Consider the following 106866-nt stretch of genomic DNA (forward strand, 5'->3'; position numbering starts at 1 on the left):
GTCGCCAGAAGCGCGACGGTGCCGCCGATCAGCGTGGCGAGGATGGTGCCGGCGATGGCGGTGGTGAGGCTGTTCCAGGTCGCCGTCCAGGTCGCCGGGCTCGCCATCACCTTGCCCAGCGCCGTCGCCGAGAGCTGGCCGCCGGGGGCGAGGCCCTCGACGATCAGGCGCCCGATCGGCAGCAGCGAGAGCAGCGCGACGAGGCCGACGAGCCCCCAGAGGAGGCCCGTCTCCTCGACGCGCGTGCGCAGCGTCGCGGGGTCGGCGATAGACATGCGCAACGCTTCCGGGCTCAGTTGCCGAACATCGTGGCGAAGCGAGCCTTGTCGGCCTCCGTCGCCTTGACCACGGCGGCGATATCGGAGGCCATGACGTTGATCTTGGTGCCTTCCGGCAGCCAGGCGGGCGAGCCGATGCTGGGCTTGGCCGGGATGTAGCCCATGGCCAGCGCGAGCTTCTGCCCGTCATCGGAGAGGATGAAGTCGACGAAGGCCTTGGCGGCGGCCTCGTTCTTGGTCGTCTTCACGATGGCGACGGGCTCGGTCACGGCCGGGGCGCCTTCCTTCGGGAAGACGAAGTCGATCGGCGAGCCCTGCTTCTTGGCGTTGTAGGCCATGAAATCGACCAGCACGCCATAGGACTTCTCCCCGGTGGCGACGGCCTTGAGCACGGCGCCGTTGCCGCGCACGGCGACGGCCTCGTTGGCCTTCAGGCCCTCGAACAGCTTCCAGCCGAGATCGGGACGGGCCGTCATGGTCGAGAGCATGATGGCGGCGGCGCCGGAATAGAGCGGGCTCGGCATCGCGATCTGGCCCTTGTAGGCGGGCTTGTCGAGATCGGTCCAGGAGGTCGGCTTCTCCTTGGCGGCGGTGTTGTAGGCGATGCCGGTGGTGATCAGCTTCGAGCCGAAATAGGTCTTGTCGGCGTCGAAGGAACCGGGCTGGAGGCCTTCCGTCTTGGCGCCGGGATAGGCGAGGAGCTGCTTTTGCCCCTTCAGGATCTCCATGCTCGCGGCGTCGGCGATCAGCAGCACGTCGGCGCCGGGCTGGCCGGCCGAGATCTCGGCGGCGAGCTTGCCCATCACCTCGGTCGTGCCGGAGCGGAAGATATCGACCTCGACATTGGGATAGGCTTTCTTGAAGGCGGCGACGGTCTGGGCCGCGTCCTTCTCGGGCTGCGAGGTGTAGAGCACGAGCTTGCCCGAGGGCGCCTGTGCGAAGGCGGGCGCGGCGGCGAGCAGGGCAGCGGCAGCCGTCATCATCAGGCCGTGCCGGGTAAAGTGGCGTCGTGTCAGGGTCATGGTTTCATCTCCTCCGTTGTCGCGATGCCGACCTTTACGCCAAATGCGCCGGCCGATCTTCGTGTCTGGTCGTCATGTCAGGTCGTCTCTGGCCGGTCATCCGCAATGCGGCGCGACCGGCGGCATTATCCTTCACAGGAGCAGCTCGGGGTTTTCAAGGGCCTCGCGCAGATCGGCCATGAAACGGGCTGCCGCGACGCCGTCGACGATGCGATGATCCGAGGACAGCGTGAAGTTCGCCATCGGCCGGAGCACGATCTGGCCCTCGCGCCCGACCGGTTTGTCGACGGTGCGGCCGACGGCGAGGATCGCGCCCTGCGGCGGGTTGATGATCGCGGTGAACGAGTCGACGCCGTACATGCCGAGATTGGAGATGGTGAAGGTGCCGCCGCCGAGCTCGGCCGGGGTCAGCGCGCGCTTGGCCATGCCCTCGCGCAGCCTCGCGAACTCGCGGGTCATGGCGGGCATGTCCATGCTGCCGGCATCGCGCAGCACGGGCACCACGAGGTCGCCGTCGCGCTCCATGGCGATGCCGATATCGATGCGCTCGTGGAAGCGGGTCGCCTCGCCTTCGGCCGAGGCATTGATGACCGGGTGGTCGCGCAGGATGCGGGCGGCGACGCGGGCGATCAGCACGGTGAGGCTGGGCTTGGGCGCGCCGATGCGCTCGTGACGTTTGGCGAGGCGGCCAAGCAGGTCGCGCGCGGCGCTCATCTCGATCTCGGACGTCAGATAGAAATGCGGCGCGGTACGCATGCTCTCGGAGAGCCGGTTCGCGACGATGCGGCGGATCGCCGAGAAGGGCTGCAGGCGGCCCTCGGAAGCAATCGCCGAGGCGGCCGGCGCGGGGCGGGCCTCCTGTGCCGAAGCGCAGCGCGGCCGCTGCTCCAGATGGCGCTTCACGTCGGATTCCCCGATGCGTCCGCGCGGGCCGGTGCCGGTCACGGTCTTGAGGTCGAGTGCGTTCTGGCGGGCGATGCGGCGGGCGAGCGGGGTCGCGCGCAGGCCTGACGAGGCGGGTGCAGCCGCAATCACCGGAGCGGCCGGCGCCTCTGATTTCGAAACGGATGTGGCAGCCGCCACGGTAGCCGCAGCGGCTGCCGGCTCGGACGGTGTGGTGGCGGCCTCACCGTCGAGGTAGATCCACGCAACGGGGGTTCCCACCGAGATCGGTACGCCGGTCTCGGTCTTGATGTTCCGGATCGCGCCGCTGGCGGGGGCCTCGACCTCCATCACGGCCTTGTTGGTGCCGATCTCGAAGATCGTATCGCCCTGGCTGACCCGGTCGCCTTCCTTGACATGCCAGGCCTCGATCGTGCCCGTCTCCATGTCCATGTCGACCTTGGGAAGGATGACCTCGACCGGCATCAGGCTTCCCCGCGGCGGACGAGATTGGTGGCGGCGGTGACGATGTCGTCCTCCTGCGGGACGGCCGCCTTCTCCAGAACCGGATTGTAGGGGATCGGCGAATCCGCGCCGCCCAACCGGATGATCGGCGCATCCAAGAAGTCGAAGACCTCGCTCTCGGCGATCATCGCCGAAATCTCGGCGCCGATGCCCATGGTCTTCACGCCCTCGTAGACGACCAGCAGGCGATGCGTCTTGCGGACGCTTTCGGCGATGGTGGTGAAGTCGATCGGGCGGATCGAGCGCAGGTCGATAACCTCGGCGGAGATGCCGTCTGCGGCCAGACGCTCGGCGGCGGCTTCCGCCTTGCGGGCCATGATCGAGGAGCCCACGATGGTGAGGTCCGTGCCCTCGCGGCGAATCGCGGCCTTGCCGATCGGCACGCGATAGGCCTCGGCCGGGACGTGGCCCTTGGTCTTGTAAAGCAGCTTGTGCTCGAAGATTAGCACTGGGTTGGGGTCGTCGATCGCAGCGAGCAGCATGCCCTTGGCGTCATGCGGCGTGCTCGGCTGGAGAACCTTCAGGCCGGGAACATGGGCGAACCAGGCTTCGAGGCTCTGGCTGTGCTGGGCGGCGGCGCCTGTGCCCGAGCCGCCGGGCAGGCGTACGACCATCGGCACGCTCGCCTTGCCGCCGAACATGAAGCGGATTTTTGCCGCCTGATTGACGAGCTGCTCCATGGCGAGCGTGACAAAATCCGAGAACTGGATCTCCAGCACCGGCCGCATGCCGGTGATCGCGGCGCCGACCGCCGCGCCGGCGATGCCGAGCTCGCTGATCGGGGTGTCGATCACGCGCTCCTTGCCGAAGCGGTGGACGAGATCGCCGGAGACGCCGAAGGCGCCGCCATAGACGCCGACATCCTCGCCGAAGAGGAAGACGCGCTCGTCGGCCTCCATCGCCTGACCGAGCGCCTCGCGCACGGCCTCGGCATAGGAGAGCTCGCGGATCTCGCTCACAGCTTCGAGCGTGTCAGAGGGCATAGACGTCACGGGTCAGGTCTTTCGGATCGGGGTCCGGGCAGGCGCGTGCGAATTCGACGGCGGCGTCGATGTCGCGCTGGGCATCCTCTTCGAGCTTCATCAGCGTGGCCGCTTCGAAGCGGTCATGCGCCTTGAGTTCATCCTCCAGCCGCCGGATCGGGTCCTGGTTGCGCCACTCCTCGATCTCTTCCTTGGAGCGATAGAGATTGCGGTCGCTCTTGGAATGGCCGCGCCAGCGATAGGTCTTGCACTCGATCAGCGAGGGGCCTTCGCCGGAGCGGGCGCGTGCGATCGCGACCTTCGCGACGGCTGCGACGCCGGCGAGGTCGTTACCATCCAGGCAGTGGCCGGGCATGCCGTAGGCGCTCGCGCGGTCAGCGACGTTCGCCACCGCCATGGCGCGGCCGATATCCATCGACATGCCGTATTTGTTGTTCTCGCAGACGAAGACGACCGGCAGCTTCCAGATCGAGGCCATGTTGAGCGCCTCGTGGAAGGCGCCCTCGTTCGAGGCGCCGTCGCCGAAGAAGACCATGCAGACCCGGCCGTTCTTCTGCGCCTTGATGCTCATGCCGACCCCGACGGCGATCGGCAGGCCGCCGCCGACGATGCCGTTGGCGCCGAGATTGCCGCCCTCGACATCGGCGATATGCATCGAGCCGCCGCGACCCTTGCAGTAGCCGGTTTCCTTGCCGAAGAATTCGGCGAACATCAGCTTCGGCTCGGCCCCGCGGGCGATGCAGTGGCCATGGCCGCGATGAGTCGAGAGGATGTAGTCATGGGCCTCGAGCGGCAGTGTCGTGCCGACGGCGCTCGCCTCCTGGCCGATCGAGAGATGCATCGTGCCGTGGATCAGGCCGCGCATATAGCTCGCCTCGGCGGCCTCCTCGAACTTGCGGATCAGGTGCATGCGGGTCAGCGCCTGCGCCACCGTCGCGTCGTCGAGCGCGGCGAGTTCCGGCCGCTGGTTCGGCTTCTGGTCAGCGCTCATGAATGGGCTCCGGAGGTCAGCGCGGCGATCATCGCGTCCTGGGCGCGGCGCACCTCGACGATCTTCAGCCGTTCGTCGGGCGTGGCGTCGGCCAGCGTGATGAGTTCGCCCTTGCGGACGGGGCGCGTCATGGTCGCGCCCTGGGCAAGCCCGATCGGCAGGGCCTTGCGGGCCTGTGCATCGGCGCGGGAGAGGGCGAAGCCGCGATAGCCGTACTCGCCGATGGCATCGAGCGTCTCGCCGGCCGCGAGATCGCGCTTGGCGACGCAGCCGACCTCGGAGGTCGGCACCGGCAGCGGGCGCATATGGCTCTGGTTGAAGATGACGGCGGCAGCGGCCGAGAGCGGGACTTCCAGACTCGTCAGGTGATAGGGCCGGAAGAAGGAGTAGTAGGGGCCGGGGCCGAGATGCAGGTCGCTCATCCGCTCGCGCACGCGGGGATGGCGCATCTCCGCGACGGCAAAGACGCCGGGCGCGACGCCCTTGGCCACCGAGAAATCGACGACGCCCTTCTGCGAGAGCAGGCCGCCTTCCTCCTTTGGGCAGAAGTAGTTCTGCAATTCGTCCTTCGGCGCGGCCGGACCGTGCATGCCGGGGATATCCGGCACGAAGCCGCAGGCATTGGCGATGGCGACCATCTCGACCATCGTCTTCGAGCCGTCGACGAACTCGACGAGCATGCGCGGGTTCATGTTCCGGCGGGTGGCTTCCTCGACATAATCGGCCGGCACGGCGTCGATGCGGAACGGGTTGTTCTTGCCCTTGCCCGCGGCGACAACCGGATAGCCCATGGCGCGGACGAAATTGATCAGTTCCATCGCGGCGGCAGGCTCGTCGCCGGCGCCGAGCGTGTAGACGACGCCGGCCTTGGCGGCCTCGACCGCGAGATAGGAACCGATGGTGATGTCGGCCTCGACATTCATCATCACGATATGCTTGCGCGCGGCGATGGCGGTCAGCGCGACGCGCGATCCGGCTTCCGGGTTGCCGGTGGCGTCGATGATGACGTCGACATGCGGCGAGCGGCAGATCAGGTCGAGCGAGGTCGTGGCGGCGATGCGGCCCTTGCGGCGAGCGCTATCGAGACCGGCCTCGTCAGCGACGGTGTCGACATCGCCCTTGCGCCCGGCGAGCGCTGCGGCCTCGGACACGCGATCCGGCGCGATATCGGCGACGGCGGCGATCTCGATGCCGGTCATCTGGGAGATCTGGACGACGATATCGGTGCCCATCTGGCCGGCGCCGATCAGGCCGACGCGGACCGGCTTGCCAGCCCTGGCACGCAGTTCGAGGGCTTCGGCCAGGGACAGGCCGGCGACGGGCGCGCCCAAAGGCGGCTGCGGCTGGATCGCGGCCATCGTCATGTCTCTCCCTAGGACATATGTTCTTATGAAGGAACAAAAGGACATGTCATTCGTCCTGTCAAGCGCACAGATGTTCAAACGGGTTGCCTTGGACCACGCGATGCGGTGATGCTGGCGCAAGCGCCCGCAATGGCGCGGCAGGGAGCGCTCGTGGAAGACGCATTCGGAGCAGGACAGATCCAGGGCGAGGTGCCGGTCGCGGAGGCAAAAGTCCGGGCGGCATGGCTCTACTATGTCGAGGGCCTGACCCAGGAGCAGATCGCCGAAGCGCTCGGCTTGAGCCGGATCAAGGTGATCCGCATGCTGGCGGCGGCGCGCTCCGAAGGGCTGGTCAAGATCAGGATCGATGCGCGCTCGGCCCGGCAGGCGGGCCTGGAGCGTGGTCTCGTCACCGCTTTCGGCCTGAAGGAGGCGGTGGTGGTGCCGGCGGCGCGCGATGCGGCCAGCGTCTCGGCGCTGGTCGGCTATGCCGCGGGTCTCTGGCTCTCCGACAAGCTGACCGACAACATGTCACTGGCGGTGGGCTGGGGACAGACCCTGCATCTGGCGCTCCGTGGCATGCAGCCGCGTCAGGTCGAGGCGATGTCGGTGGTCTCGCTGCTGGGCGGGCTCACCCATTCGCGCAGCATCAATCCTTCGGCCGTGGCGCGCCGCGTCGCCGACATGTTCGGGGCCGATTGCTTCCAGTTGACCGCGCCGGTCTTCGTCTCGAATGCCGAGATTCGCGATGCGCTCTGGCGCGAACCGACCTTGCGGGACCTGCTCGACCGGGCCCGGGCGGCCGATATCGCGCTGGTCAGCGTCGGCGATCTCGTCCCCGATTCGACACTGTTCCGCGAGGGGCTTCTGCCGCAATCGGATCTGGCCGGTTTGAAGAAAGCCGGCGCGGTCGGCGACCTCGTCTGCCATTTCATCGATGCCGAGGGCGAATTGGTGGACCATCCCGTGAACCGGCGTATCATGGCGGTGAGCCCGGCCGATCTCAGGGGCATCGGCCTCGTCGCGATCGCGGCCGGCGGCGCCCATAAGGAACATGCGATCCGCGCGGCCCTGCGGGCGAGCGCGGCGAAGGTGCTGATCACGGATGAAGGCGCTGCCGAGGCCCTGCTGGCCGGCGGCGCGAAACAAGCGGCAGAGGGAGCCGAACGGGAGACACGCCATGGCCAATAATTTCGAGCAGTTCGCGCGCAACTCCCTGCAGTTCCGGCCGTCCGACATCCGCCTGATGCTGGAGCGGGTGCATTCCCATGTCGTGAAGCCGCGCATGTCGGCTGAGGAATTGCTGGAGGTCGTGCAGGGCCTCGGTTTCACAACCGTCGAGGCCTTCGGCGACCAGATCGGGCTGGAGCGGCGGACCTCGGAGAGCTGGGCGCGCTACGGGCTGTCGCGCGATGCGGCGCAGTTGCTGCTGGCGCTGTTGAACTATCGCCAGCGCCTGCTCGACGCGATGGACGATTTCGAGAAGACGACTCAGATCCCGCTGGACGGGTTCTTCGAGAACCAGCAGCTGCCTTGAGCCGATCCTCGCGTCATGGTCGGGCCTGTCCCGACCATCCACGTCTTCATCAATGCAATGCCGTGTTCAAGGCGTGGATACTCGCCACAAGGGCGAGCATGACGGGGAGCTCGATCTAGCGGCAGAAATCGGCGCAGCCGGCTTCCCAGAATGCTTTGCCGGATTCAAGCGCCGGCACGGAAGGCCTCGGCTTGCGGCCGGGCAGGTCGGCCGGGACCGGCTTCACCTGTTCCCACCAGCCATGGGCGCATTGCGAGCGGAAGGCCATCTGGTCGGAGATCGAGGTGCCCTCCTGCTCCAGAACCTTGTCGAGCGCTGCGCAGGTTTCGCGCAGGCGCGTGTCATGGGCGTCGCTCGGATCGTTGGCGTAGTCGTGGAAGGCCTCGGTGAAGCTCTCCATCTCGCGGGCGATATGGGGCCAATCGGAGCGCCCGAGATTCCAGGCATCCATCCATTCGTGCACGACGGTTTCGACCGCCTCGGCTTTCGGCTTGTCCCTGACCTTGCGGGCCGTGGTCAGCATGTGGCGCATCAGTTCGGCGCGGGCATGGGCATGGCGGGCGCGCAGGGCCGCCTCCTGCATCTGCGCGATGGCTTCCGCCGCTTCCTGCTGCAGCGCTTCGACGAAATGCGGCATGGTTTGGTCTTTCAAGGCAGTGTGGCGAGGCGTTCGATCATCCGCTCGAACAGGTCATGGGCTTTCACGGCCGAGACGACATGGGCGTTGGGCTCGCGCCTGAGGCGGCCGTTCCAGTCGATCGTGGTGCGCCCGCGCAAGGGGCCGTCGCCGGTCTCGACCGCGACGAAGCAGTCGCGGCCGTCGAACAATTCCGGCCAGAGCAGGAAGGCGATGACGCAGGGGTCGTGCATCGGGTGGCCGTTCGAGCCGAGCCCGCCCGGACGCGGGCGCGTCAGCATGCCGTGAACGGCCTCGCCCGTGGCGTTGCCGAGCGCGCCGATGCGGGCGATCTGATCATGGCTGGCGATAGCCTGGAGCGTGACGCCGAGGCCGAACATCACGATCGGCCGGCCGCAGCCGAAAACGACCGCAGCCGCATGCGGGTCGACATGGGTGTTGAATTCGGCGGCGGGCGTGATGTTGCCGAGGCCGATGGCTCCGCCCATCAGCACGATGCGCCTGATTTTCGGGAGGATATCGGGCGCCAGCCGGAAGGCGAGGGCCAGATTGGTCAGCGGCCCGAGTGGGCAAAGCGTGATGCCATTCGCAGGCACAGCGCGGCAGATGTCGATGATCGCCTGCACGGCATGACCCGGAGCAGCCTCGCTCTTTGGCTGGGGCAGGTCAGCGCCATCCAGCCCGTCCGGGCCGCAGACGAACTCAGCGGTTTCGAGCGGAAAGACCAGTGGGCCTTCGGCGCCGCGATAGACCGGAATATCTCCGCGTTGACCAAGATCGCGGATGCGCAGGGCATTCGCGGTGGTCTGCGCGACCGGGACATTGCCGGCGACCGTGGTAATCGCCCTGAGATCGATCTGCTCGGCGCTGGCGAAGGCGAGGAGCAGGGCGACGGCGTCGTCCTGGCCAGGATCGGTGTCGATGATGATGGTCTCGCGCATCTCAGGCCGCCTTGGCGTTTCCGGCCATGATCATATGGGCGATGTCGTCGGCGGTGAGATCGTCGAGCGGCCGGTCGACATATTTGCGGCCAGCACCCATGATCACGACGCGGTCGGCCAGCGCCACGACGTCGCGCATGTTGTGGCTGATCAGGATGACGGTGCGTCCGTCCGCCTTGAGCTTGCGGATGAGATCGAGGACGAGCGCGCTTTCCTTGACGCCGAGCGCGGCGGTCGGCTCGTCCATGATGATGATCTCGGCGTTCCAGCGCAGTGCGCGCGAGATCGCGACGGCCTGGCGCTGGCCGCCCGAGAGGCGCTCGACCGGCCGGGTCATATCGGTGACGGCGGCGGAGAGCTGCGAGAGATAGCGCTGCGATTCCGCGATCATCCTCTTCTTGTCGAGGATGCGCAGGAAGGGCAGCAGGACGGGCTTGGTCAATTCCGAACCCATGAAGACGTTCTGGGCGATGGAGAGGCGCGGGGCGAGCGCGAGATCCTGGTAGATTGTCGCGACGCCATTCTCCAGCGCGTCATGCGGCGAGGCGAAGCTGACCGGCCTGCCGCGCAGGCTGATCGTGCCGGTGGTGGCTTCCTCGGCGCCGGAGATCACCTTGATCAGGCTCGACTTGCCAGCGCCATTGTCACCGCACAGCGCCACGACCTCGCCCTTGAAGATGTCGAGATCGACATCGCGGACGGCGACGACCGGGCCATAGGCCTTGCCGATGCCGCGCAGCGAGAGGAGGGGGGTGGGGTGGGTCATGGGTTATCCAGGCGATTGCAAAGCGATTTGCCGTCATTCTCGGGCGAAGCGTAGCGAAGACCCGGGAATCTCATAACCAGAAGACACTGGTTTCCGAGATACTCGGGTCGAGCCCGAGCATGACGGCCTGCACGCTCACTTCTTCAGGAACTGCTGGACGTTGTTCTTGTCGACCAGCACGGCTTCCGTGAAGAGATAGGGACCCGAGGTGATGCTCTCCTTCGGCTTCTTCTCGACGACGATCGCCTGGATCGCATCGACCGCCTGCTTGCCCATCTCGTCGAACGGAACGGCCACGGTCGCCATGAAGGTCGAGTTCGGATCGGCGATGCGCTCGTAGCTTTCCTGGCCGCCATCGACCGAGACGAGCGGGATCTGGCCCTTCTTCACCCCTTGAGCCTGCAGCAGGTCGTCGATGATGTAGGCCTGGCCGTCGAAGGAGGCCCAGATGCCGTTGATCTTGCCCTGGTTCTGCAGCAGCAGCGCCTGCATGCCGGCGCGGACGTCGTCGCGCCAGCTCTGGGTACGGGCCATCGAGAACTTGCCGAGCTCCTTCACCGCCTGGTTCTCGGCGAGGACGGCGTCGAGCAGACGCCCGCGGATGCGCGAGGCGACGTTGAGGTCGAAACGGGCCGAGACGATGTTGCCCTGGTAGCCGAGCTGGCCGAGCAGGTAGAGCGCGGCATCGGCACCGACCTTGTACTCGTTGGTCTGGATGTCGAAGAGCGCATGCGGGCTTGAGCCCGATTGCACGGTGATGACCGGGATCTTGGCGTCCTTGGCCGCCTTGAACTGCGCATCGGCCTCGACCGGCTTGCCCATGGCGATGATGATGGCGTCGACCTTCTTGGCGATCAGCGCGTCGAACTGCTCGGCATGCTTCGGCAGCGCGCCTTCCGAGTTCAGCAGCGTGACGTTCCAGCCCTTGGCCTTGGCGGCGGCGGCAGCCGCATTGGCGACGCGGGCATGCGTTTCCGATGTAAACTGGAAGCCGATGATGCCGAGCTCGAAGGCCTGAGCCGATTGGCCGAGCGCGACGAGCGCGGCGGCAGCGACCAGCAATTTCCTGAAACCGAACATGAAACCCACTCCCCTCATTCTGCTTGTCGTTGTCGCGATCAGACCTTGAACGCTGCCTTCTTCATCGCGCTGGCCGAGAAGGCGACCGAGCCGATGATGATCGCGCCGAGCACGATGTCCTGGATGTAATAGGGCGCGCCCATCAGCACCAAGCCGTTGCCGAGCACCTTGAGCACCAGCGCCGCAAAGACCGTGCCGGGGATGTTCGGCTTGCCGGGCTCGAACATGGTCATGCCGAGCAGCACGGCGGCGATGGCATAAAGCAGGTAGTCGCCCGCCATGTTCGGCGCTGCCGAGGACAGGTTGGCGGCGAGCAGCATGGCCATGAGGCCGGCGAAGACGCCGGAGAGCAGGAGGCCGATGCGCTTCATCCGTGCGGTGGCGATGCCGGCGAGCCGCGCGGCCTCGTCCGCCTCGCCGGTCGCGACCATATGCGCGCCGGTCCGGGTCCATTTGACGAGGCCGTAGGCGAAGAGCGTGGCGCCCGCCATCCAGAGCACGAGGTTGGGGATGCCGAAGGAGTAGCCGCGGGCGAGCCCGGTGAAGCCGACCGGCCAGCGCCCGACGAAGGCGACGCCCTGCGTGATCATGAAGGCGAAGCCCTTGGCGATCGCCGCGGTGCCCAGCGTCATGATCAGCGAGGGGATGCGCAGGACGGTGACGCCGTAGCCGTTGAGCGAGCCCAGCACGATGCCGACGCCAATCGCGGCGCTCACCGCGACGGCCGGAGGATATTGGGCATGGACCAGCCAGCCGCAGACGACAGCCGCGAGGCTCGCCATTTCCGCGACGGAGAGATCGAGTTCGGCCACGGTGAAGGCCAGCGCGAAGCCGAGCGCGAGGATGGCGAGGAAGCTCGTATCCTTCAGCACGTTGATGATGTTCATCGTGCTGGCGAAGTTCGGCGCGAAGATCAGGAAGAACAGGATCAGCGTGAGGCCGGCGAGCGCCGTGCCGTAGCGTCCGATCAGTTCGCGCGGGTCGATGCGGCCCAAGCTCAGCTTCCCTTCTTCGCGATCATCAGCGCCGACGCCCTGCTTCGAATCGCCGGCATGAAGCGTCCTTTACGTGGCGCTTGTCGCGTTGGCGAGGCCGGGCAGCGCGGCCGTGTTCTGCGCCAATGCGACGAGATCGGCCGAGATCGGGGCCAGCGCCGCTTCGCTCTGCCGATAGAGCGCATAGAGCGCGTTATAGGCCGGGCGGCGGGCCGGGTCGGGCGCATAGCAGCGGGCGATGGTCACGAGGGCATCCTGCGCGGCCTCCAGCGAGGTGAAGCGGCCGAGGCCGGTCCAGGCGATGATCGCCGCACCGAGCAGGCCAGGCTCTCTCGCCGTGCCGACCGCAATCGGGCGGCCGCAGATATCGGCCTTGACCTGCGCCCAGACCGGATTGGCGGCCGCGCCGCCGCCGAAGCGGATCTCGTCGACGCGGGTGTCGAGTGCCCGTTCCGCCCGTTCCAGCACGAGCCGGTTCAGGCAGGCGACGCCTTCGAGCACGGCATAGGCGAGATCGGTCGGGCCGTGCCGGCGGCCAAGCCCGATGAAAGCGCCGCGCAGGTTCGGGTCCCAATAAGGCACGCGCTCGCCCTGCAGATAGGGCAGGAAGATCAGCGGCTGCGAGTGGCGCGGACCTGCGAGAAGGCGCTCGATCGTCTCGCCGACAGGGCCTTGCCCACCGAGCAGGCCGGCGAGCCAGGCGGCGGTGTCGGCGCCGTTCTGGCTCGGGCCGCCGAGATGCCAGAGGCCGCGCCAGTCGACGGAGATGAGCCCCTCGGCCTCCGCCTGATCGGGACCGAGCACGCCGAGCACTTCGGTGGTACCGGAGATGTTGTAGGCATAGCCCGGCCGCAGCGCACCGAGCCCCGCGACGGCCGCCCAGGTATCGTTGCAGCCGCAGAAGACGGGGATGCCGGCGAGCCTGTCGAAGGGGGCGGGCAGGCCGGTGATGACGGAGCCGACGATATCGATGGGTTCGAGGATCGCCGGAATGACGCTTGGCGAGAGACCCACTGCTTCAAATGCCGAGTGGCCATCGACGCTTTCAGTGCAAGCGATCAACCGCGCCAGCGAAACCGGGTCGCTCGCCTTCTGGCCGGTCAGTCGGAAATTCAGGTAGTCCTTGGGTTCCAGCACGCCGGCGAGCGCGCGGGCGTGCTCAGGCTCGTTCTCGACCAGCCAGGCGAGGCGCGCGAGCGGGTGAAAGGCGTTGATCCGTCCGGCTTCAGGATGATCGGGCAGCCTCTCGCGCAGGCGAGCGGCGATGTGGTCGGTGCGCGCGTCCTTCCAGGTCATGGCCGGGCGCAATTCCTGCCCTTGATGGCCGAGGAAGACCTGCGTCCGGGTCACGCCGCAAATCGCGATGCCCTGGACGCTTGCGAACAGGTCTGGTGCTTGTTCGGCGAGCTTGGCGGCAGCCTCGAGCAGCTGTGTCCACCATGCCGTAGCCCAGACTTCCGAGTGGTCGAGATGGTCGTTCAAAGCGGGGCCGGGAACGGCATGCTCCGCTCTCGTCACACCATGCTCATCGATCAGCGCGGCGCGAAAGCTGCTGCCGCCGAGATCGCAGGCGAGGACGACATTCATCGGGGGCATCTGGACAGCAACATAGGCGTCGTTCCGGACAAGCCGCGAAGCGGCGCCGATCCGGAATCCATCATGGGGCTCCGCGCTCTACGATGGATTCCGGGTCAAGCCCGGAATGACGGCGTTTCATCATTGGAAACACACCGCAAATCGTCACGAAGTCAAGAAACCGACGGCGTCATGCCAGCCGTGCCGCCTTCAGGATGTCGTCGACCAGGCGCTGTGAAGCGAGCGCTTCCTCGCCGGTGACGATGGGGTCGCGGCCCTGTTCGATCGCATCGAGGAAATCGGCGATGACGGCGCGGTGGGCGTCATGGGGGAAATCCATGATGTTGGCGCCGCTGCCGGTCGAGCCCTCGGCCTCGACGATCTCCTCGCGCCCGTCGAGATAGGCGAGGCGCAGGCGCCCGCCGATGAGGGCGGCAAAACCCTTGGTGCCGGTGATCTCGATGCGCTCGGGATAGCCCGGATAGGCGGCCGTGGTCGTCACCAGCGTGGCGGGGGCGCCGTTGCCGGTCTCCAGCAGTGCGGAGACGTAATCCTCGGTCTCCATGCGGTGGAGGGCGGTCGTGCGGGCCTGCGCCGCGACCACTTTCGATACGCCGACAAGCGAGCGGAACAGGTCGAGCGAGTGGATCGCCTGGGTCAGCAGCACGCCGCCGCCGTCACGGCCGAGCGTGCCGCGGCCGGGCTCGTCATAGTAGCTCTGTGGGCGCCACCAGGGCACGGAGAGGAAGGCGGCTTCGATCGTGCCGAGCTCGCCCGATTGCAGGGCGGCCTTCAGGCGCAGGCTGGCCGGGCGGAAGCGGTGCTGGAGGGTCACGCCGAAGGTCTTAGCCGTCCGGCGGGCGGTGTCGACGAGGCGCTGGCCGCGTTCGCTGGTCAGTTCCAGCGGCTTCTCGACGAGAACATGTTTGCCGGCTTCGAGGCAGAGCGCGGAGACGTCGAGATGGCTCGACGGGGGTGTCAGCACGATGCAGGCATCGACCGCCGGGTCGGCCAGCACGGCGTCGAGATCGGTCGTGGTCGGGAACGGGAATTGCCCGGCATAGGCCTTGGCTCGATCGGGCGTACGGCTCACGGCCCAGCGCGTCTCGGCGCGATCAGCGAGGTCGAGCAGGCTTTTCGAATGCGGCAGGGAGGCGGGGCCAAGCCCGATCACGGCGATGCCGAGCTTGCGTGTCATGTCAGGTGCTTCCTCAAGCGCGGGGCTTCGCCGGCAGCCACACCGCCTTGGCCTGCGCCTCCAGCGCGAGCCGGCAGACGGTGAAGACGTGGCGCTGGCTCATCGCGGTTTCGCTGCGCGCGCCGATATCGGCAATCAGGTTGCGGAAGTAGGTCAGCGGCTCGCTGGAGGCGTCGATATGGCGGGTGCCGGCCTTGTCGACGAGGAAGACATGGTCGGTGCCCGGGCGGCCGGCGATGTCGACATATTTGCGCAGCTCGATCGTGCCTTCGGTGCCGAGGATGGTCAGGCGGCCGTCGCCCCAGGTCGGCAGGCCGTCGGCCGTGAACCAGTCGACGCGGATATAGCCGCCGGCCCGGTCGCTGCGCAGCAGGACTTCGCCGAAATCCTCGAAATCGGGCAGGTCGGGCACGCCGAAATGGCCGGTGCCGGAAGCAATGATCTCCGCATCGTCCGAGCCGGTGAAATGCAGGAACTGATCGATCTGGTGCGAGGCGATGTCGGTGAGGATGCCGCCATAATGGCGCTTGTCGAAGAACCAGCCCGGCCGGATCGCGCGGTTGAGCCGGTGCGGGCCCATGCCGAGCGTCTGCACGACGCGGCCGATCGCGCCGTCCGCGATCAATTTGCCGGCGATGAGCGTGGCTGGAACGGTGAAGCGCTCGGAGAAGCAGATCGAGAAGATGCGGCCGGTCTCGGCGACCGCCTGCTCGACGGCGGCGAGCTGGTCGAAATCGGTGACGCCGGGCTTGTCGACCATCACGTCCTTGCCGGCCCGCATGGCGCGGACGGCCAGCGCGGCGCGCTCCGCCGGGATGCTGGCGCAGAGGATCAGGTCGATCGACGGGTCGTCGATCAGCCGGGCGGCCGTGCTCTCGGGCAGGTCGGGGAAGCGCTCTCGGAAGCCTGTGAGGACGCGCTCGTCGCTGGTCGCGGGATCGAAGCCGACGCAGGTCGCGCCGGCTTCGAGGAGACCACCGACCATATGGTAGATATGGCGGTGGTCGAGGCCGATGGCGGCGAACTTCATCGCTATTGCGGCGCGCCGTGGCCGACGCCGACCTCCTGGTCCCAGCGCCGGAAGGCGGCGACGAGACGCTCGGGCGTCAAGGGCGGGCGGGTCGGCAGGCTGGTGATCAGCCCGTCATATTCCGGCCGGCCGTACTCGGCGAGGATATCGCGGCTCTCCTGCGGCGCCATGGCGAGCGTCACGCCCTTGACCGCCGGACCGGGGTAGAAATAGCCCTTGTCGTAGGTCACGGCCTGCGCTTCCGGCTTGAGCATGTAGGCCATCAACGCGACCAGCGCCGGCATCTTGTCGGCCGGGACGCCCTTGGGGATGCACATGAACTGGGTGTCGGGAATCCAGTGCGTGTTGGCGAGGACGAAGACCTTCGCCTCCTTCGGCACGATGCCGAGCACGCGCGGGTTGATGTCCCAGCCCAGTGTCGAGACGATGACGTCGCGGGTGCCTTCGCCGAGCTCCTTCATCGTCGCGGCGGTGCCGCCCGGATAGTAGTCGATGCCGGTGCCGAGTTCCTTGAGATAGGCCCAGCTCTTGTCCCAGCCCTTGATCGGGTCGGTCGGGTCAGCATCGCCGAGGATGTAGGGCAGGCCCATGAGCCAGGTCCAGCCGGGGCCGGAATTGATGGGGCGGGCATAGGTGAATCGCTTCGGGTTCTGCTTGACATAGGCAAGCAGCTCCTCGGCCGTCTTCGGCACGGTCTTGAGGCGCTCGGGCGCGTATTCGAAGAGCGGGCCGGAGGGCGAATAGACGACGGCGACGCCCTCGTTCTGGCCGAAATTGCGCTGCATCATCAGCGCCTGCTCGTGATAGACCTCCTCGGGCTTCGGCAGGTCCTTGGCATGGGACTTCCAGACATCGACCCAGAGCCCCTGCTGGATGCCGTCGGACATGGCGCCGGGGCCGGTGAGCACGAGGTCGATATCGACCCGGTTGGCAGCCTGCTGCGCCTTGAGCTTCGCCGGCAGTTCCGGAGAGGGCGCGCGCGAGAAATTCAGGCGCGAGATCAGCTTCGGATTGTCCTTGCCGAATTTCTCGATGGCCGCCTGCGTGAGCTGAAGATTGCCGGCGACATCGATGATGTTGAGCGAGACGGGCGCGCTCTGCGCCAGTGCTCCGCCGGCTTTCAGCGCAGCGAGGCCGGCAGCTCCGGCCATGACGGTGCGACGTGTCGGATGGTTCATGATCTCTCCCTAGGTTGCGGCTCTCTTTTGCGATGCCATCAGCGGCATCCGGAGCATTTGACTGGGATACTAGTGCACCACCGTTAGAGGCGCCAGCGGATTCGGTGGCATGGCTGGCACCGCGCCGGGACATGGCGAAGCGGGTCGATCAGGCCTGTTCGAGCAGCAGCGCCTCGGTCGCGCGGCTGAGCAGGGGGGCGGCGGCGCCGTGGATCTCGTAGAGATGGCTGGCGGGCACGCCGGCGAGATCGGGCACGGCGAAGCCGTCCATCGTGCCCTCTGCCCGGAACAGCGTGTTGAACCGGGCCCAGAGCTGCGGATTGGCGGAGAAGGGGCCGCTGACCGCGATCCGGGCCGGGAAGAGCAGGCGGCAGGCATTGGCGAGCGCGCGGGCCAGCAGCGCTGCCGCCATCTCCAGTTCGGGCAGGGCCAGCAGGTCGAGCCCGGCGAGCTGCCGGGCGAGACGCACCTCGTCCTGGTCGAGATCGGGCCAATGCCGGCGCAGCGCGGGGAGCAGCGACCAGAGCGCGGCGCCGGTTTCGAGGCAGGCGGTGTTGCCGCAGCCGCAGCGGCGCTCCCCCAGCGCGGCGAGGCGCCAATGGCCGATCTCGCCGAAGGAGCCGGTCGGTGCGAAGGGCTCGCCGTCGACCGCGTAGGCGAGACCGACGCCCCAACCCCAGTGCAGCAGGATCGTCCCGCCCGCGAAATTCTCGGGCTCGCGGGCGGCGCGGGCGCGCAGTTCGGCATCGAGATTGCGGCAGATCGTGACCGGGCCAGCCACGGGTTCGAGCACCGCGGCGATGTCGAGCCCGCGCATGCGCGGCCAGCGCGAAGCCAAGAGCCATTGCCCCTGCTTCAGGTCGATCAGGCCGGAGAGCGAGACGGCGGTGCCGGCATGGCTCATGCCCGGCGGCATCGCGTCGAGGAGGTCCCTTGCCAGCCTGGCCATGGCCTCGGCGATGGCGGCGTTGTCGGCATCGGCGGCGATGGGGCGGCGGCGCTCGGCGACGAGATGGCCGTTGAGATCGACCAGCGCGCCCGACAGCGACTGGCTGGAGACATAGATCACGGAGGCGCCGATGCGGCGGGTATGGGCGACGAGGATCGCCGGTGGCCGCCCGCGCCCGCTCGTCTCGCCGGTGGCCTCGATGACGAGGCGGCGCGCGATGAGATCTCCGACAACGCGCGAGACGCTGGTCGAGCGCAATTGCAGAATACGTCCGATATCGGCGCGGGAATGGGCCTCGCCATTGAGGATCAGCCGGTAGATCCGGGCGCAATCCCGGTCATGGGCGAGCGCGAGGCGGGTTTCGTCGAGCGTCAGCAGGGACAAGGCGGGCTCTATTCGGAACGGTTGCGTTCAAAATTAATCATTGCGTTTCGGCCGAAGCTTCATAAGCTCGCTTTCAGAATATCGGAAATTTTCTGACGCAAAAGGTTCAAAATTCGATGATCGAGATGCATGTCGCTTCCGACAAGGAAGAGCTCGGCCGGCAGGCGGCGGCGGCTGGTGCGCAGGCGATCCGCGACGAGCTTGCCCGCCATGGTGAGGCGACGATCATCGTGGCGACCGGCGCCAGCCAGTTCGAAATGCTGAACCACCTCGTCGCGGCCGAGGGCATCGACTGGTCGAAGGTCACGGCCTTCCATCTTGACGAATATGTCGGCCTGCCCGAAAGCCACCCGGCGAGCTTCCGGCGCTATCTGCGTGAGCGCTTCATGGCGCCGCTGAAGAACGCGCCGACCTTCATCCCGGTCGAAGGCGAGGGTGATCCCGCTGCGGCGGTGAAGCAGCTCAACCAGCAGATCGCCGGCAAGCACATTGCGGTCTGCTTTGCCGGGTTCGGCGAGAACTGCCATCTCGCCTTCAACGATCCGCCGGCCGATTTCGACACGGAAGAGCCGTATCTGGTCGTCAATCTCGACGATGCCTGCCGGCAGCAGCAATTCGGCGAAGGCTGGTTCCCGAGCTTCGACGCCGTGCCGCAACAGGCGATCTCGATGAGCATCCGCCAGATCCTGAAGAGCGAACTGATCGTCCTTTCGGTCTCGGACACGCGCAAGGCCGCCGCCACGAAGGCGGCGCTGGAAGGCCCGGTCAGCAATCTCAGCCCCGCCTCGATCCTGCAGACGCACAAGCGGACCGTGCTGTTCATCGATCCGCCGGCGGCCTCGCTGCTGAGCCGGAAAGGCTGAGGATGCGCACGCCCGGCCTCGTCGACCTGCAGGTGAACGGCTTTGCCGGGGTGGATTTCAACTCCGGCACGATCACTGCGGCCGAGCTCGACCGGGCGCTGGAGGCGATGCTGGCGACGGGCGTCACGATCTGCCTGCCGACGATCATCACGGCGCATCCGCATGAGCTGGAACAGCGCTTCGGGGCGCTCGACGCGGCCGTGACAGGAAGCAGGCTCGGGCCGCTGATGTGCCCGGGCTATCATCTTGAAGGCCCGTTCTTGAACCCGTCGGCCGGCTATGCCGGCTGCCATCCGCCCGACGCGATGACGGCGGCGACCGCCGACCTCGTCGCACATCTCGAAACATTGCTGTCGCGGCCGATCCTGATGGTGACGCTGGCGCCGGAGGTCGAGGGCGGGGTCGCGCTCGCCGGCCAGCTGGCAGGGATGGGCAAGATCGTCGCGATCGGCCATTCGGCCGCCGATTTCGAGGCTGTCGAGGCCGCCGCTGCCGCGGGAGCAACGCTCTCGACCCATCTCGGAAACGGCCTGCCGCAGCAGATGCACAAGCTGGTCAATCCGCTCTTCGCGCAGCTCGCCGAGGATCGTTTGATGGCCGGCTTCATCGCGGACGGCATCCATATCCATCCGAAGGCGCTGAAGAGCCTGATCCGGGCCAAGGGCTTCGAACGTTCGATCCTCGTCACCGATGCCGTGGTTGCGGCGGGCGCGGTGCCCGGCCGCTACAGCTTCGCCGGCATGCCGGTCGATCTCGCCGCCGACGGCTCGGTGCGCCAGCCCGGGGGCACCTCGCTGGCGGGTTCGGCACTGAAGCTCGACGATGCCGTCCGCAACGTCGTCGCCTGGGGCATCGCGACGCCCGACGAAGCGGTCGCGATGGCCTCGACCCATGCGCTCGCCTGCATCGCCGGCGCATTGGCCGGGGCCGGCATCAGCTTGCCGGAGAGCGCGATCGACTGGTCGCCGGAACTCCATGTCCGCGGCGCTCGCATCGGCAGCGAGCGCCGCGATTTTGCCGCCTGAAGACGTCACCAACCAAAGCAAGAAGGGGAGAATCATGAGCGAATTTCCGAAAGGCGTGGATCGCCGTACCGTCCTGGGCGGGCTGAGCGCGCTGACCCTGGGCGGAGGCAGTGCGCTGGCCGCCGTGCCGGCACTGCCTTCCGCGCCGGTCGGCATCAACATCATCGATGTCGGCGGCGCGCTGGCGCTGATGCAGCAGGCCTTCGACGACTATCGCACGAACAATCCGAAGCTGGTCTCGCGCATCACCTATGTGAAGGCGCCGGCGCCGGAACTGGCGAGCAAGATCAAGGCGCAGCAGGATGCGGGCCGCTCCGATCTCGACCTCATCCTGACCGGCTCGGACGGGCTCGCGGCTGGCCTGGAGCAGAATCTCTGGCTCAAGATCTTCCCGGATTTCGCCGAGAAGTTTCCCAATATCGAACAGAACTACGAGCCGGCGGCGCTCAACCTGCACAAGGCGCAGGGCGCAGGCTTCGGCACGGTGGTGAACTACTATCCGTCCGGGCCGCTGCTCGAATACATGCCGGCGCGCGTCAAGCAGGTGCCGACCACCGCCGAGGAACTGCTCGCCTGGGCCAAGGCCAACCCCAACAAGTTCATGTATGCGCGCCCGACCAATTCGGGGCCGGGCCGCACCTTCATGATGGGCCTGCCCTATCTCCTCGGCGACAAGGACCCGCAGGACCCGGTCAATGGCTGGGACAAGACCTGGGCCTATCTGCAGGCGATCGGCGAATATATCGAGTATTATCCGGCTGGCACCGGCGCCACGATGAAGGAGTTCGGCGACGGTTCGCGCGACATCATCATCTCGACCACGGGCTGGGACATCAATCCGCGCGCGCTCGGCATCGTGCCGAAGGAAGCGAAGATCCAGACGCTGAAGGGCTTCCACTGGGTCTCGGACGCCTTCTTCATGTGCGTGCCGAAGGGCATCCCGAACGATCGCCTCGCCGTCGTGCTCGACATCATGGCGCATGTGCTGACGCCCAAGATGCAGGCCTATTCCTATGACGAGGGCTATCTCTATCCCGGCCCCGCGGTGAAGAATGTGCCGCTGTCGCTCGCGCCGCAGCGCAGCCAGGAGGTGATCGCGGAGTTCGGCCGGCCCGAATATGCCGATCTCATCGCCAATAACCCGATCGAACTGCCGCTGAAGCCCGACAAGATGGTCGTCGCCTTCCGCAAGTGGGACGAACTGGTCGGCGCCAAGCGCAAGCGCTGATCCATACCGCCATCTTTTCGCCCGGCCCTTGCGGTGGGGCGAAAGGAAAGGCCCGGAAGCCATCGCCGATGGATTCCGGGCCTTTTCCGTTTCGAAATCAGTAGGCGATTTCCTTGTCGTTTTCGGCTCTCCTCCAGAACAATCTGACGCCGCCTTCCGATGCGGCTTCGAGACCCGGGGCGGCCGTCCTGCATGACGAGGCTGCGAGCCTTACTGCTTGATCGATACGCCCCAAGGGCGGGGTGTGCCGAGTGCCCAGCTCCTGTAACCTTCGATATTGCTCCTGGAAGCGCTGAGGCGCGTGCCGGAGAACAGCGTGATCATCGGAATGTCCGCGCGGTACATGTCCTCGAGCTTGTCGAAGATCGCCTGGCGCTGCGCCGGATCGGCAATCGCCATGCTGCGCGTGACGAGATCCGCCGCCGCCTTGCTGTCCCAAGCCTTGCGGGGCTGGGTGGCCTTTTCGCCGGTGAACATCTCGAAGGACAGCGACGGGTCGAGGCGCGCGGAGAAGGAGTGCGACATCATCTGGTAGTTGCCGGCCAGGTAGCGATCCTGCTGGACGCCCCAGTCGACGACCTCGACGTCGATATTGATGCCCGCTTCCCTGGCCATCGCCTGGACGAGGATCGCCTGGTCGAACATCTCCGGATAGCGCTTGTTCGCCAGCAGCTTGATGACCTGCCCGCGATATCCCGCCTCCGCCAGCAGCTTTTTCGCCGCCGGGATATCCCGGTGGATCGGAGCGGCCTGCTTTGCCTTGTGATAGGCGCTCGAGCGCGGGATCGGCGAATGGCTCGCCTTGGATTGCGAACCGGTCACCTCGTCAGCGATGGTTTTCAGGTCCAGCGAGAGAAGGATCGCCTTGCGCATCCGGATGTCCGACAGCAACGGGTCCTTCGTCTGGATCAGAAGGTCGCTGATGCTCATCGTCGGGACGCTTTCGATGACGATGTCCTTGCGCGAGCGGTATTCCTGGAGATCGCTCGTGGCGATGTCCCAGTTGATGTCGATCCCGTTCGACAGCAGCGCAGCCTTCGCCGTGGCCTCGTCGGGGATGACGAGATAGTCGACCTGCGCGACGAGAGGGGTCTTGTCGCCGGTGAGGCCGTCCCGCGGGCCGGGGCCGGCGGTATAATGCTCGTTGGCGAGGAGGCGGATGAACTGGCCGCGCTTCCACTCGCCGAGCTTGTAGGGCCCGGTCGTCACCGGCTCGCGCCAGCTCCCGTCCGGGTTGAGCGAACTCGAATGGAAGATGCCCGTCCCGCCGCAATCGGGCCGGGACAGGGTGGCGAGGAACAGCGCCGAGGGTTTTTCCAGTGTGAAGACGACCGTTCTGTCGTCCGGCGCCGTGACGCCCGTGACTTTGACCGCGCCGCGCCCGTCGACCTCGCTCAGGCAACGCCAGCCGGTCTTCGGGTCGGTATAGCGCTGCCAGGCGAAGAGGACGTCCTTGGTCGTCGGGGGTGCGCCGTTGCTGAACTTGACGCCGTCGCGCAGCACGAAGGTGTAGGTCTTGCCATCCTCCGAGACGGCGACGGATTTCGCGAGCACCGGCCCGACCGAGCTGTCGTCCTTGAAGGCGACCAGCCCTTCGAACAGGTTGGTCTGAATGGCATCGGTGATCGCGTCGCGATTGGTGCCGGGATCGAGCGTGCGCGCATCGGCGCCCAGCCGGATTCGCAGCGCCGGCTGTTGAGCTGCCGCGGGAAGCGCAGCGCCCAGCAGGCCCAGGACGATGACAAGCTTCTTCATGACGCCCCTCATTGTTTTTGATTCAGATTCGCTGGACCTGCCGATTGCCGCGGCAGGCGCGGTCGATCAGGCCGCCGACCGGGTGCTGCCCGCCACGTGCTTCGGCGCGAGGGTGTAGCGCGTGAAATTGCGATGGAGCGCGGGGAGCAGGGCCACGTCCATGATCGCCTTCGCCGGCTGCATGACGATCATCGCCACGGTCACGGACTGATTGTTGCCGGAGAAGCTGGGACGCGGCGGCCGGCAGACCGACCAGGGCGACTGATAGTCGTCGAACAGCGCCGTCTTGACATGATCGACCGTGATCTGCCCGACATGCGGTTCCAGGCTTCCGCGTACGCGGGTGTCGCGATAGAGCGAATCCGGCATGTTGGCGATACCGGTATCCGTCAGCTTCGACAGGGCGACGGGGCTCTGGAAGTGATTGGCGTGCACGATCAGGCCATCCTGCGGCTGGATCATGAAGGTCTCGTCCGGCACGCATTCGAAATCGATCGCGATTCCCTCGCTCTGCGTCACGATGATGTTGTTGGAAGCCGATTTCGGCGTCGTATAGACAGCGTGCATCGCCCGGCCGAGCAGGTCCTGCTCGAGCACCTTCCTGCGGATCAGCGCCAGCGGAACGCCGAGACGACGGTAGTCGCGTTCGCATTCGAGATAGTTGCCGGTAATGCTGATGCCGGCGGTGTTGAAGCCGAAGCGCGCGAGCACGCCGGCTTCCGTGAAGGTGATGATGTCCGGCCCATCCTCATTCCTGATTTTCAGGACAACGGCCGTGTCGACGCACTCCGTCTTCCAGTCCCAGTTCTGGGCATGAATCAAGGCGCCCTCCTTGGAGGCCTTGGGCAGCACAACCAGACCGGTGCATTCATCATGAAGCTCGCGGCTTGCCTCGGTCCTGCCGGCGAGCTTGAGCAGTTCCGTCCTGGCGTTCAGCAACATGACGGAGGCGAAATTCACACCGGCGCCTTCAGCGATCCCGTGCATCTCCTCGACATAATTCGCGTCGAAAGCCGCCACCTGGCTTTCGAAGCCGAGCGCTGTCTCTTCGATGACCGCCTGGCTGACGTTCTCCTTGCGGATCTGATCGGTATAATGCTGCACGCCCAGCCTGATACGGGCGGCGGCCTGCTCACCGTACTGGCGACCCTGCTCGCGCGGCGTACCGGAAACCTCGATCGTCGGACATTCAACGGGAGCGGCCATGTTCGATTCCTTCGCCGGTGCGATTGCACTAGTGGTCGTCGACAATCATGTAACAGAATGTTTTTCTGGAATCAAATGAACACTGACCGCGCCCTGACCAATCTGCAGCGCAGGCTGATCGACCGGATTCTCGAATTCGTCCGGCACGAAGGGTTGCGTCCCGGCGACCGCATCAACGAGCAGCAGATCGCCTTGCGGCTGGGGGTGTCCCGCACGCCGATCAGGACGGCTCTCACGCTTCTCCAGGACGATGGCGTGGTGCTGCGGCGCCCGGGCACCGGCGTTGTGCTGGTCAACCTGCCCGATGACGGCGGCATCGGAATCGAGACCCGCGAGCTGGCCCCTTCAGCCGCCCGGGAGGAGGCGCTGGTTCTCCGGATCGCGACCGAGAGGGATCGGCAGGAGCTGGGCGACGAGTTTTCCGTCGTCGAACTGGCAGAGCGATACGGCGTGGCCCGGGCCGCCCTCGTCCCGATCCTGGAACGTCTGGCGGGGCTCGGCATGATTGAGAAGAAGCCGGGCTATGGCTGGCGCTTCCTGACGGACTGGAACCTGACCATCGTCGATGAAAGCTATCGGTTCAGGATGGTGATCGAGCCCGCGGCCTTGCTGGAGCCCGGCTTCAGCGTGTCTCGCAAGTGGCTCGACGACACGCGTGCCGCGCATGAGAGCTTTCTCAAGAAGGCCTGGACGGAAGACATGAGCGTGGCGCTGTTCGAGACGAATGCCGCTTTCCATGAGGATCTCGCAGCCGCTTCCGGAAATCGCTTCTATCGAGAAGCCGTTCGCCTCCAGAGCAGACTGCGCCGGTTCGCGATGTACAACTGGAGAAGCGGGCGTGTGCGCGTTGAAAAGAACTTCACCGAGCATATGGCGATCCTGGATGCGATCGAACGGGGTCGTCTCGACGAGGCCTCGGACCTGATGCGAGACCATCTGCGGATCGCATGGGAATCGACGTCCCGGAGGTTCAGTCCGGCCGCCTCCTAGATCGGCCAGCGCACGGTTCGCTCGACGGGGCCGGCAGCTCGAAGCCAGTGCGCTGGCCGGCCCAGCCTGTTCCGTCGCATAGGGAGTTGTCGGGGGCGACATGATCGAGAAGAAGCAGGTTCTGGCGTTCGGCGACAGCTTGACCTGGGGCCGAGACCCGGAGGCCAAAGCCAGACATCGTCACGCGGATCGCTGGACCAGTGTCGTCGAGGCTGAGCTTGCCGATGTGCGGGTCATCGCCGAAGGGCTGAGCGGTCGCACGACTTGCTTCGACGATCACGCCGGGCCGGCCGACCGCAACGGCACGCGCGTGCTCCCTGTTCTCATCGGCAGCCATGCTCCGCTCGATCTCGTGATCATCATGCTGGGCACCAACGATCTGAAGCCGCATGTCTGCGGCAGCGCGCTCGGAGCCTCGTTCGGCATGGCGCGTCTTGTGGAAATCGTGCGGACCTATCCGCATGGCCGCCAGCCGCCAGCGATCCTGTTGATGAGCCCGCCCCATTTCGGCGCAAGCCGGGCGCCGGACGGACAGCCCGGCGGCGGCCGCAGCATCGTGGAATCGCAAAAGCTGGCACCGCTCTATAAGGCTGTCGCCGAGCGCGCGGATTGCTCCTTCTTCGATGCCGCGTCCGTTTCCGTGGCCTCGAAGGTCGACGGCGTGCATCTGGATGCCGTCAATACCCGGGCGATCGGGACGGCCCTGGCTCCGGTCGTCGCGGCCATGCTGACGCGCTGATCGTCATCAGATCCGCGATCCGGCATCCTCCAAAAGACCGCCGAGAACATGCGGGATCAGCCCGCCCGATTTCAGGAGGGTGATCTCGAGCGAGGTCTCGATCGCGGCCCGCAGGGCGATTGCGACGGTTTCGCCGGAGGGGCGAATGAGCGTCAGCGGAACCGTGCATCGCGGCATCAGGTGATCCGGGCGAAGATCGACCGCAAAAAGATCGGCCGAGCCGATGGCGAGGGTACCCGGATCGACGCCTTCGGGCAGCAAGAGCGGCAGGATGCCCATCCCGATCAGGTTGGTGCGGTGGATGCGCTCGATGCTCGCAGCGATCACGGCGCGAACGCCGAGCAGCGCGACGGCTTTCGCAGCCCAGTCCCGCGAGGAGCCCATGCCGTAGCGCTCGCCCGCCACAAGCACGAGCGGGGTGCCCTCGCTTGCATAACGTTCGGCCGCTTCGGTCAGCGGCACGATCTCCCCGGACGGCTCGTGCCGCGTGAAGCCGGCCGGTGCATCCGCCGGCAGCAGGCGGTTGACCGCCATCCGGTTGGTGAAGGCGCCCCGGACCATCACTTCGAAATTGCCGCGCCGCGAGGCGAAGACGTTGAGATCGGCGGGATCGCCACCCCCGGCGATGATATGCCGCCCGGCCGGGCTGTCCGGGCGGATTTGGTTTGCCGGCGAAATATGGTCGGTGGTGACGTCGTCGCCCAGCACGATCAGCGGCCGGGCATGGCCTTCCGCCGCAGGCAACTCTTGCGGGCGGACGAAGGGCGGCTTGCGCAGATAGGTCGAGGCCGGGTTCCACGGGAATTGCGGTCCGCTCGGCGCATCGAGATCGATCCAGAGCGGCCGGGTCGCGGCCTCCTGATAGGCCGCGTCGAAATCGGCCACGTCCCAGCCGCAAGCGACGGCCTCGTCGATCTCGGCGCCGGTCGGCCAGATCTCGCCGAGCACCACGGGCTTGCCGGCCCGGTCGAAGCCGAGCGGCTCCCGCGCGATGTCGATGTTGACCGTGCCGGCGAGCGCGAAGGCGATGACCAGCGGGGGCGAGGCCAGGAAGCCGTTCTCGAGATCGGGATGGACACGCCCCGGGAAATTGCGGTTGCCGGACAGGACTGCGACCGGTCGGAAGCCCTCACGGCCCAGCTCGTTCCTGACGACATCGAGCAAGGCTCCGGAATTGCCGATGCAGGTCGTGCAGCCATAGCCGACGATGCCGAAGCCGAGCCCTTCGAGATCGTCGAGCAGGCCGGCGCGGCGCAGGAACCGTTCCGCCGTGGGCGATCCCGGCGCCAGCGAGGTCTTGACATGGGCCGGCGGCAACAGCCCGCGCGCGCGGGCCTTGCCGGCGAGAATGCCCGCAGCTGCGAGCATGCTCGCATCGGATGTGTTGGTGCAGCTCGTGATCGCGGCGATCACGACCGCCCCATCGGGCAAAGCGCCTTCGCGCGCGGGACGCAGAGCCGGGGTGAAGGCTGAACGGGTCGAGCCCGCGGCGAGCCGATCCTGCGGGCGCCGCGGCCCGGCGACGCTGGCTTCGATCGCGTCGAGATCGATGGCGATCGTCCGCGTGAAACGCGGCTCGGCCCCGGCATCGAACCAGAGCCCGCTCGCCCTGGCATAGGCCTCGACCAGCGCGCAGTCTTCAGGTGAGCGGCCGATCCGCGCGAGATAGGCCAGCGCCTTGTCGTCAATCGGGAAATACCCGGTCGATGCCCCGTATTCCGGCGCCATATTGGCGATCGCGGCGCGTTCGCCGACCGACAAGCTCCGCACGCCCGGCCCGAAGAACTCGACGAAATCGCCGGTGACGCCGATGGCGCGCAGCGCACGGGTCACTTCCAGCGCAAGGTCGGTCGCGAGCACGCCGTCGCGCAACCGGCCGGTGAGCTTCACGCCAATGACGTCGGGAATCCGCAGCACGACAGGCACGCCGAACAATGCGCCTTCCGCCTCCAGCCCGCCGACGCCCCAGCCGAGCACGCCGAGCCCGTTGACGGTCGGCGTATGGCTGTCGGTCCCGAGCAGGGCATCCGGGAAGGCCCGGCGCTCGCCCCGATGCGTCTCGCTGACGATCACTCTGGAAAGCCGCTCCAGATTGATCGTGTGCATGATACCCGACCCCGGCGGGTGCACCCGGACGCCCGGCATGGCCGCCGCCGCCCATTTCATCAGGCGATAGCGCTCGGCATTGCGCGCGAATTCCTTCTCCAGGTTGCGCTGGAAGGCATCGGGCCGGCCGAAGACATCGACGCCGGAGGAATGGTCCGTCGAGACGTCGACGGGAATACGCGGCATCAGCAGGTCGGGATCGCGACCGTTCTCGGCGAGCACGTCGCGCATCGCCGCAATATCGACCAGCGCCGGGCCGCAGGTCGTGTCATGCATCATGATCCGGTTCGGCAGGAACGGAATCTCGACGAGACTTGAACCCTGAGCGAGCCAGTCACGAAAGGCCTGAGGCAGATGCGCCGTCTCTTCAGCGGGGGCCGAGCGCATCGCATTCTCGAACAGAATCCGCAGGACATGCGGCAGGCGCCGGAAATCCGCACCCAGCAACGACGCGACATCGAGGCGGTAGAACTGTTCGCCCGCCGCTTCGAAACCCGTCCACCGGGCCTTGTCGTTCAACGTCACGATCTCGTTCGGGCCTGAGCCCGCCTTATTGAAATGCCGGGTCGAAAGAAGACCGGAACGCCATGCGGAGCCTAATGGCATATATTGGCTTTATCAATCTATAAAACCAATATTGGCGTGACCGATTTTCCCTGGAATGCGGTTGGACTTGTCGATGAGGCTAGGCCGTGCGCCCTGGGTCGCTGGAGCGCGGATGCACGACCGGCGATTTGGAGGCGAGCGCCCCGCTGAGATGACGGCGCATCAGATGGGCCGCCTCCAGATTGTCGCCCCTCGCGAGGAGGTCGAGCATCTCCAGATGCTCGCGGCTCTGCACGGCAATGCGCTGCGGGTTCACCTTGAGCCGGTATTCCGCCAGCCGCCGCAACTGGTTGGCACGCTCCAGCGCGTAGAAGAACATCGGATTGCCGGACATCCTGATGATGCCCTCGTGGAACGCGGCGCCGGCCGCCGTCATCGCCGCAGGCGCCAGCCCGTCGAGGTCGCCCGAGGCCAGCCGCTCCTGCGTCCGGCGCAGGGATGCGGCGACTGTACGGTCGAACCGGAAGCTCGGCTCGAGCAGGGCGGCAGGTTCGATGACTGCGCGAAAACGGTAGATTTCCTCGAAGGCCTCGACCGTCTTGGCAACCTGGCGCAATTTCCAGCCATAGCCGGGCTTCGGCTCGGCCCAGCCTTCGCGAGAGGCGCGAGACAGGAGGTCCTGCGCCTGCGCGCGCGTCAGGCTGTAGCGATCCCGGATGGCCTGCTCGGTCTGATCGGCGCCGATCCGGTCCTTGAGCCAGTCTTCCGCCAGTTCGTAATAGGGATCGCTTTCGCAAGGACCGACAGGCTCCAGCCCTGTCTCGCCGGCTGTTCGCCCCGCGGCCGGCAGCACGAAGAAGCCGCGGTTCCGGCGGTTTTCGATGACGCCCCGGTCGCAGAGGATGGCCAGCGCCTCGCGCACCGGCGAGCGCGAGACCTCGAAGCGCTTCGCCAGCACCTCCGTCGCCAGATGCGAGCCCGTGCCGAATTCGCCCATGCCGATGCGCGCGATGATGTCGTTGGCGATGCGAAGAGCGAGAGGGCTATGGGGCATGTCCGGCGCCATTGAAACGCGCGAGTGATCGCAGGTCATGGCGGCGATGGCAAATCGCGCGGGTCACTCCGGCGTATATTTGGCTTTATATCATGAAATGGCCAATATCGGGCTTGGCTGAACCGCGAGCGGGAGCGGCATCCTCAGTTCGCGACCGGGGCCTTGTGCTCTTCGTCGATGGAGCGGGTGTCTCCCGTTTCGATCAGCGTGCGGGTCGCATCGATCGACGTGTAGATCCAGAGGATCTTCATGCCTTCGCTGTCGGAGACGTTGCGGAAGCGATGCGGAAGATTCGCCGGGATGAAGGTGATGTCGCCGGCCTGGATCGGATATTCGACACCGTCGATCTCCGCGATTGCCGTGCCTTCGAGGAGCATGACGCTTTCCTCGCAATTGTGCCTGTGCATCGGGATCGCGGCACCCGGCTCGAAGAGCGTGATGCCGTTGATGAAGCTGGTGGACCCGGTCCGCCGCGTGACCAGGGGAATGGTCCTGGCACCGCCGCCGCGCTGGCGGGCCGGGATTTCGGACGGCCGCAGAACGGCCGGCTTGGCTGGTGTCGGCATGCCTCTTCCTTTCGCATTTGAACTCAGAGGGCCGCGACGCGGGCGGCCATGGACGGGATCGCCGCGATCACGGCGCCGGCGAAGGCCTTTGTGCCAAGCTCCCCGCCAATGTCCCGCGTACGCGTCGCCGGATTGTCGAGGGTGTGTTCGACCGCCGCTTCGATCAGGCGAGCGGCATCCAGAAGCTTCGGGTTTCCGTCGCGCTGCCCGCGCCATTGCAGCAGCATTGCGGCCGACAGGATCAACGATGTCGGGTTGGCGATATCCTGGCCGGCGATGTCAGGGGCCGAACCATGCTGGGCCTGGGCGACGCAGATCGTGTCGCCGGCATTGATCGAACCACCGAGGCCGAGGCTGCCCGACAGTTCGGATGCCTCGTCGGAGAGAATGTCTCCGAACATGTTGGTGGTGACCATGACGTCGAAACGATCGGGTGTCCGGATGAGGAGCGCGGCCGTCGCATCGACGATCAGCTCTTCGAGCTCGATATCGGGATATTCGGCTGCGACCTTGCGGACTTCCCGGAGGAACAGGCCGTCCGAGAGCTTGAGCACATTCGCCTTGTGAACGGCGGTGACCTTCTTTCTGCGGAGGCTCGCCAGCTCAAACGCAGTGCGGGCGACGCGCTCGCAGGCCCTGGCGGTGATCTTGCGGACCGAGAGCGCCATGTCCGGATCGGGCATGAATTCCCCCGAGCCCGCGAACATATTGCGGTCCGAGTAGAAGCCTTCCGTCGCCTCGCGGATGATGACGAGATTCATGGGCCTGCGCAGGATGCTCATCTCCGGACGCGACCGGCAGGGTCGAACATTCGAATAGAGCTCGAACTTGACGCGAAGCTCGCCCGACGGATTGATCCCGCCCTGGTCCCGCGAGGGGTACTCGTAATGGGAAACCGGCCCCAGGATCACGCCATCGACCTGCGGGATGCGCTGCATCACTGCGTCGGGCAGGGTGGTGCCCTGTGCCTTCAGGCTGGCGAGACCGATCTCGTGCGGCTCGAATTCCAGCTCCAGCGACAAAGCCCGGTCGGCCGCCTGCAGAACCCGCAGCGTGGCCTCGGTGATCTCGGGCCCGATGCCGTCCCCGGGCAGTATGATGATCTTCATGGAAGCCTTCTTGCGTTCGAAGTCCGTGAACGGAATCCATCACCGCGCCAGGCGCCGGCGGCTTCGGATCTGTCCGCCTGTCAGCCCGGCGCTGCAGCGGCACGGCTTTGCCTCAACTAACAAATTGTTTTTCTGATCTCAAATATGCATTTCTTTTCTCGCGCCCGGGCTGGCACGAAATGCTCGCATGCGCGTGCAGAGAACACGTCCCGGCCAAGGAACGTGCGAGACGGCTGCACCGAACGCCATCTCCGGCAGCCAAGGATGAAGGACCGCTCGTTTCTACGCTGGCAGCCCAGCCTAACCGTCGCTCAAGGCTCGCGGCGGCCTCGGTACTGTCGTTAGGATGGCCGGATTCGAGCCGCTTTTGTGGCCGAGCCGTTCGCTTATGCGACGCGCGCCATTCCTGAGAAGCTCTGCAAGCTCGTTCGCGCGGGCATGGTATCGCAGCGTCACAACACCAAGGTTGAGAGCGGCTATCACCTTGCCCTCTCTCCCCCAGATCGGCGCGGCAAGTCCCGTGGAGCCAGTGACGTGTTCCTCGTCGCTGACGGCAATGCCTTCCGCGCGGATCGTCTCGAACATTCCCCGTATCGTGCCGGGGTCGGTGACCGTCTTGGGTGTCCTGGGTACGAGATGCGCTCTCGCAAAGTACCCGTCGGTGAGAGCCGGATCCCAATGCGCAAGCAGGACGCGGCCGGTTGCCGAGCAATAGGAATCGGACAGGCCATCCAGTTCGATATCGTAGCGCACAGCCTGCCGGCTCACGCATTTGGCGATTCGTCGACAATCGCCCCGCACGGTCAAAACCGCCAGCATGACGGTCTCGCCTGTTTCGTCGCGAAGCTGCTCCATGATCGGATGGGCCGCCGACAGCAGACGGGCTTCGAGGGCCCGCGATGCCGATTGATGCCTGCTCGCATGGACGAGCACGTAGCGCTCGGTTGCGTCCTGGATCGCATACCCGCGCGAGACCAGGGTCTGCGCCAGCGCATGAGCGCTGCTCTTCGGAAATCCCAGCGCGGCGACGATCTCCTTGAGCTTCACGGGCTCCGAGCAGCCGGCGAGATACTCCAGCAGGTCCAGCACACGGGCTGCGGATTTGACCTCAGTGTTCATGCACGTGAACCGAATCTCTCTTGGCGAACCAATTTGCCGGCGATAGGCTCACTCTTAATCAAGAGGAAATCAACACTCTTGAAAGAGGGCATGCCATGATTTCAAGCAACGCTGCGTCCGTGGCGATTGTCACGGGTGGCGCGCGAGGTATCGGACGCGCTTGCGCCCTGTCTCTTGCAAAAGCTGGGCTGGATATTGCGCTCGTTGATCTGCTGTCTGACGAGCTGTCTCGCACTGCTGAAGAGATAAAAGCGCTTGGACGCCGCGCATTGACTTTCCAGTCGGACGTCATCTTCAAAGAAGAGGCGAACCGTATTGTCACGGAAGTCGCTGGCCAATGGGGGCGCGTCGACGTCCTTGTGAACAATGCCGGGAAGGGGATGCCGAAGGGCATCTTCGAGATCACCGAAGCCGAGTTCGACCACACGATCGCTCTCAATCTGAAGAGCTGCTTCAATTACATCCAGGCTGTCGCGCCCATCATGCAGCGTCAGGGTCATGGCCGCATCGTCTCGATGTCGTCGCTGAACGCGCATTCGGGTGGCGTGACGGCTGCCGTCAGCCGGTTCGCCTACGCTGCCGCAAAGGCGGGGATCATCGGGATGACCCGGGCTCTCGCCAAGGAACTCGGCCCCGAGATCCTGATCAATGCCGTGTGCCCGGGCATCATCGAGACGGAAGTCGGCAACACGCTGACCCGGGCTCGCGGCCCCGCGATCGCCGATGCCGGCATCGCTCTGAAGCGAATGGGCAAGCCCGACGATGTGGCTGAGCTCGTCACGTTCCTCGCAACTTCGACCCCTTGCTTCATCACGGGCCAAGACATCGTGGTGGACGGGTTCCAGTTCAATCGCTGAGTGATCCCCATGACCGTCAAGCTCCCCCCTGACACCAAGCCCTGGACATGGAGCGAGGAGACCTGGCGACAGGTCGTCAGTCATGTCCGGGCGGGGCGTTCGCTCAAGCCTGGAGTCTGGAAGGATGGCGCCCGCTTCGCGGTCGCCCTGTCCTTCGACTCCGATCACGAGACGAACGAGCTCCGGGAGGGCGGGCGCTCCTACTCGAAGCTCAGCCAGGGGCAATACGGCAATCGATCGGGCATTCCGCGCATCCTGGCGACGCTCGCCCGGCATTCCGTCCCAGCCAGCTTCTTCATGCCGGCCGTTGCGGCGCTTCTGCATGACCGGGAGGCGCGTTCGGTTGCGGATGCCGGGCACGAGGTCGCGATCCATAGCTGGATCCACGAGCTGAACTCGGTTCTCGACTACGACACCGAGCGCGATCTGGCGCTTCGTGCCCGCGACACCCTGACGAAATTGACCGGGCGCGAGCCGAAAGGGATGCGCACCGCATCATGGGATTTCAGCCCGTGGACGTTGAAGATCGTGCGCGAAATGGGATTGCTTTACGATTCCTCCCTGATGGCGGACGACGAGCCCTACGAGCTTCTCGACGAGGGGCAGCCGACCGGAATCGTCGAGCTGCCTGTCGAGTGGATCCGCGACGATGCCGTCTATTTCGGCATGGATCGCTTCAAGGGGCTGAGGCCTCACAGCGGCCCTCCGATGGTGCTCGATATCTTCCTGCGGGAGCTGGACGTCGCCGCGGAGGAAGGCGGTCTCTTCCAGCTGACGATGCATCCGCACATCACCGGGCACCGCTCGCGGATCTTCATTCTGGACGAGGTGATCAGGGCGGCGAAGGCGAAGGGCTCCGTCTGGTTCGCCACGCATGAGGAGATCTGCCGGTATTGCGCCTCCGAAGCAGGCCTTAGCGCGCCGGCCCCGTCAGTCGACAGCAGCCGGAGCTGAGCGATGGGCTATCGCATCGGCGTCGATATCGGCGGCACCTTCACCGATTTCAGCGTGCTGGACGAGGCGACGCTGAATCTGCGGACACTCAAGGTTCTGTCTCGTCCCGATGCGCCTGGAGCCGAGGTGCTTCAGGGGCTGGACGAGATCGAGAAGCGCTTCGGCATCGCGCCTTCGCAGGTCAGCTACTTCACCCACGGCTCGACTGTCGGCGTGAACAGCATCATCCAGGGCAAGGGCGCCAAGCTCGGGCTCATCGTCACCGCGGGTTTCCGTGACGTGCTCGAATTGGCTCGCCTCAAGATACCCGATCCCTACGACCTGTTCTCGCGCCGGCCGGTTCCGCTCGTCCCGCGAGACCGGGTGGTTCCCTTGCTGGAACGCATCAACGCCGATGGCGTGGCGGAAATCGTTCCGGATCCGGCAGCGATCGCCGCGGCGCTCGAGCAGGCAGAAGCAAGAGGCGCCGAAGCGATCGTCATCGCCTTGCTTCACAGCTACAAGAACCCGGCTCACGAGCGATTGGTCAAGGCGGAGATCAATCGCCTGCGCCCCGACCTGCCGGTTTTCTGCTCCGCAGACGTCTGGCCGATCGTCAGGGAGTACGAGCGGACCATCACAGCCTGTATCCACGGCTCGGTGCAGCCGCGTGTGTCCCATTATATCGGCCGCCTCGAGGACGCCCTGATCGAGCGGGGCGTCGTTCCGGCTCCGATGATCACCAAGTCGAATGGCGGCGTCATGACCGCAGCGGCCGGCAAGGTGCGCAGCATCGAGATGCTGCTATCCGGCACGGCTGCCGGCGTGATCGGTGCAGGCTTCACGGCCAAGCTGGCCGGCTTCTCGAGGGTCATGAGCCTCGACATCGGCGGCACGAGCGCCGACGTCGCCCTCCTGAAGGACGGTATGCCCGACTTCCGCTCCGGCGAGCTCGTCGGGGAGTATCCGATCTATCTTCCGACGGTCTCGGTGTCCTCGATCGGCGCCGGCGGGGGCTCGATTGCGTCGGTTGACGCGTTGGGCGTCCTGCGCGTCGGGCCCGAAAGCGCCGGCTCGACACCGGGGCCGGCCTGTTACGGCCGAGGCGGCGAACGAGCGACGATCACCGATGCCTTCGCGACGATCGGCGTTCTGGGGGCCGGCGGGCTCGGATACGGAGCCGTCAATGTCGACCGCTCCCAGGCACTTGCTGCACTTGAGCCGATCGCCAGGGGCCTCGACCGCTCGTCGACGCTCGCCGCCGAAGCCATCATCCAGCTGGCCGTCGCCAACATGTATCGCGAAACGAGCCGGCTGTTCTCCCAGGTTGGCGAAGAGCCGAGCGGCTACGCGCTGCTGGCCTTCGGCGGTGCTGGTCCGATGCTCGGCTGCCTGCTGGCCGATGCCATGGGGATGCAGTCGGTCATCATCCCCCAGACTCCCGGTGTTCTGGCCGCGCTGGGAGGCCTTCTGGCCGATCTGCGATCGGACTTCGTGCGCGTGGTCTTCCTCGATGTCGGCCCGAACTCAGCCGACGGCTTGCGCCGGGCGATGGACGATCTCACCAAGGAAGCGCGCGCCTGGCTGATCGAAGGCCAGGGCTATGCGGGCGAGGCCGCGCTGTCGATCACGGCAGACATGCGCTACCGCGGCCAGTCCTACGAGATCGAGACGCCCCTGGAGCAGTCCTGGGTCGTCGATGGCGATCACGGCGCCATCGCCGCTGCCTTCCACAAGCGCCACGCCGAAATCTACGACCACTCGGACGACGCAGCGGATGTGCAGATCGTAGCAATCCGCGTCGTCATTGCTGGCGTCACGCCCAAGCCTCACTTCGCGGAACAGCGCGTGACGCAGCAGCAGGTCCAGCCCGGGAAGCTGATCCCGATCGCCCATCAGGGCTCCATCGTCGAGGCCGGCCTCTTCGATCGCAACGACCTGTCCCCGGGCTCGTCCTTCGCCGGTCCGGCCGTGATCCTGCAGGACGATACGACGACCTGGGCTCCGCCCGGTTTCGAGGGCCATGTCGATGGCTTCGGCAATCTGATCTTGAAGCGGAGTGCGATCTGATGGCGGCGCTGGATCCGGTAACGCTGCAGATCCTGAAGAGCCATTTCGAGGCTGCGGCCGAGAGCATGGCGTTCACGCTTCTGCGCACGGCCCATTCCGCTTTCGTCAAGGAGACGGAGGATTTCACCAGCGGATTGACGACGCCGTGCGGGCAAACCTTCGCCAGCCCGAAGGACCTCGGCGCGACCTGGTTCATCGGGCTCGACTACAAGGGCGCGATCGACGCCATCGCGGATTACAAGCCTGGCGACATCTGCATCACCAACGACCCGTATTCCGGCTACGTCTGCACCCACGCCCCCGACATCCACCTGTGGATGCCCGTCTTCCATGAGGACAGGCTGATCTGCTTCGCGGTCGGCCATATCCACAATACCGATATGGGCGGCGCCGTGCCGGCCTCGCTGTCCCGCGCGCTCACGGAGGTGCAGCAGGAAGGGATCCGGATTCCACCTATGAAGCTGGTCGAAGCCGGGGTGATGAATGAAAGCGTGTTGCGCATCATGCTGCGCAACGTCCGCATGCCGGATCAGAACTGGGGCGACCTGAAAGCCCAGATCGCCTCGCTCAAGACCGGTGAACGCAAGATCCGCGAGGCCGTCGCGCGCTTCGGCGTCGATACCGTCTGCGCCGCGACCTATGGCGTGCTCGACCTGGCGGAGAAACAGGCGCGCCAGCTCTTCGCGTCGATGCAGGACGGGGATTACGATTTCACCGACTATATCGACGAGGACAGCCCCGGCGGCATTCCCTGCCGCCTGAAACTGTCCGTCAAGGTGCGAGGCGACGAAGCGGTCTTCGACTTCACGGGCAGCGACCCGCAGCTCCAATCGGCGCTGAACATGCCGACCGGCGGTCTGCCGCGCCATATCCTGCCGCTCGTCGGCTACAATTACGTCGTCTACTCGCTCGATCGAACGGTCGCCCTCAACATGGGGCTTCTGCGACCGGTTCAGTGCATTCTGCCGGAAGGGTCCGTTGTCAATCCGGTCTACCCGGCGGCCACGGGCATGCGCAGCCTGACCTGCGCACGCATTCAAGGCATGGTCATCGGTGCCTTCTCGCGTGCGATGCCCGATCGCCTGCCTGCCGGTCCCGCGGGCGGCGGCGGCATCCTGAACGTGCGCACCACGGACAGCCGTACGGGGCGCCTGGCCATGGCCTCGATCAATCCCATCACCGGCGGCGGTGGCGGGAGTTCGTTCGAGGATGGCCAGGACGGTTCGAACTCCTTCCTGAAGAACACGCCCGTCGAGATCACCGAGGCCGAGGTGCCGATCCGCGTCAGGAGCTACGAGCTCGTGCCGGATTCCGGCGGTCCTGGTCGCTATCGCGGCGGCCTCGCGGCTCAGATGACCTTCCAGATGTTCACGCCGAACTCGGTCGTGACCGCCCGGAACCGGGACCGTGTGCGTTTCTCCTGCTGGGGACTCGAAGGCGGACTGCCAGGCTCGACCTGCAGCTTCCAGCGCGCCAACGGCAACACGAAGCCGGAAGACCTGGGGAATACCGACGTGGTTCGCTGCGGTCCAGGCGACGTGCTGACCATTTCGGCCGCGGGAGCGGGCGGCTGGGGCGACCCGTTCGAGCGCCCGCTTGAGGAAGTCCTGCAGGATGTCCTCGGGGGCAAGGTCACCGAGGGCGGCGCCAGAGCCTATGGCGTGGTCGTCAAGGACGGTGTCGTCGACGAGGCCGCCACCAAGGCCCTGCGGTCGGCACCGCGGGAAACCATCAAAGGCATGACCTTCGACCCCGAGAGGCTGAGCTTCGAGCGCATCTGGTCGGATGCGGTTTGGGACCGGCTGTCACAGCAGTTGTTCGCCCTTCCAGTCGAGTGGCGCTTCTTCGTCAAACACGAACTCTTTGCGGCGGTGAATGCGGATGGCGCCGCTGACAGGGATCCGGTCGCGGCTTTGGAACGGGCCTTCGTCAATGTTCTGGCGCAGTACCCGCAGATCCTGCCCCGTCAGCTGGAGGATGCGGCGTGAATATCGAGTTCGCCAATCAGACGGTGCTTGTGGCTGGAGCTGCCCGCGGGATCGGCCGCGGCATCGTCGAGGAATTCGCAGCGAGGGGCGCCCAGGTTTTCGCGGCCGACCGGCTCAAGGAAGAGATGGCTGGCCTGCCAGCGCACCCGACGCAGCTCGACCTGCTCGACAAGGCAGCGGTCAACGGTTGGGTTGCGGAGGCCGAGAGGATCAGCGGGCGAGCGCCTGACGTCCTTGTCTATGTGGCCGGTGGGGTTCTCGGGCAAAGCGCGAAGCCGCTCGAGGACGTCGAAGAGGCGGACTGGCGCGCCGTGCTCGACGTCAATCTGACCGGCGCCTTCCTGGCGTCCCAGGCGGTTTGTGCCGGCATGAAGGCCCGCGGCAAGGGGCGGATCGTGCTGATCGCCAGTGGTGCGGGGCTGCGCACCTCGCTGACGGGCATCCAGGCCTACGCTTCCGCCAAGGCTGGCGAGATCGGGCTGGCGCGCCAACTCGGGCAGGAGCTCGGGCCATTCGGGATCACGGTCAACGCAGTTGCTCCCGGGTTCCAGCGCACGAGCCCGGACTATGAGCGGCAGTGGCAATCATACTCGGCCGAGCGGCAGGAAAACATGATCGCCAACACGGCACGACGCCGTCCGGGGACACCGCAGGACATTGCCTACACGGTCATGTTCCTTGCCTCTGACTATGCGGACTTCATCACAGGCCAGGTCGTTTCGGTGACCGGCAGTCCTTGAAACACGATAACAATGGAGGGACGGCATGACGACGACACGGAGAGACGCACTTAAAGCGGTTGCGGGATCGGTCGCCCTGGCATCGCTCTCGATCGAGGGAGTTCTCGCACAGGCCGGCGGCAAGTTCGTCTACGCGAACAACAGCCCGTACGACAATCTCGACCCGCACACCATTTTCGACACGGCCCGCGCCGCCTCGCGCTTCAATCTCTATGACGGGCTCTACCGCTGGGTCGACAATCCTCCGAAGATGATCCCATGGCTCGCGGAAAGCCATACCGTCTCGGATGACGGCAAGGTCTACACGTTCAAGCTGCGGCAGAATGCCAAGTTCCACGATGGCAAGCCGCTGACATCGGCCGACGTCGTCTATTCGATCGAGCGCATCCTCGCCCTCAAGAAGGGCCCGGCCAGTCTCTACCTCGCCAGCATCAAGCCCGGATCAACACAGGCGCCCGACCCGCACACGGTCGTCTTCAACCTGAATGCCCCATCGGCGATCTTTCTCACGACCGTGCCCGACATCCTCGTGGTCAACAGCGCGCTGGTGAAGGCCAATGAGAAGGATGGCGACTGGGGCGAGGCCTGGCTCGCCAGGAATGAGGCGGGTTCCGGTTCCTATGCCCTGCGCCGGCATGATCCGGCCGTGGGCTTCACCGCACGTCGCTTCGCCGACCATTTCGCGGGCTGGACCGGTCAGCCTTTCGACGATCTGGAATTCCGCACGGTTCTCGAGACGAACACGCGCGTGCTCGGCCTGATCCGCGGCGATTTCCAGGGCGCCGACGGCTACCTTCCCTACGATCAGATCCAGCGGCTCCGGCAGTCGAGCAACGTTCAGATCATCGAGCAGGAATCGATGCGCGTGTTCATCCTGGCGCTGAACTGCACCAAGCCGCCGATGAACAACCCGAACTTCCGCCGCGCGCTAGCCTACGCCTTCGACTATGACGGCTTCATCAAGAGCATCATGAAGGATTCGGTTTCGCGCAATCCGGGGCCGAACCCGAACAATATCTGGGGCACGCCGCCCGGCCTCAAAGGCTACAGCTACAACCTCGACAAGGCCCGCGAGGAGCTGAAGAAGGTCACGGAGCCGCTGCGGCCGATCACCATCAATGCCCTTGCCGGCTTCAGCGAGTCGGAGCAGGCGGCCACGCTCTTCCAGAGCACCCTGCGCCAGATCGGGGTCGAGGTCGTGGTCGAGGTCTCGCCCTGGTCGCTCGTCTCCACCCGCATGCGCAAGGCCGACACGCAGGCGGATATCGTGCCGCTATGGAAGAGCACCTACTACGTCGATCCGAACAACTGGGTCGGCGAGCTCTATGGCACGCGTTATCACGGCACGCGCACCTTCTCGTATTACAGCAATCCCGAATTCGACAAACGGCTCGATCGTGCGCTCGTCTCGGCAGACCAGGATGAACGGCGCAAGCTCTACGAGGAGATGACCCAGATGGTGAACGACGATGCCGCCGGCATCTTCGTCTACAACACCCGCTGGTACGGACCCTATTCGAGCAAGGTCGAGGGCATCCGCTTCTCACCGGCCAGCAATGGCCAGGATATTCGCTGGGCATCCCTGAAGCGCTGAGCGGTCCTCGACTTCTCCAACCGGAGGCATCGCCATGAACTGGCTGTCAATGGTGGCGAACCGATTGCTTTGGTTCGTGCCGACGCTCGTGGGGCTGCTCGCGATCGTGTTCGTGCTGTCGCGCGTGATTCCCGTCGACCCCGCGGTTCTGGCCGCGGGGGAGAATTCCTCGCCCGAGCAGGTGCAGCAGGTGCGCGAGCGGTTCGGGTTCGACAAGCCATTGCCGGTGCAGTTCGTGAATTACCTGCGCGACATTGCGCAGGGCAATCTCGGTGTCAGCCTCTTCACCCAGCAGCCCATCATCGACGACCTGAAATCGCGCCTGCCCGCCACGCTGGAGCTAACCATCTTCGCGGTCCTGATCGCGGGTTTCATCGGCATCCCCCTCGGGGTCCTTTGCGGCCTGCACCGCAACTCGTGGATCGATCACGTGCTTCGGATCGTGACGGTTTCGGGCCTGGCGGTGGCGTCCTTCTGGCTGGCGATGCAGTTCCAGTTCCTGTTCTCGATGAAGCTCGGGTGGCTGCCGCTGTCCGGTCGCATCGAGGGATTTCCGCCGGAGACGGTGACGGGGCTCATGCTGGTCGATGCGATGATCGAGGGCGATAGCGAGATGATCGGCTCCGCATTCCGGCACATCGTCCTGCCGACGCTCACCCTGGCCCTGCCCGCGGCGGCCACGGTCGTCCGCTTTACCCGAAACGGCGTCATCGGCGTGATCGGCTCGCCGTCCGTGGCCTACCAGACGGCGATGGGGCTGCCGCGCCGCCTGATCGTCTGGAAATACGTGCTGCGCATGGCATTGACTGCCACCGTCACGCAGCTCGGCCTGATCTTCGGCATCCTCCTGGCGGGCGCGGTCGTGGTCGAGACCGTCTTCGACTGGCCGGGTCTCGGCGCCTATGCCGTGCGCTCGATCCTGCAGTCCGACTACAACGCGGTGATGGGTTTCACCCTCTGCACGGGGGCCTTGTTCGTCCTCATCAACCTGCTGGTGGACATGCTGCAGGCCGCGATCGATCCGCGGGGGGCGGCATGATGGATCTCCTCAAGCGCCTCACCAGGGACAAGGCTGCTTTCATCGGGTTGAGCCTGTTGAGCCTTCTCGTGCTGGCTGCGCTGTTTGCGCCGCTGTTGGCTCCCTTTCCCAACGATGTCTTCGATTTCCACATCGGAAACCGACTTCAACCGCCCTCGGCCACCGCTCTTTTCGGCACCGACCGTATGGGCAGCGACATCTTCAGCCGCATGCTGTTCGGCGCCAGGATCACGTTGATGCTGGCCGGGATCGCTATCGGCTCGGCACTGGTCATCGGCGTGCCGATCGGCCTCATCGCCGGCTACTACCAGAACTGGGTCAGCGACGCGCTGATGCGGATTGCCGAAATCTTCCTGGCCGTGCCGCAGATCGTCCTGGCCATCGCCATCGCGCAGACGCTCGGGCCATCGATCGAGAACGTCATCCTGGCGCTCTCGCTGACCTACTGGCCATTCTGGGCGCGGCTGGTCTATGCCGAGACGCGGTCGATGCGAAACGAGGTCTTCGTGGAGTCCGCCGTCGCGCTCGGGGCATCGCCCTGGCGCGTCATCGTCCTGCACATCCTGCCCAACATCGCCTCGCCCATCATCGTGCGGACGTCGATCGGCATGGGCGCGACGATTCTCACCGCGGCAACGCTCGGCTTTCTCGGGCTTGGCGCGCCGCCGCCCACGCCCGAATGGGGCCGGATGATTGCGGAGAGCCGTGAATTCCTTCCCGAAGCCTGGTGGTACGCGCTCGCTCCGGGCATCGCGATCTTCCTGACGGTGCTGGGCTTCAATCTCTTTGGCGACGGCCTGCGCGACATCCTCGACCCGCGCACGCGGCGCAGCGTCTGATCATGAGCAATCTTCTCGATATCCAGGCCCTGTCCCTGGGCTTCCGAACCGAAAAGGGCATCGCCAAGGTGCTCGACCGGATCGATATCAGCGTGAAGCCGGGAGAGATTGTCGGCCTGGTCGGAGAATCCGGCTGCGGCAAGTCAACGCTTGCCCGTGCGATTCTGGGAACGCTTCCCGAAGGCCAGACGGAGATCAACAGCGGACATATCCGGCTCGATGGTGTCGATATGCTCTCGGGGGGCAAGGCGGCCGAACATCTGCGCGGCCGCGTCGTGACCTTCGTCCCGCAGGACCCCTTCGCGAGCTTCAATCCGCTGTTCCGGATCGGTACCCAGATCCAGGACCTGATGCGCTTCAAGGCCCCGCGGGATGGAGCGGGCAGTTTTGGCCGCTCGCGGAAGGCCGACGAGGCCAGCGCGATCGCCATGCTCGATGCGGTCCAGCTGCCGCAGCCGAAAGCGATCCTGGCGAAATATCCTCATCAGCTCTCGGGCGGCCAGCGTCAGCGCGTGATGATCGCCATGGCGCTGCTCCCCCAGCCCCGGATGATCATCGCCGACGAGCCGACGACGGCGTTGGATGTGACGGTTCAGGCGCAGATCCTCGGGCTGTTGCGCCGGCTGGCGGTCGAACGCGGCGTATCCGTCCTGTTCACGACCCATGACCTCGGTGCCGCCTGGGAAATCTGCGACCGGATCGTGGTGATGTATGCCGGGCAGACAGCGGAGATCGCTCCGCGCGAACAGTTCTTCGGCGACCCCCGCCACCCTTATACCCGCATGCTGCTTGACAGCCTGCCGTCCCCGGGGCGCGATCCCGTCGGAATTCCCGGCGGTGTCCCAAGCCCGCTCAAGGCTCCCGACGGTTGCCGCTTCAATCCCCGCTGCCCCCGCGCAACGGACATCTGTCACGAGAGCAGGCCGGCGCTGACGACAGGTTCCGATGGCCACGCGGTTGCGTGTCATCATCCCTGGTTGGCCAAGGCGGAGAGTGCGCATGTCTGAGCGCGATAATCCCGCGATCCTGGAAGTCGACAACCTGGCCCGGCACTTTCCGGTCCGGGGTTTCCTAAACCGGCAGGTCGGCAGCCTGCGCGCGCTGGACAATGTCTCCTTCGCGGTCGAGCCGGGCGAGATCCTGGGCATTGTCGGGGAATCCGGCTGTGGCAAGTCCACGCTCGGCAAGACGCTCATGGGCATTCACGAACCCAGCGAGGGCGAAGTCCGGATGCTGGGCGAGAGGATCGCCTCGCCGGGCCAGAAGCGCGCTGCGCGAATCCGGGCGCGACTGCAATATGTCTACCAGGACCCTGGCGCTTCCCTCGACCCGCGCTGGACGCTGCGTCGTTCGCTCCACGAGCCGCTGATCATCCACACGGACTGGCCGAAAGAGAAGCGGGAGGAAAAGGTCAGGGAGATCGTGAAGGCGGTAGGATTGCCCGTCGAGCATCTTGATCTCTACCCCCACGAGATCAGCGGCGGCCAGCAGCGACGGGTCGGTTTGGCCCGGATTCTGGTTCTTGGGCCGGAACTGGTCATTTTCGACGAACCCACATCGGGGCTCGACGTTTCCGTCCAGGCGACCGTGCTGAGGCTGTTCCGCGACCTGAAGTCAGAGTTCGATCTGACCTACCTCTTCATCAGCCATGACCTCGCCGTCGTGCAGTCGATCTGCGACCGTGTGATCGTGATGTATCTCGGGAGGATCGTCGAGATCGGGCGGACCGCCGAGGTTTTTGCCGCACCACGCCACCCCTACACGCAGGCTTTGCTGTCGGCTGCCCCTGTGATCGGCGGGCCCCGCGTCACTGAAAATTTTTCCCTGCAAGGTGAGCCGCCTGATCCGTCCAATGTTCCGAGTGGGTGTCGCTTCCGTACGCGCTGCCAATACGCGACATCGGAATGCGCCGACATCGACCCGGAGCTGGATGATGAAGCCGGTCACGGCGTTGCCTGCTTGCGCTGGCGCGAGTTGAGCGTGTGAAACCTGGGCATTTGGAGACCGGGTCCGCTCCATCATGGCAGCTCGCTCTCGCCACCATGGTTGCGGTACAGATGGCTACGGCCTTCCTCAGCCGCATCCCTCCCACGATCGCGCCGATCCTTGCTGCCGAGCGCGGCTGGTCGGATTCAGTGGTGGGTTATCTCGCCAGCCTGAACACGCTTGGGTCGATTCTCTTCCTCGCCCTGGGTGCGCCCTATCTGAGAGCTCTGGGCTCCGTGCGGGCGCTCCAGGCCGGGCTGATGATCGGAATCCTGGGGCTGGCGCTTTTTCTTCCGAGCTGGACGATAGCAGCATGTATGGCCTCGCTCCTCATCGGAGTTGGCTACGGGCCGTCCTCGCCCGCGGGTAACGATGTGCTTCATCGGACGGCACCTCATGGCCGTCGCAGCATGATCTTCTCGATCAAGCAGGCTGGAGTGCCCCTCGGCGGGGTCATCGCGGGGCTCGCCCTGCCACCTCTCGCAGCAGCCTATGGCTGGCGCGTCGCCCTCCTGGCATCGGCAATCTTCGTGCTTGCCATCATCGCCAGTGTCCAGCCGATGCGAGAGGCGCTCGATCGCGATCGGGAGAGGGGCCTGAAATTCGGGCTCGGCGCCATCCTCTCCCTCTCCAATCTGGTGACGCCGATCAGGACGCTGGCAGCGTCCTCGATGTTGTTTCGCCTGGCGGCAGCCGGTGCCTGCCTGGCCATAGGGCAGGGGATCTGGTTCGCTTATCTCATGACCTATGCGGTCTCGCAGCTCGGCTACAGCCTCGAGACCGCCGGCGCGCTCTACGCATTGATGCAAGCTACGAGCGTCGCGGGCCGTGTCTTTCTCGGTTGGCTATCCGATCACCTGGGAGCTCCGCGGCTCCTGTTGCGCATGATCGGATTGGCGTCGGGCGCGACGTCACTGACTTTAGCCCTGGCGACGCCGGAGTGGTCCTTCCCCATATACTGCGTCATCGCAGCGATCGCCGGCGTTACCGTATCCAGCTGGAACGGCGTCCAATTGTCCGAAATTGCGCGTGCTTGCCCGCCTAGCCTGGTTCGGGAGGCATCTGCCGCCGCGACGCTCGTCATCTTCCTCGGTTACGTCGTGGCCCCATCGGCCTTTGCGATGGTGCTGAGCTTCACCGGCCGCTTCGACCTCGGCTTGTTCGCCTGTGCGCTGTCGGGCGTGATCTGCTTCTTCATCGTGCCTCTGGACAAGCGCGGCGCGTAATGTCGTGAAGGCAGCCGCTCCGGCCGCCTTTGTTTCGGGTTTGGATCGTCCCGATTTTACGCCGTCATTCCGGGCTTGACCCGGAATGACGGCGCGTCTCTTTCAGGCGAAGGCGTTCAACCGACGATTTCCCTGTCGTTCTCTGCCCGCCTCCAGAAGAGCCTGACGCCGCCTTCCGATGTGGCTTCGAGGCCCGGGACAGCTGCGAGGAGCTTCTGGGTATAGGGGTGTGTCGGATTGTCGAAGATGTCGTCGCGGGGGCCTTCCTCGACGATGCGGCCGTCCTGCATGACGATGACGCGGTCCGCGACCTGCTCGACCACGCCGAGATCGTGGCTGATGAACAGGCAGGAGAAACCGTGCTTCTTCTGGAGCTCGTCGAAAAGCTCCAGAACCTGCGCACGCACGGTGACGTCGAGCGCCGAGACCGGCTCGTCGGCGATGACGAAGCTCGGCCGGCGCACGATCGCGCGGGCGATCGCGATGCGCTGGCGCTGGCCGCCGGAAAGCTCGTGCGGATAGCGCTCGGCGAAGCCGTGGCCCAGGCCGACCTCGGTCAGCACTTCCGAGACGCGGGCCTTGCGGTCGGCCGGGCTCATGTCGGGGACGAGCCTGAGCGGCTCGGCGACGAGCTGCCGGATCGTCATGCGCGGATCGAGCGAGGAGTAGGGGTCCTGGAAGACCATCTGGCAGTTCAGCCGATAATCCCAGTAGGCGGCGTCGCTCTTCTCGATCGGCTTGCCGTTGAAGCGGATCTCGCCGCCGGCCGGCCTGACCAGGCCGGCGATCGATTGGCCGAGGGTGGTCTTGCCCGAGCCCGAGCCGCCGACCACCGCGACGACCTCGCCGGGCTGCACGTCGATGCTGATGCCGTGCAGCGCGCGCTTGGCCTCACTCTTGCGGAAGAAGCCCTGCCGGCCGGGATATTCGACGACGAGGTCGCGGACCGCGACGATCGGCGTCTTGGCCTCCGGCAGCGGGCGCGCCGGCGAGCGGTGCGGCATCGCCGAGAGCAGCTTGCGGGTATAGGGGTGCTGCGGCCGGGCCAGGATGTCCTCGGCCTTGCCCTGTTCGACCACGTCGCCCTGGGACATCACGACGATGCGGCTGCAATAGCGCGCGACCATGCCGAGATCATGCGAGATCAGCAGCACGGCGGTGTGGTTGGCCTTGGTCAGCTCGACCATCAGCTCCATCACGTCGCGCTGGACGACAGCGTCGAGCGCGGTGGTCGGCTCGTCGGCCAGCAGCAGCGCGGGCTTCAAGAGCATCACCGAGGCCAGCATGATGCGCTGGCGCATGCCACCGGAGAACTGATGCGGATAGGCGGAGAGCGCGCCCTCCGGATCGCGCAGGCCGACGCTCCTGAGCATGTCGAGGATCAGCGCCCGGCGGGCGGGGGCGTCGAGCTTGCGGTGCAGGGCCAGCCCCTCGTCGAGCTGGCGCCCGATCAGCATCGAGGGGTTGAGCGAGGTCATCGGCTCCTGGAAGACCATGCCGACCTTGGAGCCGCGCATGGCGCGCAGGTCCTTCGGGCTCATCGCCATGACGTCCTGGCCGTCGAAGCGGATCATGCCGCCTTCGAGCCGCACCGCCGGCGGGATGAAGCCCATCACCGCGCGAGCGGCGAGCGTCTTGCCCGAACCGGATTCGCCGACAATGCCGACGATCTCGCCGGGGAAGACCTGGAAGGAGACGTCGTTGACGACGGTGCGGCCGGAGCCGCCGATCTTCAAGGTGAGGCCGGCGACGTCGAGGAGTGGAGCTGTCGTGTTCATCGCGAGCCCCTCATCCGCGGGTCGAGCCGGTCGCGCACGGCGTCGCCGAGCAGGTTGATGCCGAGCAGGGTCAGCGAGATCGCGAGGCCCGGGAAGATGCCGAGCCAGACGGCCTGGCCGATATAGGGTCTGGAACCGGCGAGCATGTTGCCCCAGGTCGGGGCCGGCGGCGGCACGCCCAGTCCCAGGAAGGAGAGCGCGCTCTCGGCCAGCAGGACATAGCCGAACATCGAGGTCGCCAGCACGGTGAGCGGCGCGATGCAGTTCGGCAGGATGTGGCGGGCCATGGTGAAGGCCTCGGCATTGCCCATCACGCGCGAGGCCGCGATGAACTCGCGCTCCCGCAGCGAGAGCACGGTGCCGCGCACGACGCGGGCGACCGACGGCGTATAGGCGATGCCGAGCGCGACGATGATGCCGTATTTGTTGGCGCCGACCACCGCGAGCAGGCCGAGCGCCAGCAGGATGCCGGGGAAGGCGAGGAGCGCATCGTTGAAGGCCATGATGATGCGGTCGGTCCAGCCGCGCATATAGCCGGAGAACAGGCCGATCAGGGTGCCGAAGACGACGGCCAGAGTTACGGTCAGGATCGAGATCCAGACCGAGGTCGCAGCCCCCGCCATCAGGCGCGAGAGCACGTCGCGGCCGAACTCGTCGGTACCGAGCCAGTGCAGCGCGCTCGGTGCGGCCAGCTTCTCGCGGAAGGAGAGCTTGAGCGGATCATAGGGCGTCCAGAGCGCGCCGGTGCCGGCGGCGATGAGCAGGATGCCGATCAGCGTGCCGCCGACGATCGCATTGGGAGCGGGGAGCTTCATGCGGCGGGGCTTCTTCATGGAGGCGCCACCCGTCGTTGTGCTGTCGGTGCTCATTGCGCCGTCACCCTTGGATCGAAGACCGGGTAGCAGAGGTCGATGACGAGGTTCACCAGCACATAGGTGAAGGCGACGAAGAGCATGCAGCCCTGGATCACCGGATAGTCGCGGGCGAAGATCGCATCGACCAGCAGGCGCCCGAGGCCGGGGATGGTGAAGACCGTCTCGACCACGGCGATGCCGCCGAGCAGGTTGCCGAGGACGAGGCCGATCAGGGTCCAGGTCGGGCCGAAGGCGTTCTTGAAGGCGTGGCGCCAGAGCACGGCGCGCTCCGAGAGGCCCTTGGCGCGGGCATGGGTGATGTAGTCGAGCCGGAGCACTTCCAGCGTCGAGGCGCGCGCCATGCGCAGGATCACGCCGATCTCGTGGAGGAACAGCGTCATGATCGGCATGACCAGATAGAGGATGCCGGCCCACGGGTTCTCGGCGATCGAGACATAGCCGACCACCGGCAGCCATTCGAGCTTGAGCCCGAAGAACAGCAAGAGCAGGAGACCCAGCCAGAAGGTCGGGATCGAAAGCAGCAGCGTGGCGGTCGCGACGAGGCCAAGATCGAGCGCGGAATCCTGCTTCCAGGCGGCGATGACGCCGGCGGGCACCGCGACGCAGCTCGCCAGCAAGACCGCGACGAGCACGATCTGGGCCGAGATCCAGAAGCGCTGCAGGATCAGCGGCAGCACCGCCTGCTGCGACGAGATCGACTGGCCGAAATCGCCGGTCAGGACATTGCCGATCCAGATGCCGAACTGCACCGGCAAAGACTGGTCGAGCCCGAGCCGGGCCCTGAGATCGGCCAGACTCGCCGGCGTCGCAAGATCACCCAGCATCAACTGGGCCGGATCGCCCGGGATCAGACGGATCAGCACGAAGACCGACACCGCCACGATCAGCAGCGTCGGCAAAGCCATCCCTATCCGTGTCAGCGCAAATCGAAACATCAAAGGCCCTCCCAAGCCTCAGAGCATTCCCGCATCTTCTTCTATGCGAATCGGGGCTCGCTTCGCTCGAAAATGCTCAAGGCCGGCTCCACCGGATGGCGGAGCCGGCAATCGTCTCACTTCGCGACGCTGACTTCCCAGAGGCGCAACTGGGACGCCCAGGGCGTCACGCCGCTCACCTTCTTGGAATGGGCGATGATGTCGAGGTCGTTATGGGTGAAGATGGTCGGGACCTCGTCGATGAAGCGCTTGTGCAGGTCGTCGAAGATCTTCTGGCGCTCGGCGGTATCGGTCACCACCATCGACTTCTGGATCAGGGCGAGCGCCTCCGGCTCCTCCCAGATCTTGCGCGGCTGCTTGTCCTTCGGGCCGGCGATCTGCTCGAATCCGAGCGCGGGGTCGAAGCGGCTCGAATAGGAGAAGGACTGCATCTGGTAGTTGCCCTTGTTGTAGCGATCGAGCTGCGTCGCCCATTCCAGCACCTCGATCTCGGCATTGATGCCGACCGCCTGCATCATCGCCTGGGCGATGACGGCGGTGTTGAAGCTCGGCACCGAGGAGCGCTTGTTGGCGAGGATCGTGATCTTCTCGCCCTTGTAGCCGGCCTTCTGCAGCAGGGCCTTGGCGGCGGCGGGATCGTATTTGAAGCCCTGCTTCTCGACATCGCCATAGTATTTCGAGGTCGTGTAGACCGGCGAGTTGTTGGGCTTGCCGAGACCGTTCGAGACATTGGCGACGAGCTCGGGGAAATCGATCGCGGCGGCGATCGCCTGGCGCAGGGCCTGGTTCTTCATGACGGGATCGCGCGTCTGGATGATCAGGCTGTGGCGCACCGGGTTCGGCGCGATCGCGAGCGTGAGGTTCGGCGCGTTCTTGAGATCGGGAACGTCCGATTCCGGCATCAGCGCCATGTCGAGCGAGCCTGAGAGCAGGCCCGCCTTCACCGTCGCCGCGTCGGGAATGACCATGAAGCGGGCTTCCTTCACCAGCGGGCGCTTCGAGCCGATATAGCCGTCGCGCTTGTCGCCCTTGGGCGAGACATACTGGTCGAAGGCGAGAAGTTGGACCGATTGGCCGCGCTTCCAGTCGCCGAGCATGAACGGGCCGGTGCCGATCGGCTTGTCCCAGCTGCCATCGGCCTTGACCGAATCCTTGTGGATCACGGCGGTGCCGCCGCAATCGGCGCGGGCGAGCGAGTCGAGGAAGAGGCCGTTCGGCTCGTTGATCTCCATCACGACGGTGTCGGCATCCGGAGCCGAGATCTTCTCGACCTTGAGGCCGTTGCGCCCGTCGAAATCCGAGAGGCAGCGCCAGTCGGTCTTCGGGTCCATGTAGCGGTTCCAGCTCCACAGCACGTCGGCCGAGGTCATGGTCGCGCCGTTATGGAACTTCACGCCCTTGCGCAGGCGGAAGGTGTAGGTCTTGCCATCAGGCGAAATCTCGACCTTCTCGGCGAGCAGCGGGCCAACCGAGCCGTCCTCGGCATAGCTGACGAGGCCCTCGACCATGTGAAGCACGACGGAATCGGTATTGCCGTCGCGGTTCACGCCGGGATTGGTCGAGCGGATATCGGCGTTGAGCACGGCCGTCAGCGTCTGGGCCTGGAGGGCGCCGGCCGAGAGGGCGAGCGCGGCGGCGGAGACAAGGAAGCGCTTCATGATGTTTCCCCCGTTGTTCTTATGATCGTTCAGCCGGCCTTGCGGGCGGCGCGGATGCGGCGAAGCTCGCCCGCGAAGAAATCCTCGACGACCGGCACGACCTTGACGCCGTCATGTGGCGTGTTCGGAACGAGGTCGAAGCGGGCGGTGATGCCGTGTTCGGCGAAATTGTCGCGCAGGCTCGCCAGCCGCTCCGGCCGGTTGGTGCCGGCATGGTTGGCATCCGGCATCCAGTTGCGGCCGCCCGGCTTGTGGGTAATCTCCCAGGTCTCGAGATCGGCGGCGCCGACGACCATCTGCACCGCGACCTGCTTCATCGCGGGGATGTCGAGCTGCTGCCCGAAGAGCTCGGCGAAGTTGCGGGTGCCGACCCACCAGTCGCGGCTCGGGTCGAGCAAGGTGACCGATCCCGGCGCGCCGATCGAAACGCCCCAGAGCTTGTGCGGCTGCAACATCAGGAAGCGATGGGCGAAATGGCCGCCGCCGGAATAGCCGAACAGGCCGAAGCGATCGAAGGCGATGCCATAACGCTCGGAGACCTCCTCGACGATGGCGAGCAGGACGTGGTCGTAACGGAGATTGCCCTCGCGCATGTACTTGAAGCCGTCGCGATAGCCGTCGCCCATCACGCCGATCGGGAAGAGCGGCGCCAGGATGATGCAGTTGTTCCAGCGGGCGAAGGCCGAGAAGGCGTCGCGATAGCCGGTGAAGCCGCGGCCGGTGCCGTGCATGGCGACGACCAGCTCCGGCTTCTCGCTGCCCTCGCCCAGCGACGGCGGGACATAGAGGCAATAGGGGAAGCGCGGATCGTGCTTCGAGGAATAGATCGAGGTCGGGCCGTATTCGTAGAGCGCCTTGGCGCGGGCGACCGCCTCGGCATCGGGCTTGGCGGTCTGTTCTGCCACGGCGTTCACGGCGTTTCTCCTCTGGCGAAATTATTGGCGCCAATTATGTTGCATGATATGGTTGGCTTCGCAACCAACTTCTTCCGCGCCGCGCGAATCCTGCTAGAGCATTGTTCCGCCGCATTTTCTTCACGCGAACCGGTGCCTACTTCGCTCGAAAGCGCTTCAGAGAGCCTGCCATGACGTCCGAGCGGAAACGCAAGAACACCAGCACGCGGCGCGCCATGCTCGCCAACGAGATCGCGCAGGCGATCCGTCTGCGCGCGTTCCGGCCCGGCGAATGGCTGCGCCAGATCGATCTCGAGGAGCGCTTCGAGGCGACCCGCTTCGACGTGCGCAGCGCGCTCGATGAACTCGCCGTGCGCAAGACGATCGAGCATGTCCCGAACCGGGGCTATCGCGTCGCCGAGGTCGACCTCAAGACCTATGAGGAGATTCTTGCGACGCGCATCATCCTGGAGCGGGCCACCGCGGAAGGCGTCATGGCGCGCATCGACGATGCCGCGATCGCGAGGCTGGACGCGCTCGCGGCGCAGTTCTCCGCCGCGGTCACGACCGGCAGCCGGACCGAGCAAAGCGAGATCAACCGCGCCTTCCATCAATTCATGTACTCCTTCTGCGGCAATGCCGTGCTGGAGGAGATGATCTGGGGCCTGCGCGACCGCGGACGCGGTTCGCAGATCACGGTGTGGAGCTCGCATGAACTGCTTCAGAAGAGCGATCGCGAGCATTACGAGATGATGGCGGCCCTGAAGGCGCGCGACGCAGGAGCGTTGGCGGCCCTGATCGCGACCCATATCATCAAGGGCGCGCCCGTCGGCCCGGCTCCGATCGAGCCGGGCTGAGCGGCGGCCGTCACTTGGTGACGGAGACCTCCCAGAGGCGCGGCTTCGAGGCGACCCAGGGCGCGAATCCCTGCAGGCGCTTCGAGACGACGGCCGTGTCGACCTGATTGTAGAGGAAGATCAGCGGCGCATCTGACAGCATCATCACATGGAGCTGGTCGAAGATCTTGCGGCGCTCGGCCTCGTCGCTGACCAGCGTCGCCTTCTCGATCAGGGCATCGGCCTCACGATTGTCCCAGACCTTGGAGGGCAACTTGTCCTTCGGGCCGGAGAACTGGTTGTAGCTCTGGGCGGGGTCGATGCGAGCCGAATAGCTGAAGGACATCATCTGATAGTTGCCTTTCGAGAAGCGGTCGAGCTGCGTCGCCCATTCCAGAATCTCGATATCGGCCTTGATGCCGGCGGCCTGCAGCATGGCCTGCGCCATGATCGCGATCGGGTAACTCGGCACGGTCGAGCGCTTGTTGGCGATCAGCTTGATCGTCTCGCCCTTGTAGCCGGCCTCGGTGAGCAGCTTCTTCACGCGCGCGGGTTCGTGCGTGTAGCGCTTCTTCTGGACCTCGTCATAATAGGGCGAGGTGACGTAGACCGCTGAATTGTTGACCTTGCCGAGCCCGTTCGAGACGGCGCCGACGATCTCGTCCTGATCGAACGCTGCCATGATCGCCTGGCGCATACGGACGTCGCTGAGCAGCGGGTCGCGGCTCTGGAGCAGGATTCCGTGCTTGGTGGCGCTCGGCGCCGTCAGCACCTGCAGGCCGCTCTTCTTCATTTCAGGCACGTCCTCGTCCGGCACGTCGGCGACGTCGAGCGCGCCTGACATCAGACCGGCCTTGACGGTCGCGCCATCGGCGATGGCGAGGAACTTGACCTCGGCCGCGAGCGGGCGCTTGGAGCCGACATAACCGTCGCGCTTGTCGCCGGGCGGGGAGGCATAGGCGTCGAAGCGCTTGAGCAGGACGAATTCGCCGCGACGCCAGTCGGCAAGCTGGAAGGGGCCGGTGCCGATCGGCTTGTCCCAGCTTCCATCGGGCTTGAGCGAGTCCTTGTGCAGGATCGCGACCATGGCGCAGTCGGTACGGGCCATCGTATCCAGGAAGAGCGCGCTCGGCTTCTCCAGCTTCATCACGAAGGTCGATGCGTCGGGAGCGCTCGCTTCCGTGACCTTGAGGCCGATGCGGCCGTCGAATTCCGGCTTGCAGCGCCAGTCGGTCTTCGCGTCCATGTAGCGGTTCCAGCTCCACAGCACGTCGGCCGAGCTCATCTCGGCGCCGTTATGGAACTTCACGCCCTTGCGCAGGTGGAAGGTGTAGCTCAGCCCGTCCGGCGAGATATCGATCTTCTCGGCAAGAAGCGGCGCGACAGCGCCGTTCTCCCGGTAGCCGACGAGGCCTTCGACCATATGCAGCACCACCGCGTCGGTGTTGTCGTCGCGGTTGACGCCCGGATTGCTGCTGCGGATGTCGGCATTGAGCGCGACATTGATGGTCTGTGCCTGAGCTGCGCCGCCAAGGAGCGCGAGCGCCAGGGCAGAGGCCGAAAAGCGGATCATTCCCGTTCCCTCGTTGTCTTGTCGTTCGGGCATGCCCCAGGGGCATGCCGTGCTGTCGGAGGTCGCAAAGACGAGGCGGCGGCCGTTACTGGCCGGTGCTGACTTCCCAGGCGCGGGGCAGCGAGCTCAGCGTCGAGACATAGCCCTTGGTCTTGCTGCTGATCGCGCCGCCGACGATGCCGTTATAGAGCATCACCATCGGGACATCGTTGATGAAGCGCTTGTGCAATTCGTCGAAGATCTTCTGGCGCTCGGCCTTGTCGTTGACGACCATGGACTTGTCGAGCAGGGCCTGCACCTCCGGATTGTCCCAGAGCTTGCGCGGCTGCTTGTCCTTCGGGCCGGTCATCGACTCGTAGCTCAGGGCGGGGTCCATGCGACCCGAATAGGGGAAGGCCTGGATCGTGTAGTTGCCCTTGCTGTAGCGGTCGAGCTGCGTCGCCCATTCCAGCACCTCGATCTCGATGTTGAAGCCGACGGCCTGCAGCATCTGCTGGGCGACGACGGCGGCGTCGAAGCTCTCGGGATAGCGCTTGTTGGCGAGCATCACGATCTTCTCGCCCTTGTAGCCCGCTTCGCTCAGGAGCTTCTTGGCGGCGGCAGGGTCGTATTTCCAGCCCTGCTTCTGGACCGGTCCGTAATAGGCGGACAGCGCCGGCACGATCGAGTTGTTGGGCGAGCCGATGCCGTCGGTGACGGCACCAACCAGCTCCTTGGAGTCGATCGCAGCGGCCATGGCCTGGCGCAGCTTGACGTTCTGCAGCAGCGGATCGCGCGTCTGGATGATCAGACCGACGAGGCCCATGCTGGAGACGACGGAGGTCTTGACCTTGTCGTTCTTCTTGAGCTCGGCGATATCGGTATTGGCGATGTCCGGAACGATATCGATATCGCCCTTCAGCAGCGCGGCCTTGGCGGTTGAGTTGTCGGGAATGACGAGGAAGCGGACCTCGTCGACCAGCGGCTTCTTGGCGCCGGTCAGGCCGTCGATCTTGCCGGGCAGCGAGGCGTAATCGGCGAAGCGCTCGAGCAGGATGTACTCGCCGCGCTTCCACTCGGCGAACTTGAACGGGCCGGTGCCGATCGGCTTGTCGAAGGAGCCGTCGGCCTTGAGCGAATCCTTGTGCAGGATGCCGGTCATGGCGCAGTCGGTGCGGGCGAGCGCGGCAAGGAAGAGCGCGCTCGGCTTGTCCAGGTCGAAGACGACGGTCTTGTCGTCGGGTGCCGAGATCTTCTCGACCTTGACCTGGCCGCGGCCGTCGAATTCCGAGAGGCAGCGCCAGTCGGTCTTCGGATCCATGTAGCGGTTCCAGCTCCACAGCACGTCGGCCGAGGTCAGGGCGGCTCCGTTATGGAATTTCACGCCCTGGCGCAGCGTGAAGGTATAAGTCTTCCCGTCCGGGGAGATGTCGACCTTCTCGGCCAGCAGCGGCTTCGGCAAGGCGTCCTCGCCATAGGCGACGAGCCCCTCGACCATCTGCACGACGACGCCGTCGGTATTGGCGTCGCGATTGACGCCCGGATTGATCGAGCGGATGTCGGCGCGCAGCTGAATCTTCAGCGTGCTCGCCCCGGCGACCGGAACGAGGCCGCCGCAGAGCAGCGCGGCGGCGATGGCGGTCTTGGTGGTTCGGCGCATCCTGTTCCCCTGTTGTTTTTCGGTTGTGACGCGGTGTTGCCGGCTTATTCCGCCGCTTCGGCGAGCAGCACGGGCTCTTCGGTCAGGCTGTAGCGCGTGAAGACGCGGTTCTGGGCGGGCAGCGGCGCGACCTCCATGATCCCCTTCGCCGGCTGCATGATCACCATGGCGACGGTGGCCGAGAGGTTGCCGGCCTCGTTCGGACGCACCGGGCGGCAGACCGAATGAGGCGCGAGGAAATCGTCGAAGAAGGCCTGCTTGAGGTCGTCGACGGTCAGCTTGCGGCCGGCCTCGTCGAGCAGCTTGCGGACGCGCCAGTCGCGATAGAAGCTCTCCGGCACGCGCGGGATGCCGGTGTCCTTGATCTTGGTCAGCGCGATCTGGCCGACCCAGTGATTGGCGTGCACGATCATGCCGTCCTGCGGATAGAGCGGGAAGGCCTCGTCCGGGGCGCATTCGAAGTCGATGCCAAAACCCTTCACGGTCGAGAGCATCATGTTGTTCGAGCAGGCCTTCGGCGTCGTCGCCACGGCCTTGATCGCGAAGGCGAGATGCTCCTGCTCCAGCACCTTGCGGCGGATCAGGGCGAGCGGCACGCCGGCCTGGGTGAAATCACGCTCGGATTCGAGATAATTGGCGGTGATCGAGATGCCGGCCGCGTTCATGCCGCAGCGGGCGAGGCCGCCAGCCTCGACGAAGGTCAGGAAGTCCGGCCCGTCGTCGCGGCGCACGCGCAGCACGATCGCGGTCTCCGCGCATTCCGCCTTCCAGTCCCAGTTCTGGCCGTGGATCAATTCGCCCGAGGCGCTGCGCTCCGGCAGGATGATCGCGCCGGTGCAGCCGTCGTCGAGTTCTTCCTGGGCCTCGATCGGCTTGTTCTTGACGAGGCGGGCCTTGGCGATGACCTCGGTGCGGGCATTGACCATGACGATGTCTTCGAGCGCGACGCCGGCACCGTCGGCGATGCCGCGCATCTCCTCGATGTAATGCGCGCCGAAATGCTCGATCTCCCTGGCGAATTCGGCGATCAGCGCCGATTTCGCCGCAGTGTCGTAACCGAGCTCGCCGAGCTGGCCGCCATAGAGCTCGATCGAGCGCTTGACGCGCTGCGGGACGGCTGCACCATGCTGGCGGCCGCGCTCATAGGGCGTGCCCGACACGTCGACGAAGGGGCAGGGCTGGACCATGGCGCACATCTTTCCGGTATGCTGGCGAGAAATCGTGCTGTAGTGTATTTCATCCCGAACTAAAACAATCAAGGTCTTTTCCGATGGCGGCGCCGACCCGGCTGCAACAGGAGATCGCCGACCGCATCCTGCAGCTCGTGCGTGACGATGCGCTGGCGGCCGGTGCCTGGCTCAACGAGAATGCGACGGCGAAGCGGCTCGGGGTGTCACGCACGCCCGTACGTGCCGCGCTGGACCACCTCGCCGAGCAGGGTGTGGTGCGCCGGCATCTCAACAAGGGCATCGAGCTGATCCAGCTGCCAGCGGCGAGCGACAGCGCCCGCCCGCCGGAGATGATAGACATCGCCATGGTCAGGTTGGCCCGAGAGCGCGAGAATGGGCTCCTGCCGGACGAGGTTTCGGAGCTTGAGGTGATGCGGCGCTACGAACTCGGCCGGCCCGAGGCGCAGAAGCTGCTCGCGCGTCTCGCCGATCTCGACATGGTCGAGCGCAAGCCGGGCTATGGCTGGCGTTTCCTGCACGAGCCGCGCGACCAGCGCCTGCGCGACGAGAGCTATCGCTTCCGCCTGCTGATCGAGCCGATGGCGATGCTGGAGCCCGATTTCCAGCTCGATCCCGGCTGGATCACCGAGATGCGGGTGCGGCATGTCGAGTCGCTCAAGCGGCCCTGGCGGGAATCGTCGAGCATCGCCTTCTACGAGATGAATGCCGATTTCCACGAGGGGCTGGCCGCCGCCACCGGCAACCGCTTCTTCCATTCGGCGATGCGGCGCCAGAACCAGCTTCGGCGCCTGTCGAATTACGACTGGGACCAGGGCATGGAGCGCGTGCGGGTGAACTGCACCGAGCATATGGCCATGCTCGACCATCTGGAGGCGGGCGAGAACGAGGTCGCCTCCGCGCTGATGCGCAGCCATCTGCTGCGGGCCAGCAAGCTCAGGCGGATGGTCCGGGTGGACGAGGCGAGCGGCTGAAGGGCCGACGACCGCTCATCGGATGGCTGTCCTGTCGGTAGGATGGTTGACCTCACAACGATTTGGGCCAGCAATGGCTGATATCCCGAATCCGACAGGTCGAGTGCCATGACTGTTCACCAGCGTCCGCAAGATCAGCGCCCCTCTGCCATCGATCCCGCCAAGCTCGACAAGCTGGCCGAGGTCGCCATCCGCGTCGGCCTCAATCTCCAGCCGGGGCAGGACCTGTTCCTGACCGCGCCGGTCGCGGCGCTGCCGCTGGTCCGGCTGATCGCCGCGCACGCGTACAAGGCCGGCGCCGGCATCGTCACGCCGATGCTGGCCGATGAGGAGGTGACGCTGGCGCGCTATCGCTTTGCGCCGGATGCGAGCTTCGACAAGGCGCCGGCCTGGCTCTACAAGGGCGTCGCCGAGGCCTTTTCCGCCAATACCGCCCGGCTTGCCATCGTCGGCGACAACCCGATGCTGCTGGCGAACGAGGATCCGGCCAAGGTCGGGCGCGCCAGCAAGGCGAATTCGCTCGCCTATCAGCCGGCGCTGGAGAAGATCGCCGGCTTCGACATCAACTGGAACATCCTGGCCTATCCCAGTGCGGCCTGGGCGAAGCAGGTCTTCCCGGATGATGCCGAGGAGGTCGCGGTCGGCAAGCTGGCGGAGGCGATCTTCTCGGCCTCGCGAATCGATCAGGCTGATCCCGTCGCGGCCTGGGCTGCGCATAACGCGGCGCTGCGGACGCGCCGCGACTGGCTCAACGGCCAGCGCTTCGCCTCGCTGCATTTCACCGGGCCGGGCACCGATCTGACCGTGGGGCTCGCCGACGGCCATGACTGGCAGGGCGGTGCCTCGCCGGCCAAGAACGGCATCGTCTGCAACCCGAACATCCCGACCGAGGAGGTTTTCACCACGCCGCATGCGCGCCGGGTCGAGGGCCATGTCTCCAGTACCAAGCCGCTCTCCTATCAGGGCTCGCTGATCGACCAGATCCAGGTGCGCTTCGAGGGCGGGAGGATCGTCGAGGCCAAGGCCTCGCGCGGCGAGGCCGTGCTGAACAAGGTGCTCGACACCGATGACGGCTCGCGCCGGCTGGGCGAGGTCGCGCTGGTGCCGAACTCCTCGCCGATCTCGAAGAGCGGCATCCTGTTCTACAACACGCTCTTCGACGAGAACGCCTCCTGCCACATCGCGCTCGGGCAGTGCTATTCGAAATGCTTCGTCGATGGCGCGAGCCTCACCCCGGAGCAGATCGCGGCGCAGGGCGGCAACAAGAGCCTGATCCATATCGATTGGATGATCGGTTCGGGCGAGGTCGATATCGACGGCGTCTACGAAGACGGCCGCCGCGTGCCGGTGTTCCGCAAGGGCGAGTGGGCCTGAGGGGCCCGCACCGTTTCAGCCCGCGTTCGCTCGCAGCCAATCTCGCAGCGACGGGCGGTGGTGCCCGTCGCGCCCGGTTGTGGCGGGCGCGGCGACCATCGCATTGAGCACGGCTTCCTGCGTCGCCTCCGCGGCAGCGCGGAAGAGCGTGTCGATGCGGTTCTCGTTGAGGGCGCGCAGCGGCACGAGATCGGTGGGCTGATCGTGATCGATCGGGTCGGCCGTGGTGAAGGCGACGGCGATGTCGCCGCTGCCATTGCCCCAGAAGGCGCCGAGCCGGGCGAGACCGGCGCCGCCGCGGCGCGCGATGCGCTGCAACTGCCGCGATTCCAGCGGCACGTCGGTCGCGATGATGAGGATCACCGAGCCGCGCTCGGCTTGGGGCTTCGCCTCGGGCGGAACGGGACGGCGACCATCGGGCAGGACGAGATCGCCGGCATTGCCGAAATTGGCTAGAGCCAGCAGGCCGAGCGTGTGATCGGCGCCGTCGAGGACGAAGCGGCGCGATGCCGTGCCGATGCCGCCCTTGAAGCCGAAGGCGCTCATGCCGGTGCCGGCGCCGACCGCGCCTTCCGCGACGGGGCCGGAGGCGGCGGCGTCGAGCGCGGCGAAGGCGTGGGCCTCTGTCAGCGCGCGGGCGCGAATGTCGGAGAGATAGCCGTCATTGCATTCGAGAACGACTGGATTGACCGTGCCGGTCTCGCGACCGATGTCGGGATTGTCGGCGAGCGCGCGCGTCACCAGCGCGTCGAAGCCGGTGCCGACGGCGAGGGTGTTTCCGAGGAGAAGCGGCGTCTCGATCTGACCGAGCTCGGCGAGCTGCATCAGCCCGGCGCTCTTGCCGAAACCGTTGATGACATCGACCGCGGCGCGCACCTTCCGGCGGAAGAGATTGCCGTCATGCGGCAGCAGGGCCGTGAAACCGGTCCGCAGATCGCCTGTATCTAGGGTGAAATGGCCGAGCTTGACGCCGGGCACGTCGGTGATCGTGTTGAGCGGGCCGGGCTCCATGATGCCGCAGGTGAGGCCGAAATCGCGAAGGCGCTGGGTCATGGCGTGGTCCAGTGAAGTTGGGCGGGATCAGCGCTGCAGGGTGGTGCCGCGCCCCTGCGCGCGGGCCTTCTCGACGACGAGATGGGCGAGCGCGAGATCGGCCAGCGCGACGCCGCGGAAGCAGAAGAAGGAACGGCCTGCCGATGCCGTCGGATGCGGAGCGCCCGCAAGCTCCGTCATGTCATGGCCGAAGCTGACGGTCGTCACCGGATTGCCGGCGGCATCATAAGGCGCGCGCGACTGTTCGAGGCTGTCGGTGGCGAGCACGTCGAAGGCCGGCAGCGTCTCCGGCAGCCAGCTCCGGCCGGTATCGACCGCCGCGGCGAAGGCGACCGGCTTCAGGCGCCGCGCATCGAGGAAGGGCGTCATGCCGGGGCCGCCGGGCACCATCGAGATCACGATGTCGCTCTCGCCCAGCAGCGCGTCGGCGTCGTCCAGCACCCGCGTCGCGAGACCGCTCGCGCGTGCGGCTTCCATGAGGCGCTCGGCTGAGGCGCGGCTGCGACTCATGGCCAACGCCGTCGTCAGGCCCGGGTAGAGCGCGCGGAAGGCGGCGAGATGGGCATGGGCCTGAAGACCGCAGCCGATGAAGCCGATGGTGCGCGGCGTCGTTGGGGCGAGGCGCGTGGCGGCGGCTGCGGTGATCGCCGCAGTGCGGATCAGGGTGATTTCGTCGCCGTCGAGGATCGCGCGCGGCATGCCCGTCGCATAGTCGTTCACGCAGATCAGCGCGCTGACGGCGGGCAGGGGCGAGCCCGCCGCGACCGGCGCCATCGCCACCCATTTCACCGTGGCGATCTGCTGGGCCGACGAGGCTGCCGTCATCGCCTGGAAGCCGTGGCCCGGCCCGAGCGTCAGCGCCGTCTTCGGCAGGCTCCGGTTCAGACCGGCGGCATAGTCGCGAAAACCCTGCAGCACGGCCTCGCGCGCTTCATCGGGCGAGATCGCCAGCGCGCGGACATCGTCGCGCGAGAGATAGAGCAGGTTGTCGCTCATCCGGTGATCTCCATGACGGCAGGCTCCGATGCCCGAGGCGGTCAGGAGGCCGGGATACAGCCAAGCCGGATCGGCGTCGAGGCGCCCGAATCCCGCTGCGGAAGGAAAGCGGCGGTCACAGGATTGACATCTTCCCTAACTCACGTATTTTTCCTATTACTGCAACTTCAGTTCCATTTAATGGAACTTAAAGGGTTAGCGCGATGTCCATCCTGTCGTCGGCCGTGGATGTGCTTCGCTGTTTTTCCAGCACGCGCCACGACGTCACGGTGACGGATCTCGTCACGCTCTTGGGCATGCCGAAGAGCAATGCCTCGCGCCTGCTTCGGGCGATGCGCGACGAGGGGCTGCTGGAGACGGTCGGGGAGAGCAAACGTTACCGGCCCTCGCTCCTGCTCAACCAGGTCGGCCATCTCTATCGTTTCGCCGCGTCGCTGATCGACCGGGCCGATGCGATCGTGGGGCGGGTTTCCGACCAGATCGGCCATACCGGCTATATCAGCGTGCGCCGTGGCAACGAGATCGTCGGCGTCACCGCCCATCCCGGCCGTCATGCGCTCAGGGTCGTCACCTCGATCGGCGACCGCATCCCGGCCTTCGCCTCGAGCACCGGCCGTGCCCTGCTGGCCCGCCTCTCCGACGAAGAGGTTCGCGCGCTCTATCCCGCCGGCTTCACGCCGCCCTCGGCGACCGCGCCGCAGGATATGGACGAGCTGCTGGCGCGTCTCGCCATCGTGCGCCGCGCCGGCTTCGCCGAATCCCATGACGAGGCGGTGCACGGCGTGCGCGCCATCTCGGTTGCCGTCGGCGATCCCACCACCGGCGACGAGGTCGCGCTCTGCCTGTCCTTCCCGGCCGCCACGGTCGAGCCGGCCGAGCGCCTCGCCATCATCCGTTCGCTGGGTCAGGGCGCCGCCGAGATCGCGGCCCTGATCCAGGACAAGCGTTTCATACCCCTGAACCTCTCAATCGCGGAGACCGCTCCATGAGCAATCGTTGGCGTATCGGCTTCGATATCGGCGGCACCTTCACCGACTTCATCCTGTACGATTCGCAGGAGCGTTCGGTCCGGCTGCACAAGCGCCTGACCACCCCGCATGACCCGTCGGAAGCGGCGCTGATCGGCCTCGGCGAGCTCACCGAGATGGCCGGCATCACGCTCGCCGATGTCGGCGACATCGTCCATGGCACGACACTGGTCACCAATGCCGTGATCGAGCGCAAAGGCTCGAAGCTTGGCCTAATCACCACCAGGGGTTTTCGCGACATCCTCGAAATGGGGACGGAGCAGCGCTACGACATCTACGACCTGTTCCTGACCTTCCCCGATCCGCTGGTCTCGCGGGAACACCGCCTCGAAGTGGCCGAGCGCATCGACCGCGATGGTCAGGTCGTCACCACGCTCGATGCGGACGCCGTGCGCAAGGCCGCCCGTGAGCTGGAAGCCGCCGGCTGCGAGGCGATCGCGGTCTGCTTCCTCAACAGTTACCGCAACCCGGCCCATGAGCAGGAGGCTGGCCGCATCGTCCGCGAGGCCTGCCCGGAACTCACCGTTTCGCTGTCGAGCGAAGTCGTCGCCGAGATCTGGGAATACCAGCGCTTCGTCACCACGGCGGCCAATGCCTATGTGCAGCCGCTGATGCGCCGCTATCTGCAGCGGCTTGAGCGCGAGCTCGCGGCCCGCTCCTTCCGCGGTTCCCTGACGCTGATGCATTCGGCCGGCGGCCTCGTCTCGCCCGAGACGGCGCGCACCTTCCCGATCCGCCTGCTGGAGAGCGGCCCGGCCGGTGGCGGCCTCGCCACGGCGCTGTTCGGCGAGCTTGCCGGCCACAAGGACGTGATCTCCTTCGACATGGGCGGCACCACCGCCAAGGCCTGCATGATCGAGGATGGCCGCGCCGAGATCGCGCCGATGCTCGAAGCCGGCCGCGTCAACCGCTTCGCCAAGGGCTCCGGCTTGCCGATCAAGGCGCCCGTCATCGACATGATCGAGATCGGCGCCGGCGGCGGCTCGATCGCGGCGATCGACGAGGTCGGTCTGCTCAAGGTCGGCCCGCATTCGGCCGGTTCCGATCCGGGCCCGGCCTGCTACGGCATGGGCGGCACCAAGCCGACCGTGACCGACGCCAATCTCGTGCTCGGCTACTATGATCCCGGCTTCTTCTTGGGCGGGCGCATGGCGCTCGACCTGGAGGCAGCGCGCAAGGCCGTCTCGACGGTGGCGGCGCCGCTCGGCCTCTCGGTCGAGGAAGCCGCCTGGGGCATCCACAAGGTCGTGGTCGAGAGCATGGGCGCCGCCGCCCGCGTCCATCTCGTCGAGAAGGGCAAGGACCCCCGCCATTACGCCATGGTCGGCTTCGGCGGCGCAGGCCCGGCGCATGCCGTCGACGTCGCCCGCGTGCTCGGCGTCAAGCAGGTCATCATCCCGCCGGCCTCGGGCGCGGCTTCCGCGCTCGGCTTCCTCGCCGCGCCGCTCTCCTTCGACATGGTGCGCTCGCTGCCGGTCGAATTCTCCGAAGGCTTCGATGCGGCTTCCGTCAATGCCGTGCTCCGCGATCTCGAAGTCGATGGTCGCAAGCACCTGACCGAGGCCGGCGTGAAGCCCGCCGACGTCACGGTCGAGCGTACGGCCGATATGCGCCTCGTCGGCCAGATGCACGACATCTCCGTGCCGCTGCCATCAGGCACCATCGATGCGGCGAGCCTCGATGCCATCCGCGCGGCGTTCAGCAAGGCCTATTCCGCCCGCTACACCTCGGTCTATGAGGGCGCGCGGCTGGAAGCGATCAACTTCCGCGTCCGCTGCGCCGGCCCGGTCCCGACGCTCTCGCTGTCCGGCGCGGCCGGCGGCGGCGATGCCGCGAACAAGATCAAGGGCACCCGCAAGGCCTGGTTCGAGGGCGGCTGGAGCGAGGCGACGGTCTATGACCGCTACGCCCTGCGTTCCGGCGACACCGTCAAGGGGCCGGCGATCATCGAGGAGCGCGAGGCAACCACGATCGTCCCGCCCGGCGACAGCGTCGCCATCGACGATGTCCTGAACCTGATCATCCATGTCGGCCAGGCCAACGCGGCCGAGACGACGATCACCGCCGACATGCCGCTGGCCGAGGCCGCGCGCCGGATCGAGGCCGATCCGATCTCGCTGGAGATCATGTGGAGCCGGATGATCAACGTCGTCGAGGAGATGTGGCTGACGGTCTGCCGCACCGCCTTCTCGCTGGTGATCTCGGAAGCGCAGGATTTCGCCTGCGAACTGCTCGATCCTGAAGGCGAGACGCTGGCGCATTCGCCCCGCGCCATGCCGGTGTTCAACTTGACGTTGCCGCGTGCGGTGAAGGCGCTGCTGGAGCGCTATCCGGCCGAGACGCTGAAGCCCGGCGACGTGCTGATCACCAACGATCCCTGGCTCTGCGCCGGCCATCTCTTCGACATCGCGATCGTCACGCCGGTCTTCCTCGGCAATCGTGTCGTCGGATTGATGGGCACGGTCGGCCATGTCTCGGATATCGGCGGCACCAAGGATTCGCTGCGGGCTCGCGAGATCTACGAGGAAGGCTTCCAGATCCCGCCGATGAAGCTCTACGAGGCCGGCCGGATCAACGAGACGCTGGTCCGCCTGCTCGGCGAGAACGTGCGCAATTCCGAGCAGGTGCTGGGCGATCTCCACTCCTTCGTCGCGGCGAATGCAATCGGCGCCGAGCGTCTGCAGTCCTTCCTCACCGATTACGGCATGCAGGATCTCAGGGCGCTCGCCCATGTCGTGCAGAGCCGCTCGGAGAAGGCGATGCGCGAGGCGATCCGCGCGCTGCCTGATGGAACCTATCACGGCACGGTCTCGAACAACCCGCTGGGCACGCCGATGACCTATCCGCTGGCGCTGACGGTGAAGGGTGACACGATCCATCTCGACTTCGCCGGCGCGCCGCCGCAATTGCCGCAGGGCGGGCTGAACTGCACGCTCAACTACACGATGGCGCATGCGACCTACCCGCTGAAATGCATGCTGACGCCGTCGGTCCGCGGCAATGCCGGCTGCTACCGCGCCTTCTCGGTCGATGCGCCCAAGGGCTCGATCCTGAACTGCGACAAGCCGCTGGCGGTGAATCTGCGCACCCGCACCGGCTGGTACCTGGCGCCGAACATCTTCCGCGCCTTGTCGGAAGCGGCGCCGAAGCAGGTCCAGGCCTTCACCGGTCTGCCGGTGGCGGCGAGCGTCTATGGCCGCGATGCGGCCGGCGACACCTATTCCGATATGCTCTTCTGCGGCGGCGGCCAGGGCGGCTCGGCCCAGGGCGACGGCAAGTCCGGCCTGCTCTACCCGACTTCGGCGGCGAATACCTCGATCGAGACTTTCGAATCGCGGGTGCCGGTTCTGGTGGTCGAGAAGACCTATCTCGCCGACTCGGGCGGTGCCGGCCAGCATCGCGGCGGCCTTGGCCAGCGCGTGCGGCTGCGCAAACTCGCCGATGACGGACTGCCGACGCTGGTCTCGCTTTATCCGGAAGGCGTCAACAACCCGATCCCGGGCCTGTTCGGCGGCAAGGCCGGCGGCGGGGCCTCCGGCCGGGTGATCGACGAGCAGGGCCATGTCCTCAGGGATGTCGGCACCGGCGAACTGGTCCAGGTGCGGCAGCCGCATGAGATCGTCGAGCTCGTGCTCGCCGGTGGCGCCGGCTACGGCCCGGCCTTCGAGCGTTCGCGGGAGGCGATCGCCCGCGACATCGCGCTCGGGCTGGTCTCTCCGGATGCGGCCAAACGCGATTACGGCGTGCAGGGCGCGCATGCCACGCAGGATGTCGGCGAGGCCAAGGCCGGCATCCTGATTGCTTGATATCCAGGGACGAAACGCCAACAGCTCGACAAGGGCATCACATGGGGACCGAGGCATGACCAATCCGACTGAAGGGGTGCCTCGGCGGCACCCCAGCCTGTTCGAGCCGGCGACATTGCTGCTCATCGCCGTGCTCTGCGTCTTCGGCGCGATCATCGGCATGCAGCTTCTGGTGTCGCTTGGCATCACCGCCAACACCTCGTTGATCGGCGCGCTCGCCGCCATGGCGCTGGCGCGCGTGCCGCTCGCCATGTTCGCGCGTTACCGCTCGATCCATGTCCAGAACCTGGCCCAGAGCGCGATCTCCTCGGCCACGTTCGGTGCGGCGAACAGCCTGCTCCTGCCGGTCGGCATTCCCTGGCTGCTCGGCCGGCCGGATCTGGTGCTGCCGATGCTGGCGGGCGCCTTCTTCGCGATGCTGCTCGACGCCTATCTGCTCTACCGAATGTTCGATTCCCGCGTCTTCCCGGCGCAGGGCGCCTGGCCTCCGGGCGTCGCCGCTGCCGAGGCGATCAAGGCCGGCGACGAGGGCGGCCGCAAGGCGGTGCTGATGGGCATCGGCTTCGGCACCGGCGTTGCCGCCTCCTTCATCAAGATCCCGCTGGCCTGGATCGGCTTCGCCGGCTCGACCGCGGTTTCGGGGATTCCGATGTCGGCTTTCGGCGTTGCCTTCATCGGCAATGTCTGGGCGCTCACGATGTTCGGCATTGGCCTCTTGCTGCGCGGCTATTCCGGCCAGATCTTCGGCGGGCCGCTGTTCGAGACCCTGATCCCCAAGGGCGACCTGATGGCGGCCTATATCCCGCATGGCTTCATGATCGGTGCCGGCCTCGTCGCGCTGTTCCAGGTCGCGATGCTGCTGTTCCGCCGCGGTGAGGCCAAGGCGGGCGAAGCGACCGCGGGTGTCTCGGATACCGAGGTGAAGCGCGCGCTCGGGCTGGGCACCGTCGGCTATCTCGCGATCGCGGTGTTCATCGCCGTGGTCGGTGGGTTGATGAGCGACATGTCGATGGGCATGCTGATCCTGTTCGTGCTCTACGCCGCCTTCGCGGCCTATGTGCACGAGCTGATCGTCGGCCTCGCCGCGATGCATTCCGGCTGGTTCCCGGCCTTCGCGGTGGCGCTGATCACGCTGATCATCGGCATGCTCATCGGCTTCCCGATGCCGGCCCTGGCGCTGCTGGTCGGCTTCTCGGCCGCGACCGGCCCGGCCTTCGCCGATATGGGCTATGATCTGAAGGCCGGTTACCTGCTGCGCGGCAACGGCGCCGACCCGGCCTTCGAACTTGAGGGCCGCCGCCAGCAGCTCTTCGCCGCGATGTTCGCCTTCGTCGTGGCGGGCGCAGTCGTGCTGGTTTCCTACCAGTCCTTCTTCGACCAGAACCTCGTCGCCCCCGTGAACAAGGTCTATGCCGCGACGATCAAGGCCGGCGTGGCTGATGGCGTCGCCTGGCAGCTCTTCCTCTGGGCGATCCCCGGCGCCATCCTGCAGTTCATCGGCGGGCCGAAGCGGCAGATCGGCGTGCTCTTCGCCACCGGCCTCCTGATCAACTTCCCGATGGCGGGCTGGGCGGTGCTGGCCGGCATCCTCTGCCGGTTGATCTGGGAGAAGCGGCGCGGCGCGAGCGGCGAGGGCGACATGGAGGTCTTCGCGGCGGGCGTGATCGCGGGCGATGCGATCTTCTCCTTCTTCGACTCGGTCGCGAAGAACTTCTGGAAACGCTGAACGAGACAGGCCCCGAGGCGACCGCGCCCCGGGGCCTTTCCATTCCTGAGGAGGCATCGCCATGAGCAAGCTGGGAACCCTGACGATCGGCCAGGCGCCGCGCGCCGACATCACGCCAATCCTCGACGAGGTGCTGGATGCGCGGCTGGCACGGTGCCATGCCGGCGTGCTCGACGGCCTGAGCCGGGCCGAGATCGAGCGTGGCTTCGCGGTGGAAGCCGGCAAGCCGGTGCTGATCACGAAACTGCTGGACGGCAGCGCGGTCGTCATCGACCGGGCCCGCACGGAGGCGGCGGCGCAGGACAAGCTCGCGATGCTGGAGGCCGAGGGCTGCTCGACGATCCTGATGCTCTGCACCGGCCATTTCGCGAGCCTGAGGACGCAGGCGGCGCGCCTGATCGAGCCGGACCGCATCCTGCCGCCGACCGTGGCGGCGCTGGCCCAGGGAGCGCAGCTCGGCATCATCGTGCCGCTGGCCGAGCAGATCGCGTCCGAGGCCGGGAAATGGGTGCCGCTCGGCCGCGCGCCGCTCTATGCCGCCGCCTCGCCCTATGGCGGGGAAGGTGCGTCGGTCGCGGAGGCCGCGCGCGATCTCGCGGGGCGCGGCGCGCAGGTCCTGCTGATGGACTGCATGGGCTTCGTCGAGCGGCATCGCCGCGAGGCGGCTGAGGCCGGCTTGCCGGTCATCCTCTCCAACAGCCTGATCGCCAAACTGGTCTCCGAGATCGCCTGACGCAAAGCAAGCTTTGGCGCGGCTCTGCCGGCTGCACGCGGCCAAAAAACGAAGGCCCCCGAAACGGGGGCCTTCGCGTTTGCGAAAAGGCTGTTCGTATTTATCCGCGACCCTGTGGCAATTGCGTCACGATTTCAGGCCTGCTTGCTGCTGCTTCAGCGCTGCGCCGGCTGGCTGGCGTAAGCCGCTGTCGACCGATCCAGACTGGACGTCCTGAGGCCATTGGCGCGACGCGGCGGCAGCGGAGCGCTGGTGCTGGTCGGCTGGGCCGGAACGACCGAGACCACAGGGGCCGAAGCGGTGGTCATGCCCTGATCGGCCGTGCCGCCGAAGGTCGGCATGAAGCTGAGCGCGCGCTGCAGGAACGGCTTGTCCTCAGCCGGAGCGGCGGGGACGACCGGGGTGGACGAGGCGCTCGCCAGCACCGGCCCCTGCTGGGGATTGCCCGGAACGACCTTGGCGAGCTGCGTGGCGGCCGCAGCCGGGCGCGGGGCCAGGGCGGGCTTGGCTTCAACGGGCTTGGCGGGCTCCTCGACCGGCGCGGACGCAACGGCGGCGAGGATCGCGTCGTTCTCGGCTGAGGCGGCGCGCACGGTCGCCTTGGCCTTGCCGCTGTTGTCGAGCACGACGACGCGCGGACCCGAGGCGAGTGCATCCTCGCGGCTGATGCCGACATCCTTCGACCCCCAGGAGGCCGAGCGGTTCAGGGCATCGGCGCCGTTGGAGGCGAGCGCGCGCTTGAAGGAGGCGTGCTGGTCGCCATCGTCATAGATCAGCTTGATCGCGGGCGTGCCCTTGGCGACGAGAGAGGCGACCTGAACCTCGTCCTCGCGGCGCTTCTCGGCGACGGCGGCCGGGGCCTGGCCGCCATTGAAGACATAGCGGCCACCGGCGACGGACACGGCCGGCTCGTCCTTCGTGACCTCGAAATAGTCGGAGCCTTCCTTCAGGTTCCTCCAGAAGGCGATGTTCGGGTCGAGCCGGTGCTTGGCCAGGTTCTGCGCCGTCATCCGGAAGGGATAGGCCTGCATCTGCACGGCGCGCTGGCCGGCATTCTGGGCCTCGCGGACCAGCGCATAGATCTCGCCGATCTGGTCGTCCGTCATCGAATAACAGCCGGCCGAGGAGCAGGCGCCGTGCACCATCAGATGCGCGCCGGTGCGGCCATAGGAGCGGTCATAGGCGTTGGGATAGCCCATGTTGAACGAGACGTAATAGGACGAATTCGGGTTCATCTGCTGGGGCGCGATGGCATAGAAACCCTCCGGCGCCATGCGATCGCCCTCGCGGACCTTCGGGCCGAGCTGGCCGGACCAGCGGCACATCGGATAGGTCTTCAGCAGGGCGTATTGCCCGTCTGCCTTGCGCTTCCAGACTTCGAGCTCCGATTCCTTCTTGAAGGAGCGGATGATGATCGGCTGGTCCTTGCTCATGCCCTTCTCGGACATGAGCGCGTAGGTCGCGCTCGGAATCGGGATGTTATGGCGGGCGGAGCCGCGATAACGGTCCTCCTCGCAGGCAGCCAGCGTCAATGCAACAAAAGCCACGAGCGCGAGTTGCTTGATTGCCACGTCGTCAATCCCATCGAACGGCAGGCCGGGGCGCGACCTGTGACTTCGCATGACGGCCAAATTGTGCCCGTCGACTCGTTTTAGATGCGTTAGCCTTGAGGGTTCCTTACCATAGGCTCCCCGAGTCTGGCCACATGGTCAACGCGGGGTAAAGAACCCTGGCTTTCGCGGGTGCGAGATGCTCGCTCCCGAGAGCGCTCAGAGATTGCGGCCGATCGCCAGGAACTTGTCGGCGCGCTGCGCAACGATGTCATTGCCTGAAAGGCCGGCGAGATCGCCGAGCGCGGCGGCAATGGCGTCGCCGGCACGGTTGATCGCGGCCTGCCCGTCACGATGGGCGCCGCCGGTCGGTTCCTGGACGATCCTGTCGATGATGCCGAATTTCAGCAGATCCTGCGCCGTGATCTTCATGCCGGTGGCGGCGTCCTGGGCGCGGGCGGTGTCACGCCAGAGGATCGAGGCCGCGCCTTCCGGCGAGATCACCGAATAGATCGCATGCTCCATCATCATGACGCGGCTGGCGGCGGCGATCGCGATCGCTCCGCCCGAGCCGCCCTCGCCGATGACGAGCGCGACGCTGGGCGTCCGCAGGCCGAGCCAGGCCTCGGTCGAGCGGGCGATGGCCTCGGCCTGGCCGCGCTCCTCCGCCTCGATGCCGGGATAGGCGCCGGCGGTGTCGACGAAGCTCAGGACCGGCAGGCCGAAGCGGTCTGCCAGTTCGGTCAGGCGCACGGCCTTGCGATAGCCCTCGGGCTTGGGCATGCCGAAATTGTGCCGAATGCGGGTCTCGGTCGAATCGCCCTTCTCCTGGCCGATGACGCAGACCGGCTCGCCCCGGAAGCGGCCGAAGCCGCCGACGATGGCCTCGTCCTCGCCGAAGGTGCGGTCACCGGCCAGCGGGGTGAATTCGGTGATCAGCCCGGCGCAGTAATCCTTGAAATGCGGGCGCTGCGGATGGCGCGCGACCAGCGTCTTCTGCCAGGGCGTCAGCGCGGCGTAGAGGTCTTTGAGCACCTGGTTGGCGCGGGCGTCGAGCTTGCCGATCTCCTCTGACAGGGAGATGCCGTCGCCGCGTGCCTCCAAGGCCCGCAGCTCGTCCGCCTTCGCCTCCAGCTCGGCGACCGGTTTCTCGAAATCCAGATAGCTACGCATCGTGATCCAGTTCAGATTCCGCGCCAAAAGCGGGCGGAGCGGCGGTTTTACAGCAAACCGGGCTTGAAAAGCGGCGGACCTTGGCCGCGACCCGGCGAAATTGTCAACCCGTTCCTGGCCTCGCAGGCGGGTTTGCCGCACGCGGTGTCGGCGAGGCCTGCGGCAGGAGGACGGGTCTCAGCGCGAAACTGCGCCGTGTCGCGCGCAGGGGTGCGCGCCGGTAGAACTGCTTGGTGGCGTCGATGATATGGACGCCGGCGAAGGGCAGTGACAAGCCCGCACCGATCTGCTCCCACGCCCGGGCCGATCGCATCAGCAGCCGCTTTTGCAGTGGCGGGACATAGAGCGCCTCGGTCCAGTGCTCCGGCGAGAATTCGGCGCCGCGCATCAGGGCGGAGAGCTGGCGGCGGCTGAAGGGGCGACCCTGGCCGAAGGGCGTGCCGTCCATGCGGGCCCAGAGTCCGCGCCGGTTGGGCACGACGAGAATCATCCGCCCGCCGGGATTGAGCACGCGCGAGACCTCTTCCAGCAGGTCGTCGGGGCTTTCGGTCTCCTCCAGCGCATGGACCAGCACGACCCGGTCGATCGAGGCGGTCGGCAAGGGCAGGAGTGTCGGCTCGACCAGCGCGGAGGCGGAGAGGCCGGGCGAGGGCCAGTTCACCACGCCCTGGGCTGCCGGCATGAAGGCGATGGTCCGCTCGGCCTGCATGCCGAGCACGGAGAGATAAGGTGTCGAATAGCCCAAACCGAGCAGACGCTGGCGCGCGCAATCCGGCCAGAATCGCAGCATCGCCCGGCCGATGAAGCGCCGGGCCACGTGGCCAAGCGGGCTCGCATAGAAGGCGCGCAGGTCGACGACGTCGAGAGGCATGGCGCCTGACATGGAACGCATGAGGCCCGAGCGCAAGGGCTGCCCCGAGACGATGCCGGGTTGATCGGCGGCCGGGCATGGCCCATGCAGGGCGCATGACCGCTCGCCGTTCCGGTGGGCCGACCCTGCCGGAGGAAGCCATGCCGCTCGACCTTCACGTCTTCCGCACGCTCAGCGACAATGCGGGCGCGCTGCTTCATGACCCCGCCAGCGGTGCCTGCGCCGCCATCGACGTGCCCGATGCTGGCGAGACGCTTGCCGCCGCGAAGGCGAAGGGCTGGACGATCAGCGACATCTTCATCACCCATGCCCATCACGATCACACGCAAGGCGTCGCCGAGGTGAAGCAGGCAACCGGCGCGAATGTCGTCGGCCCGGCCGATGCGCGGACCAGCGCGCCGCTCGACCGGGTCGTCGGCGAAGGCGATACCGTGGCCTTCGGCGGCGAGAATTTCGAGATCTGGCACACGCCGGGCCATTCAGACGGGCATCTCAGCTTCGTCGGGCGCGGCGCGAAACTGGCGCTGGTCGGCGACGTCGTCTTCGTCATGGGCTGCGGGCGGGTCCAGCCCGGCCAGATGGAGCGGATGTGGACTTCGCTCTCGCGCCTGATGGCTCTGCCCGGCGATACCCGCCTGCTCGGCGGGCATGACTACACCCTTGCGAACGCCCGCTTCGCCCGCTCGGTCGATCCGTCGAACGAGGCGCTCAAGGCGCGCTTCGCCGAGGCCGAGAAGGCCAAGGCCGAAGGCCGCTTCTGGGCGCTGACCACGGTCGCCGAGGAAAAGGCGACCAATCCGTTCTTCCGGGCCGGCGAACCGGTATTGGCCGCAGCCGTCGGGCTAGCCGGTGCCGCGCCGGGCGCGGTCTTCGCGGCGCTGCGTGACGCCAAGAACCGGTTCTGATCATGGCGATGCAGCTCGACGGACTGACGGCGGCGGAGGTCATTCGACTGCTCGACCTCAAGCCCCATCCCGAAGGCGGGCATTATCGCGAGACCTTTCGCGATCCGGCCGGGCCGGAGGGGCGGGGCTTCTCGACCGCGATCTACTATCTGCTTGATACGGGCGAGACCTCGGAATGGCATCGCGTCGATGCCGCCGAGATCTGGCACCATTATGCCGGGGCGCCACTGGTGATCACGGTCTCGCCTAACGGCCATGACGCTTCAGCCCATCATCTCGGTACCGAGCTTGCTGCCGGCCAGCGCCCGCAATTCGTGGTGCCGGCCGGTTGGTGGCAGAGCGCGACCTCGCTCGGCGCCTGGACGCTGGTCGGCTGCACGGTCGCGCCGGGCTTTGAATTCAAGGGCTTCGAGATGGCGCCGCCGGGCTGGCGGCCGACACCGCGCAAGCCATCCGGGGGGTGAGATGCTGACCAAGACGGACAACAGCGAATTCGTGCTCGGCTGCGAGCGGCGCATCATCAATGCCTGGCCGGCGCTGTCGACGCTCGTCGTCGGCGACTGGGTGCTGCGCTTCGCCAATGGCTATTCGGGCAGGGCCAATTCGGCGACGCCCCTGAGCTATGGCGCGGAACTCGACGGCGCGATGCTCGACCTGATCGAGGAGCTTTATCGTGCGGACGGGCTGACCCCCGCCATCCGCCTGACGCCGCTGGTGGCGGAGGCGACGCGTGCGGCGGTGCTGGAGCGCGGCTACCGGGTCAAGGACAAGTCCTTCGGCCAGATCGCGCCGCTCGCCGGCTTTACGGCTTCGGAGGAGGCGGAATTGCAGATAGAGGCGCGGCCGAGCCAGGAATGGACGGCCGGCGCTGCTGCGCTACAGAGCGGCAACAAGACCCATGCCGGCAATCTCGCGGCCGTCATCGAGCGGGTGAAGATGCCGGCCGCCTTCGGAACCTGGCTGGTCGAGGGCGAGGCGGTCGCCTTCGGCATGAGCGTCGCCGAGCGTGGCATGGCCGAGATCGGCCTGATCTGTGTCCATCCAGACCATCGCGGCCATGGCTATGGCCGCAGGATCGTGCAGGGGTTGATGGGCTGGGCCGGGGCGATGGGCTGCCACAGCGCCTATCTGCAGGTCGAACAGAGCAATGCGGTCGCGATCAGCCTCTATGGCAGTCTCGGCTTCCGCACGCTCTACCAGTATGAGACGCACATTCTCGATTGAAGCGCTTTAACGCGTCAACAGCGCCGTGCCGTAGAGCCCGAGGCCGAAGATGGTGTGGCTGACGAAGTTCAGCAGCCGGATCTGGCCGGCATTCGGCTTCTTCGAGGCGGCGACGCCCATGCCCATTCCCGGCTGCAGGATGAACCAGCCGCAGCCGATCGTGACCCAACCGACGATCAGCGCCGGCAGCAGGGTCGGGTTGCGAGCCCAATCGGCACCGGCGATTGCCAATACGATGCCGGCAAAGGCGATGCCGACGAGGTAGTGACAGATCCAGCCGATCGCGAGCTCGCCGGCAACGGGCTCCGACCTCGCGATGTCGTCGTGCCGGATGCGGCCGCGTGGCAGATGCGCGAACCAGCGGCCGGGCATCGCCCAGTTCGGCTTGGGGAAACCGAAGAGGCGCAGGAATTGAGCCCAGATATCGGTGAGCGCGGTCGCGCCCGCTCCGATGATCACCATCCGTAGAATCAGATCCGACACGTTCCATCCCCCAGGCCGCATCGAGGCAGCTTCCCTCCTGTTGGAGCGGCGTTCGCGGCGGCGGTCAACCGCCGGGGCGAGCCGGCTGCGCGCAGGCGGGCTGCATGCGGCGCATCGCCCCGTCGGCGGAACCCCGGCAGGCTCCGGCGGGTTGCCTCCGCTGATCCGCATCGACCGAGGGGGGAAAGACATGGCCACGGCGACCGCCGAGACGTCACGCAATGCGGCCAAGGCCGCAACAGGGCCGCATGGCGCGAGCGAGCTGCCTTCGGTGGTGGTCACCAGCTATAATCTGGAGGTGCGCGACGATGACGGCTTCGTCGGCGACAAGGCGAGCCGCGGCGCCTTCATCGAGCATCTCGACGCGCTGCGCAGTCATCTCAAGCGCAACGGCGACGATCCGCTCCAGGGCGAGACGGCCGAGATCAGCAAGAAGGAACTCGACGCCCTGATCAAGGAGGGCGATGCGAAAGAGGCTGCACTGGTGCTCAGTGCCGTCGAAGGCTTTGCCCAGTCGCTCGCCTTTGTCATTCGCCGCTTCGCGCGGCTGAAGAGCTGGGCGGATATCGAGCGCATCGTGGTGGGCGGAGGTTTCCGCGAGAGCCGCGTCGGCGAGCTCGCCATCGCGCGTGCCGCCATCATCCTGCGGACCGACGGACGCGATCTCGATCTCGTCCCGGTCAGCCATCATCCCGACGAGGCCGGGCTGGTCGGCAGCGCCCATCTCGCGCCGAAATGGATATTCGAGGCCTATGACAGCCTCGTCGCCGTCGATATCGGCGGTTCGAACATCCGCGCCGGGATCGTCGAGCTCAGGCAGAAGAAGGCGCCCGACCTGAGCAAGGCGCGGGTCTGGAAATCGGACCTCTGGCGCCATGCCGACGAGGAACCGAGCCGCGACGAGGCGATCGAGCGGCTGGGCGAGATGCTGCGCGAGCAGATCGGCAACGCCGAGAAGGAGGGGTTGCGGGTCGCACCGTTCATCGGCGTCGGCTGCCCCGGCCTGATCCAGCCGGACGGCGCGATCGATCGCGGTGCGCAGAACCTGCCCGGCAACTGGGAAAGCAGCCGCTTCAATCTCGTCGACAGCATCCGCGCGCTTGTTCCGGAGATCGGCGAGCATGAGACCGAGGTCGTCATGCACAACGACGCGGTGATCCAGGGACTGAGCGAGATGCCGGCGATGCAGGATGTCGAGAACTGGGCCGTGCTGACGATCGGCACCGGCCTCGGCAATGCGAGCTACCACAATCGCGTCAAGGCGAAGGGCAAGGGACGCGACTGAGGGCAAGCCGACAAAAGCGCTGCTTTCGCCATCTTCAGGTCGTGTTTTGCGGCGATGAGGCGGCGGAGTCCGTCTCCTCACCCCGTTCCATCCGCAAGCTCGGAAGCCCTTCGTGCCGGTCGAATTCCGCTCTTCATCTTGCCTTGCGCGTATGGCTGTGCCGAGGGTCGAGTCGGAGCCGAATCATTCGGCCGGACAGGGCGTCACCACCATGGCAGCGCAGATGGCGCACGCATCGTTCAGGGCTCTGCAAGGCCTGCTGACGACTTGCCTCGTTCTTCTGGTCTTGACGCTCTCTGTGGCGGGCCCGTCCTTCGCGCAGGCGCCGGCGGAGCCGGGCAGCCTTCGCGCCCGGCTGGACATCGTTCGCGCGGATCTCGCCCAGATCGAGGCGACGCTGGCCTCGCCCGATCCGAGCGACGCCGAATTGCAGCGGCAGCGCCTGCGGCTGCAACCCTCGCTCGACCAGCTGCGCCTGATCGTCGACGAGCAGACGCCGAAGGTCGACCAGGCCAAGCTCAGGCTCGACCAGCTCGGCCCCAAGCCGGAGGCGAGTGCACCGGCCGAGAGCGCGGAGATCGTCCGGGACCGCGAGGCGCGCGCCAAGGCCTACGCCGACGCCGACGAGACGCTGAAGATCGCCAGGGCCTCGCTGCTCCAGGCCGAGCAATTGCAGAGCAGCATCGGCGACAAGCGCCGGGACATCTTCGCAAAGCAGCTGTTCGCCGCCGGCCCTTCCGTGGCGAACCCCGAGGTCTGGGGCAACGCGATCGCGACGGCGCCAGAAGACCTGCGCGCCTCCGGCTATATCTTCGGCGGCTGGCTGGAGGGCGTGAGTGATGCCTTTTCCGGCACGCGCGGCACCGTGGTCGCGCTCGCCCTGATGGGCGCTCTCCTGCTCTATCTGGCGCGGGCACGCTATCTGCCGCGCTTCAAGGCGCGCTTCAGCAACACGCAGGACACCGGCAACCTGCACTGCCTCTATATCGCGCTCGCCCATATCATCGCCGGCGCGGCGCCGCCGGTGCTGGCGAGCTGGCTGATCTACAAGGCCCTGAACACGACCGGGCTTTTGCCGCCCCGCATCCAGCCGGTGATCTGGGCGGTCGTCGTGGGCCTGGCCTTCTTCGCCTTCGTGCAGGCGCTGGCCGACGCGCTGTTCGCGCCGTCGAGCCCGCAGCGGCGCCTCGTCAAGGTGATGGATACGACGGCGCGCAGCGTCGTCTGGATCGCCGGTTCGCTTGCGGCCGTCATGTCCATCGGCAAGGTCTTCGAGGCCTGGCTGCAGGCCATCGCCGCCGGTCTCGCCGTCTCGATCATCGTCAAGGCGTTCTTCGCCATCCTGTTCGCGCTCGCCCTGATCGCCGGGCTCTACCGGATTCGCGACGATGACGACGTCGAGCAGGAAGCCTGCCTCGGTCCTTACGTCCCCGTCGACGGCGCGAGCCTGGGGCCGGTACGCATTCTCGGCTGGATCATCGGCTTCGGCATCATCGCGGCGGCGCTCGGCGGCTATGTCATCTTCGCCGCCTTCCTGGCCGAGCAGGCGCTCTGGGTCGGCATCGTCGCCTGCCTGTTCCTGCTGGTCTTCCAGTTCATCGACCTCGGCATTCCGCGCCTGCTCAGCGGCAAGGGCCGCTTCGCCCTGACGCTGAAGGCGGGCATGGGCCTGCGCGCCGCCACGCTCGACAAGATCTCGGTCGTCAGCGTCGGCGTGCTGAAGCTGCTGCTGATCGCGGTGACGGTGCTGCTCGTCCTGGCGCCCTGGGGGTTGGAATCGAGCGATTTCCTCGTTTCGTTGCGCGCCGCCTTCTTCGGCTTCCAGGTCGGCGGCGTCACGGTCTCGCTTTCGACGATCGTCGTCGGCGCGATCGTCTTCGCGATGGGCATCGGTGCGACGCGGGCGATGCAGCGCTGGCTCGATAACCAGTTCCTCCCGACGACCACGCTCGATCCGGGCCTGCGCAACTCGATCACCACGGCGTCCGGCTATATCGGCTATATCGCGGCTGCGGCGATCACCGTCACGGCTGTCGGCCTCAGTCTGGAGCGCTTGACGCTGGTGGCGTCGGCGCTTTCGGTCGGTATCGGTTTCGGCCTGCAATCGGTGGTGTCGAATTTCGTTTCGGGCCTGATCCTGCTCTGGGAGCGGCCGATCCGGGTCGGCGACCAGGTGCTGGTCGGCGACGTCGAGGGCATCGTCAAGCGCATCAATGTCCGCTCGACGGAGATCGCGACCTTCGACCGGGCGACCGTGATCGTCCCGAACTCGAACCTGATCTCCGGCGTGGTGCGCAACCGCGTCCGCAACGACCGGACCGGGCGCGTGCTGATCGCGCTCACCGTGCCGCGCTCGCTGGATGCCGGCCAGGTCCGGGCGATGCTGTCCGAGGTCGCCTCGAACCATGGCGATGTCATGCAGAAGCCGCCGCCGGCCGTGATGTTCAAGAAGTTGGGCACCACGACGATGGATTTCGAGCTCATCTGCGTGGTCGGCGATGTCGAGATCACCGGCCGGGTCAACAGCGACCTGAACTTCGCGATCCACAAGCGCCTTGCCGAGATGGAGCCGGCCGCCTCCGTGCCCGAATTGATGGTGCGCGGCCTCGAGGGCGTCGAGCACTCGCTTGGCAGCATCGCCGCGGCGGTCGGCCGGGGAGATGGTGCGCGCAGCCGCGCGAAACGGGAAGCGCCCGCTCCGGTACGCCGCTCGCGCAAGCCGGTGGTGGCGGAGGAGCCCGAGGACGAGGAGGCCGAGGCCGCCACGCCTGCTCCCGCGCCCGAGCCCGCCAAGGACGACAGCAAGGAATGATCGGATGCCCAGCTTTCTGCGCCACATCGCGACTTCGCGCGCGATGACCTGCCCGGCGGCGCTTGCCGGCGCGCTTGCTCTCCTCGGCGTCGCCGGCTGCGCCGAGCCGCAGCGCCAGGGCCAACCGGCCTTCTATCGCGATCTCGGCTCGGCCTCGGCCCGTGTCGATACCGAGCAGGCGCGGGCGATGATCTCGGCCTACCGCCTCAATGCGGGCCTCGGCGCGCTGACGCTCGACCCGGCTCTCGTCGAGGCCGCCCAGCGCGAAGCGACCGTGATGGCCGGATCGGACAAGCCGGCACAGGCCGATGCGGTCAAGGCGCGCCTCGCGCGGGAAGGCCAGGCCGGCGCCGAAGCCAATCTCTCGGCCGGCTACCGCCGTCTCGCCGAGGCCTTCTCGGGCTGGCGGGATTCGCCCCAGCATGATCGCGTCATGAAGGACGCGAAGGCCAAGCGCATGGGCATCGCCACGGCCTATGCGCCCGGCTCGAAATATCAGGTCTACTGGGCGCTGATCGTCGCGCCATAGCCGGCAACAGCTCTGGTGGCGTCCGCCTTTGCCTGAGCAGCAAGCCTATGGACCGAGCGCCTATCCAGCCCGCAGCTTCATCCGCGACGCTCCCGCCAGTGGCTGTCAGCTGCCAAGCCCTCGGGCTCTTACCGAATGGTGCGGGTGCAGCTAGCCTGCTTCCCATGCCTCCGCGATCCCGCAAGCCGATCTTCCTTCCTGTCGAACAGGCCCGCCGCCTCTGGCTTCATGCCCAGCGGCTCGACCGGCGCGACCCTTTCGGGGCGGGGCCGGACGCCGCGCGCGCCGCGATCGAGCATCTCGGCTATGTCCAGATCGACACGATCAACGTGATCGAGCGCTGCCACCATCACATCCTCTATGCCCGCATCCCTGCCTATCGCCGGGCCGATCTCGCCCATCTGCAATCGGTCGGAAAGAGCGTCTTCGAGTACTGGACGCATGCGCTGGCCTACGTGCCCACTCGTGACATCCGCTATTTCCTGCCGGCGATGAAGGCGCATCGCGAGGAGCCGAAGCGCTGGTCGGCGGTCGGCGCCCGCGAGGAGACGCGCAAGCTGCTCCGCCGCATCCGCAAGGACGGCGCACTGTCGATCCGCGATATCGAGGAGGAGCTGATCGAGAAGGCGCATCTCTGGGCCAGCAAGAAGCCGTCCAAGGGGCTGCTGGAGCGGGCTTTCTACGATGGCGAGCTCGCGATTTCGGCGCGGGCCGGCATGGTCAAGACCTATGAACTGTTCGACCGGCATTTCCAGTGGGAGAAGAAACCGACCCCGGCGAGCGAGCGGCAGATCACAGCCTATCTGCTCGACCGGGCGCTCCGGGCGCAGGGGCTGGTCAGCCTCGATTCGATCTGCCATCTCGACGCGCCCTCGAAGAAGGCCGTGGCCGAACTGATCGCCGCCCGCGTCAAGCGCCGGGACCTCGTTCCGGTCGCCGTGGAAGGTGCCGGCAAGACGCAGCACTGGGCCGCTCCGGCCGCGCTGGAACCGCTTGCTGCGCCGGACGAAACGCTGATCCATATCCTCTCGCCCTTCGATCCGCTGATGATCCAGCGCAAGCGGGCGAAGCTCCTCATCGACTATGCTCATGTCTTCGAGGCCTATCTGCCGAAGGAGAAGCGCGCCTATGGCTATTTCGGCCTGCCGGTCCTGGCGGGGGAACGGGTCGTCGCGGTGCTCGATCTGAAGACCGACCGGGCCGCCGGCAAGCTCCTGATGCAGCAATGGACCTGGCTCGAAGGCTGCGAGGCGTCCGCACTGAAGACGGCGATCGAGGAGGAACTGCAGCGTTTCGAGCGCTTCCAGCTCGGGCAGAACGAGGCCGTGGCCGAGCCATTGCCCGAGATCACAAAAATGCCGGCTTGATCGTCGCTGTTGCCCGACAAGGGAGCAGGGGCACAAGGCCGGATGACGAGGATAGCGCGATCGGCGGTGCCTGCCCGCGACAGGGCCGCGGCCTGAACCATGGCGGTGGCGCTCCCGGCCCGGCCCTCGATGCCCGCTCCCGGCCTGCCGATCGCCGTGATCCTGCATGCGACGCTCCTCGCGTGGCTGGCTGCTTTCGCGGTCCAGAGCTTCGATCTGGCGCCGGTCACCGAGCAAAGCATCGAGGTCGAGTTGCAGACTCCCGAGGAGTTCGAAGCGCTGACCCGACCCAGGCGGCCGCCGGTCGTTGCCATTCCCGCCCCGGCAGCACCGGTGCTGCCGGACGCTCTCCCGAAGCCGGATGAGCCTGCTCCAAATGCCTTGCCTGCTCCAAGTGCCTCACCTGCTCCGGTCGAAGCAGATGGCATGATCCATCCACCGCGCATGCTGTCGCAGCGGGTTCTGGCCGATCCGCGCAGCCGCGAGACCGTCGCGCTGCTGCCGCGGCTCGCACCGGACGAGCGGGTCGAACAGCTCTGCGGCCTGGAAGCGATGGGCCAGATCCATGACTGGCAGCGCAGCTTCGAGCCGGATCGCGTTACCGCCTATGCGCAGGCGAGCACGAAGCTCTCAGGCCGGGTCCTGACGGCGGAGGGCGCGGCCTTTCGCAGCAAGCGGAGCTGGTACGGCCTGCGCTTCGCCTGCACCGTCTCGGCCGATCTGAAGCGCGTCACCGCCTTCGCCTTCCATGTCGGCGAGCCGATCCCAAGGGCAAGCTGGGAGGCGCTCGGCCTGCCGGCCGTGCATTGAGCTTCAGGCGCCGAGCAGGTCGATCAGCGGCGGGATCAATGGCTCGTCGGCCGGCGGCATGGCGAGATCGCGCAACTTGCCGGGCCGGACCCATTTCAGCGCCTGGCCTTCGCGGGACATGGCCGTGCCTTCCCAGCGCCGGCAGATATAGAGCGGCATCAGCAGATGGAATTCGGGATAGGCATAGCTCGCGAAGGTCAGCGGTGCGAGGCAGTTCTCCTTCACGGTGATGCCGAGTTCCTCGGAGAGCTCGCGGATCAGGGCCGGTTCCGGCCGCTCGCCGGGCTCCAGCTTGCCGCCGGGAAACTCCCACAGGCCCGCCAGCGCCTTGCCTTCGGGCCGCTGGGTGACGAGTACACGGTTATCGGCATCGATCAGGGCGCAGGCGACGACGAGGAGCAGCTTCACAGGAGAACTCAGTTGCCGGAGAGGATGACCTGGACGGGCTCGGTTTCCTTGCCCGTCAGCGTGACGCTGTCATAGACCGAGCCGCCCTCGCGCGAAAAGGCGGCCTCGTCTCCCCAGATCACCTGCGTGGTGAGGAAGTAGGTTCCCGGCGCGACCTTCTCGAAGACGAAGCGGCCGTTGGACTCCGTCTTGGTCGTGCGGGTGTACCGCGCATAGGCCGGGTCGACCACGTCGTCGCGCGGATAGGCGCTGTGAGGGATGTATTTCCGTTTGCCGTAGAGATTGGTGAAGCGCTCGCGCGTGAAAGCCGTGGCCGGGATCAGGCGGACGACTTCGCCGGCCGCATTGACCACTGCCCCGCTCGGCTTGGTGCGGAAGGCGTGGCCGGTGATGACGCCGTTGCCCGGCTTGTTGATGAAGGCCGCTTCCTCTGCCGAAAAGGCCGTCGTCGCCGGCTGGCGCGTGGCCTGGCAGCCTGCCATGACGGCGCCGGCCAGGGCGGCCGCCGCGAAAGTCCCGATCTTCATGACGTCCCCACCCTGCGTGGCGCCGTCGTGACGAGGAAGACGCCGGCCAGGATGATGCCGCCGCCGAGGACCTGCGGCAACTCCAGCGCCTCGTGCAGCACGACGACGCCGAGGATCACCGCCACGGTCGGGACGAGATAGCCGGTCATCGCCGCCCGGGTCGGGCCCGCGGCCCGGATCAGCCGCATGAACACCGTCACCGGAATGGCCGTGGCGACGACCCCGAGCATCAGCATCGCCGGCAGGTGGTTGCCGAGCGGCAGAAAGGCAGCCGGTCCGAGGATCGCGAGCGTCAGCGTCGTCGCGATCATGCCGGAGAGCATCTGCTGGCCCAGCGCCAGCCGGGCCGGGTCGCCGGTCGCGGAGGGAACCGTCCGGACATAGATGTTGGCGGATGCATAGCTCAGCGTCGCCCCGATCATCGCCAAGACGCTGAGCGCGGTGCCGCCGCCCTCGAACAGGCGCGGCCCGATCAGCAGAGCGACGCCGGCCATGCCGAGCAGGATGCCGCCGAGCCGACGCCGGCTCAGCCTCTCCTCCGAGAAGGCGAAATGAGCGATGAGTGCGACGACGAGAGGTCCCGCCGCCTGGATCATCGCCGCCGGACCGCTGGCGAGCTGCGTCAGCGCATAGGCGACCAGCACGTTCGGCAGCCAGCCATTGGTGGTGCCGAGGAAGATCCAGGGCAGGATCTCCGCCTTGCGCGGCAGCGGATTGCGCCCGCGCCACAGGCTCCAGAGCGACAGCGAGACCGCGCCGAGGATGCCGCGGCTGGCTGCGATGGTGAGAGCCGAGACGTCCCCGCTCATCAGCTTGATGAACAGATAGCTCGACCCCCACAGCAGGGAGCAGGTCAGCAGGTTGAAGGCGATGAAGCCGCGCCCGGGCTCCTGAGCCGGCGCAGCCTCAGGAGCGGTAGTCGCCATTGATCTCGACATAGGCCTTGGTGAGGTCGCAGGTCCAGACCGTGGCCTTGCCGCGCCCGATGCCGAGATCGGCGGTGATGACGATATTGTCGCCCTTCATATACTCGGATACCGCGTGCTCATCATAAGAAGCAGCACGTGCGCCCTGCCTGGCCACGACGATATCGCCGAAGCCGATATCGAGCCTGTCGCGGTCGGCCGGTTCGCCGGCCTTGCCGACGGCCATGACGACGCGGCCCCAATTGGCGTCCTCGCCGGCGATGGCGGTCTTGACCAGCGGCGAATTGGCGATCGAGAGCGCGACACGCTTGGCCGAGCGGGCGGACGTCGCGCCGGTGACGCGCACCTCGACGAATTTCCGCGCACCTTCGCCGTCCTTGCAGACGAGATGGGAGAGTTCGAGCAGGATCGAATTCAGCGCGCGCTTGAAGCCGGAGAGCCTGGCGTCGTTGATCTCGGTGATCGCCGGCACGCCGCGCGCGGCCGCCTTGCCGGTGGCGAACAGCATCAGCGTGTCCGATGTCGAGGTATCGCTGTCGACGGTGACCGCGTTGAACGAGCCCTTCACGCCCTTGGAGAGCAGGGCCTGCAGCACGGGTGCGGCGATCGGCGCGTCGGTGAAGACGAAGGAGAGCATCGTCGCCATGTCCGGCGCGATCATCCCGGCGCCCTTGGCGATGCCGGCGATGACCACGTCCTTGCCGTCGATCTTGGCCTTGCGGGTCAGCGCCTTCGGGAAGGTGTCGGTGGTCATGATCGCGCGGGCGGCATCGATCCAGGGCCCGTCGGTGGCGCGCTTGGCGCAGTCGTCGAGCACGCCCTTGAATTTGGTCGCGTCGAGCGGTTCGCCGATCACGCCGGTGGAGGCGATGAAGACCTCTTCAGGCTTGCAGCCGGCGGCCTTGGCGGCGATCTCGGCGGTGAGCTTGACGGCATCACGGCCTTTCAACCCGGTGAAGGCGTTGGCATTGCCGGAATTGACGACGACGGCGCGTGCCGAGCCCTGTTTCAGGTTCTCGCGGCACCAGTCGACCGGGGCGGAGGGGCATTTCGAGCGGGTGAAGACGCCGGCGACCTGCGTGCCCTGGTCGAGCAGCGCGAACCAGACATCCTGCCGCCCCTTGTAGCGGATGCCGGCCTCGGCGGTGGCGAAGCGTACGCCCGGCACGGCTGGAACCTTGGGCTGGCGCTTCGGCGCGAGCGGGGAAACGGGGACATCCTTGCCGGCCATCGGGCTTCCTCCAAATGAGGAGGCTGATCTGCCGTAGAGATCGTCAGAAAACAAGAGCGGCAGGCGAATCAAATAGCAGTTGCAACCTTCTTATTAATATTGCAACTTTAAGTTGCATGAAGGGCATGCTTAGGGAGGCGACATGTCGGATACTTTGCTGACGCCCGAGATCGCACGAGTACAGAAGAAACTGGAGGAAGCCATCGGCCACGCCGTCGGCGTTCTCGGCAAAGAGAACAAGGACGTTCTGCCGAAGGGGTGCACCTGGCAATGCTGGGTCGAAATCGGGCCAGATGGCAGGCCCGTCGTCAAATGCGGCATCAAATGCGGCTGAATGCTTAAAGACCATGCCGGCCGCGTAGCGGCCGGCATGGGCAAGTCAGTTCTTCTTCGGCTCGGCCGGCTTGGCGGCGTCCGGAGCAGGGGTCGCCGGCGCCGCTGGCTTGTCGAGGCGCTCGACCTTGGCCTTCTCGCGCATGGCAAGGACGAGGTCCTGCTGGGCCTTGCGCTCGAGATACTGGTCGATCTGCGGCTTCACGGCGGCGAAATCCGGCAGCGGCTTGGAGCGCTTGTCCTCGAGCTTGATGACATGCCAGCCGAACTGGCTCTTCACCGGCTCGGAAATCTCGCCCTTCTTCAGCTTGAAGGCGGCTTCGGCGAATTCCGGCACCATGCGATCCTTGGTGAACCAGCCGAGATCGCCGCCCTCCTTGCCGGAGCCGGGATCCTTGGAAAGCTCGGCCGCGACCTTGGCGAAATCCTCGCCCTTCTTCAGCCGCTCGACCGCAGCCTTGGCCTGCGCCTCGTCCTCGACGAGGATGTGGCGGGCATGGGCCTCCTCCTCGGGGGTCATGGCCTTGGTGGTGTCGTCGAAGAGCTTCTTCGCGGCATCGGCCGTGACGGCCTTCTTGCCTTCGCGCGTCAGATACTCGTCGAGCAGCACCTTCTCGCGGTAATAGGCGAGGCGGGCGGCGAAATCCGGGGTATCGCCGATCTTGGCCTCGGCCGCGGCCCTGGCGCCGAGCTTGAGGTCGACGAGATAGTTCACGACCTCGTCGCGCTTGCGCTCCTCGGGGAGCTGGGCGAGGCGCTCGCCGAGATCCTCGGTGGCGAGCTGGACGTCCTTCTCGGTGATCGCGATGCCATCGACCTTGGCGACGACCTTGTCCGCCTGGGCGAAGGCCGGTGCCGCCAGCAGCGTGAAACCGAGGACGGCGATGAAACGGGCTGAGTTCATGAATGACGGCCTTTCGTCGGAAACCCGAGACGCTTTGGCGGCTGCACTGCCCGATGAACGCGGCAAAGGCAAGGCGGTTCAAGCGATTGCGCCGGCCGATCACGCAGCTTTGCGCTGCCCCCGATGCCGCAGCGGCGGATGATCTGAAGTGCGGGCTCTTGGAAGCGGAGCGAAAAAACCCCACATCCGGAGCCGAATTCACTTGCCGTTTCGCTGCCAATAGGACGAAACGCACGCTGGACCCTGCCCGCGCTCGCGTCTAAACACGCGGTCGCAATTCGAGAATACCCGAGCTTTCGGTTCGCGCGCGACAACGCTACGCGCCGAGCGGAAGCTTGAAGCATCACCTGAAAGGCCCAACATGCTTGGCGCGCTCGCAAAGAAACTCTTCGGCTCGTCGAACGACCGCCGCGTCAAGGGCTACCAGCCCCGCGTCGCTGCGATCAACGCGCTCGAGACAGAGGTCGCCGCGCTGAGCGACGAGGCGCTCAAGGCGCGCACCGAGGAGTTCAAGCAGCAGATCGCCGCCGGCAAGAAGCTCGACGACCTCCTGGTCCCGGCCTTCGCCACGGTGCGCGAGGCAGCCAAGCGCGTGCTCGGCCAGCGGCCCTACGACGTCCAGCTCGTCGGCGGCATGGTGCTGCACGAGGGCGCCATCGCCGAGATGAAGACCGGCGAAGGCAAGACGCTGGTCGCGACGCTGCCGACCTATCTCAACGCGCTCGAAGGCAAGGGCGTCCACGTCGTCACCGTCAACGACTACCTCGCCCGGCGCGACGCCGAGTGGATGGCGAAGCTCTACAACTTTCTCGGCCTGACCGTCGGCATCATCGTGCACGGCCTCGATGACGAGGAGCGCCAGCGCGCCTATGCCTGCGACATCACCTACGGCACGAACAACGAGTTCGGCTTCGACTACCTGCGCGACAACATGAAATACGACGTCGCGCAGATGAGCCAGCGCGGCCACCATTTCGCGATCGTCGACGAGGTCGATTCGATCCTGGTCGACGAAGCCCGCACGCCGCTGATCATCTCCGGCCCGCTTGACGACAAGTCGGACCTCTACGTCTCGATCGACAAGGTCCTGCCGAGTCTCGTCCCGGCCGATTACGAGGTCGACGAGAAGCAGCGTACAGTGGCGCTGACCGAGGCCGGCAACGATCATATCGAGGAGCTGCTGCGCGAGGTCGGCATCCTGACCGAGGGCGATCTCTACGACGCGCATAACGTCACGCTGGTCCATCACGTCAACCAGGCGCTGCGCGCGCATTCGCTGTTCACGCGCGACAAGGACTATATCGTCCGCGGCGACGAGGTCGTGATCATCGACGAGTTCACCGGCCGCATGATGCCGGGCCGGCGCTATTCGGAAGGCCTGCACCAGGCGCTGGAAGCCAAGGAGCACGTCACCGTCCAGCCCGAGAACGCGACGCTGGCCTCGATCACCTTCCAGAACTATTTCCGCCTCTACGCCAAGCTCGCCGGCATGACCGGCACGGCGGCGACCGAGGCCGACGAATTCTTCCAGATCTACAAGCTCGAGGTCGTGGAGATCCCGACCAACGTCCCGATCTCCCGCAAGGACGAGGACGACGAGGTCTACCGCACCTTCGAGGAGAAGGTGCGCGGCGTCATCCGCGAGATCCAGGCCGCGCAGGCCAACGGCCAGCCGCTGCTGGTCGGCACGACCTCGATCGAGCGCTCGGAGCTTATCGCCGAGATGCTGGAGAAGGAGGGCTACAAGCTTCTCGACTTCACCGATCCGACGGCGCTGGAACCGGTCTATGCCGCGGCTCGCGAAGGCAAGACGGTCAAGGCCTTCGCCGTGCTGAACGCCCGCTTCCACGAGCAGGAAGCCTATATCGTCGCGCAGGCCGGCGTGCCCGGCGCGATCACCATCGCCACCAACATGGCCGGCCGCGGCACCGACATCCAGCTCGGCGGCAATGCCGAGATGCGGATCTCCCATGATCTCGCCGGCCTGGAGGAAGGCCCGGAGCGCGACGCGAAGGCCGCCGCCATCCGCGCCGAGGTCGCCGAATTCAAGCAGCGCGTGCTCAAGTCGGGCGGACTCTACATCGTCGGCACCGAGCGCCACGAGAGCCGGCGCATCGACAACCAGCTGCGCGGCCGCGCCGGCCGCCAGGGCGATCCCGGCCGCTCGAAGTTCTTCCTGTCGCTGCAGGACGACCTGATGCGCATCTTCGGTTCCGACCGGATGGACGGCATGCTGACCAAGCTCGGCCTCAAGGAGGACGAGGCGATCGTCCACCCCTGGATCAACAAGGCGGTCGAGAAGGCCCAGGGCAAGGTCGAGGCGCGCAACTTCGACATCCGCAAGAACATCCTGAAATACGACGACGTCATGAACGACCAGCGCAAGGTCGTGTTCGAGCAGCGTCGCGACTTCATGCGCCAGGCGAGCGTGCGCGAGACGATCGACGACATGCGCCATGGCGTCGTCGAGGATGTCGTCGCCCGCCATATCCCGGAGGAGGCCTATCCCGAGCAGTGGGACAGCGCCGGCCTCAAGCAGGAGGTGATCCAGCACCTCAACCTCGATCTCCCGATCGAGGACTGGACCAAGGAAGAGGGCATCGCCGACAGCGAGATCCGCGAGCGCATCCGCAAGCTCGCCGACGAGGATTACGCCGGCCGCATCGAGCGCAATACCGAAGAGGTCATGACCTATGTCGAGAAGCAGGTGCTGCTGCAGTCGCTCGACCATCTCTGGCGTGAGCATCTGGTCACGCTCGATCATCTGCGCCAGGTGATCGGCTGGCGTGGCCTTGCCCAGCGCGACCCGCTGCAGGAATACAAGCAGGAGGCCTTCGAGCTGTTCGACGGGCTGATCGGGCATCTGCGCCAGCAGGTCACGGGCCATCTCTCGCGCATCGAGGTGCGTTTCGACCAGCCCGAGGATCAGGCGCCGGGCCAGGTGCAGGACGGCGCCGGCTCGGGCTTCGGGGATTATAGTGGCGGCGGCGTGCAGTTTGCCGCGACGGATGCCGATGTCGCGGTGCTCGACCGCAACCCGGATGATCCCGAGAGCTGGGGCAAGGTCGGCCGCAACGAGCCCTGTCCCTGCGGCTCGGGCAAGAAGTTCAAGCACTGCCACGGCCAGTTCGCCTGAGGCATTACCGCCCTGATACCTCCCGATGCCCGGCCCTGCGCCGGGCATCGTCGTTTTGGGGTTCGCAATGAGGCGTCGAATGCCTCACCCGGCCGCAGATTCCGGTTTCTTCGCTATGCGAAGCCCGGAACGACGATCGTCCTGCGCCGGATCGACGCACGGATTGTTAGGGTCATGTTTACGCCTCGGTAACACTCTTCTTTCCAATTGGGTCGCGATGAGAGGAGATGAGACCATGTTCAAGACAGCGCTTTCGGCCGCCTGCCTCGCCATTCTGGCGAGCACGGGCGTAGAGGCGGCGAGCCCGAAATCCTTGGGCCAGTTCGGCGACTGGAACGCAGCCACTTATGCGAAGGGCGATCTGGCGCGCTGCTTCATCATGAGCAAGCCTTCGTCCGAAGAGCCATCCAATTTGCGTCACGGCGACGTTTTCTTCTTCGTGCAGACCGGCGAAAAGGCTACCGATACGGAATCGAGCTTCCAGACGGGTTACGACTTCGCCCGGAACTCGGTGGTCACGGTCACGATCGGCGATGACAGCTTCCGCATGCTGACCGAGGGCAGCAATGCCTGGCTCGAACGGCTGGAGCGCGAGCCGGCGCTGCTCGCGGCGATGCGGGGCGGGAGCAGCATGACGCTCGAAGCGCGCTCGCTGCGCGGCAACGTCACCAGCTATACCTTCTCGCTCGCGGGCGTGACCGCGGCCTCGCGCATGCTGGCGCGCTGCGATACCGACGCGACGCAGAGCTGACGCCGATTTCGACGGTGAGGCGCCATGGGCGACTCACCGTTGCCGGCGCGGCTTGCATCCGGCCGCCGCAACCGCCAGTTTGACGCCTGCATAGCAGGATGGCGCATCGGCGTCGCTGGGGGACGAGATGGAACTGTCGGGCTTCAACATCGCCGTGATCGTCATCGTGGCGCTGGTCATCCTGACGATCGCGCGCGGCGTCCGCACCGTTCCGCAGGGCTACAACTACACCGTCGAGCGTTTTGGGCGCTATTCGCGGACGCTGAGCGCGGGCCTCGGGCTGATCGTGCCCTATATCGATCGCATCGGCCACAAGGTGAATGTCATGGAGCAGGTGCTCGACATTCCCTCGCAGGAGGCGATCACCAAGGACAATGCCGGCGTGCGCATCGACGCGGCCGCCTTCTACCAGGTGCTCGACGCCGCCAAGGCCTGCTACGAGGTGTCGTCGCTCAACGACGCATTGATGGTCCTGACCATGACCAATATCCGCACCGTCGTCGGCTCGATGGACCTCGACCAGTTGCTGTCGCATCGCGACGAGATCAACGAGCGGCTGCTGCGGGTGATGGATGCGGCCGCCTCGCCCTGGGGCGTCAAGGTCACGCGCATCGAGATCCGGGACATCCTGCCGCCGGCAGATATCGCTGGCGCGATGAACCGGCAGATGAAGGCCGAGCGCGAGAAGCGCGCCGCGATCCTGGAAGCGGAAGGCCTGCGCCAGGCCGAGATCCTCAAGGCCGAGGGTCAGAAGCAGTCGCAGATCCTCGCCGCCGAGGGCCGCAAGGAATCGGCGCTGCGCGACGCCGAGGCGCGCGAAAGGCTGGCGCAGGCCGAGGCAACCGCGACCGCCATGGTCTCGGAGGCGATCAGTCGCGGCGATATCCAGGCCGCCAACTTCCTGATCGCCGAACGCTATACCGACGCGCTGAAATCGATCGCGTCGAGCCATAACAGCAAGGTCGTGATCGTGCCGATCGAAGCCGCCTCGCTGGCCGGCACGGTCGGCGGCATCGCACAGCTCACCAAGGCGGTATTCGGCGAGGATGCGGCTGCGCAGCGCCGGGGTGGGGCTGGCTCGGTGCCATCCTCCGGCCGTCCGGGCGCCTGACCGGAGGCTGCCATGCTCGACTGGTTCGTGAATCTCGGCGGCTGGAGCTGGGCCATTCTCGGGCTCGTGCTGGTCGGTGGAGAGATGCTGGCGCCCGGCATCTTCCTGATCTGGCTGGGTCTTGCCGCCCTTCTCACCGGCGTGATCGTCGGGCTGTTCGGCATCGGCTGGCAGGCGGCGATGCTGGCCTTCGCCGTGCTCGCCGCGGCAAGCGTGCTCGCGGGGCGCCTGCTGACGCGCCGGAAGGGCGAGGAGCCGGATGCGGCGACCGGCCTCAACGACCGCGGCCGCCAGTTGATCGGCCGGGTTTTCCGGCTTGAGGCCACGATGACCGGCGGCGAGGGACGGGTGCGTGTCGGCGATTCGTCCTGGCGGATCGTCGGTCCGGAATTGCTGGCGGGAACCGAGATCAAGGTGGTGCGGGTCGAGGGCTCGACGCTCGTCGTCGAGAAGGCTTGACGCGCGCCATGAGGTTTTTGCATCCGTCGCGACGTTTTTCGCGATAGCGTTGCGTCCAGGGCGTTGGCCTCTGACGCTGCGGGGACTATAGCAACCGCTCCTCCAAGAGCGCGCCGTCATGACCAGCCCCAGCGAACGCCTTTCCCTTCCGAAGGACCGCATCAAGGTCCTGCTGCTGGAAGGTATCAACGATTCCGCCGTCGAACTGCTGCAGCAGGCCGGCTACAGCAATCTGGAACGGCTGCCGAAGGCGCTCGACCGCGAGGGCCTGCTCAAGGCGATCCAGGGCGTCCACGTCCTCGGTATCCGTTCGCGCACCCAGCTCACGCCGGAGATCTTCGCCGGGGCCGACCGGCTCTTCGCCGTCGGCTGCTTCTCGGTGGGGACGAACCAGGTCCATCTCGATGCAGCGCGGCTGCGCGGCGTGCCGGTCTTCAATGCGCCCTTCTCGAACACGCGCAGCGTCGCCGAACTCACCATCGGCGAGATCGTCATGCTGCTGCGCCGGATCCCCGACCGCTCCCGCTCCGCCCATGACGGCGGCTGGGACAAGTCGGCCAACGGCTCCTTCGAGGTGCGCGGCAAGACGCTCGGCATCATCGGCTACGGCAATATCGGCAGCCAGCTTTCGACGCTGGCCGAGGCGATGGGCATGCGTGTGATCTATCATGATCACACCGACCGGCTGCGGCACGGCAATACCGAGCCGACGAAGAGCCTGAACGCCCTGCTCGGCGCGGCCGACATCGTCTCGCTGCACGTGCCGGAGACGCCGCAGACCGCGGGCATGATCGGCGCGGCGCAGGTCGCCAAGATGAAGAAGGGCGCCTATCTCATCAACAATTCGCGCGGCACCGTCGTCGATCTGGACGCGGTCGCGGCGGCGCTGAAAAGCGGCCATCTGGCAGGCGCTGCGGTCGACGTCTTCCCGGTCGAGCCAGCTTCCAATGCCGAGCGTTTCGTCACGCCGCTGCAGGGGCTCTCGAACGTGATCCTCACCCCGCATATCGGCGGCTCGACCGAGGAAGCGCAGGAGCGCATCGGCGCCGAGGTCGCGCGCAAGCTCGTCGATTACTCCGATGTTGGTTCGACGGTGGGCGCGGTGAATTTCCCGCAGGTCCAGTTGCCGGCCCGCGCCATCGGCACGCGCTTCATCCATGTCCAGCGCAACGTGCCGGGCATGCTGCGGCGGCTCAACGACGTCTTCGCCAGCCGGCAGGTCAACATCGCAGCCCAGAACTACCAGACCGACGGCGAGGTCGGCTATGTCGTGATGGAAGCGGACGGCGTCTCGAGCGCCGTGGCGCGGGATATCCTCAAGGATATCCGCGCGCTCGACGGCACGATTCGCGCCCGCCTGCTCCACCAGCGCGATTGAGCCTCAGGCCGGTTTCTTCGCCTTGGCGCCGGGCTTGATCGGCGTCTGGGCCGCGACGGGGTCGCTGGCCGGGAAGGTGTCCTTCAGCGCGCGATTGAGCTCGGCGTCCTTGCCGTGCTCGCGCGCGGCCCGGCGCTGCTCCTTCTGCTCCTTGCGCAGGCTTTCCTTGGCAGGATTGGCGGTGGCGGTCATGGTCGTTCCCTTCGGCGTGGCTGGTTCCTGCGATCAACGCGGCAGGGCCGAGCCCGTTCCGCCAGAACGTCAGCGCAGGCGCGCCATGACGAAGCGGGCCGCCCTCTGGACCGGGCGACCCAGCCTTCCCATCTGGTGAAGCCCAAGCCTTCCCCGCCGGCCTCCTTCCGGCGCCAGCCAGCAGGGGCCGTCATGGTCGCGATCTCCGTCCTCGATCTCGTTCCCGTCGTCGAAGGGGAGGGGCCGCGCGAGGCGCTCAAGAAATCCATCGACCTGATCCGCCATGCCGAGCGGCTCGGCTACACCCGCTACTGGGTGGCCGAGCATCACAACATGGTCGGCATCGCCAGCGCCGCGACCTCGGTCGTCATCGGCCAGCTCGCGGCCGCGAGCAGCACAATCCGGGTCGGCGCCGGCGGCATCATGCTGCCGAACCATTCTCCGCTCGTCATCGCCGAGCAGTTCGGCACGCTGGAAGCTCTTTTTCCGGGGCGCATCGATCTTGGTCTCGGCCGCGCGCCCGGCACCGACCAGTTGACGCTCCGGGCCCTGCGTCGGAGCCCGATGTCATCGGACAGCTTCCCGCAGGACGTGCTCGAATTGCAGGCGCTGTTCGCGCCGGCAGGACCTAACCAGGCGATCCGCGCCGTGCCGGGCGAAGGGCTCGAGGTCCCGCTCTGGATTCTCGGATCGAGCCTGTTCGGGGCGCAGCTCGCCGCCGAGCTCGGGCTGCCCTACAGCTTCGCCTCGCATTTCGCACCGGATGCGCTGATGCAGGCGCTCGCGGTCTATCGCGAGCGTTTCAAGCCGTCCGAGCAGCTCGCGACGCCCCATGCGATGCCGGGCATCAATGTCGTGGCGGCGGAGACGGACGAGGAGGCACGCCATCTCGCGACCTCGCTGCAGCAGCGCTTCGTCGGCATGGTCCGGGGCGCGCGTGGCAAGCTCCAGCCGCCGATCGAGGATATCGAACAGTACTGGTCGCCGGCCGAGAAGGCGCATGTCTCCGGGATGCTGCGCTATGCCTTCATCGGCTCGCCGGAAACGCTGAAGCGTTCGCTCGGGGCCTTCCTGCGCGAGACCAGAGCCGATGAGATCATGATCACGGCGCCGATCTTCGATCACGAGAAGCGCAAGCGGTCCTATGAGCTCGTCGCGGAGATTGCAGCCGACCTGAAGAGGTAGCGGGGACTGCCGCCCACCAACTGCGTGAGGGAGTGGAACGGTCGGCAGCAAGCGAGTCTATTACTATTGAAACTCATTTGCATGATTAATGCAAATGAGAATGATTTTCTTCTTGTCGGTTTTGCAATTGGCGGCCGGCATTGCTATGGCAAGGCATGAGCGAAACCGACCGGCGCATTGCCGTTTTCGAGAGCCAGTTGAAGGAGGCCGGGCTGCGCATGACGCAGCAGCGGCGGCTGATCCTGCGCGTGCTGGCGGAAGCCGACGACCATCCCGATGCGAAGGGGATATTCACCCGCGCTTTCGCGCATGACCCGACCCTGTCGCTCTCGACCGTCTATCGGACGATGAAGGTGCTGGAATCGCAGGGCGCGATCGAGCGCCATGCCTTCGAGGACGGCATCTCGCGCTACGAGCATGCCGACCAGGAGCATCACGACCACCTGATCGATGTCGATTCGGGCGAGGTGATCGAGTTCTCCTCGGATGCGATCGAAGAATTGCAGCGGCGGATCGCAGCCGAGCTCGGCTATGAGCTCGTGCGCCATCGGCTGGAGCTCTACGGGCGCAAGAAGCAGCCGGCCCGCCGAGGCAGCCGCAAGGCTTCTTGATCCGTCGGCTCAGCCGTCGACGACGTCGTTATATTCGGGGTGCTTCGCGATCCAGCCCTTGAGGAATTCGCAGCGGACCACGGCCTTGCGCTTGCTCGCCCGCAGCAGTTCGAAGACGCCCTTCGCCAGCTTCGAGCCGACACCCTGCCCTGAGAGTTCCGCGGGCACTTCGGTGTGGATCAGCACAAGTCGCTCGCCGTCGCGGCGATAGGCGACGAGCGCAGTGCCGCCGTCGAGCGATAGTTCGAAACGGCTTTGTTCGGCGTTCTCGACCACGTCCATGAGATCGCTCCTTCAGGTCAGCCTTGTGGAGTTACCCTTGCGCTTCAGCGCGCCAGGGATAGCTCCAGGTTTCGGTGAGCGCCTTGCCACCGCTGCGCAGGAAGGCGCGCATCTCGGCGAGCTGGCCGGGCTCGACCACGACGTCGATGAAGGCGCGGAAGCCCTCGGTCTTGCGGTTCGGCACGATGAAGGCGCGGTCGATCCGGCCATAGGCGATCGAGGGCACGATCTCGACCTTCTCGGGCTGCTTGAGGTGGTAGTCGAGATCGCCGCCGGCGAAGTCGATGATGAAGCGGCGCGAGCCGTCGGTGACCGGCTCGCCGGAGCCCAGCGCCTTGGGCTTGGCCTGGTAGGTGTTGACGACACGCCCGCCCGGATGCAGGTCGCTGGAATCGAGCATCGAGATCAGCTTGTAGCCGAAGGAGAACTCCTTGCCGGGCTCCAGCGGCGTCTTCGGCGCCCAGAGCGCGACGATATTGTCGTTGGTCTCGTCGGTCGTCGGCATCTCGATCAATTCGACGACGCCCTCGCCCCAGTCGCCCTGCGGCTCGATCCAGTAGGACGGCCTCAACTCATAGGAGAGGTCGAGGTCCTGGTAGTGCTCGAAGGTGCGGTCGCGCTGCATCAGGCCGAAGCCGCGCAGGTTGCGCTCGACGAAGGAGGAGACGGCCTGCTGCTTCGGATTGCGCAGGGGACGCCAGATCCATTCGCCGCTGCTGGAATGGATCATCAGCCCGTCGGAATCGTGCAGCTCGCTGCGGAAATCGTCGAAGAAGCGGCGGTCGTTCTCGCCGGTGAAGAACATCGAGGTCAGCGGTGCGAGGCCGAGCTTCTCGATGGGTGCGCGCGGATAGAGGGTCGCGGCGACCTCCATGACGGTATCGAGATCGGGATAGATGGTGAAGCGATAGGCGCCGGTCACGGCCGGCGAATCGAGCAGGGTGTGGATGATGATGCGCTCGGCATTGGCTGCCGGCTGCTCGATCCAGAACTCGCGAAAAACCGGGAATTCCTCGGCTGTCGTGCCGGCGCCGATCGCAAGGCCGCGGGCCGAGAGGCCGTAACGCTGGCCGCGGCCGAGCACCCGGAAATAGCTCGCGCCGATGAAGGAGATCAGCTCGTCGAAGACGCGGGGGTCGTTGAGCGGATAATGCAGGCGGAAGCCGGCGAAGCCGAGATTGACCGGCAGCGGCTTGTCGAACTTGACCCGGCCGTAGTCGAACAGGTTTGCCGCATAGGGCACCGGCATCGGCACGCCGTCGCGCACGACGTTGACCGTGACCGGCCGGGTGAAGAGGAAGCCCGGATGGAACATCTGCATGCGGAAGGGCGAGCCGTTCTGCGCCAGCAGGGCCCGTTCCGGCCGGAAGCGGATGTCGCGCCAGGAATCGTAGTCGAGCTTCGCCAGCGCCTCCGGCAAGGGAGCGATCGGCTCGTAGGGGACCGCGGAGATCTCGCGGGCGCGGCGCTGCACGTCCTCGAAGCCGAAACGCGGCTGCGGCGCCGCGTTCTGAGGCGGTGGCGTCTGCGGCTGGCCCTGCGGCTGCGCCGGGGCTCGGGGCTGCTGCGCGAGCAGGACGGAGGGCGCCACCGAGAGGCAGAGCGCGGCTGAAAGTCCGCCCAGGACGCGGCGGCGATCTGTCGTGGTCATAAGTGGTCCGTGTTCCCTCGCGCGGCTCGCGAAACATCTGCGGCAGCCGAGACTTAAGGCCATCAAATGGGGCCGGTCTAGGGCATCCGCCATTGACAGGAGATGAACATCCCGCAACCTTTGCGGCCGGCCGGATGCGGCCAGCCGCTCGCGCCCCGAAAGGGCAAGGTGAACGCATCCAGATGAGACCTATCCTGATCCCGATCGACTCGTGGACGGATATCGGCAAGGCGAGCCTCGATCACGACCGTCCGCAGCGAAAAGGATCACGACGATGCGTAGCTTTCGCGATGCGAAGCTGATGGCCAGGAGCCTGCGCGACACCATGGCCGCCCGGCAGGTGCCGCTTTCCCATTCCGAGACCCTCGAGATCGTGGCGCGCCAGTTCGGCTATGACGACTGGAACGTGCTCGCGGCGAAGATTGGCGAGGGCGCGCCCGCGGCGCCGCCAGAGAAGCCGGCGGAGGCGGTTCGCCTCCAGATGGGGATTCCGATCCTCCGGATCTTCGACGAGGCCAAGGCGAAGGAGTTCTATCTCGGCTTCCTCGGCTTCGCGATGGATTGGGACCACCGCTTCGGGCCGAACATGCCGCTCTATATGCAGGTGTCGCGCTCCGGCCTCGTGCTCCATCTCTCCGAGCATCATGGCGATGCCAGCCCGGGCTCGACCGTCTTCGTCTGGATGGAGGGCGTCGATGCCTATCGCGCCGAGCTGATCGGGAAGCGCTACACCTACTCCAAACCCGGCATCCAGGAGGAGGGGCCGGGTGGCCGGACGCTCGAAGTGCCCGACCCGTTCGGCAACAGAATCCGCTTCTGCGAGAAGCGCGACTAACTCATAGCCGGCGAAGGGCTTTTTCCGGTTAACCCGTCCCCGAACGGACGCGGATCGGCCTTGCAAAAAAATGCGGCTCCGGGCCCACAAAACACTTGTGGTCGGGGGCGAGCATCCGTATATCGCGTTCACCCAATTCGCACGTGCCTGTGGCCGCGTGCTGGTCGGTGGGCATCCGGACAAGAGGCCGGACAGCCGCCAGGGGTTGGAGGACGGATGGAGGGGATGGACATCCCTCAAATCACGCCTCCCAGTCTCCGCAAGGAGATTGTTCCCCGACACAGACCGGCAGCCGGAGGCAAAACCGGCGAACCCCGAATCTCCACGGGGGACGCAGCTTAAAGCAACGACGGAGCGGGCTTTTTTGGTCTCGCCGGCTTTCCACAGGCCGGCACCGAAGAGGCTTGTCCTTCATTGCCGGCCGTGCGGGGTCTTCCCCAATCGAACGGTGTTTCGGGTCCGGACGGCTCGTCCGTTGTAGCAGGCGTCTCCACAGCGCCGCGCGACAGCGACGATTCACTCCGGCGATACATCGCATCGACGCCGCTTGCGTCGTAGGGGAGTCGCGTCTCATGACCGACCGCATCCGTGAGTTTCTTCGTACCCGACGTGAGGACGGGCCCTGCGTCGTCATCGACACCGATGTCGTGCGCGAGAACTATCATGCCTTCGCCCGTGCGCTGCCCGACACCCGCGTCTTCTACGCGGTGAAGGCCAACCCGGCGCCGGAGGTGCTCGCGCTGCTGGCCCGTCTCGGCTCCTGCTTCGACTGCGCTTCGGTCGTCGAGATCGAGCTCGCGCTCGCCGCCGGCGCCACGGCTGACCGCATCTCCTTCGGCAACACCATCAAGAAGGAGCGCGACGTCGTGCGCGCCATGGAGCTCGGCGTGCGCCTGTTCGCCGTCGACTGCACGGCCGAGGTCGAGAAGGTCGCCCGTTCCGCCGAGAAGACCGGCACCAAGGACGCGCGCATCTTCTGCCGCATCCTCTGCGACGGTGCCGGCGCCGACTGGCCGCTCTCGCGCAAGTTCGGCTGCGTGCCCGAAATGGCCGCGGACGTGCTCGAGCACGGCCATCGCATGGGCCTCCTGGCCTATGGCATCTCGTTCCATGTCGGCTCGCAGCAGGCGAACGTGAACGCCTGGGATTCGGCTCTGGCCTCGGCCTCGGCGATCTTCAAGGAATGCGCCACCCGCGGCATTGGCCTGTCGATGGTCAATCTGGGCGGCGGTTTCCCGGCGCGGTACCTGAAGCCGATTCCGGGCGTGCCGTCCTATGGCGACGCGATCTTCCGGGCGCTGTCGAAGCATTTCGGCAACCAGCTGCCCGAGACGATCATCGAGCCGGGCCGCGGCATGGTCGGCGAAGCCGGCCTGATCGAGGCCGAGGTCGTGCTGATCTCGAAGAAGGCCGAGTCGGATGAAGTCCGCTGGGTCTATCTCGATATCGGCAAGTTCAACGGTCTCGCCGAGACCATGGACGAGGCGATCCGCTACCCCATCCGCACCGTGCGCGATGGCGATGCGACCGTCCCGTGCGTGCTCGCCGGCCCGACCTGCGACTCGGTCGACGTCATGTACGAGAAGACCCCGTACATGCTGCCCTTCTCGCTGGAGATTGGCGACAAGGTGCTGATCGAGGGCACGGGCGCCTATACGACGACCTATTCGGCCGTCGCCTTCAACGGCTTCCCGCCGCTGAAGCAGTACGTCATCTGACGTCGGAGGGAACGCGAGTTCCCTCCTGATTCAATCGGGTCCGGCGAAGCGCCCTGCCGCAAGGCAGGCTGTCCGACGCTAAGTCGGGTGGAGCGTTCGTATCTCCAGAACGGAGATGCGGGCGTGGCTCCCGCCGGACCCCTCTTCCCCACATCGTTCCATTGTGGCCGCGCGCGAGCGTGGCGCCGGGTAGGCCCATGAGGATGGGCGCTCCGGCCGGAGGTGCGTCATGATCACGATCCGCGACGAGGTCGCCAACGACATTCCCGCCCGCGAGGCGCTGCTCGACCGTTGCCTGGGCGAGCGCCGCACCGCCAAGTCGAGCGAACGCCTGCGCGAGGGCCGCCTGCCGGCTGAGGGCCTTGCCCTGACGGCCGAGCATGACGGCGAACTGCTCGCGACGGTCCGCCTTTGGCACGCGGAAGCCAATGGCGTGCCGGCGCTGCTGCTCGGCCCGCTCGCGGTGAAGCCGGAGCTGCAGGGCGAAGGGCTCGGCAAGGCGATGATGCGCGAGGCGCTCTGGCGCGCGGCCTGCCGTGGGCATGGCGCCGTCATCCTCGTCGGCGACGCGCCCTATTATGCCCGCTTCGGCTTCGATCCGGCGCTGACGCGTGAGCTTGCCATGCCCGGTCCGGTCGAGCGCGAGCGCTTCCTCGCGATCGAGCTGCGCGAGGGCGCGCTCGACGGGGCAAGCGGCGTGCTGGTTGCGAGCGGCGCTGTGATCCCCGCAGCCTTCGAAGCGGACGAGGTGGCGCAGGCCGCCTGACGCTCCCGATCCATCGTCATCGCGCCGTCATCGCCCGGCGCTTTCCATGCGTTTCACCCGCATGGGAGGCGTCCCCGGCGATTGACGGCGCGATTTTGCGCCCATACGACCCTTTTGAGCTTTTTTACCCCCAGAACCCAGGAGTTACAGAGAATGACGAATTGGCCCGTCTACGGCGAGATCACCGGCCCGATCGTGATGATCGGTTTCGGCTCGATCGGCCGCGGTACGCTGCCGCTGCTCGAACGGCACTTCAAGTTCGACAAGAGCCGGTTCGTCGTCATTGCTCCCGATGATTCCAATCGCCACCTGCTCGACGAGCGCGGCATCCGCTTCATCCAGGAAGCCGTCACCATCGAGAACTACAAGACGATGCTGGAGCCGCTGCTGACCGCCGGCGGCGGGCAGGGCTTTTGCGTCAATCTCTCCTGCGACACCGGCTCGCGCGACATCATGGAGTTCTGCTCCAGCCTCGGCGCGCTCTATATCGACACGGTCAACGAGCCCTGGCTCGGCTTCTATTTCGATGAGAGCAAGGGCCCGGCCGAGCGCTCGAACTATGCACTGCGCGAGATGACGCTGGCGGCCAAGCGGGCGCGCCCGGCCGGCACGCCGACGGCCGTCTCCTGCTGCGGCGCCAATCCCGGCATGGTCTCCTCGCTGGTCAAGCGGGCGCTGACCAACCTCGCCGCCGATATGCGTCTCAACGCGACGCAGCCGAACACCCGCGAGGAATGGGCGGCGCTGATGCAGCGCGTCGGCGTCAAGGGCATCCATATCGCCGAGCGCGACACGCAGCGTTCGAAGAACCCCAAGCCGCCGGGCGTCTTCGTCAACACCTGGTCGGTCGAGGGCTTCATCGCCGAAGCCGTGCAGCCCGCCGAGCTCGGCTGGGGCACCCACGAGAAGTGGATGCCGGCGAACGCCCATGGCCACGAGACCGGCTCGCAGGCGGCGATCTACCTGATGCAGGCCGGCGCCGAGACCAAGGTCCGGAGCTGGTGCCCGACGCCGGGCGCGCAGTACGGCTTCCTGGTGACGCATAACGAGTCGATTTCGATCGCCGACTATTTCACGGTGCGCGACGAGACCGGCAAGGCCGTCTTCCGGCCGACCTGCCATTACGCCTACCACCCGGCGAACGATGCCGTGCTCTCGCTGCACGAGATGTTCGGCAATGCCGGCCGCCCGCAGGAGGAGCACCATATCCTCGAGGAGAAGGAGGTCGTCGACGGCATCGACGAGCTCGGCGTGCTGCTCTACGGCCACGAGAAGGGCGCCTACTGGTTCGGCTCGCAGCTCTCGACCGAGGAGGCGCGCTCGCTCGCGCCCTACCAGACCGCGACCGGTCTGCAGGTGACCTCTTCCGTGCTCGCCGGCATGGTCTGGGCGCTGGAGAATCCGCGCGCGGGGATCGTCGAGGTCGAGGAGCTGGATTTCAATCGCTGCCTCGAGATCCAGCGGCCCTATCTCGGGCCGGTGAAGGGCTACTACACCGACTGGACACCGCTCGACGGCCGCCCGGGGTTGTTCCCGGAGGATATCGACACCAGCGATCCCTGGCAGTTCCGGAACATCCTGGTTCGCTGAAGGCGCCATTTGAAGAGTGTCATCCCGTGCGCGCTGCGGCACGTCAGTGCTGCTGCGCAGACACGGGACCGTTTTCAGGAAAGGGCGCCTTCTCATGCAGGGAGGCGCCCTTTCGCTTGAAGGGAGCCTTCTCGTCGCGCGGTCCCGCATCTGCGCAGCAGCACTGACGTGCCGCAGCGCGTGCGGGGTGACACTCTACGACCGGCGAACCTTCACGCCCGCCAGCAGCCACGCCCCGCCTACGAAGAACACGATCAGCACGGCCAGGCCTGCCCGCTGGCTGGCGAAGATCGTCGTCGCCAGCGCGACCAGCGTCGGACCCATGAAGGACGTGACCTTCCCCGACAGGGCGAAGAGCCCGAAGAACTCGCCGATGCGCCCCTCGGGCGCGAGCCGCGCCATCAGGCTGCGGGAGGCTGCCTGCATCGGCCCGGCGACGAGGCCGATCAGCAGGCCGAGGCCGAGATAGACCCGCTCCGGCAGCGAGGCGAACAGGCCGTCGCCGGCCACCGGCGGCGCAGCCGGAATCACGAACAGGATATGGTCGGCACTGAGCGAGAGGATGCCGATACAGGCGAAGAGCAGGCAGGCGATCGAACCATGCACGACCGGCTTGCCGCCGATGCGATCGTCGAGCTTGCCGCCGAGCCAGGCGCCTAGCGTGCCGGTGACGGTGAGCAGGATGCCGAAGATGCCGAGCTCGATCGTCTGCCAGCCGAAGACGCCGGCCGCATAGATGCCGCCGAAGGCGAAAAGCGCGACCAGCGCGTCCTGGTAGATCATGTTGGCGAGCAGGAAACGGCCGAGCGAAGGCAGTTTCGGCAATTCGGCGAGCGTGTCCCTGAGCCGACCGACGCCGCCCTTGGCGGCCTCTGAGAGGCTCAGACCCGTCTTGCTGGAATCCGGCGTGAGCATGAACATCGGCGTGACGAAGACGATGAACCAGAGCGCGGTCAGCGGGCCGGAGAAGCGATCGCCCTCGCGGGCGGCGGCATCGAGCCCGAAGATCGGGGCGATCCCGGCCAGTGTCTTGCCGGTCTGCGGATCGGCTGCGAGCAGGCCCAGCGTCAGCGCGAGCGAAAGCAGGCCGCCGAGATAGCCGATCGCCCAGCCGGTGCCGGAGAGCCAGCCGAGGCGCTCCGGCGGCACCAGCCGCGTCATCATCGCATTGTTGAAGGTGGTAGCGAATTCCGCTCCAACAGTCGCGATGACGAAGCCGGCGAGCGCGATCGGCACCGCGGTCGCCGACCCGGGCACGGCGAACCAGAGCATTCCCGCGCCGATGACCAGGAGCGCGCCGAAGGCGGCGATCCAGGGCTTGCGCGGCCCGGTCCGGTCCGCGATACCGCCGAGCAGGGGCGAGAGCAGGGCGATGCACAGCCCGGCGAAGCCCGTCGCATAGCCCCAGAGCGCCTGGCCGTCGGCGGCGTCCTTCGCCAGCGCCGAGGCGAAGAAGGGCGCGAAGACGAAGGTGGTGATCAGCGTGAAGAAGGGCTGCGCCGACCAGTCGAAGAACAGCCAGGCGGTGACCGCGCGGCGCGGCGGCCAGACGGTGGGCGGTGCTTCGGCAGGCGGCGTCGCTGGCGTCACTGCAGGGTCGTGTCCGGATCGCCGCCGCCGCGGGCGAGCTCGATCTCGGTGATCGCGACCAGCACCTCGGCGCGGTCCTTCAGCGTCTGCGCCTCCAGCAAGGCCTGCTTCTCGCGCGGCCCGAACGGGCACATCATCGAGAGCGCGTTGACCAGGGCCTCGTTGGGCGCCTCGTTGACGCCCTTCCAGTCGATCTTGAGGTCGTTGGCCTTGGCGAAGTCCCTGAGCGCCTTGAGCAGGCCCTTGCGGTCCACCTCCTCCTCGCCGGAGCGGGCGACGAAATCGGCGGCGAAGGGGTCATAGCCGACGCGGCCCTGGCGGTAGGGCGTGGTGACTGACAATTCGTCGAGCAGCCGGAAGCGGCTGATGCCGGTCAGGGTGATGATGTAGCGGCCGTCGCCGGTCTCGGAGAACTGGGTGATGCGGCCGAGGCAGCCGACCTTCAGCAGCGGCGGGATCTCGGGCTGCCGCCCGGTTTCCGGCTCGGGCTGGATGATGCCGATGACGCGCTCGCCCTTGAGCGCATCGTCGATCATGGCGAGGTAGCGCGGCTCGAAGATGTTGAGCGGCATCTGGCCGCGCGGCAGGAGCAGGGCGCCACCCAGGGGAAAAAGCGGGATCGCCGTCGGGCAATCCTTGGCTCCCTCATAGACGGCGTTCATGCCCATGCGCGCCTTGTCCTTGTCGCCGGTCAGGAGAACAGCAGGGTCGAAAGCTTGCGACGCCCGGTGACGCTCGCCTCGTCCATCGGGCCCCAGGCCTCGAAGAACTGAAGGAGTTGCTTGCGCGCGCCGTCATCGTTCCACTTCCTGTCGGCCTTGATGATGGCGACGAGATGGTCGACCGCCTCCTCCCGCTTGTCACGAGCGCTGAGCGCCAGCGCGAGATCGAAGCGCGCCTGGTGATCTTTCGGGTTCGCCGCAACCTTCGCTTCGAGCTCGGCGGTGTCGCCGAGCGAGGCGGCTTGTTCGGCGAGCTCGATCGCGGCACGCACGGCCGTGATCGCCGGATCGGCGGCCTTGTCCTGCGGTGCCATCCCGAGGATGCCCCTGGCGCCCTCGATATCGCCGCTGTCGAGATGCAGCCGCGCCAGCCCGGCGATGGCGGCGAGGTTGTCGGGCTCGATCTCGAGCACGCCGGCATAGAGCTCGCTCGCACCGGCGGGGTCGCCGGCCGCGATGGCGGCCACGGCGGCCTCGATCAGCTCGGCCGTCTCGCCCGGACCCATGGGGCCCACAAGGCGCTCGATGAAGACCTTGATCTGGCTCTCGGGCTGGGCGCCCATGAAGCCGTCGATGGGCTGGCCCTGCTTGAAGGCGATGACGGCGGGAATCGACTGGATGCCGAGCTGGCCGGGGATCTGCGGGTGCTCGTCGATATTCATCTTGACGAGCTTGACCTTGCCGCCGGCGGCCTTGACCACCTTCTCGATGACGGGCGTGAGCTGCTTGCAAGGCCCGCACCAGGGCGCCCAGAAATCGATCAGAACCGGCTGGTTCATCGATTCGGCGATGACGTCCTCGCGGAAGCCCTGGGTCGTGGTGTCCTTGATCAGGCCGGGTTGCCCGGCCGCCTCGCCATTGACCAGCATGGGTCGTCCTTCGTGATGTTTCGTAGAGGCGCAGGCGTGCCGATGCGGCCGTCCGCGCGGTTGCCCCATAGATGGGGTGCTTCAGCCGTTCTGTCCATCAGGCGGGACGGGCAAATCGACGATCAGCGGCTCGTGGCCCGTGCTTCGGAAGAAGGCCAGCAGATCGTCGCGGCCGACCCGCAGCGTCGCCGTGTTGATCAGCGGATGGAAATTGACGTCCTCGCCGGTCGTCAGAACGGCGTCCAGCACCATGGTCACCTCGCCCGCGCGATCATTGATCACGGCGAAGGCGGTGACGGAGCCCGGCGTGACGCCGAGCTTCTCCATCAGGAGCTCGGCCGAGCCGAAGGAGAGCCGCCCACTGGCGCCGATCCGCTCGTGCAGGCGCTTGAGATCGATGCGCGCATGCGCTTCGGCCGAGACGAGGAAGATCCGCCCCTTCTTGTCCTTGAGGAACAGGTTCTTGGTGTGATGACCGGTCATCGCGTCACGATGCGGCGCCGTCTCGGCGACGGTGAACACGGCCGGGTGGTCCGTGCGGTGGAAGGCAATGCCTTTCTCGGTGAGATAGGCGCAGAGCTGGTCGGGCGTGACGGGCGCGGTCATGGCTGGGCGATCGGCAGGGTTCGGGATCAAAACGTCATGCTTGCCGGAGCGGCTGGCACGGCTCCTGGATGCCTAGCCTTGCAGGGCGCCGGCAGCAAGGCGGGAGGGGATAATCCCGGATTTCGGGGAAGGCGGCAAAAAAACTTTCACCGGGTGCTTGCGCTTCGCAGCGCTTTGGGGCAATAACCCGGCCGCGCCGCCAACACGGCGCGACTGTCTCGGATGCGGGTGTAGCTCAGGGGTAGAGCACAACCTTGCCAAGGTTGGGGTCGAGGGTTCGAATCCCTTCGCCCGCTCCAGACAATCTCAGGACTTGAGAAGCATGCAAGCGTCGGATCTTCCGGCGCTTTTTGCTTTTTGGGCTGTAATTCTTCGATTTGCCGGAAACCGCAAGGCTTCAAACGCAAGAGGGCGCCGTCTGGCGCCCTCTGCAGGTGTTTTCGAAGCTCTACGCGTTCACGTCAATTCCGCGCCGCGCTTCTCGGGGATGAGGAGCCACATGGCGAGGAGGTCGAGGATGTAGAGGGCGGCGAGCAGCGCGATGGCGGTCTGGAAGCCGTAAGCCGCCGCGATCGCGCCGACCACGACCGGGCCGAAGCCACCGACGCCGCGGCCGATGTTGAACAGCACGTTCTGGGCGGTGGCGCGCGCTGCCGTCGGGAAGAGTTCGCTGATCAGCGCGCCATAGCCGCCGAGCATGCCGTTGACGAAGAAGCCCATCACCGCGCCGGCGACCAGCAATTGCATCGGATCGGTCAACCGCGAATAGACCACGACCATCACGGCAGCGCCGATCATGTAGCCGAAGAAGGCCGGGCGGCGCCCGATGCGGTCGGCGATATGGCCGAAGGCGAAGATGCCGAGCGCCATGCCGCCGATGGTTACCGCCGTCCACACCGCCGATTGGGTCAGCGCGAAGCCGAACCGGGTGGCGAGGTAGTTCGGCAGCCAGATCATCACGCCGTAATAGCCGAAGTTCTGGACCGAGCAGAGGATGACCATGCCGAGGCTGAGCTTGGTGGTCTCGCGGTCCTTGACCAAGAGGCGCAGCGCCGATTCCTTCGGCCGGTCCTTGGAGCGGGCGACGAAGACCTCGGGCTCGTGCAGGGAGTGGCGGATGAAATAGGCCGCGACCGCCGG

At 66.4% G+C, this 106866-nt stretch carries 94 protein-coding genes, 1 tRNA gene and 2 pseudogenes (1 of these 97 cut by a window edge); 47 read left to right on the top strand and 50 right to left on the bottom strand.

The features are described 5' to 3' along the window. The 6 genes from ASE61_RS06015 to ASE61_RS06040 all read right to left on the bottom strand — a co-directional run. Positions 1–275: the beginning of an ABC transporter permease gene (locus ASE61_RS06015; protein WP_061965757.1), read on the bottom strand. 1438 nt of this gene lie to the left of the window's left edge; the window shows 275 of its 1713 coding nt (coding positions 1–275); the start codon lies at positions 273–275; its stop codon lies beyond the left edge, outside the window. Positions 276–292: 17 nt separating this feature from the next. Further along, positions 293–1300, bottom strand: a complete 1008-nt coding sequence (locus tag ASE61_RS06020; protein ID WP_413813525.1) for an ABC transporter substrate-binding protein — start codon at positions 1298–1300, stop codon at positions 293–295. A 132-nt stretch (positions 1301–1432) separates the two neighbouring features. After that, positions 1433–2668, bottom strand: coding sequence for a dihydrolipoamide acetyltransferase family protein (locus ASE61_RS06025; RefSeq protein WP_061965759.1), 1236 nt, complete (start codon positions 2666–2668; stop codon positions 1433–1435). After that, the gene (locus ASE61_RS06030) at positions 2668–3690 is read right to left on the bottom strand and encodes an alpha-ketoacid dehydrogenase subunit beta (RefSeq protein WP_061965761.1); all 1023 of its coding nucleotides are present in this window, start codon (positions 3688–3690) and stop codon (positions 2668–2670) included. The genes ASE61_RS06025 and ASE61_RS06030 overlap by 1 nt, the downstream gene beginning before the upstream one ends. After that, positions 3680–4681 carry a thiamine pyrophosphate-dependent dehydrogenase E1 component subunit alpha gene (locus ASE61_RS06035; protein ID WP_061965763.1) on the bottom strand — a complete coding sequence of 334 codons (1002 nt, stop codon included), beginning with the start codon at positions 4679–4681 and terminating at the stop codon, positions 3680–3682. The genes ASE61_RS06030 and ASE61_RS06035 overlap by 11 nt, the downstream gene beginning before the upstream one ends. Then, the gene (locus tag ASE61_RS06040; protein ID WP_274532846.1) at positions 4678–6045 is read right to left on the bottom strand and encodes an NAD(P)H-dependent oxidoreductase; all 1368 of its coding nucleotides are present in this window, start codon (positions 6043–6045) and stop codon (positions 4678–4680) included. Before ASE61_RS06040 ends, ASE61_RS06035 begins: the two co-directional genes overlap by 4 nt. Positions 6046–6195: 150 nt before the next feature. On the opposite strand from ASE61_RS06040, the gene ASE61_RS06045 reads away from it, so the two are divergent. Both ASE61_RS06045 and ASE61_RS06050 read left to right on the top strand, forming a co-directional pair. Then, positions 6196–7215 (top strand): sugar-binding transcriptional regulator, encoded by a 1020-nt coding sequence (locus ASE61_RS06045; protein WP_244492735.1) that lies wholly within the window; start codon positions 6196–6198, stop codon positions 7213–7215. Further along, entirely contained in the window at positions 7205–7561 is a 357-nt protein-coding gene (locus ASE61_RS06050; protein WP_061965765.1) for a hypothetical protein, read from the top strand. The genes ASE61_RS06045 and ASE61_RS06050 overlap by 11 nt, the downstream gene beginning before the upstream one ends. Before the next feature lie 115 nt (positions 7562–7676). Here the strand turns inward: ASE61_RS06050 and ASE61_RS06055 are convergent, their stop codons facing one another. From ASE61_RS06055 to ASE61_RS06100, 10 genes are all read right to left on the bottom strand, one after another. Next, positions 7677–8198 carry a hypothetical protein gene (locus ASE61_RS06055; protein WP_061965767.1) on the bottom strand — a complete coding sequence of 174 codons (522 nt, stop codon included), beginning with the start codon at positions 8196–8198 and terminating at the stop codon, positions 7677–7679. Between the two features lie 11 nt (positions 8199–8209). After that, positions 8210–9139 carry a nucleoside hydrolase gene (locus tag ASE61_RS06060; protein ID WP_061965769.1) on the bottom strand — a complete coding sequence of 310 codons (930 nt, stop codon included), beginning with the start codon at positions 9137–9139 and terminating at the stop codon, positions 8210–8212. A gap of 1 nt (position 9140) precedes the next feature. Beyond that, positions 9141–9905: an ATP-binding cassette domain-containing protein gene (locus ASE61_RS06065; RefSeq protein ID WP_061965771.1), complete on the bottom strand. Its 765-nt coding sequence runs from the start codon at positions 9903–9905 to the stop codon at positions 9141–9143. 135 nt (positions 9906–10040) lie between these two features. Next, positions 10041–10985 carry a sugar ABC transporter substrate-binding protein gene (locus ASE61_RS06070; RefSeq protein ID WP_061965773.1) on the bottom strand — a complete coding sequence of 315 codons (945 nt, stop codon included), beginning with the start codon at positions 10983–10985 and terminating at the stop codon, positions 10041–10043. 38 nt (positions 10986–11023) lie between these two features. Continuing rightward, positions 11024–11980 carry an ABC transporter permease gene (locus tag ASE61_RS06075; RefSeq protein ID WP_244492736.1) on the bottom strand — a complete coding sequence of 319 codons (957 nt, stop codon included), beginning with the start codon at positions 11978–11980 and terminating at the stop codon, positions 11024–11026. 69 nt (positions 11981–12049) lie between these two features. Further along, entirely contained in the window at positions 12050–13567 is a 1518-nt protein-coding gene (locus tag ASE61_RS06080; protein WP_061965775.1) for a xylulokinase, read from the bottom strand. A 178-nt stretch (positions 13568–13745) separates the two neighbouring features. Beyond that, positions 13746–14753, bottom strand: coding sequence for a Gfo/Idh/MocA family protein (locus ASE61_RS06085; protein WP_061965777.1), 1008 nt, complete (start codon positions 14751–14753; stop codon positions 13746–13748). 13 nt (positions 14754–14766) lie between these two features. Further along, positions 14767–15783 (bottom strand): Gfo/Idh/MocA family protein, encoded by a 1017-nt coding sequence (locus ASE61_RS06090; RefSeq protein WP_061965779.1) that lies wholly within the window; start codon positions 15781–15783, stop codon positions 14767–14769. A 2-nt stretch (positions 15784–15785) separates the two neighbouring features. Beyond that, on the bottom strand, positions 15786–16961 hold the full coding sequence (locus ASE61_RS06095; protein WP_061965781.1) for an extracellular solute-binding protein: 1176 nt from the start codon (positions 16959–16961) through the stop codon (positions 15786–15788). Positions 16962–17109: 148 nt separating this feature from the next. Continuing rightward, complete coding sequence (locus tag ASE61_RS06100) at positions 17110–18294, bottom strand: ROK family protein (protein WP_061965783.1); 1185 nt, start codon at positions 18292–18294, stop codon at positions 17110–17112. A 116-nt stretch (positions 18295–18410) separates the two neighbouring features. Here ASE61_RS06100 and ASE61_RS06105 point away from each other — a divergent pair, with 116 nt between their 5' ends. Genes ASE61_RS06105 through ASE61_RS06115 form a run of 3 tightly spaced genes read left to right on the top strand, consistent with a single transcriptional unit; the run spans position 18411 to position 21410 of the window. Next, complete coding sequence (locus ASE61_RS06105; protein ID WP_061965785.1) at positions 18411–19157, top strand: 6-phosphogluconolactonase; 747 nt, start codon at positions 18411–18413, stop codon at positions 19155–19157. A 2-nt stretch (positions 19158–19159) separates the two neighbouring features. After that, entirely contained in the window at positions 19160–20182 is a 1023-nt protein-coding gene (locus ASE61_RS06110) for an N-acetylglucosamine-6-phosphate deacetylase (RefSeq protein ID WP_061965787.1), read from the top strand. A gap of 34 nt (positions 20183–20216) precedes the next feature. Beyond that, positions 20217–21410: an extracellular solute-binding protein gene (locus ASE61_RS06115; protein WP_061966052.1), complete on the top strand. Its 1194-nt coding sequence runs from the start codon at positions 20217–20219 to the stop codon at positions 21408–21410. Between the two features lie 210 nt (positions 21411–21620). Here ASE61_RS06115 and ASE61_RS06120 read toward each other — a convergent pair whose 3' ends face one another. Together ASE61_RS06120 and ASE61_RS06125 are read right to left on the bottom strand one after the other, a co-directional pair. Next, a complete protein-coding gene (locus ASE61_RS06120) occupies positions 21621–23165 on the bottom strand; it encodes an ABC transporter substrate-binding protein (protein ID WP_061965789.1) in 1545 nt (514 codons plus the stop codon). A gap of 66 nt (positions 23166–23231) precedes the next feature. Continuing rightward, positions 23232–24371 carry a C45 family autoproteolytic acyltransferase/hydolase gene (locus ASE61_RS06125; RefSeq protein WP_061965791.1) on the bottom strand — a complete coding sequence of 380 codons (1140 nt, stop codon included), beginning with the start codon at positions 24369–24371 and terminating at the stop codon, positions 23232–23234. Between the two features lie 75 nt (positions 24372–24446). On the opposite strand from ASE61_RS06125, the gene ASE61_RS06130 reads away from it, so the two are divergent. Continuing rightward, positions 24447–25361, top strand: a complete 915-nt coding sequence (locus ASE61_RS06130; RefSeq protein ID WP_061965793.1) for a GntR family transcriptional regulator — start codon at positions 24447–24449, stop codon at positions 25359–25361. A 100-nt stretch (positions 25362–25461) separates the two neighbouring features. Beyond that, complete coding sequence (locus tag ASE61_RS06135) at positions 25462–26100, top strand: SGNH/GDSL hydrolase family protein (RefSeq protein ID WP_061965795.1); 639 nt, start codon at positions 25462–25464, stop codon at positions 26098–26100. A 6-nt stretch (positions 26101–26106) separates the two neighbouring features. Here ASE61_RS06135 and acnA read toward each other — a convergent pair whose 3' ends face one another. From acnA to ASE61_RS06160, 5 genes are all read right to left on the bottom strand, one after another. Then, entirely contained in the window at positions 26107–28731 is a 2625-nt protein-coding gene (gene acnA / locus ASE61_RS06140) for an aconitate hydratase AcnA (RefSeq protein ID WP_244492738.1), read from the bottom strand. A gap of 160 nt (positions 28732–28891) precedes the next feature. Further along, positions 28892–29806, bottom strand: coding sequence for an FCD domain-containing protein (locus ASE61_RS06145; RefSeq protein WP_061966054.1), 915 nt, complete (start codon positions 29804–29806; stop codon positions 28892–28894). A gap of 143 nt (positions 29807–29949) precedes the next feature. Beyond that, on the bottom strand, positions 29950–30372 hold the full coding sequence (locus ASE61_RS06150; RefSeq protein ID WP_082617250.1) for a cupin domain-containing protein: 423 nt from the start codon (positions 30370–30372) through the stop codon (positions 29950–29952). 23 nt (positions 30373–30395) lie between these two features. Then, positions 30396–31481: an isocitrate/isopropylmalate dehydrogenase family protein gene (locus ASE61_RS06155; RefSeq protein ID WP_061965799.1), complete on the bottom strand. Its 1086-nt coding sequence runs from the start codon at positions 31479–31481 to the stop codon at positions 30396–30398. 300 nt (positions 31482–31781) lie between these two features. Continuing rightward, positions 31782–32600, bottom strand: a complete 819-nt coding sequence (locus ASE61_RS06160; RefSeq protein ID WP_082617251.1) for an IclR family transcriptional regulator — start codon at positions 32598–32600, stop codon at positions 31782–31784. 95 nt (positions 32601–32695) lie between these two features. On the opposite strand from ASE61_RS06160, the gene ASE61_RS06165 reads away from it, so the two are divergent. From ASE61_RS06165 to ASE61_RS06215, 11 genes are all read left to right on the top strand, one after another. Beyond that, entirely contained in the window at positions 32696–33457 is a 762-nt protein-coding gene (locus tag ASE61_RS06165; RefSeq protein WP_061965801.1) for an SDR family NAD(P)-dependent oxidoreductase, read from the top strand. Between the two features lie 9 nt (positions 33458–33466). Next, positions 33467–34411, top strand: a complete 945-nt coding sequence (locus ASE61_RS06170; RefSeq protein WP_061965803.1) for a polysaccharide deacetylase family protein — start codon at positions 33467–33469, stop codon at positions 34409–34411. Between the two features lie 3 nt (positions 34412–34414). Beyond that, complete coding sequence (locus tag ASE61_RS06175) at positions 34415–36460, top strand: hydantoinase/oxoprolinase family protein (protein WP_061965806.1); 2046 nt, start codon at positions 34415–34417, stop codon at positions 36458–36460. Beyond that, the gene (locus ASE61_RS06180) at positions 36460–38448 is read left to right on the top strand and encodes a hydantoinase B/oxoprolinase family protein (protein WP_061965808.1); all 1989 of its coding nucleotides are present in this window, start codon (positions 36460–36462) and stop codon (positions 38446–38448) included. Before ASE61_RS06175 ends, ASE61_RS06180 begins: the two co-directional genes overlap by 1 nt. After that, a complete protein-coding gene (locus ASE61_RS06185; RefSeq protein WP_061965810.1) occupies positions 38445–39188 on the top strand; it encodes an SDR family NAD(P)-dependent oxidoreductase in 744 nt (247 codons plus the stop codon). The genes ASE61_RS06180 and ASE61_RS06185 overlap by 4 nt, the downstream gene beginning before the upstream one ends. A gap of 25 nt (positions 39189–39213) precedes the next feature. Then, positions 39214–40782 carry an ABC transporter substrate-binding protein gene (locus ASE61_RS06190; RefSeq protein ID WP_061965812.1) on the top strand — a complete coding sequence of 523 codons (1569 nt, stop codon included), beginning with the start codon at positions 39214–39216 and terminating at the stop codon, positions 40780–40782. A 34-nt stretch (positions 40783–40816) separates the two neighbouring features. Beyond that, positions 40817–41821 (top strand): ABC transporter permease, encoded by a 1005-nt coding sequence (locus ASE61_RS06195; RefSeq protein ID WP_061965814.1) that lies wholly within the window; start codon positions 40817–40819, stop codon positions 41819–41821. Beyond that, positions 41818–42660: an ABC transporter permease gene (locus ASE61_RS06200; RefSeq protein WP_061965816.1), complete on the top strand. Its 843-nt coding sequence runs from the start codon at positions 41818–41820 to the stop codon at positions 42658–42660. Before ASE61_RS06195 ends, ASE61_RS06200 begins: the two co-directional genes overlap by 4 nt. A 2-nt stretch (positions 42661–42662) precedes the next feature. Next, complete coding sequence (locus ASE61_RS06205; RefSeq protein WP_200959605.1) at positions 42663–43667, top strand: ABC transporter ATP-binding protein; 1005 nt, start codon at positions 42663–42665, stop codon at positions 43665–43667. After that, positions 43660–44646, top strand: coding sequence for an ABC transporter ATP-binding protein (locus ASE61_RS06210; RefSeq protein ID WP_061965817.1), 987 nt, complete (start codon positions 43660–43662; stop codon positions 44644–44646). The genes ASE61_RS06205 and ASE61_RS06210 overlap by 8 nt, the downstream gene beginning before the upstream one ends. Positions 44647–44717: 71 nt before the next feature. After that, a complete protein-coding gene (locus tag ASE61_RS06215; RefSeq protein ID WP_210171882.1) occupies positions 44718–45872 on the top strand; it encodes an MFS transporter in 1155 nt (384 codons plus the stop codon). 116 nt (positions 45873–45988) lie between these two features. On the opposite strand, the gene ASE61_RS06220 is transcribed toward ASE61_RS06215, so the two are convergent. The 5 genes from ASE61_RS06220 to ASE61_RS06240 all read right to left on the bottom strand — a co-directional run bounded on the left by ASE61_RS06220 (position 45989) and on the right by ASE61_RS06240 (position 52032). Continuing rightward, complete coding sequence (locus tag ASE61_RS06220; RefSeq protein WP_061965821.1) at positions 45989–47650, bottom strand: ABC transporter ATP-binding protein; 1662 nt, start codon at positions 47648–47650, stop codon at positions 45989–45991. After that, positions 47647–48465 (bottom strand): ABC transporter permease, encoded by an 819-nt coding sequence (locus ASE61_RS06225; RefSeq protein ID WP_061966059.1) that lies wholly within the window; start codon positions 48463–48465, stop codon positions 47647–47649. Before ASE61_RS06225 ends, ASE61_RS06220 begins: the two co-directional genes overlap by 4 nt. Before the next feature lie 50 nt (positions 48466–48515). Continuing rightward, on the bottom strand, positions 48516–49460 hold the full coding sequence (locus ASE61_RS06230) for an ABC transporter permease (protein ID WP_061965823.1): 945 nt from the start codon (positions 49458–49460) through the stop codon (positions 48516–48518). Positions 49461–49576: 116 nt separating this feature from the next. Next, the gene (locus tag ASE61_RS06235; RefSeq protein ID WP_061965824.1) at positions 49577–51118 is read right to left on the bottom strand and encodes an ABC transporter substrate-binding protein; all 1542 of its coding nucleotides are present in this window, start codon (positions 51116–51118) and stop codon (positions 49577–49579) included. A 29-nt stretch (positions 51119–51147) separates the two neighbouring features. Beyond that, complete coding sequence (locus tag ASE61_RS06240) at positions 51148–52032, bottom strand: alpha/beta hydrolase (protein WP_156406998.1); 885 nt, start codon at positions 52030–52032, stop codon at positions 51148–51150. 170 nt (positions 52033–52202) lie between these two features. On the opposite strand from ASE61_RS06240, the gene ASE61_RS06245 reads away from it, so the two are divergent. Further along, the gene (locus tag ASE61_RS06245) at positions 52203–52868 is read left to right on the top strand and encodes a GntR family transcriptional regulator (protein ID WP_061965826.1); all 666 of its coding nucleotides are present in this window, start codon (positions 52203–52205) and stop codon (positions 52866–52868) included. A 10-nt stretch (positions 52869–52878) separates the two neighbouring features. Here ASE61_RS06245 and ASE61_RS06250 read toward each other — a convergent pair whose 3' ends face one another. The 3 genes from ASE61_RS06250 to ASE61_RS06260 all read right to left on the bottom strand — a co-directional run bounded on the left by ASE61_RS06250 (position 52879) and on the right by ASE61_RS06260 (position 57246). After that, a complete protein-coding gene (locus ASE61_RS06250) occupies positions 52879–54420 on the bottom strand; it encodes an ABC transporter substrate-binding protein (RefSeq protein WP_061965828.1) in 1542 nt (513 codons plus the stop codon). An 85-nt stretch (positions 54421–54505) separates the two neighbouring features. Further along, positions 54506–56059, bottom strand: a complete 1554-nt coding sequence (locus ASE61_RS06255) for an ABC transporter substrate-binding protein (RefSeq protein ID WP_061965830.1) — start codon at positions 56057–56059, stop codon at positions 54506–54508. A gap of 44 nt (positions 56060–56103) precedes the next feature. Continuing rightward, positions 56104–57246, bottom strand: a complete 1143-nt coding sequence (locus tag ASE61_RS06260; protein WP_200959606.1) for a C45 family autoproteolytic acyltransferase/hydolase — start codon at positions 57244–57246, stop codon at positions 56104–56106. An 83-nt stretch (positions 57247–57329) separates the two neighbouring features. On the opposite strand from ASE61_RS06260, the gene ASE61_RS06265 reads away from it, so the two are divergent. Both ASE61_RS06265 and ASE61_RS06270 read left to right on the top strand, forming a co-directional pair. Further along, positions 57330–58220, top strand: a complete 891-nt coding sequence (locus ASE61_RS06265; protein WP_061965834.1) for a GntR family transcriptional regulator — start codon at positions 57330–57332, stop codon at positions 58218–58220. 108 nt (positions 58221–58328) lie between these two features. Continuing rightward, the gene (locus ASE61_RS06270) at positions 58329–59594 is read left to right on the top strand and encodes an aminopeptidase (RefSeq protein WP_061965836.1); all 1266 of its coding nucleotides are present in this window, start codon (positions 58329–58331) and stop codon (positions 59592–59594) included. 15 nt (positions 59595–59609) lie between these two features. Here ASE61_RS06270 and ASE61_RS06275 read toward each other — a convergent pair whose 3' ends face one another. Continuing rightward, positions 59610–60647: a P1 family peptidase gene (locus tag ASE61_RS06275; RefSeq protein ID WP_061965838.1), complete on the bottom strand. Its 1038-nt coding sequence runs from the start codon at positions 60645–60647 to the stop codon at positions 59610–59612. Between the two features lie 27 nt (positions 60648–60674). Continuing rightward, entirely contained in the window at positions 60675–61643 is a 969-nt protein-coding gene (locus tag ASE61_RS06280) for a hypothetical protein (protein ID WP_061965840.1), read from the bottom strand. 203 nt (positions 61644–61846) lie between these two features. Between ASE61_RS06280 and ASE61_RS06285 the strand changes: the two genes are divergently transcribed. The 4 genes from ASE61_RS06285 (at position 61847) to ASE61_RS06300 (ending at position 68936) form a co-directional block, all read left to right on the top strand. Next, complete coding sequence (locus ASE61_RS06285) at positions 61847–62632, top strand: IclR family transcriptional regulator (protein ID WP_061965842.1); 786 nt, start codon at positions 61847–61849, stop codon at positions 62630–62632. Further along, positions 62629–66477 carry a hydantoinase B/oxoprolinase family protein gene (locus tag ASE61_RS06290; RefSeq protein ID WP_061965843.1) on the top strand — a complete coding sequence of 1283 codons (3849 nt, stop codon included), beginning with the start codon at positions 62629–62631 and terminating at the stop codon, positions 66475–66477. The genes ASE61_RS06285 and ASE61_RS06290 overlap by 4 nt, the downstream gene beginning before the upstream one ends. A gap of 55 nt (positions 66478–66532) precedes the next feature. Next, positions 66533–68203, top strand: a complete 1671-nt coding sequence (locus ASE61_RS06295) for an OPT/YSL family transporter (RefSeq protein ID WP_061965845.1) — start codon at positions 66533–66535, stop codon at positions 68201–68203. Positions 68204–68264: 61 nt separating this feature from the next. After that, on the top strand, positions 68265–68936 hold the full coding sequence (locus ASE61_RS06300; protein WP_082617252.1) for an AroM family protein: 672 nt from the start codon (positions 68265–68267) through the stop codon (positions 68934–68936). Positions 68937–69091: 155 nt separating this feature from the next. On the opposite strand, the gene ASE61_RS06305 is transcribed toward ASE61_RS06300, so the two are convergent. The 3 genes from ASE61_RS06305 to ASE61_RS06315 all read right to left on the bottom strand — a co-directional run bounded on the left by ASE61_RS06305 (position 69092) and on the right by ASE61_RS06315 (position 72530). After that, positions 69092–70507, bottom strand: coding sequence for a L,D-transpeptidase family protein (locus ASE61_RS06305; protein ID WP_061965849.1), 1416 nt, complete (start codon positions 70505–70507; stop codon positions 69092–69094). 198 nt (positions 70508–70705) lie between these two features. After that, on the bottom strand, positions 70706–71659 hold the full coding sequence (locus tag ASE61_RS06310; protein WP_061965851.1) for an acetyl-CoA carboxylase carboxyltransferase subunit alpha: 954 nt from the start codon (positions 71657–71659) through the stop codon (positions 70706–70708). A gap of 103 nt (positions 71660–71762) precedes the next feature. After that, complete coding sequence (locus ASE61_RS06315; RefSeq protein ID WP_061966063.1) at positions 71763–72530, bottom strand: class I SAM-dependent methyltransferase; 768 nt, start codon at positions 72528–72530, stop codon at positions 71763–71765. A 140-nt stretch (positions 72531–72670) separates the two neighbouring features. Here ASE61_RS06315 and gloB point away from each other — a divergent pair, with 140 nt between their 5' ends. From gloB to ASE61_RS06330, 3 genes are read left to right on the top strand one after another with little or no spacing between them, the layout of a single operon-like run. After that, on the top strand, positions 72671–73435 hold the full coding sequence (gloB, locus tag ASE61_RS06320) for a hydroxyacylglutathione hydrolase (protein WP_061966064.1): 765 nt from the start codon (positions 72671–72673) through the stop codon (positions 73433–73435). 8 nt (positions 73436–73443) lie between these two features. Beyond that, on the top strand, positions 73444–73899 hold the full coding sequence (locus ASE61_RS06325) for a cupin domain-containing protein (RefSeq protein ID WP_061966066.1): 456 nt from the start codon (positions 73444–73446) through the stop codon (positions 73897–73899). Position 73900: 1 nt separating this feature from the next. Then, positions 73901–74659 carry a GNAT family N-acetyltransferase gene (locus ASE61_RS06330; protein WP_061965853.1) on the top strand — a complete coding sequence of 253 codons (759 nt, stop codon included), beginning with the start codon at positions 73901–73903 and terminating at the stop codon, positions 74657–74659. 6 nt (positions 74660–74665) lie between these two features. Here the strand turns inward: ASE61_RS06330 and ASE61_RS06335 are convergent, their stop codons facing one another. Continuing rightward, complete coding sequence (locus ASE61_RS06335) at positions 74666–75121, bottom strand: DUF2938 domain-containing protein (RefSeq protein ID WP_413813526.1); 456 nt, start codon at positions 75119–75121, stop codon at positions 74666–74668. A gap of 211 nt (positions 75122–75332) precedes the next feature. Between ASE61_RS06335 and ASE61_RS06340 the strand changes: the two genes are divergently transcribed. The 5 genes from ASE61_RS06340 to ASE61_RS27040 all read left to right on the top strand — a co-directional run bounded on the left by ASE61_RS06340 (position 75333) and on the right by ASE61_RS27040 (position 81945). Then, on the top strand, positions 75333–76427 hold the full coding sequence (locus ASE61_RS06340; protein WP_061965858.1) for an ROK family protein: 1095 nt from the start codon (positions 75333–75335) through the stop codon (positions 76425–76427). A gap of 223 nt (positions 76428–76650) precedes the next feature. Then, the gene (locus ASE61_RS06345) at positions 76651–79239 is read left to right on the top strand and encodes a DUF3772 domain-containing protein (protein WP_156406999.1); all 2589 of its coding nucleotides are present in this window, start codon (positions 76651–76653) and stop codon (positions 79237–79239) included. Between the two features lie 4 nt (positions 79240–79243). Further along, positions 79244–79768, top strand: coding sequence for a CAP domain-containing protein (locus ASE61_RS06350; RefSeq protein ID WP_244492739.1), 525 nt, complete (start codon positions 79244–79246; stop codon positions 79766–79768). A 164-nt stretch (positions 79769–79932) separates the two neighbouring features. Beyond that, the gene (locus ASE61_RS06355) at positions 79933–81135 is read left to right on the top strand and encodes a winged helix-turn-helix domain-containing protein (protein ID WP_061965861.1); all 1203 of its coding nucleotides are present in this window, start codon (positions 79933–79935) and stop codon (positions 81133–81135) included. A 99-nt stretch (positions 81136–81234) separates the two neighbouring features. Then, complete coding sequence (locus ASE61_RS27040; RefSeq protein ID WP_244492740.1) at positions 81235–81945, top strand: DUF930 domain-containing protein; 711 nt, start codon at positions 81235–81237, stop codon at positions 81943–81945. A 3-nt stretch (positions 81946–81948) separates the two neighbouring features. Here ASE61_RS27040 and mutT read toward each other — a convergent pair whose 3' ends face one another. Genes mutT through argJ form a run of 4 tightly spaced genes read right to left on the bottom strand, consistent with a single transcriptional unit; the run spans position 81949 to position 85037 of the window. Continuing rightward, positions 81949–82365 carry an 8-oxo-dGTP diphosphatase MutT gene (gene mutT, locus ASE61_RS06365; protein ID WP_061965863.1) on the bottom strand — a complete coding sequence of 139 codons (417 nt, stop codon included), beginning with the start codon at positions 82363–82365 and terminating at the stop codon, positions 81949–81951. Next, a complete protein-coding gene (locus ASE61_RS06370) occupies positions 82362–82880 on the bottom strand; it encodes a hypothetical protein (RefSeq protein ID WP_061965865.1) in 519 nt (172 codons plus the stop codon). Before ASE61_RS06370 ends, mutT begins: the two co-directional genes overlap by 4 nt. Beyond that, complete coding sequence (locus ASE61_RS06375; RefSeq protein WP_061965867.1) at positions 82877–83806, bottom strand: DMT family transporter; 930 nt, start codon at positions 83804–83806, stop codon at positions 82877–82879. The genes ASE61_RS06370 and ASE61_RS06375 overlap by 4 nt, the downstream gene beginning before the upstream one ends. Beyond that, positions 83787–85037, bottom strand: a complete 1251-nt coding sequence (argJ, locus tag ASE61_RS06380; RefSeq protein WP_061965869.1) for a bifunctional glutamate N-acetyltransferase/amino-acid acetyltransferase ArgJ — start codon at positions 85035–85037, stop codon at positions 83787–83789. Before argJ ends, ASE61_RS06375 begins: the two co-directional genes overlap by 20 nt. 142 nt (positions 85038–85179) lie before the next feature. On the opposite strand from argJ, the gene ASE61_RS06385 reads away from it, so the two are divergent. Then, positions 85180–85371, top strand: a complete 192-nt coding sequence (locus tag ASE61_RS06385; RefSeq protein WP_061965871.1) for a hypothetical protein — start codon at positions 85180–85182, stop codon at positions 85369–85371. 45 nt (positions 85372–85416) lie between these two features. Here the strand turns inward: ASE61_RS06385 and ASE61_RS06390 are convergent, their stop codons facing one another. Beyond that, positions 85417–86274 (bottom strand): peptidylprolyl isomerase, encoded by an 858-nt coding sequence (locus ASE61_RS06390; protein ID WP_061965873.1) that lies wholly within the window; start codon positions 86272–86274, stop codon positions 85417–85419. A gap of 361 nt (positions 86275–86635) precedes the next feature. Here ASE61_RS06390 and secA point away from each other — a divergent pair. The 6 genes and pseudogenes from secA to serA form a co-directional block, all read left to right on the top strand. Then, positions 86636–89180 (top strand): annotated as a pseudogene (secA, locus tag ASE61_RS06395) (preprotein translocase subunit SecA); the annotation flags it as partial. 62 nt (positions 89181–89242) lie between these two features. Continuing rightward, a pseudogene (locus ASE61_RS27540) lies at positions 89243–89410 on the top strand (SEC-C metal-binding domain-containing protein); the annotation flags it as partial. A 235-nt stretch (positions 89411–89645) separates the two neighbouring features. Then, positions 89646–90161 (top strand): invasion associated locus B family protein, encoded by a 516-nt coding sequence (locus tag ASE61_RS06400; protein WP_061965877.1) that lies wholly within the window; start codon positions 89646–89648, stop codon positions 90159–90161. 127 nt (positions 90162–90288) lie between these two features. Next, positions 90289–91272 carry an SPFH domain-containing protein gene (locus ASE61_RS06405; protein ID WP_061965879.1) on the top strand — a complete coding sequence of 328 codons (984 nt, stop codon included), beginning with the start codon at positions 90289–90291 and terminating at the stop codon, positions 91270–91272. A gap of 12 nt (positions 91273–91284) precedes the next feature. Continuing rightward, on the top strand, positions 91285–91731 hold the full coding sequence (locus ASE61_RS06410; RefSeq protein ID WP_061965881.1) for an NfeD family protein: 447 nt from the start codon (positions 91285–91287) through the stop codon (positions 91729–91731). A gap of 118 nt (positions 91732–91849) precedes the next feature. Beyond that, on the top strand, positions 91850–93109 hold the full coding sequence (serA, locus tag ASE61_RS06415) for a phosphoglycerate dehydrogenase (protein ID WP_061965883.1): 1260 nt from the start codon (positions 91850–91852) through the stop codon (positions 93107–93109). Between the two features lie 3 nt (positions 93110–93112). Here serA and ASE61_RS06420 read toward each other — a convergent pair whose 3' ends face one another. Beyond that, a complete protein-coding gene (locus tag ASE61_RS06420; protein WP_061965885.1) occupies positions 93113–93301 on the bottom strand; it encodes a hypothetical protein in 189 nt (62 codons plus the stop codon). Positions 93302–93493: 192 nt separating this feature from the next. Between ASE61_RS06420 and ASE61_RS06425 the strand changes: the two genes are divergently transcribed. Continuing rightward, positions 93494–94486: an LLM class flavin-dependent oxidoreductase gene (locus ASE61_RS06425; protein WP_061965887.1), complete on the top strand. Its 993-nt coding sequence runs from the start codon at positions 93494–93496 to the stop codon at positions 94484–94486. 155 nt (positions 94487–94641) lie between these two features. After that, positions 94642–95097, top strand: coding sequence for a Fur family transcriptional regulator (locus ASE61_RS06430; RefSeq protein ID WP_061965889.1), 456 nt, complete (start codon positions 94642–94644; stop codon positions 95095–95097). 9 nt (positions 95098–95106) lie between these two features. Here the strand turns inward: ASE61_RS06430 and ASE61_RS06435 are convergent, their stop codons facing one another. Then, positions 95107–95379: a GNAT family N-acetyltransferase gene (locus ASE61_RS06435; protein ID WP_061965891.1), complete on the bottom strand. Its 273-nt coding sequence runs from the start codon at positions 95377–95379 to the stop codon at positions 95107–95109. Between the two features lie 31 nt (positions 95380–95410). Beyond that, complete coding sequence (locus ASE61_RS06440; protein ID WP_061965893.1) at positions 95411–97030, bottom strand: glucan biosynthesis protein; 1620 nt, start codon at positions 97028–97030, stop codon at positions 95411–95413. A gap of 274 nt (positions 97031–97304) precedes the next feature. Here ASE61_RS06440 and ASE61_RS06445 point away from each other — a divergent pair, with 274 nt between their 5' ends. The 4 genes from ASE61_RS06445 to ASE61_RS06460 all read left to right on the top strand — a co-directional run bounded on the left by ASE61_RS06445 (position 97305) and on the right by ASE61_RS06460 (position 101939). Continuing rightward, on the top strand, positions 97305–97865 hold the full coding sequence (locus tag ASE61_RS06445) for a glyoxalase superfamily protein (RefSeq protein WP_061965895.1): 561 nt from the start codon (positions 97305–97307) through the stop codon (positions 97863–97865). 572 nt (positions 97866–98437) lie between these two features. After that, positions 98438–99583: a type III PLP-dependent enzyme gene (locus ASE61_RS06450; protein WP_061965897.1), complete on the top strand. Its 1146-nt coding sequence runs from the start codon at positions 98438–98440 to the stop codon at positions 99581–99583. A 229-nt stretch (positions 99584–99812) separates the two neighbouring features. Then, positions 99813–100349, top strand: a complete 537-nt coding sequence (locus ASE61_RS06455; RefSeq protein ID WP_061965899.1) for a GNAT family N-acetyltransferase — start codon at positions 99813–99815, stop codon at positions 100347–100349. Between the two features lie 153 nt (positions 100350–100502). After that, on the top strand, positions 100503–101939 hold the full coding sequence (locus ASE61_RS06460; protein ID WP_061965900.1) for a homospermidine synthase: 1437 nt from the start codon (positions 100503–100505) through the stop codon (positions 101937–101939). 195 nt (positions 101940–102134) lie between these two features. On the opposite strand, the gene ASE61_RS06465 is transcribed toward ASE61_RS06460, so the two are convergent. The 4 genes from ASE61_RS06465 to ASE61_RS06480 form a co-directional block, all read right to left on the bottom strand. After that, on the bottom strand, positions 102135–103529 hold the full coding sequence (locus tag ASE61_RS06465; protein ID WP_061965902.1) for an MFS transporter: 1395 nt from the start codon (positions 103527–103529) through the stop codon (positions 102135–102137). Then, positions 103526–104197: an LON peptidase substrate-binding domain-containing protein gene (locus ASE61_RS06470; protein WP_061965904.1), complete on the bottom strand. Its 672-nt coding sequence runs from the start codon at positions 104195–104197 to the stop codon at positions 103526–103528. The genes ASE61_RS06465 and ASE61_RS06470 overlap by 4 nt, the downstream gene beginning before the upstream one ends. A 23-nt stretch (positions 104198–104220) precedes the next feature. Further along, positions 104221–105120, bottom strand: a complete 900-nt coding sequence (trxA, locus tag ASE61_RS06475; RefSeq protein ID WP_061965906.1) for a thioredoxin — start codon at positions 105118–105120, stop codon at positions 104221–104223. A gap of 81 nt (positions 105121–105201) precedes the next feature. Then, a complete protein-coding gene (locus ASE61_RS06480) occupies positions 105202–105726 on the bottom strand; it encodes a prolyl-tRNA synthetase associated domain-containing protein (protein WP_061965908.1) in 525 nt (174 codons plus the stop codon). 224 nt (positions 105727–105950) lie between these two features. On the opposite strand from ASE61_RS06480, the gene ASE61_RS06485 reads away from it, so the two are divergent. Further along, positions 105951–106025: transfer RNA gene (locus ASE61_RS06485), tRNA-Gly, on the top strand. A 157-nt stretch (positions 106026–106182) separates the two neighbouring features. Here ASE61_RS06485 and ASE61_RS27045 read toward each other — a convergent pair. After that, the coding region (locus ASE61_RS27045) for an MFS transporter (protein ID WP_244492741.1) at positions 106183–106866 on the bottom strand (684 nt) is incomplete at its 5' end.

This window comes from Allobosea sp. Root670, assembly GCF_001429415.1.
Lineage (GTDB): Bacteria > Pseudomonadota > Alphaproteobacteria > Rhizobiales > Beijerinckiaceae > Allobosea > Allobosea robiniae.

Bases quoted from the DNA above. Each gene is read 5' to 3' on its own strand.
- ASE61_RS06035 (WP_061965763.1), bottom strand. From the start codon at position 4,681: ATGAGCGCTGACCAGAAGCCGAACCAGCGGCCGGAACTCGCCGCGCTC.
- ASE61_RS06135 (WP_061965795.1), top strand. From the start codon at position 25,462: ATGATCGAGAAGAAGCAGGTTCTGGCGTTCGGCGACAGCTTGACCTGG.
- ASE61_RS06470 (WP_061965904.1), bottom strand. From the start codon at position 104,197: ATGGGCATGAACGCCGTCTATGAGGGAGCCAAGGATTGCCCGACGGCG.
- ASE61_RS06200 (WP_061965816.1), top strand. From the start codon at position 41,818: ATGATGGATCTCCTCAAGCGCCTCACCAGGGACAAGGCTGCTTTCATC.
- ASE61_RS06350 (WP_244492739.1), top strand. From the start codon at position 79,244: ATGCCCAGCTTTCTGCGCCACATCGCGACTTCGCGCGCGATGACCTGC.
- ASE61_RS06055 (WP_061965767.1), bottom strand. From the start codon at position 8,198: ATGCCGCATTTCGTCGAAGCGCTGCAGCAGGAAGCGGCGGAAGCCATC.
- ASE61_RS06120 (WP_061965789.1), bottom strand. From the start codon at position 23,165: ATGAAGAAGCTTGTCATCGTCCTGGGCCTGCTGGGCGCTGCGCTTCCC.
- ASE61_RS06335 (WP_413813526.1), bottom strand. From the start codon at position 75,121: ATGGTGATCATCGGAGCGGGCGCGACCGCGCTCACCGATATCTGGGCT.
- ASE61_RS06070 (WP_061965773.1), bottom strand. From the start codon at position 10,985: ATGTTCGGTTTCAGGAAATTGCTGGTCGCTGCCGCCGCGCTCGTCGCG.
- ASE61_RS06190 (WP_061965812.1), top strand. From the start codon at position 39,214: ATGACGACGACACGGAGAGACGCACTTAAAGCGGTTGCGGGATCGGTC.
- ASE61_RS06105 (WP_061965785.1), top strand. From the start codon at position 18,411: ATGATCGAGATGCATGTCGCTTCCGACAAGGAAGAGCTCGGCCGGCAG.
- ASE61_RS06095 (WP_061965781.1), bottom strand. From the start codon at position 16,961: ATGAACCATCCGACACGTCGCACCGTCATGGCCGGAGCTGCCGGCCTC.
- ASE61_RS06445 (WP_061965895.1), top strand. From the start codon at position 97,305: ATGCGTAGCTTTCGCGATGCGAAGCTGATGGCCAGGAGCCTGCGCGAC.
- ASE61_RS06290 (WP_061965843.1), top strand. From the start codon at position 62,629: ATGAGCAATCGTTGGCGTATCGGCTTCGATATCGGCGGCACCTTCACC.
- ASE61_RS06230 (WP_061965823.1), bottom strand. From the start codon at position 49,460: ATGTTTCGATTTGCGCTGACACGGATAGGGATGGCTTTGCCGACGCTG.
- ASE61_RS06025 (WP_061965759.1), bottom strand. From the start codon at position 2,668: ATGCCGGTCGAGGTCATCCTTCCCAAGGTCGACATGGACATGGAGACG.
- ASE61_RS06165 (WP_061965801.1), top strand. From the start codon at position 32,696: ATGATTTCAAGCAACGCTGCGTCCGTGGCGATTGTCACGGGTGGCGCG.
- ASE61_RS06030 (WP_061965761.1), bottom strand. From the start codon at position 3,690: ATGCCCTCTGACACGCTCGAAGCTGTGAGCGAGATCCGCGAGCTCTCC.
- ASE61_RS06160 (WP_082617251.1), bottom strand. From the start codon at position 32,600: ATGAACACTGAGGTCAAATCCGCAGCCCGTGTGCTGGACCTGCTGGAG.
- ASE61_RS06080 (WP_061965775.1), bottom strand. From the start codon at position 13,567: ATGAATGTCGTCCTCGCCTGCGATCTCGGCGGCAGCAGCTTTCGCGCC.
- ASE61_RS06170 (WP_061965803.1), top strand. From the start codon at position 33,467: ATGACCGTCAAGCTCCCCCCTGACACCAAGCCCTGGACATGGAGCGAG.
- ASE61_RS06125 (WP_061965791.1), bottom strand. From the start codon at position 24,371: ATGGCCGCTCCCGTTGAATGTCCGACGATCGAGGTTTCCGGTACGCCG.
- ASE61_RS06220 (WP_061965821.1), bottom strand. From the start codon at position 47,650: ATGAACACGACAGCTCCACTCCTCGACGTCGCCGGCCTCACCTTGAAG.
- ASE61_RS06280 (WP_061965840.1), bottom strand. From the start codon at position 61,643: ATGAGCGACAACCTGCTCTATCTCTCGCGCGACGATGTCCGCGCGCTG.
- ASE61_RS06450 (WP_061965897.1), top strand. From the start codon at position 98,438: ATGACCGACCGCATCCGTGAGTTTCTTCGTACCCGACGTGAGGACGGG.
- ASE61_RS06235 (WP_061965824.1), bottom strand. From the start codon at position 51,118: ATGAAGCGCTTCCTTGTCTCCGCCGCCGCGCTCGCCCTCTCGGCCGGC.
- ASE61_RS06210 (WP_061965817.1), top strand. From the start codon at position 43,660: ATGTCTGAGCGCGATAATCCCGCGATCCTGGAAGTCGACAACCTGGCC.
- ASE61_RS06175 (WP_061965806.1), top strand. From the start codon at position 34,415: ATGGGCTATCGCATCGGCGTCGATATCGGCGGCACCTTCACCGATTTC.
- ASE61_RS06115 (WP_061966052.1), top strand. From the start codon at position 20,217: ATGAGCGAATTTCCGAAAGGCGTGGATCGCCGTACCGTCCTGGGCGGG.
- ASE61_RS06400 (WP_061965877.1), top strand. From the start codon at position 89,646: ATGTTCAAGACAGCGCTTTCGGCCGCCTGCCTCGCCATTCTGGCGAGC.
- ASE61_RS06440 (WP_061965893.1), bottom strand. From the start codon at position 97,030: ATGACCACGACAGATCGCCGCCGCGTCCTGGGCGGACTTTCAGCCGCG.
- ASE61_RS06255 (WP_061965830.1), bottom strand. From the start codon at position 56,059: ATGCGCCGAACCACCAAGACCGCCATCGCCGCCGCGCTGCTCTGCGGC.
- ASE61_RS06050 (WP_061965765.1), top strand. From the start codon at position 7,205: ATGGCCAATAATTTCGAGCAGTTCGCGCGCAACTCCCTGCAGTTCCGG.
- ASE61_RS06480 (WP_061965908.1), bottom strand. From the start codon at position 105,726: ATGACCGCGCCCGTCACGCCCGACCAGCTCTGCGCCTATCTCACCGAG.
- ASE61_RS06425 (WP_061965887.1), top strand. From the start codon at position 93,494: ATGGTCGCGATCTCCGTCCTCGATCTCGTTCCCGTCGTCGAAGGGGAG.
- ASE61_RS06315 (WP_061966063.1), bottom strand. From the start codon at position 72,530: ATGCCTCTCGACGTCGTCGACCTGCGCGCCTTCTATGCGAGCCCGCTT.
- ASE61_RS27040 (WP_244492740.1), top strand. From the start codon at position 81,235: ATGGCGGTGGCGCTCCCGGCCCGGCCCTCGATGCCCGCTCCCGGCCTG.
- ASE61_RS06060 (WP_061965769.1), bottom strand. From the start codon at position 9,139: ATGCGCGAGACCATCATCATCGACACCGATCCTGGCCAGGACGACGCC.
- trxA (WP_061965906.1), bottom strand. From the start codon at position 105,120: ATGCTGGTCAATGGCGAGGCGGCCGGGCAACCCGGCCTGATCAAGGAC.
- ASE61_RS06250 (WP_061965828.1), bottom strand. From the start codon at position 54,420: ATGATCCGCTTTTCGGCCTCTGCCCTGGCGCTCGCGCTCCTTGGCGGC.
- ASE61_RS06195 (WP_061965814.1), top strand. From the start codon at position 40,817: ATGAACTGGCTGTCAATGGTGGCGAACCGATTGCTTTGGTTCGTGCCG.
- ASE61_RS06225 (WP_061966059.1), bottom strand. From the start codon at position 48,465: ATGAAGCTCCCCGCTCCCAATGCGATCGTCGGCGGCACGCTGATCGGC.
- ASE61_RS06460 (WP_061965900.1), top strand. From the start codon at position 100,503: ATGACGAATTGGCCCGTCTACGGCGAGATCACCGGCCCGATCGTGATG.
- ASE61_RS06300 (WP_082617252.1), top strand. From the start codon at position 68,265: ATGAGCAAGCTGGGAACCCTGACGATCGGCCAGGCGCCGCGCGCCGAC.
- ASE61_RS06435 (WP_061965891.1), bottom strand. From the start codon at position 95,379: ATGGACGTGGTCGAGAACGCCGAACAAAGCCGTTTCGAACTATCGCTC.
- ASE61_RS06145 (WP_061966054.1), bottom strand. From the start codon at position 29,806: ATGCCCCATAGCCCTCTCGCTCTTCGCATCGCCAACGACATCATCGCG.
- ASE61_RS06405 (WP_061965879.1), top strand. From the start codon at position 90,289: ATGGAACTGTCGGGCTTCAACATCGCCGTGATCGTCATCGTGGCGCTG.
- ASE61_RS06390 (WP_061965873.1), bottom strand. From the start codon at position 86,274: ATGAACTCAGCCCGTTTCATCGCCGTCCTCGGTTTCACGCTGCTGGCG.
- ASE61_RS06265 (WP_061965834.1), top strand. From the start codon at position 57,330: ATGGCGGCGCCGACCCGGCTGCAACAGGAGATCGCCGACCGCATCCTG.
- serA (WP_061965883.1), top strand. From the start codon at position 91,850: ATGACCAGCCCCAGCGAACGCCTTTCCCTTCCGAAGGACCGCATCAAG.
- ASE61_RS06285 (WP_061965842.1), top strand. From the start codon at position 61,847: ATGTCCATCCTGTCGTCGGCCGTGGATGTGCTTCGCTGTTTTTCCAGC.
- ASE61_RS06260 (WP_200959606.1), bottom strand. From the start codon at position 57,246: ATGGTCCAGCCCTGCCCCTTCGTCGACGTGTCGGGCACGCCCTATGAG.
- ASE61_RS06205 (WP_200959605.1), top strand. From the start codon at position 42,663: ATGAGCAATCTTCTCGATATCCAGGCCCTGTCCCTGGGCTTCCGAACC.
- ASE61_RS06180 (WP_061965808.1), top strand. From the start codon at position 36,460: ATGGCGGCGCTGGATCCGGTAACGCTGCAGATCCTGAAGAGCCATTTC.
- ASE61_RS06385 (WP_061965871.1), top strand. From the start codon at position 85,180: ATGTCGGATACTTTGCTGACGCCCGAGATCGCACGAGTACAGAAGAAA.
- ASE61_RS06370 (WP_061965865.1), bottom strand. From the start codon at position 82,880: ATGAAGATCGGGACTTTCGCGGCGGCCGCCCTGGCCGGCGCCGTCATG.
- ASE61_RS06430 (WP_061965889.1), top strand. From the start codon at position 94,642: ATGAGCGAAACCGACCGGCGCATTGCCGTTTTCGAGAGCCAGTTGAAG.
- ASE61_RS06150 (WP_082617250.1), bottom strand. From the start codon at position 30,372: ATGCCGACACCAGCCAAGCCGGCCGTTCTGCGGCCGTCCGAAATCCCG.
- ASE61_RS06085 (WP_061965777.1), bottom strand. From the start codon at position 14,753: ATGACACGCAAGCTCGGCATCGCCGTGATCGGGCTTGGCCCCGCCTCC.
- ASE61_RS06330 (WP_061965853.1), top strand. From the start codon at position 73,901: ATGCTGACCAAGACGGACAACAGCGAATTCGTGCTCGGCTGCGAGCGG.
- ASE61_RS06270 (WP_061965836.1), top strand. From the start codon at position 58,329: ATGACTGTTCACCAGCGTCCGCAAGATCAGCGCCCCTCTGCCATCGAT.
- ASE61_RS06420 (WP_061965885.1), bottom strand. From the start codon at position 93,301: ATGACCGCCACCGCCAATCCTGCCAAGGAAAGCCTGCGCAAGGAGCAG.
- ASE61_RS06020 (WP_413813525.1), bottom strand. From the start codon at position 1,300: ATGACCCTGACACGACGCCACTTTACCCGGCACGGCCTGATGATGACG.
- ASE61_RS06310 (WP_061965851.1), bottom strand. From the start codon at position 71,659: ATGCGTAGCTATCTGGATTTCGAGAAACCGGTCGCCGAGCTGGAGGCG.
- ASE61_RS06130 (WP_061965793.1), top strand. From the start codon at position 24,447: ATGAACACTGACCGCGCCCTGACCAATCTGCAGCGCAGGCTGATCGAC.
- ASE61_RS06275 (WP_061965838.1), bottom strand. From the start codon at position 60,647: ATGACCCAGCGCCTTCGCGATTTCGGCCTCACCTGCGGCATCATGGAG.
- ASE61_RS06340 (WP_061965858.1), top strand. From the start codon at position 75,333: ATGGCCACGGCGACCGCCGAGACGTCACGCAATGCGGCCAAGGCCGCA.
- ASE61_RS06295 (WP_061965845.1), top strand. From the start codon at position 66,533: ATGACCAATCCGACTGAAGGGGTGCCTCGGCGGCACCCCAGCCTGTTC.
- ASE61_RS06375 (WP_061965867.1), bottom strand. From the start codon at position 83,806: ATGGCGACTACCGCTCCTGAGGCTGCGCCGGCTCAGGAGCCCGGGCGC.
- ASE61_RS06345 (WP_156406999.1), top strand. From the start codon at position 76,651: ATGGCGCACGCATCGTTCAGGGCTCTGCAAGGCCTGCTGACGACTTGC.
- ASE61_RS06040 (WP_274532846.1), bottom strand. From the start codon at position 6,045: ATGACGATGGCCGCGATCCAGCCGCAGCCGCCTTTGGGCGCGCCCGTC.
- argJ (WP_061965869.1), bottom strand. From the start codon at position 85,037: ATGGCCGGCAAGGATGTCCCCGTTTCCCCGCTCGCGCCGAAGCGCCAG.
- ASE61_RS06410 (WP_061965881.1), top strand. From the start codon at position 91,285: ATGCTCGACTGGTTCGTGAATCTCGGCGGCTGGAGCTGGGCCATTCTC.
- ASE61_RS06065 (WP_061965771.1), bottom strand. From the start codon at position 9,905: ATGACCCACCCCACCCCCCTCCTCTCGCTGCGCGGCATCGGCAAGGCC.
- ASE61_RS06245 (WP_061965826.1), top strand. From the start codon at position 52,203: ATGACGTCCGAGCGGAAACGCAAGAACACCAGCACGCGGCGCGCCATG.
- ASE61_RS06355 (WP_061965861.1), top strand. From the start codon at position 79,933: ATGCCTCCGCGATCCCGCAAGCCGATCTTCCTTCCTGTCGAACAGGCC.
- ASE61_RS06155 (WP_061965799.1), bottom strand. From the start codon at position 31,481: ATGAAGATCATCATACTGCCCGGGGACGGCATCGGGCCCGAGATCACC.
- ASE61_RS06110 (WP_061965787.1), top strand. From the start codon at position 19,160: ATGCGCACGCCCGGCCTCGTCGACCTGCAGGTGAACGGCTTTGCCGGG.
- ASE61_RS06455 (WP_061965899.1), top strand. From the start codon at position 99,813: ATGATCACGATCCGCGACGAGGTCGCCAACGACATTCCCGCCCGCGAG.
- ASE61_RS06090 (WP_061965779.1), bottom strand. From the start codon at position 15,783: ATGAAGTTCGCCGCCATCGGCCTCGACCACCGCCATATCTACCATATG.
- ASE61_RS06215 (WP_210171882.1), top strand. From the start codon at position 44,718: ATGGCTACGGCCTTCCTCAGCCGCATCCCTCCCACGATCGCGCCGATC.
- ASE61_RS06325 (WP_061966066.1), top strand. From the start codon at position 73,444: ATGCAGCTCGACGGACTGACGGCGGCGGAGGTCATTCGACTGCTCGAC.
- gloB (WP_061966064.1), top strand. From the start codon at position 72,671: ATGCCGCTCGACCTTCACGTCTTCCGCACGCTCAGCGACAATGCGGGC.